The organism is Promicromonospora sp. MEB111 (genome assembly GCF_030209445.1).
Taxonomy (GTDB): domain Bacteria; phylum Actinomycetota; class Actinomycetes; order Actinomycetales; family Cellulomonadaceae; genus Promicromonospora.
Genome location: NZ_JARVSD010000006.1, coordinates 1 through 114,927, shown reverse-complemented (window position 1 = coordinate 114,927; position 114,927 = coordinate 1). Strand labels below are relative to the sequence as shown.

The following is a 114,927-nucleotide window of genomic DNA, read 5'->3' as shown; positions in this document are numbered from 1 at the left end:
TCTCGGCAGCAAGCGAGGTGCCGACACCTCCTGCACTTCGACGACGAGGGATGAGGCCGATGGCGATCTCCACCACGACCCCGGCGCGCGGACGGACCGCGACCGGACGCGTACGCAAGACCGGGCCGGTACGCCGCGCCGGCTCACCCGCCCATCGCGGGGACGCGCGGCTGGCCTGGGTCCTCATCGCACCGGCCGTCATCGGCTTCCTCGTCTTCGCGGCCTACCCGACGCTGCGCGGGATCTACCTGAGCTTCACCGACTTCCGGGTGCTCACCCCACCGGAGTGGACCGGCCTGGACAACCTGAAGCGGCTCGTGGCCGACGAGGTCTTCTGGCACTCGCTCGGCGTGACGGCCTACTTCGTGCTCCTGTCGGTCGTGATCGGCATGACCCTGTCGGTCACGACGGCCGTGGTGCTGCACCGGCTCACGGCCTCCACGGCCCTGCGCGGCGTCATCATCCTGCCGTTCCTCATCTCCGGCGTCGTCGCCGCGACCACGTGGTCCTGGATGCTCGACGCGCAGCTCGGCATCGTGAACATCGCCATCCGCCAGCTCGGGTTCGACCCGGTCTTCTTCCTGGGCTCCAGCAGGTGGGCCATCCCCACGATCGCGCTGATCAGCGTCTGGAAGGGCATGGGGTACAACGCGATCATCGTGTTCGCCGGCCTCCAGACCATCCCGCCGACCATCTACGAGGCGGGGCGGATCGACGGCGCGAACGAGATGCAGATGTTCCGGCGCCTCACGCTGCCCCTGCTGCGGCCCGTGCTGGCGATGGTGCTGGTGCTGACGGTGATCGGCTCGTTCCAGGTCTTCGACCTCGTGGCCGTGACCACCCAGGGCGGCCCGGCCCGCGCGTCGAACGTGCTGCAGCTCTACATCTACGACAAGGCGTTCGGCCAGTTCGAGTTCGGCTACGCCGCCACGATGTCGCTCGCGCTGTTCGCGATGCTCATCGCCATCACCTTCCTGCAGATGCGCCTGCTGCGCGCCGACGAGTCCGACACCGACTGACCCGTCGCCCGTCCGCGCCGCCCCGAACCAGTGAGGAACCCCCGCATGTCCGCATCCGCATCCGCAGCCGCTTCCGCATCCGCACCTCCTGCCGCCGACACCGTCCGGCCCGCCGCCCGTCCGACCAGCCGTGCCGGCACCCGGCCATCGCCCGCCCGGCGTCGCCCCAGCCTGGGGCGCGCCGTCGCCTGGACCTACCTCGGCGGCGTCGTGCTCGTGACGCTCTTCCCGTTCTACTGGATCCTGCGCACGTCGTTCTCGAACAACTACGCCCTGATCACCCACCCGTCGTCGCTGCTGCCGGTCGACTTCACGCTCGGCGCGTTCCGCCGGGTGCTCGGCATCGCGACGTCGGCGGAGTCGCTCGCGGAGGGCGGCTCGGGCGCCAGCATCAACATCCTGCACTTCGCGCTGAACTCGCTGATCTTCGCGACGCTCTCGACCGGCCTGGTCGTGTTCTTCTCGCTGATCGCCGCCTACGCGTTCGCCCGCCTCGAGTGGCCCGGCCGGGACCTCGTGTTCTCGATCCTGCTCACGGCGCTCATGGTGCCCGGCATCCTGACGCTCCTGCCGAACTTCGTGCTGATCAAGGACCTGGGCCTGCTCAACACGTTCGGCGGGCTGATCCTGCCGGGAGCGCTGTTCTCGGCGTTCAACATCTTCTTCCTGCGCCAGTTCATGCTCGGCCTCAGCCGTGAGATCGAGGAGGCCGCGCTGATCGACGGCGCGAGCCGGCTGCGCGTGCTGTTCCAGATCACGCTGCCGATGACGTCGGGCCCCGTGACCACGCTGTCCATCCTGGGCTTCATCGGCGCCTGGAACGACTACTTCTGGCCGCTCCTGGTCACCAGCGACGACAGCGTGCGCCCGCTCACGCTCGCCCTGGCCGTGTTCAAGCAGTCGTCGCCGCAGGCCGCGCCGGACTGGGCGGGCCTGATGGCCGCCACGCTGGTCGCGGCGCTGCCCATGCTGGTGCTGTTCCTCGCGTTCGGCCGCCGGATCGTGGACTCCATCGGCTTCTCGGGGCTCAAGTGAGTACCGCACCGCGCCCGGTCCGCCTGCGCTGGACCGCGCGCGCCGCGCGCTGGGGCGAGGCGACGCCCGTGGGCAACGGAGAGATCGGCGGCATGGTGCTGGGCGACGCCCGCGGGCGCATCGGGCTCAACGACGCTTCGCTGTGGTCGGGCACCCCCGACGGCCCGCGGCGCGCGCTCGACGCCGTCGTCGCCGGCGGCGCGGGTCCCGAGCGCCTCGCCCAGGTACGGGACGCCGTCGCCCGGCACGACGACGACGAGACAGAACGCCTGCTGCGCACCTTCGAGGGCCCGTGGAGCCAGGAGTTCCTGCCGCTCGGCGACCTCGACCTGGACCTCGGCCGGATCGACACGACCGGGTACGAGCGGGTGCTCGACCTGTCGTCCGCGGTGGTCGACGAGACCTTCCTGCTGGACGGCGTGCCCGTGCGCCGCGCCACCTGGGTCTCCGCGGCCGACGGCGCGCTCGTGGTCGAGCTCGTCGCCGACTCTCCCGTCTCCGCGGTGGTGCGGCTGCGGTCGCCGCTGCGGGTCGCGGGCTCGGACGCCGGGGTGTCCGACGGCGGCCTCGCGCACCTGTCCCTGCTGGTGGAGACGCCGGTCGACGGCGCGCCGAAGCACGAGCCCGACGCCGTCGCGCACGTCTGGCGCGAGGGCGGGCCGGAGGCCGTCGGCGGATCCGGGTTCGACCCGGCCGCCGCCGTCGCCGTGGCGGTGCGCACCGACGGCGCGGCGACCGTGGTGCCCGGGACGCACGAGGTCGTGATCACCGGGGCGCGCCGCGTCCTGCTCGCGGTCACGACCGAGACGAACGCGCGCCGCTGGTGGCGGCACGAGCCGCAGGCGCCGCGCGACGAGCTCGTCGCGCGCGCCACCCGGCACGCGCAGGACGTCGCGGCGTCCGGCGCCGGAGCGCTGCGCGCCCGGCACGAGGCCGCCGCGCGCGAGCTGCTCGGCCGGTCGGGCCTGGAGCTGGGCGTCCCCGCCGGCGACGAGCCCGTCGACGTCGACGCCCTCCTGGCCGACGCGGACGACCGCGCCCTGGCGCGCGTGATCTACGCGTACGGCCGCTACCTGCTCGTCTCGTCGTCGCGGCCCGGCTCGCCGCCGGCCAACCTGCAGGGCATCTGGAACGCGTCGATGCGGCCGCCGTGGTCGTCCAACTACACGATCAACATCAACACCCAGATGAACTACTGGCTCGCCGAGCGCACCGGCCTGGGCGAGCTGCACGAGCCGCTGCTCGACCTGATCGAGCGCGTCGCCGGCGAGGGCCGTGCGGTGGCCGGCGAGCTCTACGGCGCCCGCGGCTGGGTGGCGCACCACAACACCGACCCGTGGGGGTACGCGCTGCCCGTCGGCGCCGGGCACAGCCCGACGTCGTGGGCGTTCTGGCCGATGGGCGGCCTGTGGCTCGCGGACCACCTGTGGCAGCGCTGGGAGTACGGACGCGACCGCGACGAGCTCGCGGGGCGGGTGCTCCCGCTGCTGCTCGGCGCGAGTGCCTTCGCGCTCGACTGGCTGGTGGCCGGCCCGGACGGCACGCTCGGCACCTCGCCGTCGACGTCGCCCGAGAACTTCTTCCTGCGCGCCGACGGCACGTCCGGCGCCGTCTCCACGTCGTCCGCGATGGACCTCAGCCTGATCCGGGCGACGCTCGAACGCACGCTCGCGGCCGCGGAGGCCGTGGGCGTGGCGGACGCCGCGGACGCGACGCTGCTCGACGAGATCCGCGCCGCGCTGCCCCGCATCGCGCCGCTGCGCGTGGCCGACGACGGCACCCTGTACGAATGGGGCGACGACTCGGCCTCGCTCGAACCGCACCACCGCCACCTGTCACTCCTGATCGGGCTGCACCCGCTGCATGCCGTCGACGTGGAGCGCACCCCGGAGCTGGCCGACGCCGCCCGCCGCACCCTCGACGCCCGCGGGCCGGGGGCCATGGGCTGGTCCTGGTCGTGGAAGATCGCGATGCGGGCACGACTGGGCGACGGCGACGTCGCGCGCGACCTGCTGCGCGAGGCGACCACCCCCTACCCCGGGGACCCCGACCTCGACGCGCCGCCGGACGGCTCGGAGTGGGGCGGGCTGCTGCCGAACCTGTTCTCGACGCACCCGCCGTTCCAGATCGACGGCAACTTCGGCCTGGCCGCGGCCATCGCCGAGATGCTGGTCGGCACCGGCGAGGGCACGCCCGACAGCCCGGTCCGGCTGCTGCCCGCCCTTCCGGCGGCCTGGCCCGACGGCCGGATCACCGGTGTGCGCACCCGCGGGGGCATCGCGGTGGACCTCGACTGGCGGGGCGGCCGCCCGGTCGCGCTGCGTCTGCACGACGTCGTGGGCGCCGGCCCGCGCGACGTGACCGTGAGCTTCGCCGGGCGGTCCCGGACGGTGCCCGTGGGCTCGCCCGTCGCCGCCGACAGCCTGTTCGGGGAGACCTCATGACCATCCCGGACCCCCGCGAGCCCGCCCTGCGCGCCTACCGCTCGACGCAGGAGCTGCCGGACGACTTCGCCGGGTTCTGGCGCGACACCCTCGCCGAGGCCCGGCGGTACGACGCGCCGCCGTCCGCCGTCCCGGTGGAGACCCTGCTCGGCGCGATCGACGTGCTCGACGTGACCTTTCCCGGGTTCGGCGGCGAGCCGGTGCGCGCGTGGCTCCGGCTGCCGCGGCACCGCGACGGCCTGCTGCCCGCGGTGGTCCACTTCACCGGGTACGGCGCGGGCCGCGGGCACGCGATCGACGACCTGACCTGGGCCGCGGCGGGCTACGCCCACCTGGTCATGGACACCCGCGGCCAGGGCGACGGCTCCACGCCGGACGGCCCGTGGGGCGACAGCACCGGGTACATCACGCGCGGCCTCGCGGACCCGGCCGGCTACTACTACCGGCGCGTGCTCACCGACGCGGCCCGCGCCGTGGACGCCGTCCGGCTGCTGCCGGGCGTCGACCCCGGCCGCGTGGCGGTGCTCGGCAACAGCCAGGGCGCCGGGATCGCGCTGGCCGCCGGGTACCTCGCCGACGACGTGTCGGCCGTGCTCGCCCAGGCGCCGTTCCTCGCGGACCTCCCGGGTGCGCTCACCCTGAGCGCGCACGGGCCCTACCGGGAGCTCGCCGACCTGCTGGCCCGGGACCGGGCGCGCCGCGAGCGCGCCCTGGCCACGCTCCGCTACGTGGACGTGGTCAACTTCGCGCGCCTCGCGCGCACGCCCGCCTGGTTCTCCTGCGGGCTCGACGACGACATCACTCCCCCGGAAACCGTGTTCGCCGCGCACAACGAGTACGCGGCGCAGCACGACATCACCGTCTGGCCGTCCAACGGCCATGACGCCGGCGGCAGCCTCGACCGGCAGGGCGCGCTCGACGTGCTCGGCCGCCTGCTCGGGACGACCGCCGGCCCTACCAACCCGAACCGAACCCACCCGGTCCCTTGATCGAAGAGGAATCATGAAACCGAAGCACATGCTGAGCATCGTCGCTGCAGCCGCTGTCACCGTCTCGCTGGCCGCCTGCGCGGGCGGCTCCGCCGGCGGAGCGGCCGAGGAGGGCGCCCACGCGGGCACCGTCAACTGGTGGACCTGGGACGAGAAGCAGGCGGAGTCCTACAAGACCTGCCTGCCCGCGTTCCAGGAGAAGTACCCCGACATCACGGTCAACATCACCCAGTACGCGGTGGACGACTACTTCACCAAGCTGACGGCGGGCTTCGTCGCCGGCAACGCCCCCGACGCGTTCCAGAACAGCGTGGAGTTCCTCGACTCGTACGCGAAGCAGGGCCAGCTCGAGCCGCTCGACGACTACATCGCCGAGTCGGACTACGACCTGGGCGTGTTCAACGTGGGCGTCCCCGCCTTCACGTACACGGACGACAAGCAGTACGCCCTGCCGCTCGACTGGGCCGGGTCGGCGTTCTACTACAACAAGGACATGCTCAAGGACGCGGGCCTCTCCGAGGACGACGTCCAGAACATGACCTGGAACCCGGAGGACGGTGGCACCTTCGACGAGGTCGTCGCCCGCCTCACCGTCGACGAGAACGGCAGGCGCGGCGACGAGAAGGGCTTCGACAAGGACAAGGTCGCGGTCTACGGCATCGGGGCGCTCGGCACGGCCGACTACCTCGGGCAGACCACCTGGTACCAGTTCGCCGCCTCGTCGGACTGGACGATGCGCGAGCCGGCGGCCTGGCCGACGTCCTTCGCCTTCGACGACCCGGCGTTCACCGAGACCATGGACTACCTGCGCGGCCTGTCCGACCGCGGCCTCGCCCCGGAGTTCGGCCAGTTCACCGTCGGTGACACCGAGCAGCTCGGCTCGGGCTCGGTCGCGATGATCTCCGGCGGCTCGTGGTCGGCCACGACGTTCGCCAAGCTGCCCGACATGTCGGTCGGCATCGCGCCCAACGTGCTCGGCCCGGACGGCGAGACCCGCGTGGTGATGAGCAACTCCAACGGCAACATGCTCTGGTCGGGCAGCAAGGTCAAGCAGGCGGCCTGGGACTGGATCTCGTTCATGGGCACGGCCGAGTGCCAGGAGAGCGCCGCGCTGACGTCGGGCTCGTTCTTCCCGTCCATCCCGTCGGCCATGGACGCGCTCGCCGCGGACCAGCTCGACAAGGGCGTCGACCTGAGCGTGTTCGTCAACTACGCGAAGAACGATGAGCTCGAGCCGTCGCTGGCCTACCGCAACGGCGCGGAGCTCAAGTCGGAGCTGCAGCCGCTGTTCGAGGCGTACTACAGCCACCAGCGTGACGACGACGTGTGGCAGGAGGCCGCGGACAAGGCCCAGGAGATTCTTTCCAAGTAGTGACGGCCGGCCTGGGCGCGGCGCCTCGTGCGCCGCGCCCAGGCCGAGGACGAGGTTTCCCATGAGTGCCACGCCGCCCCCGACGCCGCCGCGCCGCCCCAAGCTGCGCACGACGACGTCGGCGGAGATCTTCACGCGCATCATCACGCACGGCCCGGTGAGCCGGATCGAGATCGGCCGGCTGACCGGCCTGTCCCAGGCAAAGGTGACCAAGACGGTCAGCCCGCTGATCCGCGACGGGTTCGTGACCGTCGGCGAGCACGCCGAGAGCTCGTCCCCGGGGCGGCCCGTCTACCCGCTGAGCGTGGTGCCCCGCTCCATGCTGGCCATCGGCGTCAAGGTCAACGCCGACGAGATCGTGGCCGTCGCGGTGAGCATCGGCAACGAGGTGCTCACCTCCACCCGGCGCGCGCTCGAGCGGCACGACCCCGAGACGGTCACGCGCGAGATCGTCCGCTGCGCGCGGCGGCTGATCGACAAGCTCGGCGACAGCGCCGACCGTCTCGTCGGCCTCGGCGTGTCGGCGTCGGGCGACATCGACACGGGCTCCGGCGTGGTGCGCCACTCCCCGCTGCTGGGGTGGGCCAACGTGCCCCTGGGTGCGGCGGTCGCGCGGGAGGTCGGACTGCCGGTCGTCGTCGAGAACGACGTGCGCGCGCTCGCCCGGTCCGAGCAGTGGTTCGGGCTCGGCGTGGAGGCGGAGAGCTTCGCCATCGTCACGATCGGCGCGGGCATCGGCTGCGGCATCTACGTCAACAGCGACGTCGTGGTCGGGGCGCACGGCGTGGTCGGCGAGATCGGCCACCTGCCCCTGGCCTCCCCCGACGCCGTGTGCGTGTGCGGCCGCCGCGGCTGCGTGGAGGCGGTGGCCTCCTCGGGCGCCATCCGCGACGCCGTGCGCGCCGGCCACGGTGACCCCACGCTCACGCTCGCGGACGCCGTTTCCCTCGCGCACGCGGGCGACCGGACCGCCGTCGACGCGTTCGACCGCGCGGGCACCGCCATCGGCGCGGCCCTCGCGGTCACCGCCAACCTGGTGGACCCGGAGGTGGTGGTCATCGCGGGCGAGGGCGTCATGGAGTACGACCTGTACGAGCGCCGGATCCGCGAGGAGTTCGCGGCGCACGCGTTCGGCGCGGCGGCCAACTGCCGCCTGGTGGTGCGGCGGCACACGTTCATCGACTGGGCGTGCGGCGCGGCGGTCGCGGCGTTCCGGGACGCGCTGCTGCCCACTGCCGCCTAGGCGGGCGGGGCCGCTACTCGGGGAGGACGCAGAACTCGTTGCCCTCGGGATCGGCCAGGACCACCCAGTTCTCGTGCCGGCCGACCTGGGACGCGCCCGCCGCGACCAGGCGCGCCACCTCGGCGTCCCGGTCGGGGGCGCGGACGTCGAGGTGCACGCGGTTCTTCACGGTCTTGGGCTCGGGTACCCGGTTGAAGAACAGCCGCGGAGCGCCGGCAGGCCCCTCGACCAGCACGGACGGGTCGTCCTCCGGGTCGTGGACGCCGAGGGTGCGCAGCCGGTCGAGCTCCTCGTCGTCGTACGGGGCGACGGCGTAGCCGTCCAGGACGACCGCCCAGAACCGGGCCAGGGATGCGGGGTGGCGGCAGTCGAACACCACGTCGTGAAGTCTCGCCATGGGCCCCACCGTAGGGCTCGGGTGAGACCTGACGAGGCGGGGCGGGCCGGGACGGAAGTAGCAGGACTCCAGAGATGCCAGCCGCCCCGGGATCCCGATCGCCCGGCGTCGTGGGGCGGTGGGCAGTCGGGCGAACCGCGCGGTCCTGTGCTGCGCGGTCCTGTGCTGTGGCCCGCACGGGTGTCCCTGAGGTTTCCGTCCCCGCGACGAGCGTCTGGCGTGATCGACGAGACGACCGTCCGTTCGGGCCGCCGGCCGCCGAGTTCCAAGGGCTTCCCCCAGACGAGCAGGCGATTCTGCTGTCGGCAGATCGGGTTGGTTCGACGAGCGGTGCGAACGGGTGTGCCATATGTTGATGGCATGACGCGAACGGGTGAGGTACTGACGGCGGCGGGCGGACAGCCTGTTCGCCCTGTGCTGCCCGATGGCGACAGGGCGTCCGGTGCGCCCGTGCCCGGCGGGGTCGTTGACGTGGCGGGCGTGCGGGCGGTGCGGGAACTACTGGCAGGCATGATCCTGCCCGGAGCCACTGACACCAGGTCTGGTGCTGTTGACTCGGTCGTGGATGCGCGGGCCGTGCAGGCCGAATGCGTCGACCTGCTCGGTGAGCTGGAGGCGGTCAAGAACGCGATCACCGCGACCCAAGCACGGCTGGCGGTCGTCCTGGACGAGGCCACGCGTGCCGAGGAGGCCCGGCAGTCCATTCGCGCCGAGCGGCAGGGTCGCGGGGTGCCGAACCAGGTCGGTGCTGCGTTGCGGGTGAGCCCGCATGCAGGGGCTGGGTTCGTGAGCACGTCCCGGGTGTGGGTCACGCAGATGCCCCACACGTTCAACGCGCTGCGCTCGGGGGTGTTGTCCCAGTGGCGGGCCACGCTCCTGGTGCGGGAGACCTCCCACCTGACGGTGGAACACCGTGCCCTGATCGACGAGGAGATCTGCGGCCCGGCACATCTGGCGGAGCTGGCGAGGATGGGCACCCGCCGCCTGGTCGCCCGCATCAAGGAACTCGCCGCCCGGCTGGACGTGCACGCGTGCGTGAAGCGCAACGCGCGCGCGGTGACCGAACGACGGGTGTCCATCCGCCCGGCACCGGACCTGATGGTCTACCTGACCGCCTTGGTCCCGATGGCCCAGGGTGTCCAGGCCTACGCCCAGCTCAAGACTCACGCCCAGACCACCAAGGCCACGGGGGACGAGCGTGGGGTGGGGCAGATCATGGCCGACACCCTCGCGCACCACCGGACGCGAGCCCGGCCATGCCGAGGATGTGCCGGTCACGATCAACCTGCTCGTCTCCGACCAGACCCTTCTCGCCCGTGGCGACGAGCCCGCTGTGGTCCTTGAAGGCACCCCCGCAGGGGTCGGCACCGTCCCGGCCCCGGTCGCCCGGAACCTGGCGGCACATGCGATCGACACCGACACCGCGTGGCTGCGCTCGATCTACGTCAACCCCCACGGACGGTTGGTAGCGACCACGTCGACGTCCCGGTTCCACCCCCAGGGACTAGCGAGCCTGTTGCGGGCCCGGGAGCAGGGGATCTGTGCCACCACCTGGTGCGACGCCCCCGTGCGTCACCTGGATCACGTGACCCCGCACGCCGAGGGCGGCCCGACCAGCCTCGACAACGGTCAAGGTCTGTGCGCCCGGTGCAACCACGCGAAGCAGGCACCGGGCTGGTCACAGAAGACCACCCAGATCCACGGGCGGCACGCCGTCGAGACGGTCACTCCGACGGGGCACACCTATGTCTCGGTCGCGCCCCCACCCCCGACCCCGGTTTGGACCCCCGCCGTCGGCATGACCGGCCCCGCACCCGGCTACACCCCACGCAGCCGCTACCAGATCGGCTGCCACACCACGCCCACCCACAGCGCGATCGCCTACCGACCCAGCCCACCACGTCCGCAGCCACGCCCGGCCCACGGGCCACCTGGTCGAGCCCGCGCCCGATCACGTCGACCCGACCTCTCCTGGACTCACTCCACCTGACGCGAGGACGGGCGCGCCGCACCCGCCGGCGGGGTGACCGCGCGGGCAAAGCAGGCCGAGACCGCGACCAGCACCATGACCAGCAGGATCGCGAGCCTCAGGGTCAGGTGCTCGCCGACGAACCCGAGCAGGGGCGGCCCCACCAGGAACGCGGTGTAGCCCGCCGTGGCGACGGCGCTCACGCGGCGTGCGGCGTTCAGCGGGTCGTCTCCGGCCGCCGAAAGGGCGACCGGGAAACCCAGTGAGGCGCCGATCCCCCAGAGCAGCACGCCGACCGCGGCCGGCCAGGCGGACGGCGCGAACGACACCAGGCCGATGCCGACGATCGCGAGCAGCGCGCTGACCACCATCACCGGCGTGCGGCCGAACCGGTCCAGGAAGTACCCGCCGCCGAACCGCCCGATCGCCATGGACAGGCCGAAGAACGCGTAGATCAGCGACGCCGTCGCGGCCGACAGGTCGAACCCGTCGACCATGATCAGCGGCAGCCAGTCGTTCGCCGACCCCTCGGCCAGGGCCATGCCCAGCACGATCACGCCGATGGCCAGGGTGCGCCGCTCGCGCCACACCGCGAGGAACGCGCCAACGGTCTCGCCGAGCGGACGGCGCCGCTGCCCCGCGTCGGCGTCCTCGCGGCCGACGGCGGGCGCGAGGTTGGCCACGAGCACGACCGAGGCGACCGCCGTCAGCGCGGCGACCGCCAGCAGGTGGGCCGCCACCGGGACGTGCACCAGGTTCGCGCCCAGGCCCACGAGCCCGCCCACGCAGATGCCGAAGCTGTAGCTGCCGTGCAGGCTGGGCACCACGGTGCGCCGGAGCGCCCGCTCGACGTCGACGCCCTCGACGTTCTGCCCGATCTCGCCCGAGCCCATGCCGTACCCGAACGACGCCAGGCCCGTGGCCACGAGCCAGCCCTGCCCGGCCGCGGTGCCGAGCGCCACCACGGCGACGCCGAGCACGATCGCGACCATGCCCCACAGCACGACGAACCGGGCGCCGCGCCGGGCCACCAGGGTGCCGGCCACGGCGATACCCACCATCGAGCCCGCCGACAGCCCGGCGATGATCAGCCCCATCTCCGCCGTGCTCGCACCGGTCGCGTCACGTATGGCGGGCGTGCGGGACACCCACGTGGCCATGGACACGCCGGTCATGAAGAAGGACACGAACAGGGCGGCCCGCCGGCGCTGCGCCGACGGCGTCAGGTGCGCGCTCACAGCACCCGGGCCAGCGCGTCGAGCGCCTCCAGCGGCTCGGGCCCGACGGGGATGAAGACGCTGGACGTGACGCCTGCGCGGCCGAGCTCGTCGATTCGCTCCCGCACCTGGGCGGGCGTGCCCGCCAGCGCGAGGCGGGCGACCCACTCGTCGGGCAGGCGCTCGACGAACTCCGCGCGGGAGGCGGACGAGGCGCGCAGCGCCGCGAACTCCTCGGCGAACGGGAGCGGCGCGACGTGCGGCGCCCAGTCGGGCTCGCCGATCCACTCGAGGCCGGGCCGGGCGGTCCGCAGCGCGGCCGCCGCGTCGTCGTCGACGGCGCCGATGTTGTAGGCCACCAGCCGGTGCCCGCCCCGCGGGGCGATCGCGTCGAGGGCGGCCGCGGCGTACTCGGGGCCGACGGGCTCGGCGAGCACGGTGCCGTCGGCCACCCTGCCGGACGCCGCCAGGGACCGCGGGCCGCGCACGCCGAGCAGCAGGGGCGGCACGGCGTCGGGCACCGCCGAGGGGTCGAGCCGCAGGTCGCCGGCTTCCCCACCGCCGAGCAGGGTCCGGAGCGTGGTCACGTACTCCGCGAGGTAGGTGAGGGGCCGCGCGGGCCAGGCGCCCGCCTGCCGCATCCAGCCCGGCATGCCGTGCCCGACGCCGACGTCGGTGCGGCCGGGGTGGAGCTGCTCCAGCGTGGCGATCTCCATCGCTGCGAAGGCGGGGTTGCGCACCGCGGCGGGCAGGATCCCGATGCCGACGCGGATGCCTTCGGTCGCGCCCAGCACGGCGGCGGCCTGCACCAGCCCGCCACGGAAGCCCAGGTCCTCCACGACCCAGAGCTCGTCGAAGCCGAGCCGCTCCGCGGTGCGCGCGTACGGGAGCACCTGGGCGGCGGGCAGGTCACGCGGGAGCACGACACCGATCTGCGGAGAGGTCATGGCGCACGTTCTATCAGATCGATTCGAGGCGCGCCGAACCGCCCACGCCGGACGCCGTCGCGGGGCCGCTCAGGTCGCCGAGGCGGGCAGCGTGACGTCGAGCCGGAAACCCTGCGGCACGTGCGCGGCCCGCACGTCCCCGCCGTGCGCCTCGACGATGCCTCGGACGATGGCCAGCCCGAGCCCCGCGCCGGGCGACCCAGCGGCGGGCGATCCGGAAGGGACCCCCGCGTCGGGTGTCCGGGCGGCGCTGGCCCGCCAGCCGATCTCGAACATGCGCGTGAGGTCCTCGCCGTCGACGCCGCTGCCCTGGTCGAGCACGGAGAGCACCAGCCGGTCGCCGCGCTGTTCCGCGGAGACCAGGACCTCGGACCCGGCCGGGGCGTGGCGGATGCTGTTGGTCAGCAGGTTCACCACCACCCGGGTCAGCTCGTGCGGGTCGGCGCGCACCGTCCGGCCGGCGACGCCCGCGTGCTCGATGCCGATCTGCTTCGCGACGGCGAGCTGGTGCACGTCCGCCACGGCGTCGGACACCACGTCCAGCAGCGCGACGTCCTCCCGGCGGAGCCGCAGCGCGCCGCTCTGGATCTGCGACAGCTCGAACAGGTCGTCGACCAGCCGGTTCATCGTGGCGACCTGCACCCGGATGCGCCGGACGTAGTCGGCCGGGTCCGCGACGGCGCCGTCGTCCAGTGCCTCGGCAAGGGCGCTGACCCCGGTCAGCGGGGTGCGCAGGTCGTGCGAGATCCAGGCGAAGAACTGGCGGCGTGCCGCATCGAGCTGCTCGATCTCGGCGCGGGCCGCGGCGAGCCGCTCCGAGGCGACGGCGAGCTGCGTGGAGAGGTCGGCGAGCTCCCTGGCCGCGTAGGCCTCGGGGCTGACGACGGCGCCGCGGCCCACGCGCTCGACCGCGTCCCCCAGGTGGGTGAACGACCGGCTCACGGCGCGGGCGGTGAGCAGGATCGTGGTGAGGCTCAGCACCGCGGACAGCCCGACCACCCACAGGAGCACCTGCAGGTCGTGCAGCGAAAGGTACATCAGGGCCGCGATCACGAGGGTCGAGCAGACGATGGACGCGATCGCCGCGACCACCAGGACCACGAACGGGGCGGTGACCGAGCGCTGCCGGCGGCGGCGCAGGACCAGGAGCGCGAGCAGCGTGATCGCCGCCGTGCACACCGCGGCGGTTGCGAGGATGAGCAGCAGGTCGACCGGGGTGAGCATCATGCGGCGGCCCCGACGGTGAAGCGGTAGCCGCGCCCCCACTCGGTGAGCAGGTAGCGCGGGAACCGCGGCTCGGGCTCGATCTTCTCGCGCAGCCGCCGCACGTGCACGGTCACGGTGGACGCCTCGCCGAAGCTCCAGCCCCACACCTCGCGCAGGAGGTCGTCCCGCGTCAGGGTGCGGTCCGGGTTCTGCAGCAGGAACAGGAACAGCTCGTACTCCCGGGACGTGAGCGTCATCTCGGCGTCGGCCGCCCAGATGCGCCGGTGCGCGGGGTCGACGCGGAACGGCCCCAGTGTGAACGGCGACGGCGCGACGTGCAGCCCGCGGCTGCGCCGGACCAGGGCGTCGATCCGGAGCTGGAGCTCCCGCAGCGCGAACGGCTTGACCACGTAGTCGTCGGCGCCGTGCTCCAGCCCGTCGATCCGCTGCTCCACGGCGTCCAGGGCGGTGAGCATGATGATCGGCGTGCGCGGCGCGGCCGCGCGGACCTGGCGGCACAGCTCGTCGCCGCTGACGCCGGGCAGCATCCGGTCCAGGACCAGCACGTCCGGGCGCGCCGTGCGCAGTGCGTCGCGGGCCACGAGCCCGTCGCGCAGCGCCGTGACGGCGTACCCGCGGCCGCCCAGGTAGTCGGAGACCACGGCCAGGACGGTCTCGTCGTCCTCGACGACCATGACCTCGACGCGTGCTCCCATGCCCGGCAGCGTAACCGCGAGCGCACCGGCCGAGTTGTTACGCCCCTGCAAGACTCCCGCGTCCGCGAGGCCGCCCAGCCCAGGTTCGACGACGTCGCCGTGGTGGTGGTCGCCTGGCCGGGGCTCGCGTCGCGCGTGTCGGTGGCGGCGCTCGTCGAGCGGTCGAGTCCTGGGTGAGGCTAGGCCTGCGCCCGCCACGGTCCCCACGGCGTGCCGGGCTTCTCGTTGCGCGTCCACCACTGCGCCACGTAGGTGCGGCCCTCGTGCACGGCCACGGACCCGGCCTCGAAGATGCGCGACGGCGTCCACCGCGCCGCGCCGTCCTGCTCGGCGATCTGCTCCCACGGCCCGTACGGCGCACCCGGCTCCTGGCCGCGCGTCCACCACGCCGCCCGCCACGTGGAGCCCTCGTACGAGATCTCGTCACCCGCGGTGTAGACCGCCGACGCGTCCCAGGCGGGGACGGCCGGGGCGCAGGCGTCGTCGCACACGCTGAACGAGGCCAGCACGGCCTTGTGGTCGGACGGCCAGACGGCGTCCGGCGTGCGGATCTCGTCGGCGCTGTCGTCCTCGACCCGCTCGTTCCGCACGATCGTCGACTGCGGCCCCACCACGGCCGCGTCGTCGATCGTGACCCGCTCGTCGGGCGTGACGAACACGTAGTCGATCCGGTCGCGCTCGTCGGCCTCGGGCGCCCAGGTGAGCTCCGACGTCGGGAAGAGCGGGTTGTCGGACGGCCAGGTGACGCCGGGGTTCGCGACCGGGTCGGGGTAGACCTCGCGGAACGCGTCGACCAGCCCGCCGTCGAGCAGCATCTTCGTGGACTGCCACGGGATCACCAGGCCGTTGTGGTCCTGCAGGTCCGCGGTCTCCTCCGTCCAGTCCTGCACCGACGGCTCGTTGAAGTCGCCGCCGACCACGGCGATGCGGCCCGCGGCACGCTCGGCCTGGACGTCGGCGACGAGTGCGGCTGCCGTGGCCGGGCGGCCGGACTGCCGGTTGGCCTCCAGGACCGCGTCCACGTCGGTGACGGGGCCGCCCGGCAGCTTGTCCCACGTGTCCCAGCCGTCGGGCCAGTCGCCCTGTACCGCGCCGCCGTAGCCGCGCGGCAGGTACGTGGCGTACCAGCGGTACTCCAGGTGGCCGCCGTAGGCCACCACCTCGGTGCCGTTCACGTCGAGCACGGCCTTGGTCCACCAGCGGTCGACCGTGCTGGTCTCCAGGATCGGGTAGCGCGACACGATGCCGGTGTCGGTCGCGGTCACGTGGTCATAGCCGAGCAGCGCGGCCACCTGCGCGGGCGCGTCGCCCTGCTCGGGCAGGAACGTCACGTCGGCGTCGGTCTCCGTCAGGATGTCGGCGATCTCCCGCGCGCCGTCGTCGATCTGCGTGCCGCCGTGCCACACGTTGAACGCGAGCACGTTGAGCTCGCTCACGCCGTCCACCTCGGGCTTGGGCTCGGCCGCGGCGGCCACGGGTGCGGTGGCCAGCGCGGCGATCGTCGCGGCGGCCGTCGTGCCGGCGGCGACGGTCGCGAGCAGCCGTCGAAGGCGTACGGGTGCGGATGACATCAGTGTTCTCCCCGGTTCGGAAATCGGTGCGGACGCGACGCTACGAGGCACGCGTGGCCGGACCATGGCCAGGAGGTGAACGCGCCCGGGGTTGATAGGTCGCATCATCACCTTGACCCCCGGACCGCGCACGCAAGAGATTCGACCCCGAACGGCCCGGGCGGCATCCGCGCCGCCGCGCACCGGAGCGCGGCGACCGCCGGGCCTGAGCGGAGTCACCATGGAATCGGACCGCAAGCTGCTGCTGGACCGGCGCAGCCTGATCCTGGGCTCGGCGGTGCTCGGCTCGGCCGCCGCCCTCGGCGTCGCCTCGCCACCCCGCGCGGCCGCCGCCGTGCCCGGCTTCCCCACGTTCAACCGGGTCGGCGCCGCCCTGGACAAGTCGGCCCTGGCCTACAACCCGACCAACGAGCTCATCTTCCCGTCGATCCGCAACGTCGCCGGCACGGTCCAGAACCCCCTGGGCAACTGGTACATGTACTACGCGCCGCACGACGCGCCCGGCGGGATCTGCCTGGCCTACGCCGACTCCCTGAACGGCCCGTGGCGGGAGTACCCGGGCAACCCGATCATCTCCCGCACCTGGTCGCCCCACTACTCCGTCAGCCACGTCTCCAGCCCGCACGCGGTCTGGAACGCCGCGGACGGCCGGATGTACCTGTACTTCCACGGGGAGAACACCACCACCCGAGTCGCGTCGTCGGCCGACGGGCGGAGCTTCACCTACGAGGGCACGGTCCTGACCACCGCGATGATGCCCTCGAACGTCACCGAGACGTCCTACGCGCGGGTGTTCCCGCACCCCACGAAGTCCGACACCCAGATCATGCTGTTCATGGGCATGCAGGCCGGGACCCGCAAGATCTTCATCGGCTGGTCCAACCGGCTCACCTCGGGCTGGCAGTTCAAGCCCCAGCCGCTGATCTCGCCGGCCGCGGGCGAGGGCGGCCAGCTCTCCGGCGCCCACTACTGGTCGCGCAACGGGGGCGGTCACGTGGTCTATCACGGCGGTTCCGGCAGCATCCACGTCGCCGACGTCGGCACCAGCTTCGACCGGGAGAACCACCTGGGCGTGCTGTACACCGAGCCGGTCGCCACGCGGGCCGCCGCCCCGAGCTTCGCCGAGGAGGGCGGCCGGCTGTACATGTTCTACGAGGCCGGGCAGCGCTCGAGCACCAACATCGCGGTGGCCCGCACGAGCTAGGGCACCCGGGCCGGCCGAGCCCCGGCGCTCAGCCGGTCCGGGCGGTCTCGCCGGCGACCGCCGCCCACCGTTCGGCACGCAGCAGCAGGAACATCGGCGGGAGCATGAGCAGCACCCACGCCAGCTCCATCCACCCGAAGAGCCACAGGGCGAGGTAGAAGACGATCACGCACCGGTAGGCGAACCGGGTCAGGCGGCCGCCGCACATCGCCAGCACCCCCACCACTGCCTCGAACGCCGCCAGCATGCCGATGAACAGGACCTGGTTCGGTTCCACGACCTCGTGCCACGTGTCGGTCACCCAGCCGAAGAACGACGGGTCGGCGAAGTCGCCGTAGTCGACCCCGGTGACGAGGTTGACCAGGTGCACGACCGCGCCGCCCAGGAGGAACAGGACGCCCACGGCGCCCCGCCCCACGTACCGCGCCACCGAGCTCCGGTAGGCCAGCAGGCCCGCAACGACCGTCGCGATCCCGCAGGTCACCCACAGGATGATCACGAGCATCGCGTCCTGCACGGTCATCACCTCCGCCGGGTCCGTGCCGAGCCGAGCCCGTGCCGCACTCCTGGTACCAGTCTCCGCCGGCCGGGACCGGCGGACAGGAGCCGAAGGTCCCGCCGGCCCCGGCATTGGTCCCTCACCCGGGACCCGTGACCTGTGTCACGGGGTCCCGCACACGTCCTAGCATGTGGCGACCGACCGTCGTCGCCGACAAAGGAGCCCCTTCGTGGACGTCCCGTTCTACTGGGTGGACGTGTTCGCGGCCACGCCGCTGACCGGCAACCCCCTCGCCCTCGTCCCCGACGCGGACGCCCTCCCGGAGCACACGATGGGCGCCGTCGCGCGGGAGCTCAACCAGTCGGAGACGACGTTCCTGGTGCGGCCCGACCGCCCCGGCGCGGACCACCGGCTGCGCTCGTTCACCCCCGGTGGCGTCGAGGTCTTCGGCGCGGGGCACAACGCGATGGGCGCCTGGATCTGGCTGGCGCTGTCCGGCCGGCTGGACCCGGACCGGGACACGTTCGTGCAGCAGATCGGCGACGACCTGCTGAACGTGCGGGTGTCCGGGCGGCCCCCGTCGGCCGTCGAGGTCTCGATGGAGCAGTCCGCCCCGCGGTTCCTGGGCCGCGTCGAGGACCGGGCCGCGCTAGCCGCCGTCCTGGGCCTGGCTGCCGAGGACCTCGACGCCGACCGGGTCGCCGAGGTGGTCTCCACCGGCGCGGAGCACCTGCTCGTGCCCCTGCGGAACGCCGCGGCGGTCGACTCCGCCGAGCCGGACACGGCCGGGCTGCGCGCGCTGCTGGCCGACGCCGGCGCCGAGGGCTGCTACCTCTACACGGTGCGTCTCGACGACCCAGCGGCCCCTGTCGCCACGGCCCCCGACGCCGCGACCGGTGTCAGCGCCTACACCCGGTTCTTCAACCCGACCGTGGGGATCGCCGAGGACCCGGCGACGGGCACCGCCGCCGGTCCCCTGGCCGCCGTCCTGGTCCGGGACGCGCTCGCGCCCGACCCTGCGCGGATCGTCGTCGAGCAGGGGCGCAAGCTCGGTCGTCCCAGCCTCATCACGCTCGGCGTCGACGGGCCGCTGGTGACGATCAGCGGCTCCGGGATCGTCGTCGCCGAGGGGACGCTGCACCTGTGAGCCGGGCGGCTGACCTGCCCGACCGGCTGGAGATCTCGGGGACGACGTTCGCGCGCGTCGAGTCGCCCGGGACGCTCGCCTGCTGGACGGCGACCGCGGGACCCGCCGACGACCTCCCGCCCGTGAGCGTCGTCATGGAGCCGGCCGCGGCGCCGGACCAGCGGGCGTCGGACCTGGCCGCGGTCGTCCTGGCCCGGTTCGGCGAGCTCGCCGACGTCGGCGCCGACTACCTGCGGCACCGGCTCCGGGAACCGGGGTTCGGGCTGAGCGGCGCCGAGCTCGGGATGCTGGACGCCGCGGGGCCGCCGTTCGCCGAGCCGGCGGCCGTGGTCTGGGCGGACGGGACCTGGCTGCTGCGGTTCGCCGAGTCCGACCTCGCCATGGCTGACCCGTACGGGATCGGCGTGCTGTTCGAGGGCACGGTCCCGTCCGGAGTCGAGGACCTCTCGGAAGCCGACCTGCTGTAGGACCGGCGGTCAGGGCACCTCGACCACGATCTTGCCCAGGTTGTCCCCCGCCGCCAGCCGAGCGAACGCGGCGGGCGCCTCCTCCAGCGGGCAGACCTCGTCGATCACGGGCACGACGGCGCCGTCGGTCACCAGGGCGGTGACCTCCTCCAGGTCCGCGCGCGACTGGGGCACCATCAGCACGCCCACCTGCTTGCCGGTGGATCCCTTGAGCACGGGACCGGCGGCGAACGTCGCCAGCAGCACGCGCGTGCGGCCGCCGACCATGAGGTAGGCGCCGCCGGTCCGCAGCGCACGGTGCACCCGGTACGGCGAGCGGGAGGCCACCAGGTCCACCACCCGGTCGTACCGGTCACGCTGGTCGGCCCAGTCGCAGCGCTCGAACGCGATGGTGTCGTCGGCACCGAGCCGGAGCAGGTGGCCGGCCTTGTCGCTCCGGTCCACGGCCGTGACCCGGGCACCGAGATGCTTGGCCAGGCCGATCACGAGCGCGCCGCCCGCGCCGCCCGCCCCGTTGACCAGCAGCCGGTCACCCGGGTGCAGACCCCGGGTGGCCCGCAGCGCGATGCACCCCGCCTGCGGGATCGCCGCGGCCTCGACGAACGAGAGGGCGGCCGGCTTGCGGGCGAGCAGCCGCGGCGACGTCGCGACGTACTCCGCGAGCCCGCCCCGGTAACCCGCCAGCTCACCGAACACGTCGTCCCCCGGGGCATGTCCGGTCACCGACCGTCCCACCGCGACGACGGTCCCGGCCACGTCCGACCCGGGCACCGGGTTGCGCGGCCGGCGCAGCCCGCCCACCCGGGCGTACGCCGGCCGGCCCACGAGGTTCTCGCGGTCCGACCCGTTTAGCGAGACAGCGCGGACCCGGACCAGCACCTCGTCGTCCGCCGGGACGGGGTCGGGGAGGTCACCGACCTCCACCACGTCGGCGCTGCCGTACCGGTCCTGGATGACGGCCCGCACGATGCCCTCCTGTCACGTGGTCGAGGGCCCCACCGTAGCCGCGCCGGGCGACCGGCGGGGGTGTTCGGGACGGGTTCACCCGGTGGTCAGGCTCCGGGTCGCCGCCCCACCCACGCCTTCGCCGGGTCGGGCCGGCGGTACGGACCCGCCGTGCTCGTCGTCTTGCCGAGCGCGACGAGCGACTCCGCGAGCCGCACCGCGCTGGTCACGCTGTCCAGCACGGGCACGCCGAGACGCCGTTCCAGCTCGACGTCGAGCCCGGCGAAGCCGGCGCAGCCGAGCACCAGGGCGTCGGCGCCCGCCGCGACGAGCCGGGCGCCCGCGGACTCCAGGGCCCGCGCCGTCTCGGCGACGTCGCCGATGTCGAGCACGGCGACGTCGGCCGCGGCCACGCCTGCGCACCGCCCGAGGACTCCGGCGGTGCGCAGCGAGTCCTCGATGCCGGGCACCGCGGTGGCGACCGTCGTCACCACGCCGAACCGGTGGGCGACGAGGCAGGCGAGGAAGGCCGACGCCTCGGTGATGTCGACGACCGGCACGTCGATCGCCTGCCGCAGGCCCTCCCGGCCGTGCTCGCCGTAGCCGGCCATGATCACGGCATCGTACGGGTCCCTGTGGGCGAGCACGGCGTCGAGCACCGCGAGCGCCGTCGCGTAGCTCTCGAAGTAGCCCTCGGCGGAGGCGGGACCCCAGGACGGGGTCAGGCCCACGACGGTGGTGCCGGGCGACGCCGCGCCCGCGGCGACCGCCGCGATCGCCTCGGTCATGGCGCGCGTGGTGTTGCAGTTCACGACCAGGAGCGTGGTCATACGAGCTCGCCGTCGGCGGCCACGACGCGGCCGGCGTGGATCACCGTGCGCCCGGGGAGCCGGTCCATGACCGCCGACGTCGGCGTCTCGCCGCGCAGGATCACCAGCTCCGCCGGGTCGCCGACGGTGATCCCGGGGTGGTGGCCGACGCCGGTGAGCCGCGGCGTCCGCCCGTCGATGACGGACGCCCCGCCCCAGGTGGCGACGGCGAGGCCGAGCTCGATGAGGTCGTCGCGCGACCAGCCCTGCGAGTGGGCGAGCAGCCAGGCGCGCTCCAGCATGTCGGCGTTGCCCCACGGGGACCAGTAGTCGCGCTGGCCGTCCATGCCGAGGCCCACGCGCACGCCCGCGGTGACCATGCGTTCCAGCGGCAGCTCGAGGCGCCCGCCGGGGGCGATCGTGGTGACGGCGACGTCCAGCTCGGCGAGCTCGTCGACCGTCCGTTCGACGCCCGCGAGCCCGGAGCCCAGCGCGAAGGCGTGCGAGACGGTCACACGGCCCTGCATGCCGAGCGCGCGTACGCGCTCGGTGACCAGGCTCATCGAGAAGAGGCCGAGCTCCCCCGGCTCGTGCAGGTGGATGTCCACGCCCTTCTGATGGCGTTCGGCGAGCTCGAACACCGTGTCGAGGTGGCGCCGCGGGTCGCGGTCGATCTCGCAGGGGTCGATGCCGCCCACGAGGTCGCCGCCGGCGCGCAGCGCCTCGTCCATGAGCTCGGGTACGCCCGGTTCGAGGTGGATGCCGACCTGTGGGAACACGACGATCTCGACCGACGCCGACGCGGAGTGGGCCTCGCGCGCGGCGAGCACGCCCTCGAACTTCTCCAGCTTCGAGTCGGCGTCGACCTGGGCGTGCGAGCGCACGCGGGTGGCGCCCAGGGCGATCATGCGGCGCAGCGTCTCGGTGGCCCGGTCGGCCACGGGGGCCTCGGCCGTCCGCCAGTGCGCGCGGTCGTTCATGATCCGGTCCCACCGGGTGGGTCCCGCGCTCAGCGGGCGGAAGGGCAGGCCGAGGCGCGTGGAGTCGAGGTGCACGTGCACGTCGGAGAACGAGGGTACGAGGATGCCGTCGTCGCCCGCGATCTCGGCCGCGCCGACGGCGGCCGTGCCCGCCGGGACGACCTCGCTCACGAGGCCGTCGTCGAGCACGACGTCGGCGGGGGCGCCGCCCCACGGGCGGACGGAACGGATGACGGTGCGGGGCATGGGGTTCCTCCAGGGGGCGGACGAGGGTGGGGGCGGACGGCGGTGGGCGCCGGACGGTCCCGGCACCCACCGTCGTCCGGCTACTCGGCGAAGGTGACGTCCTTGAGCACGTACTCGCCGTCCACGCGGGGCTCCCAGGTGATGTCGGGGCTCACCGCGTAGTCGGCCATCGGGGTGTAGAGCGGGATCAGGTAGGCGTTGTCCCAGTTGACCTGGGAGAGCTCGGCGAACACGGCCTCCCGCTCGGCGCCGTCGACCGTGCGCTGCCGCTCGACCAGCTCGGTGGCCTCCGGCGACCTGGCGTAGTCGTTCTGACCGCCGGCGAAGAAGTTGGTGGCGGGCATGTCGGCGTCCATCGTGGTGGGCGCCCACGTGTTGAGGAACAGGCCCTCCATGTTCACGGTGCCGTAGATCTTGTTCGAGAGGCTCGCCTGGTCCATCCCGATGAGCTCGACCTTGATGCCGACGGCGTCGAGGTAGCCGGCGATCGCCTGCGCCACCTCGGAGCTGAGCGGGATGCGGCCGTCGGTCGCGTACTCGAAGGGGATCGCCTCGCCGTCGTACGAGGACTGCGCGAGCAGCTCCTCGGCGGCCTCGGGGTCGAAGCCGGGCGCCTCGGCGTCCGCCGCGTGGCCGGTGACGTTGGGCGCGACGGGCTGGTCGTTCGCGACGGCACGGCCGCCGAGCGCCTGCGCCACGAGCTCCTCCTTGTCGATCGCGAGCTGGATCGCCCGGCGCACGAGCGGGTCCTCGAGCGCGCCCTTCGTGGAGTTGGTGCCGAGGAAGATCACGCCGTTCGACTCCCGCGACGCGATCTCGGCCCCCGAGCCGTCGACCGCGGAGACCTGGTTGGGCGAGATGAGCGCGACGTCCAGGCTGCCCGCGATGACGCCGTTGAGGCGCGCCTCCTCGTCGGCGACGGTCTGGAAGGTGAGCGTGTCCACCTCCGGGGCGCCGCCCCAGTAGTCGTCGTTGCCCTCCAGCACGTACTCGACGCCGCGCGTCCAGCTCACGTACGTGAACGGCCCGGAGCCCACCGGCGCCTCGACGAAGCCCTCCGGGCCGAGCTCGGTGTAGACGTCCTCGGGCACGATCGACACCGCGGTGGTGATCGACGGCCACGGCGAGAACGGGGAGCTGAGCGTGAACACGACGGTCGTGTCGTCCGTGGCCTCCGCCGACTCGAGCATCCCCATGTAGCCGCGGATGTCGGAGTCGGGCGTGGCCAGCACCTGGTTGTAGCTGAACGCGACGTCCGAGGCCGTGAGGGGTTCGCCGTTGTGGAAGGTGACGTCGTCCCGCAGCGTGAAGGTCCACTCCGTGAAGTCGTCGTTCGGGGTCCATCCGGTCGCCACGGACGGCTCGATCTCGCCGTCGGCGTTGAGCGTGGTGAGCTGGTCGTAGAGGTTGTAGTAATAGTTGAAGCCGGCCAGCGAGCCCTCCACGAGCGGGTCGGGCTGCCGCTCGGGCTCGGTGACGGCGCCGACCGTGAGGTCGTGCGAGACGGCGGTGGTGCCGCTGGCGGCGGAGCAGCCGCCGAGGGCGAGGGCGGCCACGAGGGCGACGCCGGCCGCGGCAGGTCGGGTGAGGTGTCGGAGCATGCTCAGTTCCTTACGGTTCGGGTGCTGCTCGGGAGTGGGTGCTGCTCGGGTGGGAGCGGGTGTCAGGGGCGGGGCGGCGCGCCCGGGCGCAGGTACGGGTCCGGGTGCGGGATCGACGCCAGGAGGGACGCGGTGTACGGGTGCCGCGGCGCGTCGAAGATCTGGTCGCGGTCGCCGGTCTCGACGATGCGGCCCTGCCGCATCACCGCGACCCGGTCGGAGAGGTGGCGCACGACGGCGAGGTCGTGGGCGATGAACAGGTACGACAGGCCGAGCCGCTCCTGCAGGTCCATGAGCAGGTTCACCACCTGTGCCTGCACCGAGACGTCGAGCGCCGAGACCGGCTCGTCGAGCACGAGGATCTCGGGGCGCAGCGCGAGTGCCCGGGCGATGCCGATGCGCTGGCGCTGGCCGCCGGAGAACTGCGCCGGACGGCGCTGCTGCACGTCGGCGTCGAGACCCACCTCGGCCAGCAGCTCCACGACCCGCTCGGGCGCGTACCGCCCCGCGATGCGCAGCGGTTCCGCGACGATGTCGTGCACGCGCATGCGCGGGTCGAGCGACGAGTACGGGTCCTGGAAGACGAGCTGGACGCTGCTGAGCACCTTGCGGCGCGCCGCCGGCGCGAGCCCCTGCATGCGCTGCCCGAGGATCGAGACCGAGCCGGACGCCGGGGTGTTGAGGCCGAACACGGTGCGCACGAGCGTGGACTTGCCGCAGCCCGACTCGCCCACGAGCCCGAGCGTCTCGCCGCGGCCGAGCGTGAGGCTCACGCCGTCGACGGCGTGCACCACGCTGCGGCCGCGCAGGCCGCGCCGGGACGTGAACCGCACGTGCAGGTCGTCGATCTCGAGCACGGCGCTCATGCGGTCACCGCCCGGGCGAACTCGAGCGTGCGGTCGGCGTGGTGGCACGCGGACTCGTGCGTGACGTCCGCCGCCGGCCGCAGCTCGGGGCGCGTGGTGCCGCACAGCTCGGACCGCGCCGGGAGCTCGCAGCGGGTCGCGAACGCGCACCCCGGTGGGCGGCGGGTCGGCGCGGGCGGCGACCCGGGGATGGCGTACGCGCGCGACCCGGCCCGCTCGGCCGACAGCAGGCTGCCGAGCAGCCCGGCGGTGTACGGGTGCCGCGCCTCGTCGAAGACGGTCCACACCGTGCCGCGCTCGACGATCCGGCCGGCGTACATGATGCAGATCTCGTCGGCGACCTGCGCCACGAGGCCCAGGTCGTGCGTGATGAGCACCATCGCGGCGCCCGACGTCGCCCGCGCGTCGGCGAGCACGTCCATGATCTGCGCCTGGATGGTCACGTCGAGCGCCGTGGTGGGCTCGTCGGCGATCAGCAGCGCGGGCCGGTTCGCCATGGCCATCGCGATCACCGCGCGCTGGCGCATGCCGCCGGACCACTGGTGCGGGTAGCTCCGGGCGCGCTCGGCGGGGTCGGGCACGCCCACCTCGGTGAGCAGCTCCTCGACGCGGGCCAGCACCTGGGCACGCGGCGTGCGCGGGTGGTGGGCGCGGACGGCGCGGGCGATCTGCGCGCCGACCCGCTTGACGGGGTTGAGCGCCGTCATCGGGTCCTGGAAGACCATCGCGAGCTCGTTGCCGCGCAGCGCCCGCAGCTCGCGCTCGGGCAGGGTGAGCAGGTCCTGGCCGCGGAACCGCACGGTACCGGAAAGCACCTCGAGCCCCTCGGGCAGCAGGCCGAGCACGGCGGCCATCGTCAGGCTCTTGCCCGAGCCGGACTCGCCGACCAGGCAGAGCACCCGCCCCTCGTGCACGGTGAAGCCGACGCCGTCGACGAGGCGCACCTCGGCGCCGTCGGCGTCGCGGTAGCCGACCGACAGGTCGTCGACGCGCAGCAGCACTGGCGTGGTCATGTGGTCCTCACTTCCGTCGCCGTGCCGAGCGCAGGTCGCGCTCGGCCGTGAATCGCTGGCTGATCAGGTTGGTGCCGATCACGACCAGGAAGATCGCGATGCCGGGCACCACCGAGAGGTACGGCGCCTGCCGGATGTACTTCTGGCCCTCGCTGATGAGCAGGCCCCAGCTCGGCACGGGCGGCTGCACCCCGAGGCCGAGGTAGTCGAACGAGCTCGTGAGCAGCAGCACCGCCCCGATGTCGCTGGAGGCGAGGATGAGCATCTGCACGGCGACGCCCGGGGCGATGTGCCGGCTGATGGTCCAGGTGGCGGAGGCGCCCTGGATGCGCGGGACGAGCACGAAGTCGCGGTCGCGCAGGGTCATGGCCGTGCCGCGCGCGACGCGGGCGTAGCCCACCCAGTAGGTGGCCGCGAGCGTGACGACCATGAGCCACACGCTCGGGCCCACGGCCGCCGACAGCGCGATGAGCACGAGGATCACGGGCATCGCGAGCTGCACGTCGGCCCAGCCCATGAGCACGTTGTCGAGGCGGCCGCCGTGGTAGCCGGCGAGCAGGCCGACGACCATGCCGATGATCGCGTTGACGACCACCACCAGCAGCACGATGCCGAGCGAGACGAGCCCGCCGAGGGCCAGGCGGCTCGCCAGGTCGCGGCCGAGCATGTCGGTGCCGAGCGGGTGGGCGGCGTCGGTCAGCGGCGGCACGAACGCGCGCGACAGGTCCTGCGCGTACGGCGCGTAGAGCGGCAGGAACGGGGTGACCACGCAGAAGAGCACGACGGCGGTCACGAGCGCGACACCCGTCCGCTCCAGCGGGGTGAGGCCGGCGGCCGCGGCGACGACGCGCGCCGCCGGCGGCTTCCTGACCAGGTCGGTGTCGGTCATCAGGCGCGCCTCACTCTCGGGTCGATGAGCGCGCTCGCGGCGTCGACCAGCAGGTTGGACAGGATGAACAGGGCGGCGACCACGATCAGCCCGGACTGCACGACCGGGAAGTCGCGCGAGTAGACGGCGCTGAGCATGAGCTGGCCCATGCCCGGCCAGGCGAACACGTTCTCGACGATCACCAGCCCGCCGAGGAACGAGCCGAGGTTGATGGCGGCGATCGTGAGCACCGGCAGGGACGCGTTGGGCAGCAGCTCGCCCACCACCACGCGGAACCGGTTCTCGCCGCGGGCCACCGCGGTCCGCGCGTAGTCGAGCCGCCCCTGCTCCGACAGCGAGTTGTCGAGCAGCCGGGTGTAGACCACGAACTGCGCGGTGGCGATGGTCAGCGCCGGCATGACGATCGCGAGCGGGTCCCGGTTGCCGAGCGAGGGCAGCCAGCCCAGCGTCACCGAGAACACGAGCACGAGCAGCAGCCCGAAGAAGAAGTCGGGGATGGCCTGCCGTGCCGAGCCGAGGCCGAGGAACGTGGTGCGCAGCGTGCGGCTGCGCGCGAGGTGCGTGGTGATGGTCGCGGCGAACGCCAGCACGAGCCCTAGGGCGAGGCCGATCGCGCCCAGGCTGAGCGACGCGGGCAGCCGCTCCAGCACGAGGTCCATCGACGAGACGCCGGCCTGCCGGTACGAGTCGCCGAAGTCGCCACCGAGGATGCCGCGCAGGTACTCGACGTACTGCACCGGCAGCGGCTGGTCGAAGCCGAGCCGCGTGTTGAGCTCGTCGATCTGCTCCCGGGTCGCGTTCTCGGTCAGCAGCAGCGCCGCGGGGCTGCCGCTCAGGCGGCCGAGCAGGAAGGCCACGGTGACGACCACGAAGATCGTCGCGAGCGCCTGCAGCGTTCGGGTGACGAGAAATCTCGCCATGGAGCACTCACCCCCTTCGAGGTTGTTCGAAGTGATCTGTATACAGATTGGGCTGGATTTGTTTCATCTGCGTATCGGTCGGTTTCGGGTGAGTGAAACCTCCGAAGTGGGCCCGAGGGGCTTGTGACCCCGGAGAATCCCTGGAATTATGCGAGAGTTTCCGGCCCCTCGGCGCGTGGAACAGTGACTGCGGATGCGCGCGAAACGGGTCTGCGCAGAGCACGATCGACCGGGGGTCCGGCCATCTGGGATACAGAAACGAGTTCAGGAGGTCGCATGACCACACGCGTGCTCACGTCGGAGCAAGTGGAAGGACTGGTGGAGCCGGCAGGGCTCCTCGCCTCGCTCGACCAGGCGCACCGCTGGCTCGCGGCCGGGCTGGCGGCCCAGCCCGCCCCCCACGCCTTCCGGGCACCGGGCGACCGCACCGCGGACGGGCCGGCGGTCGTCCCCATGACCTCGTTCGCCCCGGAGCTCGGGCTGTTCGCGGTGAAGGTGCTCGCCGACCGACCCCGCGACCGGGCCGCGGGACTGCCCGCGCAGCGCTCCACCATCTCGGTCTACTCGGCCGAGACGGGCGAGTGCGTCGGCCTCCTCGACGGGCGCGCCGTCACCCGGCTGCGCACCGCCGCCGTGACCGCGCTCGCCTCCCGCGCGCTGGCCCGTCCCGGCGCGCGCACCGTCGCCCTGCTCGGGGCGGGCGCGCTCGCCCGCGAGCACGCACTGGCGCTCGCCCACGTGCTCGACCTCGACGAGGTGCGCGTGTGGTCCCGCTCGGGGGTCCGGGGCGGCGAGCTCGCCGACTCCCTCAAGGCGGCAGGCCTGCCCGCGGTCCCGACCGCCGACGCGCGCGCCGCCGTCGACGGGGCCGACGTCGTCTGCACTCTCACCCCGGCCGAGACCCCGATCCTGCGGGCGGACTGGCTCTCCCCCGGCACGCACGTCAACGCCGTCGGCTCGCCGCCCCGGCCCGAGTTCTCGGAGGTGCCGCCCGAGGTCTTCGCCCGCGCCGCCGTCACCGTCGTCGACGCGCGGGCCGTGGCGCTCGCCGACTCGGGCAACGTCCGCAACGCGATCGTGGCGGGCGCGCTGCGGGAGGCCGACCTCGTGGAGCTCGGCGAGGTGCTGGTCGGCCACGCCCCGGGACGCACGGAGGCGGCCGACCTCACGGTGTTCAACTCCGTCGGGCTCGGGCTGCAGGACCTCGCCGCCGCCGACCACGTGCTGCGTCGGGCGGCGGACGCGGAGGCTGGGACGATGGTGCGCACGCGGGCATGAGCCGGGCACGCCCGGCCGGCACGGCAGCCCGTCCACCCCGCAGTCCTTACCCCGCAGTCCCTGAGGAGCCGCCCCCATGACCGAACCGCAGCCCGGACTCGGCGAGCCGCTGTCGGCGCAGATGTACCAGACCCTGCGCCGCGGCATCATCCTGGGCGACTACCCGCAGGGGTCGGCGCTCAAGGAGGCCCGCCTCGCCGACGAGCTCGACGTGTCGCGCATCCCCATCCGCGCGGCGATCCCGCACCTGGAGAACGAGGGCTTCCTGACGACGGCGCCGCGGCGCAGCGCCCGCGTCACGACCTGGACGGGGCGCGCCGTCAACGAGCTGTTCGACGTGCGCCTCTCGATCGAGTCGCTGGCCGCCCGCCAGGCGGCCACCGCGGTGCGTGAGGGCGCGAGCACGGCCTCGCTCACCGCGTCCCTCGACCTCGCGCACGCCGCCGTGGCGAGCGGCGACCGCCTGGAGATCGCCGAGGCGCACACGACCTACCACGAACGGGTCGTGGAGCTGGCCGGCAACGAGCTGCTCGCCTCGATCATGCGCGGCGTGCTGGGCCGCATGACGTGGCTGTTCTACCTCACCGCGGAGCGGGACCCCGCCGGGCAGTCGCACGAGCACGACGAGCTGCTGGAGGTCATCGCGTCCGGCAACGACCGGCTCGCCGAGTCGATCGCGTTCGCGCACATCGAGAAGGGGCGGGCGCCGTCGCTGGGCATCCTGCTGCGCGACGGGTGAGGCCCGTCCGGCCGGCGCTCGTTCGGGGACCGCCGAACCGGATTGAGAGTCGGGCCGCGCGGTGCGACAGTGGCAACGAGGAGGGGATCGTATGACCGACTCGCTCGCCGTCGAGGCACGAGGCCTCGTCAAGCACTTCACCAGCCGCAGGTCCGTCACCAAGGCCGTCGACGGGATCGACCTCTCGATCGCCGAGGGCAGCGTCTTCGGCCTGCTGGGCCCCAACGGCGCGGGCAAGACCACCGTGGTCCGGATGCTCGCCACCCTGCTGCGGCCCGACGCCGGCACCGCGACCGTGCTGGGCCACGACGTGGTGCGGGACGCCGACGCCGTGCGCTCCGCCGTCGGGCTGACCGGGCAGTACGCCTCCGTGGACGAGGACCTGACCGGCACCGAGAACCTGCTGATGCTCGCCCGGCTCTACGGCTTCGCCCCCGCCGCCGCCCGGCGGCGCGTCCAGGGCCTGCTGGAGGCGTTCGACCTGGACGACGCCGGGTCCCGGCAGGTCAAGACCTACTCCGGCGGCATGCACCGCCGCATCGACCTCGCCGCCTCGCTCGTGCTCGCCCCGCGCGTGCTGTTCCTGGACGAGCCGACCACCGGCCTGGACCCGCGCAGCCGCAACCAGGTGTGGGACATCGTGCGGGTGCTCGTGGACGACGGCGCCACCGTGCTGCTCACCACCCAGTACCTCGACGAGGCGGACCAGCTCGCGGACCGCATCGCCGTCGTCGACCACGGGCGCACCGTCGCCGAGGGCACCGCGAGCGACCTCAAGCGGTCGGTCGGCGAGGGCGCCGTGCACCTGCGGGTGGCCGAGGTGTCCGAACGTGCCCGGGCCGCCGAGATCACCGAGCGGGTCCTGCGCACCGAGGTCACCTTCGGCTCCGACCCGCACACGATCGCCGCGCGCGTGCCGGACGACGGCGCCGACGCCGTACCCCGGCTGCTGCCGGCGCTGGCCGAGGCCGGGATCAGCGTGCCCGAGTTCACGCTCGGCCAGCCGAGCCTCGACGAGGTGTTCCTCGCCCTGACCGGCCAGCCCCTGCCCGACGAGGACGCGGCCGCCGAACGGGACGCCGGCGCCCGGGAGACCACCGAGGTGCCGCGATGACCACGACGACCCTGCGCGACGCCGTCGCCCTCACCGAACGCCCCAGCCGGCCGTCCGCGCTCGGGACCACGCTGACGTTCGGCTGGCGCGCGCTGCTGAAGATCAAGCACGTGCCCGAGCAGCTCTTCGACGTGCTGGTCTCCCCCATCATCTTCACGCTGATGTTCACGTACCTGTTCGGCGGGGCGCTGGCCGGCTCCACGCAGGCGTACGTCCAGTTCCTGCTGCCCGGCATCCTGGTGCAGACCATCCTGTTCGTGACGATCTACACCGGCTACACCCTCAACAACGACATCTCCAAGGGCGTGTTCGACCGGTTCCGTTCCCTGCCCATCTGGCGGCCGTCGCCCGTCGTCGGCGCCCTGCTGGGCGACACCGTGCGCTACACGATCGCCTCGGTCATCACGATCGCGCTGGGCCTGGTGCTCGGCTTCCGGCCCGACGGCGGGTTCCTGGGCGTGGTGCTCGGGGTGCTGCTCCTGCTGGTGTTCGCGTTCGCGCTGAGCTGGACCTTCATCATCCTCGGGCTGCTGGTGCGCTCGCCCAACGCCGTGATGGGCATCTCGATGCTGGTGCTCATGCCGCTCACGTTCGCCTCCAACGTCTTCGTGGACCCCGCCACCATGCCGTCCGGCCTGCGCGCGTTCGTCGAGGTCAACCCCGTCAGCCACCTGGTCACCGCGGTGCGCGGCCTCATGGCGGGCAGCGCGGACACCTCCGAGATCCTCTGGGTGCTGATCGCGTCCGCCGCGCTCACGGCGGTGCTGGGCCCGATCGCGATGCACATCTACCGCACCAAGTCCTGACCGCACCGGTCACGGGCTGCCTCGGCGGCGACTCGTTGACGTGCGTCGACACCGGTAACTACCCTCCGGGGTGGCCGGTGGTGTGCTCCACGGCGACTGCCGGCTCCTTGGCCCCGAACAAAGGAGTTCCGCCATGAGCACCCCGATCTCCCGCCGCACCGTGCTCGTCTCCGGCGCCGCCGTCGGCGCCTCGGCCCTGCTGGGCGCACCCGCCGCGGCCGCGAGCGCCCCGGTCTCCACGGGGCGCGGGCGCACGGACGCCGTGGTGACGCCCGTCGCCGAGGTGCTCGACGGCGGTGAGCAGGTGACCTCGCTCGTCGTGTCCTCCCACAGGCTGAGCCGTGTGGAGCGGTCGTCGCTGACCGGGTCGACGTTCACCGTGCACGTCACCGCCACCAACCCGCTCACCGGGCAGGTCGCCTACGAGCAGGACCGGGCGGTCACCGCCGCGGGCTGGACGCGCCGCGGCGAGATCCTCCTGGAGCTGGAGCACGGGTGGGGGGTCGACGGCGGCAGCACGCTGCAGTACCTGGGCGCCTTCGGCCGCAACGTGGTGCTGGACCTCGACCACGCCGTCACGCAGGTCGAGCCGTTGCGCGCTCGGGGCGGGGGCGGCGCTGTCGTGCTGGACTCGTTCCGCCAGGACCGGCTGTCCGACCCCGAGGTCGACGCGTTCAGCTACCACGCGACCGCCTCGGGCCTGAACTACCGGCTGTTCTCCCCGTCGCGCCGGCGCGGTCGGGACCGCACGGCACTCGTCGTGTGGCTGCACGGCGGCGGCGAGGGCGGCCTGATCAACGACCAGTACCACTACTACGACAACGAGACGCAGCTGCGAGCCAACCGGGGCGCCCTCGGTTTCGCCACGCCGGAGGCCCAGGACCTCTTCGGCGGCGCCTACGTGCTCGCCCCGCAGGCGACGTCGGCCTGGATGCAGGATGGCGACGGCTTCGCGCCGCTCGTCCTGGAGGCGATCGAGGAGGTCGCCGCGGCGTACCGGATCGATGCGAGCCGGGTCCACGTGGTCGGCTGTTCGAACGGCGGGTACATGTCGCTGAAGATGGTCGCCGAGTACGCGGACGTGTTCGCCACCTCGTCGCCGATCTGCTGCGGCATCGGCCCCCGGGACGGCTCGGGCGCCTACTTCATCTCCGACGCCGAGCTCGCCGCGACGACCACGCCGACGTGGCTCGTGGCCTCGGCCGACGACACCACGCTGGACGCCCGGGCGAACACCGTCTACGCCCACGAGCGGATCGACGGCTCGATCATGAGCCTGTACGACTCGGTCACGTGGGACGGGAACACCTACCCCGGGCACTGGTCGTGGATCTACGTGGCCCGGAACGACCCGCGCCACGACGGCACGAGCATCTGGGAGTGGATGGCGTCCACGCGGCGCTGAGCCTAGCCGCCGTCGTGCGGCACGGTGACGACCACCGTGAAGGTCTCGTCCCCGCGCCGCACGTCGAGGTGGCCGCCCGCCTCCGCCGCCCGGCGCGCGATCCCCTCCAGCCCCGCGCCGCTCGTGTCCTCGGCGACGGCGACGGCGGCCACGTCGTTCGAGATCTCGTAGCGCCACACCCCGTCCGCCCGCGTGAGGCTGAGCCGGGCCCGGCGCCCGCCGCCGTGGCGCAGCACGTTCGTCGTCGTCTCCCGGATCACCGGCCCCAGGGCCGTGGCCGGGGCCGACGACGCGTCCGGGTCCACCGTCGCCGCGGCGTCCGTGCCCGCGGCCCGCAGCAGGTCCACGGCGTTGGCGAGCTCGTCGGGCAGCGGGACGGAGCGGAAGCGGGTGGCGAGGTCGCGCGTGCCCTGCCGGGCGGCGTCCACGCTGACGCGCGCGGCGCGCAGCTGCTCCGTGCCCGCCTCGGGATCGTGCGGCATGAGCCGCTCGGAGAGCTCGAGCTGGAGCGCGATCACCTGGAGGTGGTGCCCCTGCAGGTCGTGCACGTCCGTGGCGACCCGCAGGCGCTCCTGCGTCGCCGCGAGGCGCGCCTCCGAGGCGCGGGCGCGGTCGAGCGCGACCAGCACGTCCCACCACCACAGCGACGAGACGGTGATGGCCGGCAGCGTCGCGGACAGGAAGACCATCCGGGCCCAGCCCGCGCCACCGGTCTCCTCGAGGACGAGCGCGGAGTCGATCAGGGACAGGGCCACGAGCAGGGCGGTCGCGGCCAGCACCACGCGGAACCGCACGCCCGGCGGCCAGTTCAGCAGCATCGCCGCCTGGATCACGGGCAGGGCACCCAGCACCCACAGGTCGGTGACGAGGCCGGCCGCGAGCCCGTAGGCCAGGCCGATCAGCAGCGCCGGGCCGTGACGGCGCCAGACCAGCAGCGGCGCCGCCTCCGTCCTGCGGCGGTAGTCGGCCAGCGGCACCAGCGTGGCCAGCCACCACAGCAGCCCGCCGGCCCCGACGACGGCGACCTCGAGGGCGCCCACCCCGCCCCGGACGAGGGTGTCCACCGAGACGACGACGAGGACCAGCTCGAAGACCACGATCGCGATGGCCATGTACCACCACGTCGCGGAGACGCTCCGGGTGAGCCGCACCGCACTGCGGGCGTCTGCGGCCGCGGCACCCGCCGACGCGGCCGCGTACTCGGGCTGGATGCTCATCCGCCCAGGCTACGGGCATGACACATGTCATGGACCGGGCGTGCGAGGGCCCCGTCGGGATCAGGCGACGGGCGCTCCCAGCACCTGGTGCACCGAGGCGACCGCGCTGGATCCCTCGCCGACCGCGGCGGCCACGCGCTTCATCGAGCCCCGGCGTACGTCGCCGACCGCGAAGACCCGCGGCACGGAGGTCTCGAACGGGAGCGGGCCGCGACCGAGCGGCCGCCACTGCGCCAGCGCCTCCGGCGTGACGTCGGCCCCGGTGCGGATGAAACCGGCCTGGTCCCGGTCGAGCGCCGGGAGCCACGACGTCGCGGGCTCGGCGCCGATGAAGCAGAACAGGCCCCGCGCCTCGACCTGGCCGGCGGTGTCGATCGCGACGGACTCCAGGTGCCCGTTGCCGTCCAGCCCCACGATGTTCGACTCGCGGTGGACCTGGATGCGCGGGTCCTCGACGAGCCGGTCGACCAGGTAGGAGGACATCCGGGCGCCCAGGTCGCTGCCGCGCACCACGAGGTGCACCGGGCAGCCGTTCGCCGCGAGGTACAGGGCGGCCTGGCCCGCGGAGTTGGCCCCGCCCACGACCACCACGGGCGACTCGGTGACCTGCTTGAGCTCCAGCGGGGTGGCCGCGTAGTGGATGCCGGCGCCCTCGAAGTCCGCCCAGCGCTCCAGGCGCAGTCGTCGGTAGGCCGCACCCGACGCGACGATCGCGGCGCGTGCCCGGATGACCCGGCCGTCGGTGAGCGTCACCGCGAGCTCGTCACCGGCCGGGGCGAGCGCGGCGGTCTCGCACGGGGCGCAGACGCGCACCCCGAACTTGATGGCCTGCAGTGTCGCCTGCCCGATGAGGGCGCCCCCGCTGACCCCGAAGGGGAAGCCGAGGAAGTTCTCGATGCGGGAGGTCGACGCGGCCTGCCCGCCGGGGGCGATCGCCTCGAGCAGCAGCGTGCTCAGCCCCTCCGACGCGGCGTAGATCGACGCCGCGAGACCGGCGGGGCCGCCGCCGATCACCACGAGGTCCACGACGTCCTCGTCGGTGGCCTCGTAGCTCAGCCCCAGCTGCTCGGCGATGACCCCGGGCGTCGCCCGCACGATCGGCTCACCCTGGACGAAGGCGATGGGCAGGTCGTCGACGGCGTAGTCGTGCAGCGGGTGCGTCAGGGCGCTGTCCGGGTCGAGGGGAACGGCAGTGTGGACCAGGTCGAGGCGTTCGGCGAAGCGGCGCAGCGCGAGGAACTCCCCCGAGGCCTCCAGCCCGACGAACTTGAGGGTCAGCGCGGCCGGGCCGCGCCGGAGCAGCTCCCGCCGGGCCCACAGGGCGTGCAGCACGGCGTCGCCGAGCTCGTCCTCCTGGGCCAGGATGCGGCGCAGGTCGGGGCGCGCGAGGAACCAGACGCGCCCCGGCACGGTCGCCCGGGCCGAGAGGAACGCGCTCTGGCCGTTGAGCAGCCCCAGCTCACCGGCGAACGACCGGGGCCCCATGGTGGCGACGACCTCCTCGCCGACCCAGCGCAGGGCGTCGCGCACCACCTCGATCTCGCCCGACTCGACCAGGACCATCGGGTAGTCGCGCTCGCCGGACCGGAAGACGTAGTCCCCGCGCGCGACGTCGCGCGGCGTGGCGTGGGCGATGAGCTTCTCCCACTGGGCGTCGGTGAGCCGCAGGTCGAGGGCCGGGTCGGTGAACTGCTGGTCGGTCGTCGTCATCTCAGCCTTCCTCCGCGGGCCCTCGACCCCGCGCCCGGAGCTCGCGCGCGGGTACCAGGAGGGTCCGATGGGCAGGGGGCCATGATATCGCCGGCCCCCGCGCCCGGTGGGGCGCGCTAGGCCGCCTTCTCGTCGAGCGCCGTCGCCAGCGCGGCGAGCGAGCGCCCGGCGACGGCCGGGACCGTCACGCCCTGCAGCACGTCCAGGTCCGCCGCCTCCGGGGCGCTCCCCGTGGCACCGCACAGAGCGCCGACCAGCGCCGGCAGGCTGTCCTGGTGCCGGGTGACCGACAGCGCCAGGGGCAGCGCGGCCTCGTGATCGCCCTCGGCGAGGACGAGGATCGCCACGGCGAGCGGCAGGGTCTCCGCGACCGTGCCGGGGTGGCTGTAGGTGCGCGGGGCGAAGCGAGCCACGAGCGCGGGGATCGCCGCGAAGGGCGAGCGTGCGTCGCCGGCGATCCGCAGCGCGTCGCGCACGCCGTCGGCGAGCCAGTCGTCGGCGGCGAGGTCCTCGTCGACGGCGCCCAGCGCGTCCCCGATCGGCGCGCCCTGGAGCAGATGACCCACGAGGCGGGCGAACGCGGCGGCCGCGTGGACCCCGATGCCGTCGTGGGTGATGGTCGCGTAGGTGCGGGCCAGCCCCGCCGCGGACGCCGGGTCGCCGGTGGCGATCGCCACGGCCAGCGCCCCGGGCAGCGCCGTGTCGTCGTAGAAGGCCGGGTTGTCGGCCCCGGTGTGGGGCGGGCGCAGCCCGGCCGCCGCGTTGAGCAGCGCCGAGCGCTGCGCGGCGCCGGTCCAGGTGCCGGGGGTGTCGAGCAGGGCGCGCCAGGTGTCGAACAGGCCGTCCTGGTCCCACCCCGGGGCCTCCAGCAGCACCCGGGCCGCGACCGCGAACGTCTCGGCGTCGTCCGTCGCCACGAGCGCCGGCGAGTCCACGGCGGTCAGCACGAACGGCACCACCGGGCGCAGCACCCGGGACTGGTCCAGCTCCAGGGCCCCCTTGCGGAGCATCTGCCGCACCCACGGGTCGCGGACGGTCCGGTGCTCGCCGGCCGGCGCCCCGAGGGCGTCGCCCAGCGCCAGCCCGTGCACGGCGCCGACGGCGCGGTCGAGACGGTGGGTCATGCTCGGGTCTCCTTGCCACGGTCCGCGTCGCCGCGGACGTCGTCGGTGGTCGCGCGGTCCGCGGCCGCACGCTCGGCCAGGGCGTCGGCCAGGTCCACCAGGTCGGTGCCGGCCGTCGCCGCGATGCACTGGCCCGTCACGGAGCGCACCTGGGCCACGTGCGCCGGGTCGAACGCGCTCGCCCCGTGCAGGGCGCCGGCGACCGCGCCGGCCATCGCCGCGATGGTGTCGGAGTCGCGGCCGATGTTGACACCCGACTCGATGACGCTCGTCGCGCCGTCGTTGGCCCGCAGCAGGCCGATGGTCAGCGCCACGGCCTCGGGGGCGACGTCGGCCCACATGTAGTGCCGCAGCGGGATCGTCTCGAACAGGGCCTCCTCGGCCTCCTCCGGCGAGCCGGCGCCGGCCGCGATGTCGAGCGCGCGGCGGGCCGTGCGGGCCGACCAGGAGTCGGCGGGCATGGCGGCGAGCATGGCGTCCAGCACGGGGTCGACGTCGTCCTCGACCATGGCGACGGCCACGCCGGCGGCGATCGCCTGGGCGCACCAGACACCGTCGCGCGAGTGGCTGACCTCCGCGTCGGCCCGGGCCATCCGGATCGCGAGCGCGGGGTCGCCGGCGGCGTAGACGCCGATCGGGGCGACCCGCATGGCGGCGCCGTCGCTCCACGTCTCGGCGTTGCGCTGCCCGCTGGCGGGCGGCGTCATGCCCGCGTGGAGGTTGGCGATCGCGATCATCTCGCTGAAGCCCGCACGGTTGAACCCGGTGCGCTGCGCGCGCAGCGCCTCCAGCCACGTGTCGGCCACCACGTCGGACGTCAGGTCCGCGCCCGCCCGCAGCACGCCGCGGGCGCACAGCACGGCGTACTCGGTGTCGTCGGTCCCGGCGGCGTCGGGGTCGACGAAGCCGCGCACCCGGCCCCACTTCTCGCGGATATCGGGAAGGGTCATGCCCTCGGTCGGTGCGCCCATGGCGTCGCCGATCGCCAGGCCGAGCAGCGCTCCGCGCGCACGGTCGTTGTTCATGCTCCTCCGGTCCTCCGCTGTCATTTCTCCGGCTTCGTTGCCGCAGAACGCAACGTTTTGCATGCAGCAAGCAGGCTGAGCATGCGTGGCGCCGAGGTGTTTGCGCACCTATTTGCGCTTGTGTCTTGCATCACAGGGTGACTTTGCAGGATGCTACTCCAAAACCTTTTGCGCATGCTGAGGCGAACGACGGGTCGACGAGGAGCGGGTGATGGTCGGAATACGCGAGGTGGCCGAGGTCGCGGGCGTGAGCATGTCGACGGTCTCGCAGGTCGTCTCCGGCAACCGGCCCGTCTCGGCGGCGACCCGGGCCCGGGTGGAGGCCGCGATCACCCACCTCGGGTACCGCGCCCACCCCGGCGCGTCCCAGCTCCGCGGCGGGCGCACCGGCACGATCGCCCTGATCGTCCCCACCCTGGAGAACCCCTTCTACCCGCTGGTGGCCGCCGGCATGCAGGACGTGCTCGTACCCCGCGACATCCTGCTGACCGTCACCGACGCCAGCGGCATGGACCGGTCGGCCAGCGCCATCCACCGCCTCCTGTCGCGCCGCGTCGACGCCATGGTCGCCGCGCCGTTCGGCATCCCCGCGGCCGGCCTCGCCGAGCTGCACGACGCCGGGATCCCGTTCGTCACGCTGGGTGAGGAGCCACCGGGCGGCGGTGACTACGTGCACAGCGACGACGTCCGCGGCGCCCGCGAGGTCACCGCGCACCTGATCGCCCGCGGACGGCGGCGCATCGCCTTCCTCGGCGGCGAGGAGTCGGTGATCCCCACCCAGCAGCGCCTGGAGGGGTACCGGGCCGCCCTGCGCGAGGCGGGCCTGCCGCTGCGGGACGACGACGTGGTGTTCACGCGGTACACGCGCCAGGGCGGGCGCGACGGCGCCGCCGCGCTGCTGGACCGCGACGAGAGGCCCGACGCGATCGTCGCGGCCAACGACCTGATCGCCATCGGCGTGCTCGACGTGACCAGGGCCCGCGGGCTGCGCGTGCCCGAGGACGTGGCCCTGACCGGTTACGACGACATCGACGCGGCGTCCCTGGTCAACCCGCCGCTGACGACCATCGAGAACCCCGCCCGTGAGATCGGGCGCGCGTGCGCGCGCCTGCTGCTGGAGCGGCTCGACGGCGAGGTCACCGAGGTGACCCGCGCCGTGGGCCTGTCCAACCGCCTCGTCGTTCGCGACTCGACCTGACCGCACCTCCGCAGTTCGTTCCACCTGCTCTATCCGCCTGGCTCCATCCACCCTCGCGAGAGAGACACGAGAACCTTGAGAATCACCAAGCACGTACTGGCCCCTGTCGGCTTCGCCGCCGCGGTATCGGTCGCCCTGGCCGGCTGCGTGAGCGGCGGCGGCAGCAGCGGCAGCGGCGGCGAGGTCACCTACTGGGGCGCGTTCTACGCGCCGACCACCGAGGAGGCGTTCCAGGAGATCTTCGTCGACTCGTTCAACGCCGACAGCGACGTGCAGGTCGACATGGAGGTCAAGGAGCTGACCACGATCGGCCAGCTCACCGACACCGCGGTCTCGGCCGGCCAGGCCCCCGACATCGTGTACTCGGACGGCCCGTCGTCGGCCTCCGACTTCGCCCGCGCGGACCGGACGATCCCGCTGGACGAGTACGCGCAGGAGTACGGCTGGGAGGACACGTTCCTGCCCTGGGCCTACGAGCTCAGCACCGTCGACGGCAAGGTCTCGTCGGTCCCGGCCAGCTACGGGTCGATGGTCCTGTACTACAACACCGAGGTCTTCGAGGAGCACGGCTGGACCCCGCCGACCACGCTGGCGGAGTTCGAGAAGGTCGCCCAGGAGGCGGACGAGGCGGGCATGGTGCCGCTCGGCGGCGGCAACGCCGGCTACCAGGGCATGAGCGAGTGGCTGGTGACGGCCGTCCTCAACGCGGCGGTCGGGCCCGAGAAGATCCACGACGTGCTGACGGGCGAGGCCTCGTTCACCGACCCGGAGTTCGTCGCGGCGATCGAGCTGATCCAGGACTGGATCGACAAGGGCTGGCTGGCCGGCGGTGCGGAGTCCTACTTCACCACCGACGACACCGCGAACGTGACCGGCCTGGCCAACGGGACCACCGCCATGTACCTGAGCGGCACGTGGTCGTTCAACTCGCTCTCCGAGGTGTTCGAGGACCCGTCGACGTGGGGCTGGGCGCCGCTGCCGTCGCTGAGCGACTCGGTCGAGCCCGGCGTGTTCCCCCTGGCGATCGGCACCGCGCTGTCGGTCAGCGCCGACTCGGCCGACCCCGACGCCGCGGCGTCGTTCATCGACCACGTGGCCGGCGACGTCGACCGGGCGCTGTCCTACACGGCACGCACGGGCGAGAACCCGCCGCCGCTGGCGGTGAGCGCCGACCAGTTCCCCGAGGAGGTCGACGAGCGCACGGTCCAGCTCTACAGCCAGATCCCCGAGTCGACCAACGTGGGCTACGCGACCTGGACGTTCTTCCCGCCCAAGACCGACTCCTACCTGATCACCGAGTTCGACAAGGTCGTGACCGGTGACAGCACCGCGGACGAGTACCTGTCAGGGATGCAGGACGTGTTCGACGAGGAGTTCGAGGCCGGTGCCACCCTGACCCCGTTCACCCCCCAGACCGGGGACTGACGGGTGACCACCGAGACGGCGACCACCGGGACCGCGCTGGCGGCGGCCCCGGTGCGTCGCGGACCGCGGCCGGCCCCCCGGGGCCGGCCGCTGGGGGCCAGGAGGCAGCGCCGGCTGCTCGCCTGGGTGTTCGTGGCGCCGCTGCTCGTGGTCAACCTCCTCGTGATCACGGGGCCGGGTCTGGCCTCCGTCTACTACTCGTTCACCGACTGGGACGGGCTGAGCACGCCCCGGTTCGTGGGTCTGGCGAACTACGCCGAGATGCTCCGGTCCGGCGCGGTCGGCGGCGCGCTGGTGCACAACGTCGTGTGGACCCTGTTCTTCCTGGTGGTCCCGATGACGATGGCGCTGGTCGGCGCGTTCCTGCTGTCCCGGCTGCGCCGTCACCAGACGTTCTTCCGCGTCCTGTACTTCATCCCGTACGTGCTGGCCACCGTGGTCTCCGCCGCCGTCTGGCGCCAGATCATGGACCCGGACGGCGGGATCGGCGCCGCCCTGGCGACCCTGGGCATCCCGTTCCTGGCCGACGTGAACTTCCTCGGCAACCCATCGCTCGCCCTCGGCTCGGTGGCCTTCGTGAACACGTGGCAGTGGTGGGGCTTCCTGCTGGTGATCTTCCTGGCCTCGATGCAGTCGGTGGACCCGGCCCTCTACGAGGCCGTGCGGCTCGACGGCGCCGGGCCGGTGCGCGAGTTCTGGCACATCACGCTGCCGATGATCCGGCCGACCCTCGTCTTCCTGGGCCTGATGACCGTGATCTGGTCGTTCCTCGTCTTCGACTACGTCTACGTGCTGACGCAGGGCGGTCCGGCCGGCTCCACCGACGTGCTCAGCACGGTGCTCTACCGCGAGGCCTTCCAGAACCAGCGCCACGGGTACGCCTCGGCCGTCGCGATGCTGCTCTCGGCCATCAGCGCCGCGACCGTGCTCGGCTATCTCGCGCTGCGCCGACGACTGCGATGGGACATCTGATGGTCAGCACCGCCCGCAGGGGGCAGCCCGTCACCTGGATCGTCCTCGGGCTGCTCGGTGTCTACGCGCTGGGCCCGCTGCTCGTGTTCGCCTCGAACTCGCTCAAGTCCGCCCGCGAGATCGACAGCAACCCGCTCGGTCTTCCGCAGTCCTGGAGCTGGAGCAACTTCGCCGTGGCCTGGGAGCGCGCCCACATGGGGGGCGCGCTCCTGAACAGCCTGGTCATCGCGGTGGCCACCGCGGCAGGCGTGGCCGTCGTCGCCACCATGGCCGCCTACGCCATGACCCGCCTGGACCTCCCCGGCGGGGGCGGGTGGATCCTGTGGCTGCTGGTGTCCTCGTCGCTGCCGATCCAGCTCTTCCTGGTACCGCTCGTGAGCTGGTGGTCCACGCTGGGCCTCTACAACCAGCCCGTCGGCCTGATCATCATCTACTGGGCCGTGTACAGCCCGTTCGCCACCCTGCTCGTGCGGGCGTTCCTGATCGGCATGCCCCGGGAGTACGAGGAGGCGGCCCGCCTGGACGGCGCCGGCGAGCTGGGCGTGTTCGCCCGCATCGTGCTGCCCATGATCCGGCCCGCGGTGCTGACCGCCGCCCTCGTGTCCGGGCTGCAGGCCTACAACGAGTTCATGCTCGCCGTCACCTTCATCCAGGACCGCGACTTCCAGCCCGTCGCGCTGTCGCTCTACTCGTTCCAGCAGGGATTCACCACCGACTGGTCCCTGGTCAGCGCGGCCGGGCTGATCATGGCCCTGCCCGTCGTCGTGCTGTTCCTGACCATGCAACGCACCTTCATCGACGGCTACGTCTCCCGCGGGATCGCCGTATGAGCCGCCCGTCAACGCCTCAAGAGCCCCGACCAGCCCAAGGAGTGTCCATGCCTTCCGCGAAGGAAATCCTGCGCACCACCGCGGCCGACCAGATCGACCTCGGCCTGGTGGACCTCGTCACCGTCGAGAACTACAACCGCCTGGTCGGCGCCATGCTGGTGGCCAGCGACAACCACCGCCTCATGATGGAGGACCTCGGCGACGAACGGATCCACCTGTGGTCGTGGACCCCGTGGGTCGACGGCAGGTTCGGCGAGACCGGGATCACCCGGGACGAGGTCGTCGCCCGGTTCGCGGTCCAGCAGTGGCTCACCGACGCCCCGCCCATCCAGCGCGAGCAGGAGTACGACATCTCGTCGGTGCTGTCGGCCGACGAGGACTGGCGCTGACCGGTCGGGCCGGCGATCACCCTCGTCGCGACGCCCGGTCCAGCCGGTCCTGGGCCGCGAGCAGCACCGGGGTGTTGTCCCCCGCGTAGACGTCGTACCCGCCGGTCCGCTGGAGCACCTCGAAGCACACGCTGCCGACCCGCGGCGTGTAGAAGTGCCAGAACTCGCCCGCCGCGGAGCGGTCGTACATGAGCTGGTGGTCGCGCAGGCGGCCGAGCGTCGCGTCGTCGAGCCCGAACCGGGCCCGCAGGTCGTCGTAGTAGTTGTCCGGCACGGGCACGCGCGGCAGCCCGCGGTCCTCCGCCCGGCGGGCGACCGCGAAGATGTCGGTGCAGGCCAGCGCGATGTGCTGGGGGTGGGAGACGTCGAGCGGCGCGACGTTGAGCGAGATCCGCACGCCACCGCTGCCCGTGCGCATGACCTGGCTGCGGACCAGCCCCTGGGGACCCGCCGCCTCCGTCGCCGTCGGCTTCTGCAGGCCCAGCACGCTGGTGTAGAAGAGCACCGCCTCGTCGTGCGCGTCCCAGCCGTGCGAGACGTTGACGTGATCGATGCCGGCGATCTCCCGGGTGTGACCGGGACGGCCGTGGTCGAACTCCGCGGCCCACGCCGGCTCGACGCCGGAGCGGGTCTCGGTGCGCCGGTCGTTGAGGAACACCTCCAGCCCGCTGGGCGCGACGAACCCGGCCAGGTCCAGCTCCCCGGCCTGGGTCCGGCGCGGCACCGCCCGCACGGCCAGGGCGCGGGCCCGGTCGCTCGCCGCCGCCGCGTCGGCCACGCCCAGGCCGACCCCCGCCAGGTGCGGCTCCAGGTCGCGGGCGTGCTGCTCGTTGAGAACGATCCGCGCCTGGCCGGCCGACCACAGCCGCACGGGCTTGGTCCGGTGCTGGCCCCGGAAGGACAGGCCGAGCTGGTCGAGCACCACCTCGACCTCGCCGGTGTCCTCGGCCTTGATCTCCACGTAGTCGTAGCCGGTGGGCTCGTCCACGTCGGCGATCCGGTCGAGCGCGGCCCCGACCTCGCCGCCGCCCTCCTCGGCCAGGAGCCGGGCCGCGCGGTCCTCGAGCCAGACGAGGGAGCGCAGGGCGTGCTGGGCGGTCCGGCCGGTGTCGGTCTGCCGGAAGACGTCGTTGAAGACCTCCAGCGACAGCGGCCCCCGGTACCCCGCGCGGACGAGATGGGTGACGAACCGGCCGAGGTCCCAGGCGCCCTCCCCGGGGAACAGCCGGTGGTGCCTGCTCCAGGAGAGCACGTCCAGGGTGAGCGCCGGGGCGTCCGCGAGCTGGGCGAAGAAGATCTTGTCCCCCGGGATCTCCTCGATCGCCGCCGGGTCGTGGCCGCGCGAGAGGATGTGGAAGCTGTCCAGGCACACCCCGACCGCCTCGTGGTCGGCGAGCCGCGCGATCTCCCAGGACCGCCGGTAGTCGTCCACGTAGCGCCCCCAGGCGAGCGCCTCGTAGGCCACCCGGACGCCGTACGACGCCGCGAGGTCGCCCAGCCGGCGCAGCTGCTCGGCCGCCACCTCGTCGGAGCCGGTGGTGGCGGTGGCCACGTTGCTGCAGACCAGCACGGTGTCGACGCCGAGCCGCCGCATGGTCTCGAAGCGCGCCCGGGCCCGGCGCAGGTTGTCCTCGAGCTGGTCCGGGCGCACGCCCTCGAAGTCGCGGAACGGCTGGTACAGGTCGAGGCTCAGGCCGAGCCGGTCCGCGAGCGCCCGGATCTCCTCGGGGCTGCGGTCGGTGACCACCAGGTCGGGCTCGAAGATCTCGATGCCGTCGAACCCGGCGTCGGCGCAGGCGTGGAGCTTGTCCTCCAGGCTGCCGCTGAGGCAGACCGTCGCGATGGACTTGCGCATGTCAGGCCTCCAGAGGGTCGGGTCCGGCGAGGGTGTCGGGTCCGGCGACGAGCCGACGGAAGTGGGCGTGCATGCGCGCGGTGTCGGGTTCGAGGCCGGTGATCAGCCGGAGGCTCTCGACGGCCTGGCCCACGGCCATCCCGCCGCCGTCGAGCGTCGCCAGGCCGCGCGCCCGCGCGCGGCGCAGCAGCTCGGTCTCCAGGGGCCGGTAGACCACCTCGGCCACCCAGGCCGCGGGGTCGAGCCGGTCGACCTCGAAGGCGACCCCGGGGTGCTCGGCCATGCCGACCGGGGTGACGTGCACGACGCCGTCGACCCGCGGCAGCCAGGTGTCGAGCGTGCCGCCGCTGGGCAGGAGGCGGGGCGAGGTCACCGGGGCGAACCGGTCGAGCAGGGTCGCGACCGCCGCCGGGACGGCGTCGTGCACGACGACGGTGCGGAACCCCAGGTCGAGCAGCGCCGCGACCGTGGCGAGGCCCGCTCCCCCGGCGCCGACCTGGAGCACGGTGCCTGTCCGGAGAACGGTGCCTGTCGGTAGCACGGTGCCCGCGGCGCCGCCGGCGGCGAGGAACGTCGCGAGGGCGCCGCGGAACCCGGGGCAGTCGGTGTTGTGCGCGGTGCGCCGGCCCGCGCCGAACAGCACCAGGTTGGCGGAACCGAGCCGGCGCACGGTCGGGCTGAGGTCCGTCACGTGGTCCAGCACGGTCTGCTTGTACGGGTGGGTCACGTTGGTGGCGGCGTAGCCGGCGTCCTCCAGCCGGCCGAGCTCGGCGCCGAGGTCCACGGCGGTGCGGTCGATGAGGTCCACCGTGCGGTACTCGTAGTCGAGGCCGAGGTGCCGCGCCTCCTCCATGTGCAGCGCGGGCGACAGCGACGCCCGGATGCCGTTCCCCAGGAGCGCCACCCGGTACCGGCGGGCCGGCCGCGTCACCGTGCGGAGCCCCGGATGGCCTCGTAGACCACGAGCGAGTCGCCCTCGAGGTTCTCCCGGAACCAGGTGTCGGTCTGCTGCGCGAAGGCCTCCTGGTCCACGTCGTCGACGATCTCGACGGCGCCCTCCTGCTCCCAGGTGTCGAGGATCTCCTGCTCGGCCTCCTCGACGCAGCCGGGCATCTGCTCGACGGCGGCCGCGACGGCCGCGGCCAGGGCGGCACGCTGGTCGTCGTCCAGCTCGGCGTCGTACGACGGCGCGGCCACGATGAGGTTCGAGTTCTGCCCGTGGTCCGACAGGCTCAGGTAGTCCTGCACCTCGACGAGGTTGCTGGCGTGGATGTTGGTGATCGGGTTCTCCTGCCCGTCCACGACCCCCTGCTGCAGGGCCAGGTAGAGCTCCTCGTAGGCGACCTCGGTCGCCTGGGCGCCGAGGGCCTGGGCGTTGCGCAGGTGCTGCGCCGAGCCCGGGAACCGCATCCGCAGGCCGTCGAGGTCCGCGGGCTCACGGATCGCCCGGTCCGCGGTGAACTGCCGCGCCCCGGCCGACCAGGCGCCGAGGATCGACACACCGCCGGAGGCCTCCTTGAAGTCCTGCTCGAGCTGGTCGGCCGAGCCGTCGGCGAAGAACCGGTCCAGGTGGGCGGCGTCGTCGAACACGTAGGCCGCGTCGACCACACCGGCCGGCTCGTAGACGGCGGCGAGCGCCGAGGCGCCCTGGATGTCGATGTCCACGTCGCTGGCCTGCACGGACGCGATCCGGTCGGCGTCGCCGCCGAGCTGGCTGTTGGGGTAGATCTCGACGGTGATACCGACGTCCGCCGCCTCGGCCTCCTCCTTGATGACCTGGGCGCCGCAGACGTGCTGCGGCTGGTCCTCGGTGTAGCTGTGGGCGAGCGTCAGCTCGACCTGGCCGCCTCCGGCGGCGGCGTCGGGCCCGTTGCCGGTGCCGCCGCAGGCGGTCAGCAGGGCGAGGGGCAGGGCCACGGCCGCGCTCGCGGCGGTGGTGCGACGAACGTTCATGAGGGAGTCCTTTCGGTTCAGAGGCCGAGCTGGGCCGGCAGCCAGGTGGCGAGGCCGGGGAAGAAGATGATCAGCACGCAGCACAGGGTCAGCGGCACCATGAACGGGAGGGTGCCCCAGAACACCTCGGCGACCGGCACCTTCTGGGTCGAGCTGAGGACGAACAGGACCGTGCCGACCGGTGGCGTGAGCAGCCCGATCATCAGCGAGATGATCATCACGACGCCGAGCACGAGCGGGTCGACGCCAAGGGCGGTGGCGATCGGCATGAGGATGGGCACGACGAGCACCAGGATGGGCGTCGCGTCGCCCACCGTGCCGAGCACCAGCATCAGGAGCAGCACCAGCAGCAGGAACACGGTGCCGTCGTCGGTGATCCCGAGCACGAGCTGGGCCAGCGCCTGGGGTACCCGTTCCAGGGCCAGCACGTACCCGAGCAGCGCGGCGGACGAGACGATCAGCATGATCGCCGCCGTGGTCAGCACCGTCTCGACGAAGATCTTGGGCAGGTCGCTCACCGTGAGCCTGCGGTAGGCGAAGCCGAGCACCATCATGTAGGCGGCGCCGACGGCCGCGGCCTCGGTCGGCGTGAAGAGGCCGCCCAGGATGCCGCCGAGGATGACCACCGGCGCCCCGAGGGGAAGCACGACCCGCTTGCCGGTCTCGGCCACGCGCGCCCAGGAGAACCCGACGTGCCGGATGCCGGGCTGGCGGCGCACCAGCAGGAACACCACCACGCAGAGGCCGACCACCATGAGGAGGGCCGGCACCACGGACGCCGCGAACAGCGCCCCGGTCGAGACGGTCGCCAGCCCCGCGAAGATGACCGCAGGGATGCTCGGCGGCATGACCGGCGCGATGAGCGCGGACGCGCCGACGACGCCGAGGCCGAACCGCCGGGAGTAGCCGGCGCGCAGCATCGGCGGGATCTCGACCTTGCTCAGCGCGGCGGCGTCCGCCACCGCCGAGCCGCTCATCCAGGAGAAGCCGAGGCTGACGCCGACGCTCACGTAGCCGAGCCCGCCGCGGACCCGGCCGAACAGCGCGAGCGCGAAGTCGAACAGCCGGTCCGCGATGCCCGCGTGGTTGGCGACCACGCCGAGCAGGATGAACAGCGGGATGGCCAGCAGCACGAAGTTGCCGGTGGCGTCGGCGACCAGGCGCATCGGCAGGCCGAGCGACTGGCCCTCGACGAGCAGGTAGCCCAGGCCGGGCCCGAGGAACGCGAACGCGACGGGGACGCGGAGGGTCAGCAGCACCATGATCGTGATCAGCAGCAGGAGGGAGGTCATCGCGACGCCTCCCCTGCCGCGCCGGTGAGCCCTTCCGGGCCGGCGAGCCCTGCCACGCCGGCGAGCGGCCCCGGCGCGAGCGCCGGGTCGTCGTGGTCGGGCGGCGGGGGGCCGAACCGGGCGATCTGCACCGCGCTCACGGCCGCGCGGACGGTCGCGCTCACCAGGCCGACGAGCGCGATCACGTAGACCCACGACATCGGGAGCCCCAGCGCGGGCGAGGTGAGGAAGCCCGCGGAGTGCACGAGCTCCCAGCACGCCCAGGTGAAGGCCGCGGAGATGACGGCGACCAGGGCCATCGCGAGGGTCTGCACCACGCGCGCCACGACGGGGCCGCCGAAGTTGTCGATGAGCTGGACGGCGATGTGGCCGTTGCGGGTGACCAGCACGCCGGCCGCGACGAACGTCAGCCAGATCAGCCCGAACTGCGACAGCTCGCCCGCCCACACGATCTGCGGCACGGGCAGGTAGCGCTGCGCCGCCTGGAACAGGATGAGCACGAAGATCAGCACGGTGGCCAGGCACGCGATGGCCAGCTCCACCCCGGTGAGCAGCTTGACGAGACGGTTGATGCCTTGCTTCATGCGTGGTTCACGTACATCGGGACGATCCCCTTCCGTCCGGCACGGCACGTCGGTGTGCGGCGCGGTCGTCGCCGCACGTCGGTGTGCGGCGTCGTAGCTGCGGCGACCCTAGAAACTGCCTGGCAAGTTGTGCAAGCAGTTGCCAAAGTTGCCAGCGATATGGCTAGATGCCCAGGTGCAGCCCACGATCTACGACGTCGCGAAGGCGGCGGGCGTGGCCGCGTCGACGGTCTCCCGCACCTTCAACAAGCCCGGCCGGGTCAACGAGGCGACCCGGCAACGGGTGCACGCCGCGGCCGCCGAGCTGGGCTACGAGCACAGCCCGCAGAACCGGGCGCTGCCGGGCGGACGGCACCGGACCATCGCGATGGTCCTGTCGGACATCACCAACCCACACTTCTTCGAGCTCATCCGCGGCGCGGAGCAGCGCGCCAAGGCGGCCGACGTCACGCTCGTGATCGTCAACGCCGAGGAGTCGCAGCGCATCGAGGAGAACCAGGTCCGCGACCTGTCACCCACCGTGGACGGCTTCGTCCTGGCGGCCAGCAGGCTCGCCGACGACGCGCTGGTCACCCTGGCGGAGAAGCACCGTGTGGTGCTGCTCAACCGCGAGCTGGCGGGGCTGACCAGCGTGACGCTGGCCGTCGGCACGGGCTGCCAGCAGATCCTGGAGCACCTCGCCTCGCTGGGGCACCAGAGCTTTACCTACTGCGCCGGGCCGCCGGGGTCCTGGATGGGCGCGGTGCGCTGGGCGGCCCTGAGCGCCGGGGCGGAGGAGCACGGCCTGACGGCGCACCGTGTCGGCCCGTACACCCCCAACGTCGCCAACGGCGGCGCGGCGGCCGACGGCGCGCTGCGCACCGGGGCGACGGCGATCGTGGCCCACAACGACCTGCTGGCGTTCGGCATCATCCGCCGGCTGACGCAGCGCGGCATCCGGGTCCCCGACGACGTCAGCGTGGTCGGCTTCGACGACATCTTCGCCTCCGAGTTCGTCCACCCGTCGCTGACCACCCTCGGCGGCCCGGGCGCGCACGCCGGCCGCTTGGCCGTCGAGCTCCTGATCGACCAGTTCGCCGGGCGCGCGACCCAGGACGCCGAGCAGATCAGGCTGCCGACGGAGCTGGTGCTGCGCGAGTCGTCGGGCCCGGCGCCTCGGGGCGACGGTTTCCGCTAGATCGTTGATTCCACGGGGTCTGTGGTCGTAGGGGTCAGGCTGCGGCGGTGGGGCGGTGGGGCGGTGGGGCGGTGGGGCGGTGGCGCGGAGGGGCGGAGGGGCGAACCGCGCAGGGGGTGTGGCTCGCAGCGCTGTTGGGGACCGCTCGCCTCACCGGTGATACGCGCACCCGTCTCGGCCTCGTACTGTCCGGCTCGGCGCTGGTCGGTGCTGGTGCGGGCTGTGCTGGTGCAGGTGTTCCTGAGGTTTCCATCCCCGCGACGAGCGTCTGACGTGATCGACGAGACGGCCCGCCCGTTCGGGGCCGCCGGCCGCCGAACTCCAAGGGCTTCCCCCAGACGACCAGGCGATTCTGCTGTTGGCAGATCGGGTTGATTCGGCGAGCGATGCGAACGGGTGTGCCATATGTTGATGGCATGACGCGAACGGGTGAGGTGCTGACGGCGGCAGGCGGACAGCCTGCTCGATCGGTGCTGCCCGACGGCGCGCCGCAGCACGGTGGCACCGTGCCGTCCGGTGCGCCCGCGTCTGTGCCCGGCGGGGTCGTTGACGTGGCGGGTGTGCGGGCGGTGCGGGAACTGCTGGCAGGAATGATCCTGCCCGGAGCCACTGACACCAGGCCCAGTGTTCTTGTCTCCGGTGCGGTACAGGCCGAGTGGGTCGACCTGCTCGGTGAGCTGGAGGCCGTGAAGAACACGGTCACCGCGACCCAGGCACGGCTCACGGTCGCGTTGGACGAGGCAACCCGTGCCGAGGAGGGCCGGCAGAGCATCCGGGCCGAACGGCGCGGACGCGGTGTCCCGAACCAGGTCGGTGCCGCCCTGCAGGTGAGCCCGCACGCAGGGGCCGGGTTTGTGAGCACGTCCCGGGTCTGGGTCACGCAGATGCCCCACACCTTCAACGCCCTGCAGGCCGGGGTGCTGTCCCCGTGGCGCGCCACGCTCCTGGTCCGCGAGACCTCCCACCTGTCCCTGGAACACCGCGCCCTGATCGATGAGGAGATCTGCGGACCTCAGCACCTGGCCGAGCTGGCCCGGATGGGCACCCGCCGCCTGGTCGCCCGCATCAAGGAACTCGCCGCCCGGCTGGACGTGCACGCCTGCGTCAACCGCAACGCGAGGGCGGTCACTGAGCGGCGGGTCTCGGTGCGGCCCGCCCCGATCTGATGGTCTACCTCACCGCCCTGGTGCCCATGGCGCAGGGCGTGCAGGCCTACGCCCAGCTCAAGGCCCACGCCGAGACGGCCAAGGCGGGCGGGGACGAACGCGGGGTGGGGCAGATCATGGCCGACACCCTCATCGAACGCACCACCGGCCGCGACCCCGGGCACGCGGGTGATGTGCCGGTCACCATCAACCTTCTCGTCTCCGACCAGACGCTGTTGGCCGGTGGTGACCAGCCCGGCGTGGTCCTCGAAGGCGCCCCCGCAGGGGTCGGCACCGTCCCGGCCCCGGTCGCCCGCCACCTGGCCGCGCATGCGATCGACACCGACACCGCGTGGCTGCGCTCGATCTACGTCAACCCCCACGGACGGTTGGTAGCGACCACCTCAACGTCCCGGTTCCACCCCCAGGGACTAGCGAGCCTCTTGCGGGCCAGGGAGCAGGGGATCTGCGCGAGCCCCTGGTGTGACGCCCCGATCCGTCACCTGGACCACGTCACCCCACACACCGACGGCGGCCCGACCAGCCTCGACAACGGCCAGGGCCTATGCGCCAGATGCAACCACGCCAAGCAGGCACCCGGCTGGTCACAGAAAACCACCCACCTCGACGGCCGGCACGCCGTCGAGACCATCACACCCACGGGGCACACCTATGTCTCGATCGCACCCCCACCACCGACACCGGTCAGGGCCAGCAGCACGACACAGGTTCGTGACGCTGGATCACTACGCGGCGTGACAGCAGTCAGCGGCACGGACCTAGGCCAGAACCCCAGTGCGCCCAAAAACGGACCAGCAGCCAGCGAGACCGACCACACTCCGAGCCCAGCCGCAGCCCGTGACCGCACCACGACCCCGGCATGGACCCCCGCGGTCGGCATGACCGGCCCCGCACCCGGCCACACCCCACGCAGCCGCTACCAGATCGGCTGCCACACCACCCCCACCCACGGCACGATCGCCTACCGACCCAGCCCACCACCCCACCAACCACGCCCGGCGAATCGACCCAGCCGGTCACCTGCTCGAGCCCGCACCCGGTCCCGACACCCCGACCTCTCCTGGACCCACCCCACCTGACCACCGCAGCACCGGAGCCGACATCCGCCACAACCTCACCACCTACGACCGCTGACCCCTTGAAACCAACCAACTAGAACAGCGGATCCGACGAGAGGGCCGTCGCCCTGACGTCCACCGACCTGGGAGTGAGCTTCGGCAGCGGCTTCGGCGGTGGCCAGCTCCTTCCGTTCTTGTGAAAGAACGGCTGAAGCACGCGCGTGGGAAGCACTCCCCCGTGGACCTGATCGTTGGCCCAGAACGCCCGCGCCAAGGCTTCCCACGAGGTCTCCGTCAGGCTCCCCAGTGCCACGACGCGCTTCGCCGCAGCCTCCGCCGAGTAGTAGTCGGAAGCCATCTCGAGCGCCTTCATCAAGCCTTCGACGATCCTGTCGGTGAAGTCCGTCGTCCGCTCCAACCACGCGAGGATGTCGTGGGCGACCTGCCCGGCCGAGCGCTTGGCTCCGCTGGGCCATTGGGTCGACGCCGCGAATCCGTCCGGATTGGCGCCGAACCTGACCAGGAAGAACGGCAGCCCTCTGCCGTTCGCCCAGCCGAGCTCTTGCTGGCACCACGCGCTCTCGTTGAACCGTGGGTGCACAAGTCCGACGAACGCCTCGGCGGTACGCAGCGCGACCTCGATCTGGGCCTGCCAAGGACGCTCGATCTGCATCGTCTCGTGCGCGACGAAGCCGTGGACGCCGACGACCGCCAGCTCGTTCGACACCTCGGCGACGAACTCCCGCTCGGTCGCGGAGTGCGAGAGGTAGACACGGACCTGCCCCTCGTTCCACAGTCCGTGATCATCCGGGACCAGGGCTCCGGAGAGCGCCTGCTCCTCGTCGATGTCCAGGACTGTTGCATAGACCCCGATGAGCGTCTCGTCAGTCGCTCTGCCGACGATCCGGGCAAACTCTGCCTCGCGGCTGGACGAGTCGCCCTGGGAATCGATCGACTCCAAACCGTACTGCTGAAGCAGGATGAGCAAACTGGTGGTCGACCAGAGCCCGCCGTCCTGAACGCGCTCCACGATCTTGCGGATCATCTGGAATCGCTCGCGAGGCGTCAGACTCATGCGCCGAGCCTACGGGTGAAAACGGCTCGGCAGTTGCCCGAGGAAGCATTCCGACCGCAGAAGATTTCGCGGTCCCGAGCCCGCAGCTACCACTCGTCGGAAAGCGGAGAAGCCGGTCGCGAGTCAGGTCGACTGCGGCCGCGGTCCCTGTCGGTGGGCGCGCAGGAGGAGCGGCAGGCTGACCACCAGCGCGACGGCCCGGAGGGTTCCCGCGATCGGATAGCCGGCGCGAACACTGATCTCGTGGGCAATCAGCCCCCCGGCCAGCGCACCGAGCGGGATGAGTCCCCAGCCGAGCAGCCGGTAGACGCTGTTGACCCGGCCGAGCAGGGCGAGCGGGACCAGCTCCTGGCGGAGCGTGACCGTCAGGACGCTCCAGACCGCCGTGGCCAGACCGCTGAGAGCAAGCAGCGCGGCAAGGATCCACGCGTCGGGGCTGAGCCCCAGGAGGACGAACACGACGGCGTTCACGGCCAGCGCCACGATCAGCACGGGTATCTGCCCGAACACCGTGACGAGCCGGGCGGCCAGCAGGCCGCCGAGCACACTCCCGACCGCGGCGACAGCAAGGAGCACGCCGTAGCCGGCCACGCCGACACCGAGCTCACCGGTCGCCAGCAGGACCAGGGTGACGTTACCGAGCTGGAAGCAGAATGTGTTGACCCCGAGCAGCAGAGCCAGGGTCCGCAACAACCGGTGGCCGACGAGCCAGCGCAGTCCCTCGATGACCGCCGGTCCTGCCGACCGGACGGCTCCGCGCGGCTGCGACATGCCCCGCAGCCTCGCCAGCAGGAGTGCGGAGACGACCAGGGCCGCCCCGTCGAGCCCGAACGGCAGGGCGATCGCCAGCCCGAACAGGAGGCTTCCGACGGGCGGCCCGATGAAGCTCTGCCCCACGGTCGTGGCCAGGTACTGGCGGGCGTTGGCCCGGCCCAACAGCCGGTGCTCGACGATCTCCGGCACCACGGACTGGCTCGCAATCCCGTAGCCGACCTGGCCGACGCCGACGAGGAATGCCGCGACCATCAGCGCCACGACGTCCATGGCTCCGGCGGCGACCAGGACCGCCAGGGCCGTGACCGCGACCGCCTGGAAGGCCTGGGCTGACCGCATCACGGCGATCCGGCTGAACCGGTCCGCGATCGCCCCGGCCGGGAGCGCGAACAACAACCACGGGACGAAGCTCGCCGCGGCGACCATCGACACAAGCCGGGGATCGGCGGTGAGGGTGACCGCGAGCAGCGGCAGCGCCGTCACCAGCGCGCCGTTGCCGACGTTGTCGATCGCTCCTGCCCACCACAGCCGCCAGTAGCGGGCGGGCAGCCTGTCCCCTGTCGATGCCATGCCCCGCAGCCTGGGAGCAAGCCCGGCACTGCACCATGTTTGAGCGCTGCGCTACATCATGAGTCGATCATCATGGCTCGATGATCATGGAGACATGGCTCTGAGCATCGAGATCAGCACGACTGACCTCGCGGGTACCCGGTTCGCCGTCTCGCCGCTGGCCGAGACGATCTCCGGGCTGCAGCAGCTGGCCCGGTCCGAGCCGGCTCCCCGGGTCAGGGGGTGGGTGCGGTGGGCCCGCGACGAGCTGGCCCGGCGGCCGCTACGGCTCGCGGCGACCTGGCCGCTCGTGGTCAGTGACCGCCCGTCCTGGCCTCAGTTCCTCCTGCCGGCACCAGCCACCACTCGTACCAGCATCGACGACGACCTGGACGCCTTGCGGCAGACCACACCACAGCAGGTGGTCGCAAGCCTGCACCGCGTCTTCGGGAACGATCTACCGCCCGCGGCCCGCGAGCTGGCCGATGCTCCAGCAGCAGGGCTCGCCCTGGTGGCCGCAGAGCTCCGCGCGGCTCATGACCGCCTCGTGCTCCCGCACTGGCCGCGAATCCGTGCCGTGCTGGAGACAGACATCGCCCACCGCGCCGCGCAGCTCACCTCTGGCGGCGCAACTCGGTTGTTCGCCGACCTGCACCGGGACCTCGACTGGTCCGACGGCCGCCTGACCGTCCTGACCGACCGGCGCGACGCTGCCAGCGCACCCGGAGGACTCGTCCTGCTCCCTGTGGCACTCGGACCGGACCGAGTGATCGTGAAGCGCAACACCACCACCTGGACGACCCTGCGCTATCCCTGTCACGGGATAGCCCGTCTCGACACGGTCGTCGACAGGACACCCGCGCCCGACGGTACCGTCCGGCTCGTCGGCCGGAGCAAGGCTGCCCTGCTCCACGCCCTGACCGCACCTGCCACCACGACGGACCTCGCCACGGAACTGGGCACGACGCCCAGCGCCGTCGCCCAGCACCTCGCGGTGCTGCGGGCCAACGGACTGGTAGGTCGCCAACGGCACGGCCGGCGCGTCATCTACAGCACCACCACGCTGGGCCGGGCGCTCCTCGAGGCCGGCGCCTGAGGCGACCTCAGCGCGCCAGCGCGGCCGCCATGAACTCCTCCGGGTACGGCGAGCGGGCCAGGGCCTGCTCCCGTCCGAGCCGGCCGGCGGCCACCTCCCGGCAGAGTTCCGCGACCAGCGCCAGCTCGGCACGCTGGGTCCGGACGAAGTCGCGGCCCACCGGGTCGCCGTGGCCGGGCAGGACGGTCGCCGCCCTCAGGGCGAGGACGCCGTCCAGCGCGGCCGGCCAGCCCTGAGGGTAGGAGTCACCGAACTGGGGCGGCGCCCCGTGCTCCACGAGGTCGCCCGCGAACACCACGCGCGCGTCCGGGACGTGCACCACCAGGTCGTGGTCGGAGTGCGCGGGCCCGAAGTGCCGCAGCTCGACGCGGCGGCCACCGAGGTCCAGCTCGGCGCCGTCGTCGACCAGGTGGTCGGGCAGGACCGGGCGCACGGCGGCGATGCGGTCGGCGACCTCCGGCTCGCCGCGTTCGCGGTAGCGCCGTGCCCAGGTCTCACGCTGTTGCTCGCCCGTCGCCACCAGGTCGGCGCGGCAGCGGCGGTGCGCCCAGACGGCGCAGGGGGCGAAGGCCTCGGTGCCGAAGCTGTGGTCGAAGTGGGAGTGGGTCAGGACCACCTGCCACGGCAGCGGCGTCACCTCGCGGACGGCGGCGGCGAGCTCGGCACCCTGCCCCGCATCCCCGCCCGTGTCCACGACCAGGCACGACTCGCCGCCCACCACGAGCCCGACCGAGAGGTCCAGCTCGGCGTACCGCCGCACCAGCACACCGTCCGCGGCCTCGATCCACCGTCCCATGGCCCGACCCAAGCAGACGGACCGGGCCGGATCAACCGGCGCCCCGGGCCGCCCAGCCGTCCTCCAGCAGGTGATACCGCGTGATCAGCCCGTGGGGAGCGACGGCGATGTCGAGCACGAAGGCGCCGGCCGCCCCCAGACCCGTCGCACGGACGGTAACCCGGACCGTACCCGTCACCACGGCCCGGCGACCGGAGGCGCGGATGGTCACGAGATCGAACTGCTCGAGATCGACCGTCTCGCGGAGCCGGGCGAAGTGCTCGGCGGCTCGCGCACGGCCGGATCCCCGGCTGCTCCAGGGCGGCTCGCCGTCACCGCTGCGGACCGTCAGGTCTACGTCCGCGTCGAACCGCTGCGCCAGATCGCGTGGCGAGGCGCCCGCGATCCTGGCCGCGAACAGCTCGATCACGGCCACGCGGACGGCGGACTCGGGGGGATCCGCCACGAGCTCGACGGAGGCCGGCGTCGCGGGCCGAGCAGTCATCCCGGCGTCGGTCTCGTCACTCGACGTCCGGGGCGACCTGGCAGGTGCTTCCGGCTGCATGGAGGCTGTCTAGCGACCGCAGCCCTCCGGAGGCAAGGGCCTGCGCGACCGGCTCAGGCCACTGGCCGGAACGGGCCACGACTGTTTACCTGCGCGTCACCAGCCCGTGCCGGCTGACACGCGAAGTGCTCGGCACAGAGGTCGTACCGAGCACCGCACGAGCCCCCGTCCCGCGCTGCCTCGCGGCGGACCTTGACCACGTTCTCCCCGAAGCGCCTGCGGAGGGCGGGAGCCATATCGTGGCAATTCCCGCCCAGAACGGGAATCGTCAATATCAAAGGTATCAGGCCGGTATTCGATCGCCCTCGGGAAAGGCCCGAGAGAATGCCCAACACTGCAGACTTCACGTACATGACTGCCCGGACACGCCTGCCTGTGCGCCACCGAGAGGCAATGTTCAGGCATTTTTTTTGCCATTCTCCGCACGCCAGGAAATATGCCCCCCGGGGTAGACCGTCATTAGCATCCCCCGGGCCTGGTCGATCACCGCTCGGCGCTCCGCGGAGTCCCTGGATGGAGATGGTGTCCTCGCGCGGGCTACGCGCGCCCCGCCGTGCGGTAGCGGTGCTCAGGGCGCCCCGTCGAGCCGTACCGGAGCTCGACCACGAGATGCCCCTGGTGAGCGAGCGCCGAGAGGTAGCGCTGGGCCGTCGCCCGCGAGACCCCAACCCGGTCGGCGACCATCGGGGCCGAGAGTGCCGATCCGGCCTCGGCGAGCGCCCCCAGCACCGCGGTCTCCGTGGGCGAGCGGCGCGCGGCACCGTCGCGGCCGCCCGCGCCGTGGAGCACCCGGCGGGCGCGGTCGACCGCCTCCTGGTCGAGCTCGGCCTGCGAGTCGACCAGGTTGCGGTAGCGGCCGTAGGCGCGGAGCAGCTCGGTGAGGTCGTCGTCGGCGAAGGGTTTGATGAGGTAGCCGAACGCCCCGCGCTGGAGAGCCTTGCGCACGGCGGCGGTGGCGACGGCGGCCGAGAGCACGATGGCGTCGACGTCCCGCCGGGCGATGAGGTCGAGCCCGGAGCCGTCGGGAAGGTAGATGTCGGCCAGCACGAGGTCCGGGTCCTCGGCGTCGATCACCGCGGCCGCCTGCGCCGCCGTGCCCGCGGTCGCGACCACCCCGAAGCCCTCGACCGACTCCACGATGCGGGTGTGCAGCCGCGCGACGTGGAAGTCGTCGTCGACCACGACGACGCGGAACCGCACCGCGGGACCTGCTTCCTTCGCCGCGTTCATCGGCCGTCCTCCTCCTCGAACTGGCGCTCCAGGCGGGCCACGAAGACCGCGCCGTGCCGCTCGGTGCGGCCCATCGCGAGCCGCAGCTCGCCGCCGTGCCGCCGTGCCACCTCGGCCGACAGGCGCAGCCCGATGCCGTGACCGTGCGCCGGCCCGGCGGCGTCGGTCTCCCCCGGACCGGGAGCGCTCGCCGGTCGCTCCCCCGGCGTGAGCGGATCGGCCGCCGCGCCGTCGCCGGAGTCCATGACCGACACGTGGAGCTCGTCGCCGTGCCGGAGCGCCTCCACCTCGACCCAGCGGGGAGTGCGCTCCGAGGCCACCGCCGCCGCGATGCCGTTGTCCACGAGGTTGCCGAGCACGGTGGTGACGTCCTCGGGGTGCAGCAGCGACCCGCTGACGTCGGCGTCGGGACCGATGCGCAGCGTCACCCCCTGGCGCTCGGCCTCGAGCGCCTTCGCCCCCAGGAAGGCCTGCAGGTAGGGCTCCCGGACGAGGCCCGCGTTGGCGATCGGGAAGCGGACCGGGCCGTGCTCGCCGATGCGGTCGAGGTAGTCGAGGGCCTCGGCCGTGTCCCCGGCCCGCACCAGCCCGGTCACCACGTGGATGCGGTTGGCGAACTCGTGCCGCTGCTCCCGGAGCGCTCCGGCCAGGGTCCCGACGGCGGTGAGGCGCCGGGACAGGTCCTCGACCGCCGTCACGTCGCGCACGATCACCACGCGCCCGAGCAGCCGGCCCACGCGCCGCACCTCGTGCACGTCGACGTAGACCAGCCGCCCGTCCACGACCAGCGGAGGGGCCGGCGGGGTGACCGAGCGGACGGCCTCGATCCGCGCGAGGACGCCCGCGTGCCCGATCGCCTCCTCGACCCGGTGGCCCACCGGGTCGTCGAGGCCGAGCAGGGCGGCGGCGCGGTCGTTGCACACCGTGACGACGTCGTCGCCCGACAGCCCGACCACGCCGTCGTCGACACCCTGGAGCACGGCCTGCTGGTCGTGCACCAGCGCGAGCAGCTCCTCGGGCTGGAGCCCGAGCGTCTTCTCGCGCAGCCGGCGCGTGATGAACCGGGCGAGCAGCCCGCCGACCGCGAGCGCGAGCGCCGTCGAGAGCACCACCGGGACGGCGTCGGCCAGCACGGTCGACCACACCTCGGTGGGTGGCAGCCCGACGCTCACCTCCCCCACGACCGTCCCGGGGCTGTCGAGCCCGTACACGGGGACCTTGGCCCGCGCCGAGTCGCCGAGCGTGCCGCGCTCCCAGCTCACCGTCTCCTCGCCGCGCAGCGCGGCGTCGGGGCTGGTGGACACCGGGTCGCCGATCTCGTCGGGGCGGGGGTGCGCGAGGCGCCGCCCCGTGTCGTCGGTGATGACCACGAACAGGGCGCCGGTGCGGTCCTCGACCTCGCGGGCGTAGTCGTCGAGGGTGCCGGCCACGAGCTCGGCGTCGGTCGACGGCCGCTCCCGCCGCGACTCCTCCTCGGCCCCCGCCCGGACGCCGGGGGTCTGCGCCACGGTCTGCGCGATGCGCAGCGCGGACTCCTGGGTCTGCTGCACGAGCCGGTTGAACCCGGTGACCGCGAACAGCCCGAGCGTGATGAGCGACACCACGATCATCGCGGCCACGATCGAGCGGTTGACCTGGGTGGTGAACGGGGTGGCCGAGCGTCCCCCGGCGGCCACGGGCGCGACGGCAGCCGCCCGGGCGGGCTGCTGGAGCGGATGCGTCGTCGCCATGCTCGCATGCTAGCCACGCGCACGGCCGCCGCCCGAGCCGTGAGCAGAATGCGCACAACGAGTTCTGTGCGGTATTCCGCCAGAACGCGCAGTAGCGCGCGTCGGAGGCCGACCCGTTCCTAGGGTGACCGGGTTATCGCACCCGCCGCCCCCCAGCCGGCCAGACGAAGGAGTCTCCCGTGCTTGTTCTGCTCGGATTCGGAATGGTCGCCACCTTCATGGTGCTGATCATGACCAAGCGCATGACCCCGGTGCTCGCGCTGATCATCGTCCCCACGGTCTTCGGGCTGTTCGCCGGTGCCGGCCTCGGGATCGGCGACATGGCGCTGGACGCCATCGGGGGCCTCGCCCCCACCGCCGCCCTGCTGATGTTCGCCATCATCTACTTCGGCCTGATGATCGACGTGGGCCTGTTCGACCCGCTCGTGCGCGTCATCCTGCGGCTGGTCGGCCACGACCCGGTGAAGGTCGTCGTGGGTACCGCCCTCCTGGCGGCGGTGATCTCGCTCGACGGCGACGGCTCCACCACCTTCATCGTGGTGACGAGCGCCATGCTGCCGATCTACCTGCGCCTCGGCCTCAGCCCCGTGGTCCTCACCTGCGTCGCGGGCCTCGCGAACGGCGCCATGAACATCCTCCCCTGGGGCGGCCCGACCGCCCGCGCCGCGGCGGCCCTCGACCTGTCCCCGAGCGACGTGTTCGTGCCGATGGTGCCGTCGCTGCTGGCCGGGCTGGCCGTGATCTTCGCGTTCTCGTGGCACCTCGGGCTGCTGGAGCGGCGCCGGCTCGGCACGATCGACCTGCCCGGGGAGGGCGTGAACGCGGCCGCGCCTGCAGGTCCGGGCACGGGTCCGGGGTCGGGCTCGGTCGGCGGCGTGGCGACCAGGACCACCGGCCCGCGGGGCACGGGTGGGACCATCACCCGGCTCGGTCCGCTCTCGTCCGCGGCCATCCAGACGCTCGTGAAGCCGGACGACACCGCGATGGCCGACAGCATGCTCGACCCGCAGCGCTCCACCCTGCGCCCGCGGATGTTCTGGTTCAACCTCGTGCTCACGGCCGCCGTGATGGTGCTGCTCGTCGCCGACGTGCTGCCGCTGGCCTACGTGTTCATGGCCGGGAGCGCCATCGCCGTCATCGTGAACTTCCCCCGGGTCTCCGACCAGGCACAGCGCATCGTGGCGCACGCCCCCTCGATCGTCGGCGTGGTCTCGATGGTGATCGCGGCAGGCGTGCTCATCGGCGTCCTCGAGGGCACGGGCATGGTCGACGCCATGGCCGCGTGGGTGTCGGGCAGCATCCCCGACGAGCTCGGCGCGTTCTCGGCGGTGATCACGGGGCTGCTGAGCATCCCGATGACGTTCTTCCTCTCGAACGACGCCTTCTACTTCGGCATCCTCCCGGTGCTCGCGGAGAGCGCCGCGGCCTTCGGCATCGACCCGGTCGACATGGCCCGCGCGTCGATCACGGGCCAGGTGGTGCACATGCAGAGCCCGCTGGTGCCCGCCATCCTGCTGCTGATCTCGCTCGCGGGGGTGAACCTGGGCGACCACCACAAGAAGGTCCTGTGGCGGGCCGTGGTGGTGGCGCTGGTGATGCTCGTGGTCGGGATCGCGGTCGGCTCGATCGGCATCGGCTGAGCGAGGGCGGTGCGCGCAGGCATGACACATGTCATGGACCGGGCGTGCACAACGCCCCGGGAGCCGGTGACAGCACGGCACTTCTGCGCGGCGCGCCCGCGCGGTGGACTGGAGTCAGCGCCGAGGAGACACCCCGGCGGCCGTACTGACAGGAGCACACCATGGACCTCGTCGACACCCTCCAGAACCTGATCGGGCGGGTGCCCGAGCTTCTCCAGCCGCTGATCGTCGCGCTCGCCGGCGCGATCCCCTTCATCGAGGGCGAGGGCGGGGTGGCCATCGGCATCCTCGGCGGCATCCCCCCGGTGGTCGCCGCCGTCGCCGCGATGATCGGCAACTTCCTGACCGTCGCCGTGCTCGTGCTGCTCGGCACCGGGGCCCGCAACGCCGTGGTGACCCGCCACCGCGCGAAGGTCCAGGCACGCGACGCCGTGACGGTCGGCGGCGGCACCACCCTGCGGACGGCGTCGGAGGTACGCGAGAACGACCGCAGCACCGCCCGGCGGGCCAAGTTCCAGCGCGCCTACGAGCGCTACGGCGTGCCCGGCGTGAGCCTGCTCGGCCCGCTGCTGCTGCCCACGCACTTCACGGCCACCATGCTCGCCGCCTCCGGCGTCGGCAAGGCCCGCATCCTCGTCTGGCAGGCCGTCGCGATCGTCGGCTGGACCACGCTGACCGCGCTCATCATCAGCGGCGTGCTCCAGGCCGTGCGGTAAACCAGGAGGGTGACCAGGGGCGGCCGACCGTGAGGACAGGTGTGGGCGGGGGCGGTGCATGCGGTACGCCGCACCCACCGCCCCCGCCCGTCCGAGGCCAGGTCGTCGGGGTACGGCTCAGCCGGTGACGACGAGACCCTGTTCCGGCTCGCCCGGGACCGTCGGGACGGGCCGCGGCTCACGCTCGTCGGTGAGTCCGGTCTCGCTCGGCGCGGCCGGGACCGGCGACGGCTCTCCCTCGTCCGAGGGCTCCGGTGCGGCCTCGGCGGGCGCCGGGGCCGCGTCTTCGGCGGGCTGCTGCGCGACGTCCTCGGCGGGCTCCGGCGCGGCGACCGAGGGCACGGGCGACGGCTCCTCCGGGACGGCGGCACTGGCCTGAGTGCAGGCCGTGGCCAGCAGCGCGACGGCGAGCGCCCCGCCCGCGGCGGTGACGCCGCGCACGGCCGAGCTCCAGGTGGCACGACGGCGCGGGGCCGAGGTGGTGGTCGATGGGACGGGTGTGTTCGGGTTGATGGTCACGCAGCGGTCAGTGTGCGCGGGGGCACGATCCGTCACGGCTCCGGGATGTGGCGTGGTCCACACGGGCAGACTGTGACGACGGGGGCGTTGCCGGACACAGACCCTTGTGCAGATCCGCGCCCGCCATCGCACCCGCCACTGGAGACCACCCTGTCCACTCACGCCGAGCCTCGCGACCTCGAACGGGGCACGCTGACACCGGAGCAGACCGAGGCACTGGTCGACGAGCACGCACGCGCCGTGCACCGCTACGCGCGCACGCGATTGAGCGCCGCCGAGGCCGAGGACGTCGTGGCCGAGGTGTTCCTCATCGCCTGGCGCAAGGGCGAGATTCCCGACGAGCCGCGCTCCTGGCTGCTCGCCGTCGCCCGGCGGGTGCTGGCCAACCACGTCCGGGCCGACCGGCGGCGGGCCGCCCTCGCGGACCGGGCCGTGCGACATCCCGCACCGCCCGGCCAGGACGACGCGCGGCTGGTCGACGAGCTCGACCTCCTGCACCGCGCCCTGGCGCTCCTGCGTCCGGCCGACCGTGAGGTGGTCGAGCTGCTGGCGGCCGCCGAGCTCAGCACCGGGGAGCTGGCTCGCGTGCTCGGCTGCTCGGCGACGACCGCGGCCACCCGCCTGTACCGGGCCCGACGGCGGCTGCGAGCCGCGTACCGCACCGTGACCGAAGGCCAGGAGGACTGACATGAGAGCGCTGACGAGAGCACAGGGCGATCCCCTGGCACGTGCCCGCCGGGCGCTGGACCAGGTCGACGAGGAGCTGGACCTGGCCCGCGTCCACGCCGTGACGTCCGGTCACGGCCGGGTGAGTGCGGACCCGCTCCCCGTGGACGACGACGCCGAGCCCCGGGTGGAGATCCTGACGCCCGGGCAGCGGCCCGCGCGCCCCCGTCGTCGGGCGACCGTCTGGGCCCTGGCCGCGACCGTCGCGCTGCTGTGTGGCGCGGGGGTCGGCACCGCGATGCTCTGGTCCGGGTCCGGCGAGACGGTTCCCGGGTCGACGCCTCCCGCGTCCCCGGCACCCGAGCAGACCGGACCGACCCAGCCGCCGGCACAAGAGCCGAGCCCGGACCCGCGCGAGTGCTCGCCGGCACGTCCGACGCCGTCGGCCACGCCGGAGCCGACGACGGACGACCTGCCGACGGACGCCTGCGACGTGCCCTCCCCGCCGAGCGAACGCGCCGGGATGCGGCCGTGACCCGACCGCCCGCGGCTCACCGGACGACGGGTCCTCGGCTGTCCCAGGGCAGGACGACGAGCTTGCCGCGGGCGTCGCCGGACTCCATGAGCGTGTGCGCCTCGCGGACCTGGTCCAGCCCGAAGACGCGGTCGACGGGGATCACGGCGCGTCCGGCGGCGGCGTCGTCGAGGAATCCCTGCAGGACGTCGGCAGGCAGGTTCTCGGCCTCGCCCGAGTAGCCGGTCAGGCGGACACCCGACGGCAGGTACCCGATGGGGTAGAAGTCCTTGACGATCCACTCGTCGGAGAGCATGCCCGTGAAACAGACGGTGCCGTGGACCCGGACGGCGCGCAGGGTGTCGGGCAGCGTGGGGGTCCCGACGAGCTCGATCGCGCCGTCGACGCCATCCGGCAGCAGCTCGCGCACCTGCCGGGCCACGTCACCGTCGTCGATCAGCACGTGGTCGACCCCGACCCGCTTCAGCGCCTCGCGCTTGCCGGCGTTCCGGGTGGTCGACAGGACCGTCATCCCCATCCGCTTGCCGAGGACGGCGGCAGCCATGCCGACCGACGACGTCCCGCCGCGCACCAGCAGGGTCTGCCCCGGCCGGGCGTCCAGCCCGACGGTCAGGGACCCGTAGGCGGTCTGCAGCATCTCGGGGACCGCGCCGAGGGTCGCCCACGGCAGCTCGGACCGGAACGGGATGACCTGGCCGGCCGGGACGCAGGTGTACTGGGCGTAGCCCCCGTCGTAGGAGCGGCCCATGCCGCCCATCATCGTCATGACCTGCTGACCCGGGATGAAGGTGCCGGTGGGGTCGGCGTCCACGGTGCCCGTGGCCTCGATACCCAGGACGCGCGGGTAGGTGACGGCGTCGCCGGCGAACCCGAACCGGGTGTGCAGCTCGGACCGGTTGAGCCCGAAGGCCTCGACGCGGATCCGCACCCGGCCCGGCCCGGGCTCGGGCACCGGGAGGTCGCGGACGTGCAGGTTGGTCACCGGGCCGGGTTCGTCCAGCACGACGGCGCGCATGGTCTCGGTCATCGTGCGGCCTCCTGGGTGGTGTCGTCCTGGCTGGTGGTCTCGTCGAGCAGCTCACGGATCCACGTGCGCTCGGCGCGGCTGGTCGCACGGGCCGAGAGCAGGATGCCGCGGCGGTACGGGTCGGCGACGTCCGCTGCGCGCAGCGGCCGGTCGCCGTCGTAGAAGAAGCTGGCCGGCTGCTCCAGGTAGTCGAGGCGACGGCGCAGGACGGCGTCACGCTCGGCCCGGTCGGGCAGCAGGGACAGGAAGGACAGCACGACGAAGAACCGGCTGCCGTCGGTGATGTCGTGCCCGTCGACCTGGCGCAGCCGGTCGAGGAGACGGGCCCGCCCGGCGTCGGTGATCGTCAGGGTCTGGCGCGGCGCCCCGGCGCTGCCGGGCTCCGTGGCGCGGCGGACGAGCCCGGCCTTCGCGAGGCGGGCGATCGCCGGGTAGAGGGTGCCGTCGCTGATGGTGCGGGCGTACCCGTGCAGCTGCTCCATGCGGCGGCGCAGCTCGTACCCGTGCTGCGGCCGCTCCGCGAGGAAGCCGAGGATCATCAGTTCGATCACGCCACGATCATACCTCGTTTCGAGATACCTCGAATCGTAGTACCATGGGGCGACAGCACCGATGGAGGAACCCATGCCCTGGCTACCCGAGCACTTCTCCGCGAAGTACGTCGCGGAGCTGTCCCAGCGACGCCAGTCGCCCCCGGTCGCGATCTCGTTCTTCGACGGCATCGCGTCGGGCCAGGTGGATGCCCTCATCGCGTCCTTCGCCGGCGAGCCCGAGCTGCACCACCCGGTGCGCGGCAGGATCAGGGGACGCGACGCGTTCCGGTGGTTCGTCGAGACCACGGGCGAGCAGCTGCGCGCAGCGGGCTTCACCGTCGAGGACGTCGACCTCGTCGTCACCCCGCACCGGACGGTCGAGGAGGTGGTGCTGTGGTACGACGTCGGGCAGCGGCGGGTCGGGCTCCCCGTCGCGATCGTCACCGAGCGGTCGGACGCCGGCCTGCACGAGCTGCGGATCTACTTCAGCACCTGGCCGATCACCGGGTCGCACGCCAACCGGCCGCCGCTGCTGCAGCCCGACGAGAGGGCGACGGAGCCCGACGTGGTGGGCGAGTACCAGCGGGCGCTGGCGGCCGGCGACGTCGAGGCCACGGTCGCGGCCTTCGAACCCGACGCGAGCGTGCGCGAGCCTGCCGGCGGGCAGTACGTGCACCGTGGCACCCAGGAGCTGCGCGCGCTGTTCACGTCGTTCTTCTCCAACGGCGGCGGCATCCCGCTGGAGCACTGCACGGTGACCGACGACGGGCGCGCCTGCGCGCTGGAGTACAACGTGGTGCGGTGGGGCGTGACCGATCTGCCGCCCGAGGCCGGTGTCGCGGTGTACGTGCGCGGCGCATCGGGTCTGCTGACCGCGGCCCGGATCTACGACGACTCGAATCCCCCGCTGCGCGGCTGATGCCCTGGGCGCGACGTCGAGCGCTTGCCTCTGCCCCTACGGCACAGTGTCCACTGGGAGGTGGATCACCTCGATCCGCCTGCGAGAGAAGGATCGTTCATCGTGCGCACCCCAGTACCTGACGTCGACAGCTCACGGCCGTTCGGCGAGCGCCGCGCACGATGAGCTGGAGCACGCGCGAGGTCGCCGAGCTGTCGGGCACGACGGTGAAGACCGTGCGGTACTACCACGAGATCGGCCTGCTGGAGGAGCCAGAGCGCGAGCCCAACGGCTACAACAAGCGCTACGAGGTGCGCCACCTGACGCGGCTCCTGCAGATCAAGCGGCTGACCGGCCTGGGCCTGTCGCTGGCGCAGGTCGCGGACCTGGGGACGGCGGGCGGCGGACACCCCTCCGTGTTCCAGGAGATCGACGCCGAGCTCGCGGCGACGGTCGAACGGATCCAGGGCATCCGGCAGGAGCTGGCCACGCTGGCCCAGCCGGGCGCGACGCCCGACGTCCCGACGGCGTTCCACGGCGTCGCGCACCGCCTGCGTGACAACGACCGCGCGCTCCTGACGATCTACGCGCAGCTGTTCACCACGGAGTCGATGGCCGCGCTGAGCGAGCTCCTGCGGGCCAACCCCCACGAGGCGCTCGACGAGGCCTTCCGCGACCTGCCCGCGGACGCGGACGAGGCCACGCGGCAGGCGCTCGCCGAGCGGATGGCCCCGTTCGTCGGCGCGAACACGTCGGTGACGATGGAGCCCCGGGCTGCGACGCCGCGCCAGGCCGAGGCCGCGCGGAACGCCGTGGGCCAGGCCCTGCAGGCGCTGTACAGCTCGGCCCAGCTCGACGTGCTGCGCCGGGCGCACGAGCTGAGTGCGGGGCCGAGCGGCGGCCGATGACCGTCGCCGCGGCGACGTCGTCCAGCACCTGTGCGCGCGCCCTCCTTCAGCTCTGCCACGGCGAGCCGAGGACCCGCTCGACCGTCGTCGTCAGCCGGAGACCCGGGATGAAGTGCTCCAGGATGTCGGCGTTCACCGTGCCGTTCGCCGTCTCGGGCCGGTGCCGGAGACCCTCCACGGTCTCGCGCAGGAACTCGTTCTTGAAGTCACCTCGCGGGTGCGCCGCGACGATCTCCTCGACCTGGTGCGGGTCCAGCTCGTCGAGGCCGAACCCCAGCACGTCGGTCAGGACGCCGAGCTGCGTCACCGCGATCTCCGGGGCCATCCGGCCGGGGATCCCCGGGGTGGTGTGCAACGCGACGGCGGCCCAGACGGTCTCCGCGGCCGACACCGGGAAGCCGCTGTCCACGAGGAACCGCCGCGCGTGGTCGGCGCCGTCGACCTCGAAGCGCTGCTCGACCTCCGAGAACGGGTGGGCCAGGCCGACGTCGTGGAACATCGCCGACACGTACAGCAGCTCCCGGTTCGGCCGGAGGCCGAGCCGGCGCGCGTGCAGGAGGCCGAACAGGTAGACCCGGCGGGAGTGGTGGTAGATGACGGGGCTGATCATGGACCGGACGCGCTCGGTCGCCTCGGCGACCACCGCCGTCCGGGGAATCTCCGGCCCCTCGGTGAGCTCTTGCATTCCCTCATGCTGTGCCCCGCACCCCGCCGGGCGCCGCCCTCGACCGGCCAGGAACCCCCGATATCCGGACAGGGACGCCGCTCCGTCGTGTGCTACCAATGGACGGTGCCCACGCCCGTCGCACCACCGCACCACGTCGCGATCCTCGTCTACGACGGTGTGACGCTGCTGGACCTCGCGGGCCCCGCGCAGGCGTTCGCCGAGGCGAACCGGCTCGGCGCCGACTACCGGCTGACGCTCGTCTCCCCCGACGGCGCGGACGTCACCTCGAACATCGGGGTGCGGATCCCCGTCGACGGACCGGTCTCCGCCGACGAGGCCGCCGACACCTTCCTGGTCCCCGGCGCCGACATCTATCCGCGTGCCCGCGTCCCCCGCGACCTGGCGGACGCCGCGCGCGTCCCGGCCGCGACGGCCGGCCGGGTCGCGTCGGTCTGCACCGGTGCCTTCGTCCTGGCGGCCGCCGGCCTGCTCGACGGGAAACGCGCGACCACGCACTGGAAGGTCACCCACGAGCTCGCCGCCCGGTGCCCGACGTGCCGCGTCGACCCCGACGCCATCTACGTCCGCGACGGCACCACCTGGACCTCCGCGGGCGTGACGGCCGGGATCGACCTGGCGCTCGCCCTCGTCGAGGAGGACCACGGCGCCGACGTCGCACGCGACGTCGCGCGCTCCCTCGTGGTCTACATGCAGCGCGCCGGAGGCCAGTCCCAGTTCTCGGCGCCGCTCCGGGCCCAGCCGCCCCGCTCCCCTGCGCTGCGCACCATCACCGACCTGGTGGTCGCCAACCCCGGCGGGCGGTACTCCCTCGCGGACCTCGCCGGGCACCTCAGCGTGAGCACCCGGCACCTCTCCCGGCTCTTCCACGACGAGCTGTCCACGACTCCGGCCCGCTACGTGGAGGACATCCGGTTCGACCTGGCCAGGGCCCTGCTCGACCAGGGGCACACCGCGACCCGGGCCGCGGCCCTCGCCGGGTTCCCGAGCTACGAGAGCCTGCGCCGGGTCTTCGCCAGGAAGCTGTCCACGAGCCCCGCCGCCTACCAGCGCCGGTTCTCGACGGCGCTGCGGTCGCCGGCCCCGCCGGGCGGCCCGGAACCTGCCTGACCCTCGGGTCGCGAGCGGATCGCCTGTCGGCGGCGGGGCCGCGCCGGGTCGCGACGCCGGGCAGCAGCGCCGGTCAGAGCTCCACGGTCGCCTCCGCGTCGCGCATGTCGAGGCGGTCCAGCAGCCGGTTGTACGGCGCGAACGTCTGCTCGACCTCGGCGGGGTCGAGGTAGTGGGACAGGTCGTACTGGTGCGAGGGGGTGCCCTTGGGCTTGGCGACCACGTCGGCCAGGTTCTCCTGGTCGCGGGTGGTCCAGGTCGCTCCGATCGCGGCGTACAGGCGGGGCACCTCGGTGAACGGGTCGGCGGACAGCTTGTGGTAGGGCACGTCCACGATGGAGGCCGGCGGCAGGCTCCGGCGCAGCTCCAGGCCGCGTTCGACCTGCGTGAACAGGTGGTCCAGGGCGAACCTCCCGATCTCCCGGCGGTCGGTGTCGTGCTGGTACATCCCCCAGAAGGTCTCCACCAGACTGCAGAACGACCCGATGACCGTGACCGGGTCACGATGGGTCCACACGAACGTCGCGTCGGGGAACACCTTGCGGATGACGTCCATGTCCTCCAGGTGCGCCGGGTACTTCAGGACCCACCGCTTGGCCGGTCGCCCGTGCTGCAGTACCTGCAGCGCCCGCTTCAGGTACTCGTAGTCACCGGTCACGTCGCGCCCGGCGGCCCATGCGGTGTAGGAGGGCATGAGGCCGTGCAGGATCGGCCAGTGGCTGCCGTGCGGCAGGATGAACATCGACTCCTCGGGCTTGTCGATGTTGATCGGGTGGATGTGCGGGATGTCGGGCGCGAACTTCTCCATCATGGCCGCGCCCTGCTGCAGCTGCTTGATCAGCTTCCGGGCGGACCGCGGGTCGTCCAGGCCGGTGTTCTGCATCTCCCACAGCAGCGGGGCGCGGTGGTCGGGCGAGGCGGACAGGACCCGGTGGGCCAGGGTCGTGGCGGTGCGCGGCAGCCCGCACACGATCACCGGTGCGGTGATCTCCTCGTCAGCGATCTGCGGGTGCTCGGCCAGCATGCGGTCGATCCGCAGCCGGTTGACGTACCGGGCCTTGACGTCGGCGGTGATGAGGTACCAGCCCAGCGGCGACAGCCGCGGCATCTCGGCCGCCGCCCGCACGATCACCGCGAGCTCGGCGGCGAACCGGGGGTCGGCGGTCCCGGCCTCCTTCTCGACCTGCGCGACCGTCCTGGCCCAGGACGCGTCCGGGTCCTGGTGGCCCTTGATGACAGGGGCAAGCACGGTGTTCAGCACGCGGGTCGTGCGGGAAGTGCGACTCACTGGTGGTCCTCCGGGGATGTATGTAGATGTGCTCGGTGTGGACGTGCTCGGTGTGGACGTGCGGGCAGGTCAGCCGGCCAGGCCGGTGGGGCGGAGCGTGACCGGTAGCGACGCGGGGCGGCGGTAGCGGAGGTCGGGCGCCCAGCGGATCTGCTCGGCGCCGGTGGTGAGCACGGGTTCGACCTGGCGCAGGAGCGTCTCGACCGCGGTGCGGACGATCAGCCGGGCCTGCCGGGGCGCGGGGCACCGGTGGGCGCCCGCGCCCCAGGCCAGGTGGGCCTGGTTGCCGAGCCCGTCCCAGGTGCCCTCGCCACGGATGCTCGGGTCCGAGGCCGCTGCCCCGACCGCCAGCAGGACGGCGTCCCCGCGCTCGACGTACGCGCCGTCGCCGAACAGGTGACCTTCCTTCACGGCGAACCGGGGCGCCATGATCGTCACCGGCGACGCGTCCCACAGGACCTCGTCCAGCGCCTCGTCGGTCCCGAGCCGCCCGCCGGCCAGCCGCCGGGCGAACTGCTCGTCGCTCAGGGCGAGCAGCAGCGCCTGCCCCAGCCAGGCCTGCAGGCCCTGGCTCGCCCCGGTCACCACGGACAGCATCCCGGCGACCGCCTCGTCGGTGCCCTCGTAGGCGGGATGCTGCGCGAGCAGGCCGGACGGCGTCGGGCCGCCGTTGGCGTCGCGCCCCATGACCTGCCCGCCGAGCACGAAGCTCAGCTCGTCGACGCTCGCGGCATCTCCTTCTCCCGCCGCGAGGGCGTCGGCGATCTCGAACACCTGGCGGCCGGTGGCGGGGTCCAGCCCCAGGACCGTGCCGAAGGCGAGACGAGTCACCGGGACCACGTAGTCGTGCATCAGGTCGATCCCCTGGTCGACTCCGTCCCCGCGACCGAGCTCGTCGAGCACCTGCTCGCACGCCGCACGGGTGACGCGGCCGACCTCGGCCGCGTCGACCGCCTCGAGCACCTCGTCCAACGGACCGCGCAGCCGGGCATGGACCGGCCCCGACGCCGTCTCCACCCGCTGCCCGAACCAGGGCCGGAACGACGCCCGCAACGAGGTGGGCAACGATCCGGGCTCTCCGTTCCAGGCGCCGGTGTCCGTCGTCACCATGCTGGAGTCCCGGGCGAGCATGACGATGGTCTGGTACCCGCCCACCAGCCAGGCGCGCGCGCTCGACCCGAGATCGACCGGAAGGGCGTCTCCCCACTCCTGTCGCAGGCCGGACCACGCGGCGTCGATGTCGCGCGCCGAGAGCACGTCGCCCAGCACCGGGACGGTCTCAGGGTCGTACAGGCGCATCCGGTACCCGCCGGAGGCCGAGCCTGCCAGCACCGAGCCCGGGCCGCGCGCAGCCACAGTCACATTCGGATCCGTCATCGTCCTCTTCCGCCAAGGGCCAGGGCGAGATTTCCCAGACCACACAGACGATAGCGACAAATAGAACGTATCAGGCCTTTTTCACCACCCCAGGATTCCTGCCCGGGTTCCGGGCCGTGGAACTACCGGGCCCGGGCACGACAATGCCCCGGGCCCTGAGGACCCGGGGCAAGATCGCCGGTCATACCGTGCAGCGCCTTCGGCTCAGACGTTGAAGCCCAACATCCGCAGCTGCTCCTTGCCGTCGTCCGTGATCTTCTCCGGACCCCACGGCGGCATCCAGACCCAGTTCACGCGGAACCCGTCCACGAGGCCTTCGAGCGCCTGGGCGCTCTGGTCCTCGATGACGTCGGTCAGCGGGCACGCCGCCGACGTGAGCGTCATGTCGATGGTCGCGTGGTTGTTCTGGTCCACCTGGATGCCGTAGATCAGGCCCAGGTCCACGACGTTGATGCCCAGCTCGGGGTCGATCACGTCGCGCATGGCCTCCTCGACGTCCACCACGGTGGTGGGCGAGGGGCCTACGCCCTCGGCCGGAGCGGCCGGGGCATCCTGCCCGACGTCGGTGCTCGCCTCAGTCATCGGTCTCTCCTCAGCTCGTGGCCAGCGCGCCGCTGCGCGCCAGCGAGTCCTTGAGCGCCGCCCAGCCGAGCAGCGCGCACTTGATCCGGGCGGGGTACTGCGAGACGCCGGTGAAGGCGGTCGCGTCGCCGAGGGCGTCCTCGGCGTCGTCGTCGCCCAGGCCCTTGCCGCGGGACGACATCAGGTCGTGGAACAGGCCGTCCAGCCGCGCCACCTCGTCGAGGTCCGCGCCCTCGACGAGCGAGGTCATGACCGACACGGACGCCTGCGAGATGGAGCATCCCTGCCCCTCCCACGAGACGCCCGCCACGGACCCCTCGGGCGTGACGTCGACCCGGAGGGTCACCTCGTCACCGCACGTGGGGTTCACCTGGTGCGACTCCCCCGCGAGGTGTCCCTCCACCGACGCGAGGTCGACGAGCCCACGGCCCACCGGGTACTTCGCGTGGTCCAGGATCACCTGCTGGTACATCTGCTCGAGCGTGCTCACGACGCTGCCTTTCTAGATCTCACCGAAGAAATCACTCTGCTCCGAAGAACGCGCGGACCCCCGCCAACGCTTCCCGGAACGCCACAACTTCTTCGACCGTGGTGTAGACCGACGCCGAGGCGCGCGCCGTGGCGGCCACGCCGAACCGGCGGTGCAGGGGCTGCGCGCAGTGGTGCCCCACCCGCACGGCGATGCCCTTGTCGTCGAGCACCTGCCCGACGTCGTGCGCGTGCACGCCGTCGACCACGAACGAGACCACGGCGAGCCGGTCGGCCGTGTCGAGCGGGCCGATCACCCGGACGCCCGGGATGTCGGCGATCTTGAGCATCTCGGCGGCCAGCTCGGTCTCGTGCCGGGCCACGCCCGCCATGCCGAGCTCCCCGAGGTATTCCGCCGCACAGCCCATGCCGACGGCCTGGGCCACCATCTGGGTGCCCGCCTCGAACCGCTGCGGCGGCGGCGCGTAGGTGGTCGCCTCCATGGTCACGACCTCGACCATGGACCCGCCGGTGACGGTGGGCGGCATGGCCTCCAGCAGCTCGCGCCGCCCGTACAGGGCGCCGACGCCGGTGGGGCCGAGCATCTTGTGCCCGCTGAACGCGGCGAAGTCGACGCCGAGCTCGTGGAGGTCCACGGGCATGTTCGGCACGGACTGGCACGCGTCGAGCACGGTGAGTGCGCCGACCCGGCGGGCCGCCGCGACGAGCGTGGCGACGGGCGCGATCGCGCCGGTCACGTTCGACACGTGCCCGAAGGCCAGCACGCGGGTGCGCTCGGTGACGATCGAGTCGAGGCCCGAGAGGTCGAGCCGGCCGTCGTCGGCCACCGGGATCCAGCGCAGGACGGCGCCCGTCCGGGCGGCCAGCTCCTGCCACGGGACGAGGTTGGCGTGGTGCTCCGCCTCGGTGACCACGATCTCGTCGCCCGGCGCGAGCCGGAACCGCGCAGCTGCCTCTCCCCCGCGACCCAGGGTCGCGTTGGAGAAGGCGTAGGCCACGACGTTGATCGCCGCGGTGGCCCCCGGCTGCCAGACGATCTCGCCCTCGTCGGCGCCCACGAACGCGGCGACCGCCGCGCGCGCCTGCTCGAACGCCTCGGTGGCCTCCTCGGCGAGCTGGTGCGCGCCGCGGTGGACCGCGGCGTTGCGCTGCTCGTAGAAGTCCACCTCGGTGTCCAGCACCACCTGGGGTTTCTGGGACGTCGCGGCGGAGTCCAGGTACACGAGGGGCTTGCCACCCCGCACCGTGCGCTCGAGCAGCGGGAAGTCCGCCCGGACGGCGGCGAGCTCGGTGGTGGAGAGCGATCCGCTCTCGGCAGCCTGCAGCGCCGGGTCGCCCGGTCGCACGGTGGCGGTGGTGGTCATCATGTCCCCTCGAAGTGCCTCAGCGGTCGGTCAGGCCGAGACCGTCGTGTTCGCGCCGACGTACTTGTCGTAGCCCTCTTCCTCGAGGCGGTCGGCCAGCTCGGAACCGCCCTCCTCGGCGATCTTGCCGTCGACGAAGACGTGCACGAAGTCGGGCTTGATGTAGCGCAGGATCCGCGTGTAGTGCGTGATGAGCAGGATCCCGATGTCGGTGTTGTCCTTGGCCCGGTTCACGCCCTCCGACACGATGCGCAGCGCGTCGACGTCGAGGCCCGAGTCGGTCTCGTCGAGGATGGCGAAGCGCGGCTTGAAGAGCTCCATCTGCAGGATCTCGTGGCGCTTCTTCTCACCGCCGGAGAAGCCCTCGTTCACGGAGCGCTCGGCGAAGGCCGGGTCCATGCGCAGGTTCTCCATCGCACCCTTGACCTCCTTGCCCCACGTACGCAGGGCGGGGGCGGTGCCGTCGATGGCGGTCTTGGCGGTGCGCAGGAAGTTCGCGACGGAGACGCCGGTGACCTCGACCGGGTACTGCATGGCCAGGAACAGGCCGGCGCGGGCGCGCTGGTCGACGGTCATCTCCAGCAGGTTCTCGCCGTCGAGCGTGACGGTGCCCGAGGTGACGGTGTACTTGGGGTGGCCGGCGAGCGCCGAGGCCAGGGTGGACTTGCCCGAGCCGTTGGGGCCCATGATCGCGTGGGTCTCACCGCTGGCGATCGTCAGGTCGACGCCGCGCAGGATCGGCTTGGGGCCTTCCTTGGTCTCGACGCTGACATGCAGGTCGCGGATCTCGAGGGTGGGCATATCTGTTACTCCAGGGTTGCGAAGTCAGTGGTTCAGGAGACGGGGACGGTCACGTCGATGTCGACGAGCACACGCTCGCCGTCGACGGTCACCGGGTAGACGGGCACGGGGCGCACCGCCGGGAGCTGGACGGGCATGCCGGTCCGCAGGTCGAACTGGGAGCCGTGCAGCCAGCACTCCACGAGGCAGCCCTCGACCTCGCCGTCGGACAGCGAGACGGCGCCGTGCGAGCAGATGTCCGAGATGGCATGGAAGTTGCCGTCGGCGTCGCGGGCCACCGCGACCGCGACCGGGGCGCCGTCGGCGCCGTCGAGCTCCACGAGCATCGCCTCCTCCGGTCCCAGGTCGTCGGTCATGCAGGCCAGCTGCGCGGTCATGCGGTCGGAGCCTCGACGGCCGGCGCCCCGGTGATGACGCTCATCGACTTCTCCAGCTCGGCCTCGATGGAGGCCAGCAGGCGCTCCTCGACCGACGGGACGCCGATCTCGTGGATGAGCTCGGCGAAGAAGCCGCGCACGACGAGACGACGGGCCTCGATCTCGGGGATGCCCCGGGCCTGCAGGTAGAAGAGCTGCTCGTCGTCGAAGCGACCGGTGGCGCTGGCGTGGCCCGCGCCGGCGATCTCGCCGGTCTCGATCTCGAGGTTCGGCACGGAGTCCGCGCGCGCGCCGTCCGTGAGGACCAGGTTGCGGTTGAGCTCGTAGGTGTCGGTGTTCTCGGCGTTCGCGCGGATCAGCACGTCACCCACCCACACGGTGTGCGCGCCGGAGCCCTGCAGGGCGCCCTTGTAGGTCACGCGGGACTTGCACTCCGGCACCGCGTGGTCCACGAAGAGGCGGTGCTCCTGGTGCTGGTCGGTGTCCGCGAAGTAGAGGCCCACCATCTCGACGTCGCCGCCCTCGGCGGTGAACTCGGCGTCCGGCGTGATGCGCACGACGTCGCCGCCGAACGTCACCACGACGTGCTTGAGCTTCGCGTCGCGGCCCAGGCGGGCGCGGTGCGACGAGGCGTGCACGGCACCCTCGGCCCAGTCCTGCACGCTGACGACGGTCAGGTGCGCGCCGTCCTCGACCACGATCTCGACGGTCTCGGCGAGCGAGCCGACGCCGTTGTGGTCGATGACCACGACGGCCTCGGAGTGCCGCTCCGCGCGGACCAGCACGTGGGCGGCGGTCGCGTCGGTCGACACGCCCTCCAGGCGCACGGAGGTGACGTCGGAGGCCACGGCCTCGGCCGGGATCGTCACCACGGTGGCCTGCTCGAAGGCGTTCCACGCGGTCACGGCGGTGCGGTCGCCGGGCTTGCCGGCGGTGCCCAGGCGGGCGTCGTCGCGGGCGACGGTCTCCACCTTGACCTCGGGCGCGGCGGTCACCTGGACCGTGACGCCCGAGGAGCCCAGGTCCGCCTGGAACAGCGGCTGGAGGCGGTCGGCCGGGGAGAAGCGCCACTCCTCCTCGCGGCCGTTCGGCACGGGGATGTCCTCCAGGGAGAACGACGTGAGGCGCTCTGCTCGCGAGCCCTGGGGCTTGACGGCGCCGTGGGAGTGGGCGCCGTCGGCAACAGCGCGCGAGTGATCGGTCGTGAGAGTCATGTCAGCCGACGGACCCTTCCATCTGCAGCTCGATGAGGCGGTTGAGCTCGAGTGCGTACTCCATGGGCAGCTCGCGCGCGATGGGCTCGACGAACCCGCGCACGATCATGGCCATGGCCTCGGTCTCCTCCATACCCCGGGACATGAGGTAGAACAGCTGGTCCTCGCTCACCCGCGAGACTGTGGCCTCGTGACCCATGGACACGTCGTCCTCGCGGACGTCCACGTACGGGTAGGTGTCGCTGCGGGAGATCTGGTCCACCAGCAGCGCGTCGCAGAGGACGTTGGACGCGGAGTGCGTGGCACCCTCGAGCACCTGCACCAGACCGCGGTACGACGTGCGGCCGCCGCCGCGCGCCACGGACTTGCTGACGATCGACGACGACGTGTTCGGCGCCGCGTGGACCATCTTGGCGCCGGCGTCCTGGTGCTGGCCCTCGCCGGCGAAGGCGATGGACAGCGTCTCGCCGCGGGCGTGCTCGCCCAGCAGGTAGATCGCCGGATACTTCATGGTGACCTTCGAGCCGATGTTGCCGTCGACCCACTCCATGGTGGCGCCCTCGGCGGCCGTGGCCCGCTTGGTCACGAGGTTGTACACGTTGTTCGACCAGTTCTGGATCGTCGTGTAGCGAACGCGCGCGTTCTTCTTGACGACGATCTCGACGACGGCCGAGTGCAGGGAGTCCGACGTGTAGATCGGCGCCGTGCAGCCCTCGACGTAGTGCACGTACGAGCCCTCGTCGGCGATGATCAGCGTGCGCTCGAACTGGCCCATGTTCTCGGTGTTGATCCGGAAGTAGGCCTGGAGCGGGATCTCCACGTGCACGCCCGGCGGCACGTAGACGAACGAGCCGCCCGACCAGACGGCCGAGTTCAGCGCGGCGAACTTGTTGTCGCCCGAGGGGATGACCGTGCCGAAGTACTCCTGGAACAGCTCCGGGTAGTCGCGCAGGCCGGTGTCGGTGTCGACGAAGATGACGCCCTGCTCCTCCAGGTCCTCGCGGATCTGGTGGTAGACGACCTCCGACTCGTACTGCGCGGCGACACCGGCGACGAGACGCTGCTTCTCCGCCTCCGGGATGCCAAGCCGGTCGTACGTGGCCTTGATGTCCTCGGGCAGCTCCTCCCAGGACGTGGCCTGCTTCTCCGTGGAGCGCACGAAGTACTTGATCTTGTCGAAGTCGATGCCCGACAGGTCGGAGCCCCAGCTCGGCATCGGCTTCTTGCCGAACAGGCGCAGCGCCTTGAGCCGCTGGTTCAGCATCCACTCGGGCTCGCTCTTGAGCGCCGAGATGTTGCGGACCACTTCCTCGCTCAGGCCTCGCTGCGCGGACATGCCCGCGGCGTCGCTGTCGTGCCAGCCGTACTCGTAAGAGCCGATGCTGGCGATGATCTCATCGTCGGAGCGCTGCTCTGGCGCTTGCGTTTCTGCGCTCATCACTTTCCTTCGGTGGGGGTCGTCGCGGGGAAGGACCTCGGGACGCCCGCGCCCTGGTGGGCGGAGACGTTCACGGGGATGTTGGTCGTGCAAGCATGTGCGCCGCCGGCGATGGTCGCCAGCCGCTGGACGTGCGAGCCCAGCAACTCGCTGAACGCGCGGGCCTCCTGCTCGCACAGCTCGGGGAACTCCTCGGCGACGTGCTGCACCGGGCAGTGCCCCTGGCAGAGCTGGACGGCGGGCGCCACGACACCGGCCGCGGGGCCGGTCAGCGGCGCCGGCACCGGCCGCACGGAGGCGGCGTAGCCGTCCGCCGACAGGAGCTGGACGAGCTGGGCGGCGCGACCCTCGGCGTCGGACGCCGTGAGGTGCGGTGCGTAGCTGCGCGCGACGGCGTCGAACCGCTCCTTGGCGAAGCCGGCCACCGCCTCGCTGCCGCCGGTCTCCTTGAGGAACCGCAGCACCTGCCGGGCGATCTCCTGGTAGCCGCCCGCCAGCTCGGACTGGCCGCCGCTCGTGACGACGTACCGCCGCGCGGGGCGCCCGCGCCGGGGGGTGCCCGACGGCGTGGCCTCGTGGACGGTGATCTTGCCGTCCTCCTCCAGGAGCGTGAGGTGCCGGCGCACGGCCGGGGCCGTCAGCTCCAGCACGGCGGCCAGCGCGCCCGCCGTGACCGGTCCGCGGGAGGCGACGAGCTCGAGCACGCGCCGTCGCGTGGTGCCGTCGGTCTCGTGGGTCGCCGCGTGGTGGCTCGCCGCGTGCCCGGCGGGTGCCTGTGCCGGTGCGCTCATGCTGGTCACCTCCCTCACGTCGGTCCACGGGCATGCTTCGCCCTGTTTGCACGCCTTCGTAGACGCAATGCTTTTGAGAACATCCTTGTTCCCTAATTCGAGATGCGCAAGGAAGGCGACCCTCAGTTGGTGGCGATCGCGACACATCTCACACGCGAGGTCCACGCCCAGGCCACGCCGGACGACGTCGTCCGCGCGCGCCGCCGCCTACGATTGTGCGGTGCCCCTGTCCGACGCGCCCGCGATCGACCCCGCCCAGGTGGCCACCGCGGACGCCGCCACAGCCAGCCCCGCCGGTGCCGACCACGAGGTCGCCGTCCAGGTGCGCGGACTCGTCAAACGCTACGACGGCCGCGCCGTCGTCGACGGCCTGGACCTGACCGCCCGCCAGGGCGCCGTCACCGCCGTCCTGGGCCCCAACGGAGCGGGCAAGACGACCACCATCGAGTGCTGTGAGGGCCTGCGCTCCCCCGACGGCGGCACCGTCCGCGTGCTGGGCCACGACCCCGTGGCGGACGCCCGGGCGCTGCGCCCCCGCGTCGGCGTCATGCTGCAGGACGGCGGCCTGCCCACCGGGGTGCGCGCCCTCGAGCTGCTGCGGCACGTCGCCGCCATGTACGCCGCACCCCGCCCCGTGGACGAGCTCGCCGAACGCCTCGGCCTGCACGGCTTCGCGCGGACCACGGTGCGCCGCCTGTCGGGCGGGCAGCGGCAGCGTGTCGCGCTCGCCGCGGCCGTGGTCGGGCGGCCCGACGTCGTGTTCCTCGACGAGCCGAGCGCCGGCATGGACCCCCAGAGCCGGCGTGCCGTCTGGGACCTCGTGCGCGAGCTGCGGTCCGACGGTGTCGCCATCGTGCTGACCACCCACCTCATGGACGAGGCCGCCGACCTCGCGGACCACGTGCACGTCGTGGACCACGGCCGTGTGATCGCCTCCGGGAGCGTCCGCGAGCTGACGTCCGGGAGCGGCGCGGGCCCGAGCTCGATCCGCGTCGAGGCCTCGCCGGGACTGGACCTGACGACCCTGCGCTCCGCGCTGCCGGGCTCCTGGGACGCGAGCGAGGGCGAGGCCGGGGTCTACACCCTGACCGGGGCCGTCGACCCGGCGGTCGTCGCCGCCGTCACCGGATGGCTCGCCGGACAGGGCGTGCTGGCCCGGTCGGTCACCACCGGCAGCCGCACCCTCGAGGACGTGTTCCTCGACCTCACCGGAAGGCACCTGCGATGAGCGCGCCCACCGCGCGGGTCGAGCCCGCCGCCGCGCCGGTCGCGCGCCGGATCGCCGCCCAGGCCTCGTTCGAGACGCGCGCGATCCTGCGCAACGGCGAGCAGCTCCTCGTGACGATCGTGCTGCCCGTCCTGGTGCTCTTCGCCCTGGTGCGCACGTCGTTCATCGACCTGGACACGCACGGGTTCTCGCGCGTCGACTTCGTGACGCCGGGCGTGCTGGCGCTCGCCGTGATGTCCACGGCGTTCACGTCCCAGGCGATCGCCACCGCCTTCGACCGGCGCAACGGCGTGCTGCGGCTGATGGCCACCACGCCGCTGGGCAGGTCCGGGCTGCTGGCCGGCAAGGTGCTCGGCGTGCTCGCCGTCGAGGTGGTGCAGGTGGTCGTCATCTGCGGCGTCGCGGTGGCGCTCGGGTGGCGGCCGGAGCTCGGGGCGCTGCCCGCCGTCGTCGGCGCGGGGCTGCTGGGGACCGCCGCGTTCACGGCCCTGGCCCTGCTGCTCGCCGGCACCCTGCGCGCCGAGGGCGTGCTGGCCGTGGCCAACCTCGTGCTCGTGCTGCTCACCGTGGGCGGCGGCGTGCTGCTGCCCGCCCAGCAGCTCGCGGGTCCGCTGTCGCACGTCGCGGTGCTGCTGCCGTCCGGCGCGCTGGGCGAGGCGATGCGCGGCGCGCTGCTGTACGGCGCGGTGCCCCCGTTCTCCGTGGTGGTGCTGCTGGCCTGGACCGCAGCGCTCGGCGCGGGCGCGGCCCGCCTCTTCCGCTGGCACTGACGGAAGGCTGGCGCTGACGGGCGGGTGGCTTCGACAGGCGCCGCCTGACGCCCCGCCCTCACGGTCGGCAGTTGGCCCACGGGGTTCGGCAGTTGGCCCGCGCTGTCGGCAGTTGGCATCGAGATCGGCACAGGGCTGTGCCGATCTCGATGCCAACTGCCGAACCCACGGGCCAACTGCCGAAGTCACGGCACAGCAGAGCCCACCGCCACGCCCTGCAACGCGGGCATTGCAACGCAGGCCATGCAACGCATGCTCCCTGCCCGGTTTGGGTAAGTAAATCCCCAACCCCATACCCGGGGAGTATGACCAATTCGTAGGGTATGCGGGTGAAATATGCCCATCTAGGGTCTACTTCACCTACATTCCCCAGGGAGGCAGCGTGACTTCCACTCACAGCAACCGTCGTCGGCTGATCGTCGGCGCCGGTATCGCGATCGCCCTCGCGGCGGCCCCGGCGGCAGCAGCCGTGGCCTCGGCGACGCCGGACGAGGCACCCGCGCCCGTCGCGGGCGCGCTGATCGAGGACTCGTACATCGTGGTCCTCAAGGACAGCGGTGTCAGCAAGGGTCAGGTCCGCGCCGCGGCCAGCGGCCTGGTGCAGGAGTACGGCGGCGAGGTGCAGCGCTCCTACACCAACGCGGTGCGCGGCTTCTCGGCGTCGATGTCGGCGGCGCAGGCCGAGCGGCTCGAGGCGGACCCGTCCGTCGCGTACGTGGAGCAGAACCGGGTGATGACCGCGACGGACACGCAGTCGCCGGTCCCCTCCTGGGGCCTGGACCGCATCGACCAGGAGAGCCTGCCGCTCGACGACTCGTACACCTACGGGAACTCGGGCTCGGGCGTGACGGCGTACATCGTCGACACCGGCATCCTGACCACCCACGAGGACTTCGGCGGCCGCGCGGTCAGCGGCACCGACACCGTGGACAACGACGACGACGCCACCGACTGCGCGGGCCACGGCACGCACGTCGCGGGCACCGTGGGCGGCTCTGCCTACGGCGTCGCCAAGGACGTCTCGCTCGTCGCGGTCCGGGTGCTGGACTGCGGCGGTTCCGGGACGTACGACGGTGTCATCGCCGGCATCGACTGGGTGACGGCCGACCACCAGGCCGGCGAGCCGGCCGTGGCCAACATGTCGCTCGGCGGCGGCTTCTCGCAGGCCGTGAACGACGCCGTGTCCGAGGCCGTCGCGGACGGGGTCACCTTCGCCCTGGCGGCCGGCAACGACTACGCCGCCGACGCCTGCGACGGCTCGCCGGGCTCCACGCCGGAGGCCCTCACGGTGGGCGCCACCGAGGACACGGACGCCCGCGCCGTGTACTCCAACATCGGCACCTGCGTGGACCTCTTCGCGCCCGGTACCGACATCACGTCGGCCTGGTACACCGGCGACACCGCCACGAACACCATCAGCGGTACCTCGATGGCCACGCCGCACGTCGCGGGCGCCGCTGCGCTCGTGCTGGGCGGCAACCCGGGCGCGACGCCGGCCGAGGTCGGCGACGCCCTCACGGGCGCCGCGGTGCAGGACGCCGTGACCGACCCGGGCACCGGTTCGCCGAACCTGCTGCTCAACGTCAGCGGTCTCTGACCGTCCAGCTCCTCCTCGTCACGGTCACGCGGGGGTCCCGGCATCGCGCCGGGGCCCCTGTGGCGTTCCTGACAGCTAGTCGGCAAAGAATCACACCCGGTGCGGGACCAGCACGGGAGGCGGCGCCGTCGTCGGGCACTAGCGTGGGACCCGTGACCGCACCCGCCGCCCCCGTCTCCTGGCTCGACGCGCTCCCCGGCCGCGTGGACCGCTTTCGCCACTGGACCCGCGCGGTCCTGATCGCGAACCTGATCGGCCAGATCGGCATCATCGGGACCGGCGGTGCCGTGCGGCTCACGGACTCGGGCCTGGGCTGCTCCACCTGGCCGCAGTGCGAGCCCGGCAGCTTCACGCCGCAGTTCCACGAGGCGACGACGCTGCACCCCTACATCGAGTTCGGCAACCGCACGCTGACGGGCGTGCTGGGGGTCGTCGCGGTGCTGCTCGCGGTGCTGGTGTGCACCGACCTGAAGCGCACGGCGTCCTACCGCATGCTCGGCCTGGCGCCGATCGTGGGCGTGATGATGCAGGCCCTGATCGGCGGCATCGTGGTGCTGCTCCACCTGCACCCGGGCTGGGTGTCCCTGCACTTCGCGGTCTCCGGCGCGCTGGTCGCCGTGTCCCTGTACCTGCTGCACCGGCACGGCGAGGGCGACGGAGCCCCGCGGCTCGTGGTCCCGCCGCGCGTGCGCACCCTCGCGTGGGCCCTGGCCGGGCTGACCGCCGTCGTGGTCGTGCTCGGCGTGCTGACCACCGGAGCCGGCCCGCACAGCGGCGACTCCGAGGTGGGCTACCGGTTCGCCATCGACCCGGCGCTCCTGACCAGGTGGCACGCCGCCGCGGTGTGGGTGTTCCTGGCTGCCCTGGCCGCCTTCCTCGTGGCGGTCCGTCGCGGCCCGGCCGAGGTGCGCCGTGCGGCCGTCATCCTGCTCGTCATCACGCTGGCGCAGGGCCTGATCGGGTACGTGCAGTACTTCACCGACCTGCCCGAGCTGCTCGTCGGGCTGCACATGATCGGCGCGGCCGCGCTCATCGCGGGCACCACCCGCGTGTGGCTGACGACGCGGGTGCGCTGACGTCGCGTCCGCGCCGAACTGCACGGTGAGCGCGCCGTGACAGCGGTCTGACAGTCCCGTGCGAGCGGCCCCCCGCACGCTGGGGGCATGAACACGAACGCGATCGAGGCACAGGGCCTCGTCAAGATCTTCGGCGACAACCGCGCCGTGGACGGCGTCGACCTCACCGTCCGCACCGGGACCGTCTACGGCGTGCTCGGGCCCAACGGCGCGGGCAAGACCACGACCATCCGCATGCTCGCCACCCTGCTCCGGCCCGACGGCGGCGAGGCCCGCATCTTCGGCCACGACATCGCCCGCGAGGGCGCCGCCGTACGCTCCCTGATCGGGGTGACGGGCCAGTACGCGTCGGTCGACGAGACGCTGAGCGCCACCGAGAACCTCGTGGTCTTCGGGCGGCTGCTCGGGCTGTCCGCACGCGCCGCGAGGGCCAAGTCGGCCGAGCTCCTGGAGGAGTTCTCGCTGACCGACGCCGCCCGGCGGCCGCTGCGCAACTACTCCGGCGGCATGCGCCGCCGGCTCGACCTGGCGGCCAGCCTGATCGCCCGGCCGCCGCTCATCTTCCTGGACGAGCCCACCACGGGCCTGGACCCGCGCACCCGCAACCAGATGTGGGACACGATCCGCCGCCTGGTCGCGGACGGCTCCACGGTGCTGCTCACCACCCAGTACCTCGACGAGGCCGACCAGCTCGCCGACCGGATCGCGGTCATCGACCGCGGCACGGTGGTCGCCGAGGGCACCGCCGACGAGCTCAAGGCCACCGTCGGCGCCCAGTCGCTCCAGGTCGGGCTCGCCGACGCCGACGACCTCGGCACCGCGCTCAGCCTGGTGCAGCAGGTCTTCGGCGCCGCGGGCGCCGTCGCGCCGGAGGGGCTGCGCGTCACCGTGCCGGTCCCCCACGCCGAGGCCGTCGCGGACCTGCTGGTCCGGTTCCGGGACGCCGGGGTGCCGATCGACTCCGTCAGCCTGGACAAGCCGACCCTGGACGAGGTCTTCCTGAACCTCACCGGCCACGCGGCGTCCGACGACGCCCCCGCTGCCGGCAGCCCCGAGAACACCCGGAACGACACCGAGAAGGTGACCGCATGAGCACCGCCACCCTGGCCCCCGCGCCGCACACGGCCACGATCCAGCCGGCCCGGGTCGGCCTGGCCGCCACCGTCTCCCAGTCGTTCACCATGGCGTACCGCGGCCTGCTCAAGGTGCGGCACACCCCCGAGCAGCTCATCGACGTGACCTTCCAGCCGATCATCTTCACGCTGATGTTCACGTACCTGTTCGGCGGCGCGGTCTCCGGCAGCGTCGGTGCCTACCTGCCGCTGATCATCCCCGGCATCCTGGCGCAGACGGTGATCACGGCGTCCGTCGTGACCGGCGTCCAGCTCCGCGAGGACATGGACAAAGGCGTGTTCGACCGGTTCCGCTCCCTGCCGATCGCGCGCATCGCGCCACTGGCCGGCGCCCTGCTCGCCGACACCGTCCGGTACCTCGTGGCGACGACCATCACGTTCCTGACCGGCCTGGTCATGGGCTGGCGCCCCGGCGGCGGCTTCGGCGGCGTGGTGCTCGCCGGCCTGCTCGTGATCGTCTGCGCGTGGGCGCTGAGCTGGATCTTCGCCTACATCGGCGTGATCGCGCGCTCGGCCACGTTCGTGCAGGGCGTGTCGTTCATGGTCCTGTTCCCCCTGACGTTCCTGTCCAACGCGTTCGTCGAGGTCGACACCCTCCCGGGCTGGATGCAGGCGTTCGTCGAGGTCAACCCGGTGTCCCACCTGGTCTCCGCCGTGCGGTCCCTCGCGAACGAGGGCCTGGTCACGGCCGACGTGGGCTGGACGCTGCTGAGCGCGGCGGTGGTCGTGGTGATCTTCGCCCCGATCGCGGTCCGCAGCTACCTGCGCAAGGCCTGACCGGCCGCTGCCCGCCGCGGACTGCTGCGCGGCGTCGAACGTAGGGATCGTCGCTCCATGACTGCTCATGGAGCGACGATCCCTACGTTCAACCGCCCGGCACGACCAGCCCAGCCGGGCTCAGCCGGCGACCAGCTCCGCCGTGGACAGGTTCTCCAGGGTCGTCAGGGCGTGCTCCGCGAGGTCCTCGCGGGAGATCGCCGCGATCCTTGCCCGCGCCGCTGCCACCGCGTCGGCACCGTGCCGGTCGGCCGCCGCGGCGAGGACGGGATCGCGCCGCAGCGCCATGAAGTCCTGCCGCGAGCCCAGCGCCTCGGCCAGGGCGAGCAGCTCCAGCCCGACGGCGGCGTCGGGCCGCGGACCCGCCGTGAGCACCGCGCCCACGGCGAGGCACACCGTGCCGAGCACGGGGTGGTCGGCCACGTGGCGCATCCACTCCCGGTACAGCCGCACGGCACGACGCCGCACGACGTCGGCCACCTGCCGCGCCCGCACGTCGTGCCCGGCGTCGACGAGCCGCACGATCCAGGCGGACCCCACGATCACCGCCCACGGCGCGGCCGGGGACGGGTCCCCGCGGCCCGCGGGGGGCGGCCCGACGGCGGGCGCCGCGGGCGATCCCGGGCCGGCGGACGTCGCGTCGTCGGCGACGCCCGGCAGGTCCGCGAAGACGTTCACCGCCTGCTCGTACAGGTCGAGCGCCCCGGCGACGTCACCCTGCGCCCAGGCGATCTCGGCCCGGCCCGCCCGGACCACGGCCCGCGACTCGTCTCCCCCGCGCTCGGACTGGTCGGCGTCCTGTCCGGCCCGCTCGACCCGCGCGCAGATCCGCTCGGCCCCGGCCAGGTCACCGTCGGTGATCGCGGTACCGAGGTCCACCCAGTCGAGCTGCCGCATCGCGCCGTCGGCCCCGATGACCGTCAGGCCCTCCCGCGCCACGCGCGACCAGTGCTTCGCGGTCCGCGTGTCCCCGGCACCGAACGCCGTGGTGGCCAGGAACATCGCGGCCCCGGCCCGGCTCGCCACGTCGCCGATGCCCTGGGCCAGGTGGTAGGCGCGCTCGGCGCCGTCGAGCGCCTCGTCGAGCCGCCCGGCGTTCTCCGCCTCCTGCGAGGCGACGAGGTGGGCGAGAAAGGCGATGAGCGGGTCGTCCGAGCCGCGCAGCTCCAGGACCGCGCCCGGTGCGGGCGCCAGCAGCATGCTCGCCACCGCGCGGGTCCGCGGTCCCACCGCGTCGCCGTGGTCGCGCAGCACGCGCCGGAGCCGGGCCAGCGCCCGCAGGTTGCCCGTGATCCCGGAGAACGCCGTGGTGGCCGCGGCGTAGGCCAGCGCCAGCGCGGTCACGTCCGCGTCCGCCGCCGGGACGGTCCGGCCCGTGACGGCGTCGAGGACGGCGGGCGCCAGGTCGGCCGCGCGCTCCTCCGCACCGCGCAGGGTCCAGGCCCCGCCGAGCGCGACGAAGCCGTGGACGACGACGTCCTGCCGGCCCGCGCGCGCCGCCTGACGGATCGTGAACAGCAGGTTCTCGTGCTCGCGCCGCAGGAGGTCGACCGCGGCCACCTGCTCCGGCCCGAGCAGCCGGGACGTGCACCAGCGCGCCACACCCATGCCCCAGCTCAGCAGCGCATCGCGGACGGCGTCGTCCTCGCCCGCCTCGGCGAGCCGCAGCAGGCCGAACTCCCGGACCGTCTCCAGCATCCGGTAGCGCACCGGGGCAGGCCGGTGCACTCCCCCGCCCGGGCCCCGCAGCCCGGGGTTCTCCTCGACGACGAGCAGGGACTGGGTCACGAGTCCGTCGATGTCGTCGAGCACGTCGAGCGGGACGAGCCCCTCGGGCGGTACATCGCCCGGGCCGGGCGCGGGCTCTCCCTCGGGTTCGACGGCGGCGCCGGCGGCCGTCCCCGCCGAGGCGCCGGCGGCCGGGTCCACCACGAGCCGCCCCAGGGCCGCGGCCGCGTGGGCGGACAGCCCGTCGGGCAGCACGGAGACCCGGCGCCACAGCTCGCGCTGCGACGGCTCCAGCAGGTTCCAGCTCCACTCGATGACCGCTTCGAGCGTCCGGTGCCGGTCGGGCACGGTCCGGTCGCCGCCGCGCAGCAGGGCGAACCGGGCGTCGAGGTGCCGTTCGATCTCCTCGACCGACAGGGTGCGCACGCGTGCCGCGGCCAGCTCGATCGCGAGCGGCAGCCCGTCGAGCCGGTCGCAGAGCCGGGCGACGACGGCGTCGGGCAGCTGGGCCCCGGGCCGCGCCGCGAGCGCCCGCTGCCGGAACAGCTCGGCGGCCGGGCCGCGTCCGGTCCCGGACCCCGCGCCTCGCGCACCGCCCGAGGCGAGCGGCGCCAGCGGGTACACCTGCTCCGCGGCGACCTGCAGGGGCGCACGGCTCGTGGTCAGGATCCGCAGGCCGGGGGCGGCGGAGAGCAGGACGTCCGCCCAGCGGGCGGCGCCGTCGGGCACGTGCTCGCAGTTGTCCAGCACGAGGAGGGTGCGGGCGGTGCGGGCCCGCTCCACGATGCGGTCGTGCAGGTCGCCGGCGAGCAGCCGGTCGGACAGGCGCGCGGAACCCACCGCCGACACCCCGAGCCCGTCGGCGATCGCGAGCGCCACGTCGTCGTCGGTGCGCACGCCCGCGAGCTCGGCGACCGCGATCGAGAGCCCGTCCAGCGGGTCCGACGGCGTCGTGGCCCGGTCCTCAGCGACCGTGCGCGCCACCTCCTGGGCCAGCCGGGTCTTGCCGAGCCCGCCCGCGCCGAGGATCGTCACCAGCCGGTGCCGGGTGAGCTCGCCCACGACGGCGCGCACGTCGTCCGCGCGCCCGATCAGCGGCGTGGCGGCGGCGCGCAGCCCGCGCACGAACCGGCCTGCGGTCGTGCGCCCGGCGGCCGGCGGCGGTTCGACGGCGGTCGGCGGGGCACCGTCGACACCCTGGACCGACGCCGTGCCGGAAGTGCCCGTCGTGCCCGCTGTGCTGTCCACGCCTGACGCCGCCGCGGCGACGCGCGCGTGCAGCGCGACGAGGTCGGGTGCGGGGTCGGTGCCGAGCTCCGCGACCAGGGCGTGCCGCAGCCGTCCGAACACGCGCGATGCCTCGTCGGGACGCCCCGTGGCCGTGAGCGCCGTCATGAGGTCGCGCGCCGCGTCCTCGTCGAGGGGGTCGGCGGCCAGGGCCGTGCTGCCGAGGACGGTCACGGTCGCGGCGTCCCCCGCGGCCGCGGCGGCCCGACGGCGCAGGGTGGTCAGCTCGTCCCGGAGCCGTCCGGCGGTGTCCCGCAGCTCCTGTGCGAGGCCGGGTGTCGCGTCGTCCAGCCCGTCGCCGGGCTCTCCGCGCCAGAGCGCGAGGGCGGCGTCGACGACGGCGGCCGCCGCTACTCCGCCACGGGACGTGCCGGGAATGCCGACCGCGCTGTGTGCCGCGCCGCCGTCCGACCCCGCGACCCGCGCGGACCCGAGGAGCTCACGCGCCTCCGTCACGGCCGCACGCGCCCGGTCGAGGTCGCTCGGGCCGCCCAGCGCGTACCCCGCGGAGGTGAACCGCACGACGTCCGGACGCAGCGAGCGCAGCCGGGAGACAAGGCTCTGGAGCGCCGCACGCGGGTTGGCGGGCAGGTCGTCGGCCCACAGCGCGTCGACCAGGGCCGACACCGTGACCGTCCGGGGCGCGGCCAGCGCGAGCAGCACCACGAGGGCGGCTGCGCGGGTGCCGCGCGGGGCGACCGGACCGGCGTCGGACAGCACGGCCACCGGCCCGAGAACCGCCACCACCGGGTGCTCCCCGAGCGCTCCGGTCGGGGGGCCGGGGTCGACGTGCTGCATGCGCGCCACTCTAAGCCGTGCACCTGGGCCGACGCCCCTGTACTCCCACCGCGGACCGGCAGCGTCAGGTCGGCAGGGCGCCGGCCGGACGTCACCCCACGGGCAGCGTCGGCGGGGTCCACCTCGCGAACCGCGACATGCCGTCGAGCATGACCCGGGCGGGAAGCGCACGCAGTGCCGCGTTCCGCAGCCCGACGAGCGCGGGGTTACCCAGCTGCTCGCCGATCCGCGCGCTTGCCCACGCCGCGCGGAGCACCCCGGAGGTTCGGGGCCGGCGCACCCGGTCGTAGGCCGCCAGCCCGTCGACCACGGGGTCGCCGCCAGCGCCACCCGCACCACCCGACACCGACGCCGCCAGCACGACGGCGTCCTCGATGCCCTGGCAGCCGCCCTGGCCCACGTTCGGCGGCATGGCGTGCGCGGCATCGCCGACCAGGGCCACCCGGCCGCGGACCATGCGCGGGATCGGCTTCGGGAACCCGTAGAGGTCGAGCTGCTGTACCTGCTCGGGCGTGGTCGCCGCCAGCACCTGCGGGATCGGGTCGTGCCAGCCGGCGAACGCGGCGCGCGCGGCGGCCAGGTCGGCGGCGGGGTCCCCGGTGGGCCGCCCCGCCGGGCCCACCTGCGTGGCGTACCAGTACAGCCGCCCGTCGCCGAGCGCGATCAGGCCCACCTCGCCGCCCGGGCCCCAGGTCTGGGACATCTCGGTGATCCCGGGGTTGTCGAGCACGGCGAGCCAGGTCGTCGACCCGACGTAGACCGGTTCCGCGGCGTCGGGCGCGACGGCGGCGCGCAGGCGCGACCGGACGCCGTCGGCGGCGACCACGAGGTCGGCGCCCAGTGTGGTGCCGTCGTCGAGCGTGACCACGGCCGGCCGCGCGGCGTCGCCCGGGTCGACGGCCGCTGCCGCGGCACCGTAGGTGACCTCCACGTCGCCGAGCCCGTCGAGCAGCGCCTCCTGGAGCCGGGGCCGGTGGAAGGCGATGGCCACCGTGCCGAGCCGGGCGGCGATCTGCTCCGCCGAGACGTGCACCAGGGCGCGTCCCGCGCCGTCCCGGAGCGTGCCGGGATACGCCCGCTGCCCGACGGCGCGGACGGCGTCGCCCACCCCCGCGGCGTCGAGGCCGCGCAGCGCGTTGGCGAGCAGCACGATGCCCGCGCCGGTGGTGCGCGGCTCGGGCGAGCGCTCCAGCACCCGCACGTCCCACCCGCAGCGTGTCAGCGCGTTGGCAGCGGTCAGTCCCGCGATCCCTGCTCCGACGACGATCGCGCTCCGGCTCATGAGTCCTCCCGACATTCAGAAAACGGGCGGCGGGCCTCCCGTCCGGGACCGCCTCCAACTAGTTTCCCCACCGCGAGGAGCTGCCGGTCGGCGGCGGAGCGGCTCCGAAACGTGTCAGACCTCCAGGTCACCGGGGTGACCTGGAGGTCTGACGCGTCGAGCGGGTGCGAGGGCTCAGACCTCGGGGACCCAGAGGTCCTCGCCGTTCGCGGGCGTACCGACCGCGCCGACCCCCACCGGGACGGCGTCGGGCACGTCACCCAGGGCGCGCTGCGCCACGGCGCCCGACGAGAAGTTCGCGTAGCACTCCGGGCAGTACCAGTCCGGCGTCGGCACCGGGGTGTCGAAGCCGCCGTACACGACGTCCGGCTCCAGCTTCATGTTGTCGTGGATCGTCTGGCCCCACACGATGCGCTTGGTGGCGCCGCGCTGACCGCACGACGGGCACGACGGGCGCATCTGCGCGCGCTGCGACAGCACCGCGTGCGGGTGCAGCAGGGCGTGGCACGGGCCGCACACCAGGAAGGTCTGCTCGATGAGGTCCGCCAGGGGACGCTCGCCGGTCTGACCGGTGTGGGCGCCGTCGTCGTGCGGGCGCAGCTGCATGACGTCGACGAACCGCTCGCACGACGCGCAGCGCTCCTCGCGGCGCAGGTCCGTGCCCGAGACCTGCTTGTGGCCCAGCAGGCGCAGCACGTGCAGGTTGGGCGACAGCTCGTCGGTCTCGCAGTTGCCGGCGTCGAGCGTGCCGGTCGCGCCGTGCTTGTACTGGTGGGCGATGCCGTCGAGCACCAGGCGGGCGTGCTCCTGCGGCAGCCAGCCGGACGAGCGCGCGTAGGCGGCCGCGCCGTTGAAGAGGTCGTCCCAGACCACGGGCTTGTCCGGGCCGAAGACCTCGTCGCTGACCCAGTCCTCGCCCTGGCTGGCGCCCATGAGCTCGACCGCGGCGACGATGCCCGGCTCGGAACCCACGACGGTGACGACGACGTCACCACGCTGCGGGCCGTCCGCGCCGCCGGGCAGGCGGTGCTCGTGGCTCCGGCTCGCGATGGCGACCGCCTCGCCCAGCCAGTCCTCGGACCAGTTGAGGTAGACGGACGGAACGAGCCACGCCGGAAGGGACGAAACGTTGGGAAGCATGTCGGGTTCGCTGGTCACGCGGGGAGAATAGCGCAGCCCGGTGACGCCGTTATGACACGCCCGGTGAGCGACCTTCGCGACTTACCCGGACACTTACCCGAACTCGACCACCACCTGGTCGTACCCCAACGGGGACAACATCGCCTCGAGGGTCGCGGTCGTGTTCGCGCGGGCCCGTTCGTCCAGGTCGGAGCCCGCCGCGGCGTCCGAGATCCGGTCCTGGGCCGCCGCGAGCGCCTCCTGGCGGGCGTCCGTGTCGGCGTCGAAGAGATCACCCACGCGGTCGACGAGCCCCCGGTCCTCCGTCAGGGCGCGGCTGGCGTCGAGGTCGATGCGGGGCTCGGCGAGCTCCGGCTCCGGCAGCGTGACGGTGACCGTCGTGCCGTCGTCCGAGATCTCGATCGCGTCCTCGTCCAGGTCCCGGAAGTCCACGTACGCGTCGACCGAGCCGTTCACCGCGAGCACGATCCGCTCCCCCGCGAGCCAGCTCGGCACGTACCTCACGTCGTTCTCCAGGTCGACCAGCACCTCGTACTGCGCCTCGGCCGCCACGAACCGCGCCAGGTCGTGCATGCTGACCAGCACCGGCGTCTCGGACCGGTCGACCTGGCCCGTCGTGAACGGGTTGAGCCCGTCGAGCAGCGTCCGCCAGATCGCGTCGCGGAAGTCGTCGCGCTGCGCGGAGACGGCGCCCGCGACGAGTCCGGCGGTCAGCGCCGCGCCCAGCACGAACCCGAGCACGCCCGCCATCCCGGCGGACATCCTGCGGCGCGGTTCGCCCGGCGTCGGCCCGCTGCCGGACGGCGCCTGCTCGGTCCTGGAACCCACCTGCTCGGTCTGCACCTCGGTGCCCGTCATCGCCGCGCCCCTTCCCGGGGAGATACCAGACATATCTCCCGCCAGAAACTACGCTAGCCGCACCCACTGACACCCGCGCGGCAAGCACGCGGCAAGCAGCAGGTGGTCGGCAGATCGTCAGGAGATCGGCACCTCGAATTGCCGAATACCTGACGTTCTGCCGACCACCCTGGCCGGACCCGCCCCGCAGCGAGAACTCAGTTCTTGCGGTACTCCCACGGGGAGTCCACCGGGCGCAACGTCTCCCAGTCGGAGGCCCGCCCGATCGCCGCCGCCAGCACGCCCGCGATCGTCGCCGCGTTGTGCAGCCGGCCCGCGAGCGCCAGCGCCGCGGCCTCCTCCAGGGGCACCGGGACCACGACCATGTCGGCCTCCTCGGCCTCGCGCGTGTGCCGCTCGTCGTCGGGCACGGGCGTGAGGTCGCGTGCCAGGTACACGCGGACGGCCTCGTTGCTGCCGCCCGGCGTGGGCAGCAGGTCGAGGAGCACGTCCCATGAGCCGGCGTTCATGTCCGCCTCCTCGGCCAGCTCGCGGGCCGCCGCGACGTGCGGGTCCTCGCCGTCCAGGTCGAGCAGGCCGGCGGGCGCCTCCCAGAGGAAGGCGCCGACCGGGTGCCGGTACTGGCGCAGCAGCAGCACGTTGCCGTCGTCGGTCAGCGCCACGACGACGACCGCGCCGGGGTGGTCGACGTACTCGCGCCGGACGATGCCGCCGGCCTCACCGAGGTCGACCTCGTCGGAGACCATGTCGACCACAAAACCCTGGAACGGTACGTCGAGCCGCCGCGCGGGGCGGGGGTCGATGACGTCCGTGACCTCGTCGCTGCTCATGCTGTCCCTCCGCCGCGCCTGCCGACGATCCCCGGTCTCATGAGGACTGCTTCTCGAGCGCCGCCGCGATCAGGCCCGCGAACAGCGGGTGTGCCCGCGTGGGGCGCGACTTGAACTCGGGGTGTGCCTGCGTGGACACGAAGTACGGGTGCGTCTCGGCGGGCAGCTCCACGAACTCCACGAGCGACGAGTCGGGGGACGTGCCGGAGATCAGCAGGCCGGCCTCCTCCAGCTCGACGCGGAACGCGTTGTTCACCTCGTAGCGGTGGCGGTGGCGCTCGGTCACCTTCTCGCTGCCGTAGGCCTTGGCCACCACGGAGCCGGCGGTGAGCTGCGCCTCGTAGGCGCCCAGGCGCATGGTGCCGCCCATGTCACCCTCGCCCTCCACGATCGACTTCTGCTCGGCCATGGTCGCCACGACGGGGTGGCTGCTGGTCGGGTGGAACTCGGTGGACGACGCGTCGGCCCAGCCCAGCACGTTGCGCGCGTACTCGATGACCATCGACTGCAGGCCCAGGCAGATGCCGAGGGTCGGCACCAGGTTCTCGCGCGACCAGCGCAGCGCCCCCACCTTGCCGTCGATGCCGCGCACGCCGAACCCGCCGGGCACCAGCACGGCGTCGACACCCTCGAGGGAGGCCTGGGCGCCCTCCGGCGTCTGGCAGTCGTCGGCGGCGACCCAGCGGATGGCCACCTTCGCGTCGTTCGCGAAGCCGCCGGCGCGCAGCGCCTCGGTCACCGACAGGTAGGCGTCGGGCAGGTCGATGTACTTGCCGACCAGCGCGACCTCGACGTTGTGCTCGGGCTCGTGCACGCGCTCCAGGAGGCGGCTCCAGCCGTCCCAGTCCACGTCGTGGAAGGGCATGCCCAGGCGGCGCACCACGTAGGCGTCCAGGCCCTCGGAGTGGATGACGCGCGGGATGTCGTAGATCGAGGGCGCGTCGGCGCAGTTGATCACTGCCTCGTTGTCGACGTCGCACATGAGCGCGATCTTGCGCTTGATGCTCTCGGGGACCACGCGGTCGGAGCGCAGCACGATGGCGTCGGGCTGGATGCCGATCGAGCGCAGCGCTGCCACGGAGTGCTGCGTCGGCTTGGTCTTCAGCTCGCCCGACGGGCCGATGTACGGCACCAGCGAGACGTGCAGGAAGAACACGTTGTCGCGGCCGAGCTCGTGCCGCACCTGGCGGGCGGACTCGAGGAAGGGCTGCGACTCGATGTCGCCGACGGTGCCGCCGATCTCCGTGATGATCACGTCGACGTCGTCGGACGCCTGCTCGCGCATCCGGAACTTGATCTCGTCGGTGATGTGCGGGATGACCTGAACGGTGTCGCCCAGGTACTCGCCGCGGCGCTCCTTGGCGATGACACGCGAGTACACCTGGCCGGTGGTCACGTTGGACGAGGCGGGGAGCTCGACGTCGAGGAAGCGCTCGTAGTGCCCGATGTCCAGGTCGGTCTCGGCGCCGTCCTCCGTGACGAAGACCTCACCGTGCTGGAACGGGTTCATGGTGCCGGGATCCACGTTGAGGTAGGGATCCAGCTTCTGCATCGTGACGCTGAGGCCACGGGAACGGAGCAGGCGGCCGAGTGACGACGCCGTCAGACCCTTGCCGAGAGAGGACGCCACACCACCGGTGACGAAGATGTGCTTGGTCGGCGTGGAGGCGCCGGACCGCTGACGGGACTGGAGACTGCTTCGGTGTTCGACCACGGAACTCCATCCTAAACGAGGTACGGCGTGCTGGTGGTGTTACGACCAGCACACGCGCTCGCCGCGCGGGACCATCGACCGGTTTTGGTCGAGTCTGCCCCTGCTGCGGCCTTCGCGCTCGCTAAGTCAGGCCTTCCGGGAGAACTTCCTCCCCAGCTTCCTGAACAGCGGCCCGACGGCGGCACGCAGGTCCCGGTCGAGCAGCACCGCCACCGCCAGCGCGACGAGCGCGGCCAGCAGCCCGAAGGCCAGCCCGAGGCCCAGCTCGGCGGCGAACTCGCCGCCGTCGAACGGCACCTCGTTCAGCGCCGGGTCCGAGAACGAGAAGTAGGACGTCGCGGTCAGGCCGAGCCGCCACGGCAGCCAGAGCCCGGCCACGGCGCCGACGGCGGCCGCCACGAGCACCACGAGCAGCGCCCGCCAGACGCGGTCCAGCGCGGGCGGGCCCAGGTGCCGCCGGACCGCCAGGAGCAGCCCCAGCCCGGCCACGACCATCCCGGCCGTGCCCACGGCACCGAGCGCCGCCATCACGTTGGTCCGCAGCGCGAGGTCGACGCACGACGTCGCGGCACAGGCCGGCTCGCGGCCGGCGAACAGCAGCGGCACCAGGGCCGCGCCGACCGCCGCGACGCCCCACCCGCTCGCGGTCGCGGTCACCGCGGCCCGCCCGTGGTCGACGGCGTACAGCGCGCGCGACAGGTGCAGGATCAGCGCGAACCCGATCAGCCCGGGCGCCATGGTGATCAGTCCCGCCGCCAGCCCGGGGGCGTCGCCCAGCACGATGAGGTCGAAGACCTGCTCGACGAACGGGGCGGCCGCGATCAGCGCGGCCATGCCCAGGGCCGTCACGAGCAGCAGGGTGCGCGTCGTGCGGGCCACCAGGGCGCGCAGCTCGCCGGTCCGGCCGGCCGAGGCGTGCTCCGCGAAGTGCGGGAACGCGCTGGTCGCGATCGGGAACGCGAGCACCGCGTACGGCAGCAGGTAGACCTGCTGGGCGTACAGGTAGACCGAGAGCGTGCCGTCGCCGCCGGCGGCGTTGGCCGCGCGCAGCGTGAGGAACACCGAGAGCTGCTGGGCCACCAGCGCGCCCACGCCCGCGAACGCCAGGCGGGCGGCACGCGGCCCCTCGCCGGACGGGAACCGCAGCGTGGGCCGCAGCCGCAGGCCGGTGCGCCACACGGGCACCACCAGCGGCAGCGCCAGGAAGAGCACGCCCACCGTGGTGCCCCACGCCAGCCAGACCAGTGCCTGCGACGAGAGCGCGGCGACGTCCCGCTGGTCGCCGTCGGCCAGCAGGTAGAAGACCCCGTAGACCACGATCACGACGAGGCTGGAGACCAGCGGCGCGAACGCCGGCCAGAAGAACCGCTTGTGCGCCTGGAGGATGCCGCCCAGCACGACGGCGATCCCATAGAGCGGCACCTGCACGGCGAACACCCGCAGGAACGCCGTGGCGACGTCCACCTGCGCCGGGTCGTCCAGCCCGGTCAGGCCGATGATCGGGCGCGCGAGGAGCGCGGTCAGCCCGGCCAGCGGCACGAGGACCACCAGCGTCCAGCCCAGCAGCGCCGACGCGATCCGGGAGGCCTGCTCCTTCGAGGCCGCGGTGCCGTCGGCGGTGAACGCCGCCCGGGCCAGGGGCCCGGCGAGCAGCGGCACGACGGCGCCCGCGAGCGCGCCGCCGGCCGCGACCTCGAACAGCAGGTTGGGCAGCTGGTTGGCCGAGTTGAAGACCGTCCCGACGCCGTCCGACCCGAGCCACGCGCCCTGCGCGAGCCAGCGGCCGAAGCCGACCAGGCGGCTGGCGAGGGTGACGACGGTGACGAGCAGCGCCGCGCTCGCCAGGGACCGGGTGCGGCTCACGCGCCCGGGGTGGCCACGGGCTTGGTCTGCGCGAGCTCGGCGACCGACTCCTCGACCGCGGCCGAGGGGCGCCGGCCGAGCATGTCGGCCTTGTTCAGCCACTCGTTGTCGGCGATCACCTTCGAGAAGCTCACCTTCTCGGACGCGAGCATGAGGCCGACGACGCCGGTGAGCGCCGCCCACCGCACCGCGCGGGGCGCGTTGAACGCGACCTGGCTGCCGACGAGCGCGCCGAGGGCGTTGGCGCCGCCGTCGCCCAGCATGTCCTTCTCCCCCAGGTCGCCCGGTGCCGCCGCCGCGGCGGCACCCAGCACGGCACCCGCCGCGCCGGTACCGGCGAGGGCGAACGGCAGGCTCGCCGCGACGCCGGCCTTCAGGGCCCGGCCGGGGCGCAGGTCGAAGAGGTTGATCAGGTTGGCGGTGCCGCCGATGAGCGCGCCGTTGAGGCCGATGTCGACCAGGTGGCCGAACGCGCTGCGTGCCGTGCGGGGCGTGCCGACGGCGGACGCCAGCAGCGCGGAGCCGGAGATGCCGAGCACCTTGAGGCCGCCCGTGGTCAGCCGGCCCTCCTTGAGCGCCCCGAGGTGGCCGCGCAGGCCCTTGGTGCGGGTGGCGGTGTCCTCGGCGAGGTCGTCGTAGAGGCCGAACGCGCCCGCGGCGGCCGTGGCGAACGCCGTCGCGCCCGGGGCGGTGCCGCCCCCGACCGCCGCGCCGGCCACGAGACCGGCCGTGACCGCCGGCCCCTCCAGCAGGCTGATCGGCTCGCCGCGGTGGTTGGTCCGCGTCCACGTGTCGTCCCCGCCGAGGGAGCCCCCGGCGACCTTCTCGTCGAGCTTGCGGCGCGCGAACGCCGTCGCGATCCCGGCCACGACGCCCGCGACGGTGAACCTTCCTGCACCCATGACTACCCCTCGGTCCGTGTATCGGTCTTTTCGCTGCCCGTGCCGGCTCGGCCTCTGCTCGTACCTGCTCAGCCCGCGGTGTCGCCGACGGTGTCGCCGGCCGTGTCGTCCGCGGCGGGCGGCAGCACCGCCGTCGCGTCGTCCTCAAGGCCGTACTGCCCGACGACGCCGTCCAGGCGCGCCGCGACTGCGAGCGGGACGTTGATGCGGCCCACGAGCCGGTCGACGCCGCTGACGGTCGTGACCACCGCGGCGATGTCCTCGTCGTCGCGCACCGCCTGCACGGCGTCGCCCGGGTCGTCCGTCGGGCCGGCGAGGATCGCCGCGCCGGTGACCTCCTGGGCCGCCAGCGTCACGGCCGTCCACACGTCCGGCGTCGGCTCCGCCTCCTCGGTGGTGCCGTCCGCCGTCTCCTGCGGCTGCCCGGCGGGGCCCACGAGCAGCACGAGCGCCTGCGCGGCCTCCGTCTGCTCGTCGCCCGGCTCCGCGAAGCCGAACCGCTCCAGCTGGGCCTCCAGGTCGGTGGCCTGCGAGCTGCGGTCGGCGCCGCCGTCGCTGCCGGTGAGCGAGAGGGCCAGCGCCGCGCCGAGCAGGGCGTTCGGGTCGTCCGTCTCGGGGACCGCGGAGCCGAGGTTGACGCGCAGCCCCTCGGCGACGGTCTCGCGGGTCGACTCCTCGGCGGGGTCGGTCCACGCCTCCGTGAGCTCCGTCTTGGCCACGACCGAGGCGCCCGCGGTGTCGAGCTGGTTCAGCACGCCGTCGTGCACCTCCTGCGAGACCTCGCCGAGCTGCACCACCGCCACGCGCTCGCCCTCGAGCGAGCCGGAGACCAGGCGCGTGCCCACCGCCTCGATGTACCGCTCGTCGCCGTCCAGCGCGCCCTGCGTGGCGTCCAGCTCGGTGCGCAGGTCGGTGCGCTCGGCACGCAGCGCGTCCACCTGTTCCGTCAGCGTCTCACCGATCGCCCCCTGCAGCGGGCCGGCGCCGAGGATGATGCCGACGGCGAGGGCGAGGAAGACGGAGATGAGCGAGACGAGGTGGTATCGGAAGTCGATCACGGTGGGAAGGAGTCCTTAAGCATGTTCCGGGCGGTGGGAGGCCCGGTGTCAGGTCGGGGCGGCGTGCTTGCGGGAGGCATCCTCGCAGGTCAGCCGCCGAAGAGGTTACCGATCCAGGACACGACGTCGTCGAACCGTGCCCCCATCAGTCCGAAGAAGGTCTGGCCGGCCGACGTCGAGGCCAGTGCCGCGAGCACCGCCGCGACGCCCGCGCCCGACAGCAGCGTGAGCTGGGTGTTCGAGATCCGCGTGCGGTACAGCCGGGACACGCCCTTGGCGTCGACCAGCTTGCCGCCGACCCGGAGCCGGGTGAGGAAGGTGGAGGCCATGCCCGAGCGCCCCTTGTCGAGGAACTCCACGAGGGTCGCGTGCGTGCCGACGGCGACGATCAGCTCGGCGCCCTTGTCGTCGGCCAGCAGCATGGTGATGTCCTCGCTGGTCCCCGTGGCGGGGAAGACGACGGGCTCCACGCCGAGCGCCTTGACGCGCTCCAGCCCGGGCGCCTTGCCGTCGCGGTAGGCGTGCACCACGATCTCCGCACCGCAGGCCAGCGCCCGGTCGGAGACGGAGTCCATGTCGCCCACGATCATGTCGGGCTGCCAGCCCGCGTCGATGATCGCGTCGGCACCGCCGTCCACGCCGATCAGGACGGGGCGGTTCTCCCGGATGTAGGACCGCAGCTGCGCCAGGTCCTCCCGGTAGTGGTAGCCCCGCACCACGATCAGCACGTGCCGGCCGTCGATGTGGGTCCGGATGTCCGGCACGCCGACGCCGTCGAGCAGGAGGTCCCGCTCGCGGCGCAGGTACGTCATCGTGTTCTCGGCGAACCGCTCGATCTCGGCCGACAGGCCCTCGCGGGCCGCGGCCATGTTCGCGGCCACGGTGCGCGGCGTCTGGTACGTACCCGTGGCCACGACCTCGCCGTCGACGACGACCTCGCCGCCCACGATCTCGACGTCGGCGTGCTCGTCGATCGTCATGACCGACGGCCCCAGGTCGTCCACCAGGACGATCCCGGCCTCGACCAGGATGTCCGGGCCCGTGTTGGGGTACCTGCCGGACGTCGACGGGGCGGCGTTCAGGACGGCGACGGGCGCGGCCGACACCAGGGCGTCGGCCGCGACACGGTCGATGTCGACGTGGTCGATCACGGCGACGTCGCCGTGGTTCAGCCGGGACGTGAGCTCCTTGGTGCGCGCTCCGATCCGGGCGGGACCGTGCGCCACGGCCTGCGGCAGCACCGGGGCCTGCTCGGCGGCACTCTTCGCTGCGCCCTTGTCGGCGCGCTTCTCGGGTCGGGAGATCAGCTTCATCCGCTCTATCGTCCCACGACCGAGGACTCCAGGAGCTCCAGCGCGTGGGTACGCGCCGTCTCCGAGTCGTCCTGGCCGGACAGCATGCGCGCCAGCTCGCGGACGCGTGCGTCCGCGGTGACCTCGCGCACGCCCGTGACCGTGATCATCCCGTCGTCCCCGTCGCTCGCGCCGGCCTCGCCGTCCGAGCTCTTGGTGACCACGAGGTGGGCGTCCGCGAACGCGGCGACCTGGGCCAGGTGGGTCACGACGACCACCTGGGTGCTGCGCCCGAGCTGCGCGAGCCGGCGGCCGACCTCGACCGCCGCCCGGCCGCCGACCCCGGCGTCGACCTCGTCGAAGACGAACGTGCTGCGCGGGGTGTCGGCGGTGCGCGCCGCGGCCGCGCCGCCCGACGTCGCCAGGGCGACCTCCAGGGCGAGCATCACGCGGGAGAGCTCACCGCCGGACGCGCCCTTGCCGAGCGGGCGCTCCGGGGCGCCCGGGTGCGGCACCAGCAGGAACGTGACCTGGTCGGCGCCGAACGGCCCCGGCTGGTCGAGCAGGTCCACCGTGACCACGAGGTGCGCGCCGCCCATCGCGAGGCCGTGCAGCTCGCTCGTCACGGCCTCGGCCAGCTCGGTCGCGCCGCGGGTGCGCTCGGCCGTGAGGATCTCCGCCAGCCGGGCCAGCTCGCCGTCCAGCTCGGCCACGCGGGCCCGCATCGAGGTGAGGCGGTCGCCGCCGTCGTCCAGGTCGAGCAGGCGCAGGCCCGCGTCGCTGGCCCACTGCAGCACCTCGTCGATGGTCTCGCCGTAGGACCGGGTCAGGGCGTTCAGCTCCGCCATCCGGTTGTGCGCCGTCTCCAGCCCGGCCGGGTCGGCCTGCAGGTCGTCCACGTAGGCGGCGACGTCGGTCGCGACGTCCGACAGCAGGTAGCCCACCTCGGCGAACCGGGTGGCGAGCACGCCGAGCGCGGCGTCGGAGTGCGCCGCCGCGTCCAGGGCGCGCCGCGCCCGCTCGACCAGCGCGATCGCGTTCTCCCGGGCGCCGTCGGCGTCCTCGCCCGCGACGGCCTCGTGCGCCTCGGTGGCCGCCGTGCGCAGGCCCTCCGCGTTGGACAGGCGCTCGATCAGCGCCTGCAGCTCGACGTCCTCGCCGCTGACCGGGTCGACCCGCTCGATCTCCTCCAGGCCGATGCGCAGCAGCTCCACCTCGCGGGCCCGCTCGGCGCCGCGCGCCTCCAGGTCCGCGATCTCGGTCAGCAGGCCGCCGCGCTCGCTCCACGCGGTGCGGTAGGCGGCCAGCACGCGCTGGTGGGCGGGGCCCACGAACGTGTCCAGCGCGTCGCGCTGCTTCGCGGAGGTGCGCAGCCGCAGCTGGTCGGCCTGGCCGTGCACGGTGAACAGGTCCTCGGCGATCTCCGCGAGCACGCCCTGCGGCACGGCACGGCCGCCCAGGTGCGCGCGGGAGCGCCCGTCGGCGATGGTCCGCAGGATCACGACGGTGCCGTCGTCCTCCACCTCGCCGCCCGCCTCGTCGACGCGGCCCAGCACGGCGTCGCGCCCGGAGACGCGCACCCGCCCCTCGACCGCTGCCGACGACGCGCCCGGGCGCACCGACTGCGGGTCCGCCTTGGCGCCCATGAGCAGGTTCAGCCCCGTGAGCACCATCGTCTTGCCCGCGCCCGTCTCGCCCGTGATGACGGTCAGGCCGTCCGACAGGGGTACCCGGGCCGAGCGGATGACGCCCAGGTTCTCGATAGCGATCTCCTCGAGCACCTGACTCCTTAATTCTCTGTTGTGGGGTCGGCTGGGTCAGAAGGTACATCCTGCCCTGCTGCCTGCCCCGACCCGACACGGTCCCGCCAGCCCGAGACGGGCAGGCTGAACTTCGACACGAGGCGGTCCGCGAACGGCGCGTTCGACAACCGTGCGAGCCGCACCGTACCGCCCTGGCGCACGACGACGCGAGAACCGCGGGGCAGCCGGATCTCCCGGCGCCCGTCACAGGTCAGCACGCCCTCGACCGTCGACTGCGGCAGCACGTCGACCGTGTACCGCGACTTCGGGCCGATCACGAGCGGCCGCGCGAACAGCGCGTGCGCCGACAGCGGCACCATCAGCACGGCGTCGACGTCCGGCCAGATCACCGGCCCGCCGCCCGAGAAGGCGTGGGCCGTGGAGCCCGTCGCGGTGGACATCACCACCCCGTCGCAGCCGAACGACAGCAGCGGACGGCCGTCCACCCCGATCGCGACCTCGAGCATGCGGTCGCGCGACGCCTTCTCGACGGTCGCCTCGTTCAGCGCCCAGCCGACCACCGGCTCCGCGGTGCCCGGCAGATGCACGGTCACGTCGACCGTGGCACGCTCCTCCACGTCGTAGTCCCGGGCGACCAGCCGCCGGACGGCGGCGCCGAGGTCCTCGCGCTCCGACTCGGCGAGGAAGCCGACGTGCCCGAGGTTCACGCCGAGCAGCGGCACGTCCGTGCCGCGGGTCAGCTCCGCCGCGCGAAGGATCGTGCCGTCGCCCCCGAGCACCATCACTGCCTCGGCGTTGTGCACGCCCTCCGCGAGGCGCTTGGCGGCCATGTGGTCGCCGAACTCCTCCGCGAGCGCGTCGTCGTGCAGCGTGTACTCGAAGCCCGCCGCCTTCAGCTCGCGCAGCGCCTCGGCGAGCGCGGCGACCGCCCGGGGACGACCACCATGGGTCACGATGAGGACGCGCCGGGTCACGGTCGGGACTCCTTCTGCTCGGTCTGCTGCTGGACGGTGTCCTGCTGGTCTGTCTGCGTCTGGTCCGTGTGATGCTCCTGCCGTCCTGCCGGCCGGTCGGCCGGGGGTGCGTCGTCCTGCCGCCCGTGCACGACGACGGCCGGCGGCTCCGGCGGGTGGCCGGGCCGGGCCGCGGGCTCGCCGTGGGCCGGGTCCCAGCCCACCGCCGTCTCGACGGCCGCCGCGAGGGCCAGGTCGTCCCCGGGGGTCCAGTCGGTCGCGCCCGCCGGCGTCAGCCACACGAAGAACTCGCGGTTGCCGCTCGGACCGGGCAGCGGGCTCGGCACCACCGCACGCGCCAGCAGGCCCAGGCCCTCGGCGGCGCGCAGCACGGTGGTGACCGCCTCGGCGTGCAGCGCGCGGTCGCGCACCACGCCGCCGCTGCCGAGGCGCTCGCGCCCCACCTCGAACTGCGGCTTGACCATCAGCAGCGCCTGCGCCCACGGGCGCAGCACGGCCGCGACGGCGGGCAGCACGACGGTCAGGGAGATGAACGAGAGGTCGGCGACCACGAGGTCCGGGGCCCGGGCCAGGTCGCCCGGCGTCAGGTCGCGGACGTTGAGGCCCTCGACCACCGTCACCCGGTCGTCGTCACGCAGCGCCGGCACGATCTGGTCGTGGCCCACGTCGACCGCCACCACATGGGCGGCGCCGCGGCGCAGCAGCACGTCCGTGAAGCCCCCGGTCGAGGCGCCGAGGTCGGCGCAGAACGCGCCCTCGACCACCGGTCCGCCCGGCACGTGGGCCAGGGCGTCGAGCGCCCCGACCAGCTTGAGCGCGGCGCGCGACGCATACTCGTGCTCGGGGTCGGCGCCGGGGGCGACCGACACCTCGTCGCCGTCGGACACCGCCGACGAGGGCTTGACCACCGCCCGCCCCGCCACCGTGACCCGGCCGGACGCGACGAGCTCCGCGGCGTGCCGCCGCGAACGGGCCAGCCCGCGACGAACCAGCTCCGCGTCCACGCGCGTGCTCACAGTCGTCGTCACCACCGTCAGGCGTCACCGCTCAGGTGCGCGCGCAGGGCGTCGTGGACCGCCTCGAACCGGGCGACGTGCTCGGCCGGGGGCAGGTCGTCGAGCCCGTCGAGCGCGTCGAGCGCATGCCGGACGCCCGCCTCGGGATCGGCCGGGCCGGTCGCGGGTTCCTGGGTCTCGTAGAACTCGTCCATCGTGCGTCAACGCTCCACTGTGCTCGTCCGTGCTCGTGCCTGCTGGTGCCTTCTCTTGCCGGCTCCCTGGTGACGGCCCACCGCGCGCGAACCGTCGGCATGCTGCAAGACACGGTACCTGTCGCCTCCGACAGAACCTGGGAGAACTCCGTCAGGTTCTCTGCGGGGAGAAGCGGTACCGCGCAGCCTGCCCGGTCCCCGCCTTCGAAGAGATCAGAGCGAGAAGTCCGGGACCGACGCCGGGTCCAAGGGCTCGCCCGCGTCCGTCGCGGCCCAGGACGCGGCGCACGCGGCGCGGACCAGGTCGATCCCGGCGCCGTCGAGCCGCAGCTCGCCGTCGGCCACCTGGGCCGCCGCGCCGCCGGACACGAACCACCCGTCCGCGAGCTCCGGCGCCCGGTGCGACTCCAGCAGGGCCCGCAGGTCGGCCCCCACGAACGACGGGCGCTCCCCCGGCACGGCCAGCACGGCGTCGCGCGCCGTCGAGACGCCCGTCAGGACGTGCAGTCCGGGGTACCCGCCGCCGCGCGCGCCGGCGAGGTCGGTGTCGAGCCGGTCCCCGATCACCAGCGGCCGGCTCGCCCGGGCCCGCTCGACCGCGAGCCGGTACATGGTGGGCGACGGCTTGCCCGCGCTGTCCGGGGTGACCCCCGTCGCCGACACCACGGCCCCCACCAGGGCGCCGTTCCCCGGCGCGAACCCGCGCGCCGTCGGGAGCGACAGGTCGAGGTTGCTCGCCACGTGCCAGGCGCCGCGACCGACCGCGTACGCGGCCTCCGCGAGCTGCGCCCAGCCCAGCTCGGGGGAATAGCCCTGGGCGACGGCGTCCGGCTCGTCGTCCGCCGACTCCACCACCGTGAAGCCCGCGGACCGCACCGCCGTGACCAGGCCCTTGCCGCCCACGACGAGCACCTTCGCGCCCTCGTCGAGCCGCGTGGTGAGCAGCGCCGCGCACGCCTGCGCGGCGGTCATCACCTCGTCCGGATCGGTCGGGATGTCCAGCCCGGTGAGCTGGCCCGCGACGTCCTCCGGCTCGCGCGACGCGTTGTTCGTCACGAACAGCAGCCGCATCCCGCCCGAGCGTGCGGCGGCCAGGCTCGCCGACGCGTGCTCGATCGGCAGGTGCCCCTTGTACGCCACGCCGTCCAGGTCGACGAGCGCGAGGTCATAGGCCTCGGCGAGCGGGACGTCGCTCGCCAGCAGCCCGGCGGTCGCCGTCACGCCTTCTCCTGCCCGACGTCGGACCGGTCGCCCTCGGCGGCCGGCTCACCCTCGGCATCGGCCGCCTCGGTGTCGGTCGCCTCGGCATCGGCCGCCTCGGTGTCGGTCGCCTCGGTGTCGGCCGCCTCGGTGTCGGCCGCCTCGGTGTCGGCCGCCTCGGTGTCGGCCGCCTCGTCGGACTCGGCGGCACTCGGCTCGTCGACGGCGTCTGCCTCGGGCTCGTCGGCTCCGTCGTCGTCGGTGTCGGGCTCGTCGCTGTCCTCGGGCTCGTCGGGCGAGCCGGCGGAGTCGGCCGAGTCAGCTGACTCAGGCGAGTCTGCCGAGTCCGGGGAGTCGGCAGAGTCCGGGGAGTCGCCGGAATCGGCCGAGTCGGCAGAGTCCGAGTCCTCGTCGTCGTTGGAGTCCTCGTCCGAGTCGTCCTCGTCGTCCGCGAACTCCTCCGGGTGCTCGGCGGCGTACTCCTGCTCGGCGATCGCCGCGTCCTCCTCGACGTCGAAGACGGTGATGTCCCCGTCCGGCGTCTGCGCGCCGATCGCCCGCTCGAGGGCCTCGCTGTCGACCGTCGCCAGGAGCGCGGCGGCCTCGTCGGCCCGGCCCGCGGCCTCGAGCGCCACGGCGCGAGCCTGCACCACGCGCAGCCCGAGGTCGCCCTGGGCGTCCTCGGCGGAGACCTTGTCCAGCACGGCCAGGGCGGCGTCGTGCTCGCCCAGGTCGGAGCGGGCGCCGCTCGCCACGATCGCGAGCTCGATCCGGCCGGTCGCGTCGAGCGTCGCCGCCTCCTCCGAGGCCGCGAGCGCCAGGGCGCGCTCCGGACGGCCGAGGCCGCGCTCGGCGTCCGCCATGATCGGCAGATGCTCCGAGGAGCCGTTCAGCCGGCGGACGGTGCGCAGCTCGCGCAGCGCCTCCGCGAACCGGTTGGTGTGGTAGGCGGCGAGGCCCGCGGCCTCGCGCACGATGTCGATCCGCCCAGCACCGCGCACCGCGGCCTGGGTGTGCTCGTAGGCGCGCTCCGGGTCGACGTCGAGCAGCCGGCCCGCCATCACCAGGTGCAGCCCCACGTACTCGGCGTGGTCCTTGCTCAGCCCGCGCAGGCGCGAGCGCACGTCGCGGTCGAGCTGGCTGAACGAGGCGTCCTCGGCGATCTCCGGCTCCGGGGCGCGGGGAGCGCGCTCCTCACGCTCCTCGCGGTTCTCCTGGCGGGGCCGGTCGTCGCGGTCGCCGAACGAGCGGCGCGGACGGTCACCACCGCGCTCGTCGTGGCGCGAGCGGTTGCCGCCGCGGTCGTCACGGCGGGAACGGTCATCACCGCCGCGGTCGTCACGGCGCGGACGGTCGCCGCCGCGGTCGTCGAACGACCGACGCGGGCGGTCGTCGTTCCCCTGGAACGAGCGGGCACCGCCGGAGTGCCCACCACGGCCGCCGCGGTCGTCCCGGTCGCCGTACGAACGGCGCGGACGGTCGTCGTCGTTGCGCCGGAAGGGGCGGTCACCACCACGGTCGTCACGACGCGGGCGGTCACCACCACGGTCGTCGAAGGACCGACGCGGACGGTCGTCCCGGTTGTCGAAGGAGCGCTGCGGGCGGTCGTCGCGCCCCCGGCTGTCGCGGGCGCCGTCACGGTCCTCGAAGGAACGGCGCGGACGCTCGTCGCGGTTGTCGAACGACCGGCGCGGACGCTCGTCGTCGTTACGCCGGAACGGACGGTCACCACCACGGTCGTCACGACGCGGACGGTCACCGCCACGGTCCTCGAACGACCGGCGCGGACGCTCGTCGTCGTTACGCCGGAACGGACGGTCACCACCACGGTCGTCACGACGCGGACGGTCACCGCCACGGTCGTCGAACGACCGACGCGGGCGGTCGTCACGGTCGTTGAACGAGCGCTGCGGACGGTCGTTGCGGTCGCCGAAGGACCGGCGGGGCCGGTCGTCGTCCTGCCGCGCCGGACGGTTCTCGCCGCGGTCGTCGAAGCTCCGGCGCGGCCGGTCGCCGCCCCGGTCGTCGAAGGACCGGCGCGGCCGGTCGTCCCGGTCGAAGCTCCGGCGGGGGCCGTCGTCGCGGCGCGCGGGACGGTCGCCCCCGCGGTTGTCGCGCTCCTCGTACCGGCGCGGACGGTCTGCGTCGTTGCCACGGTACGGGCGGTCGTTCCGGGCGCCGCGGTCGTCGCGGCCGCCCCGGTTGTCCCGGTCTCCGTACGAGCGACGGGGACGGTCATCGCCGCCCCGCTGGTACGGACGGTCGCCGCCGCGGTCGTCCCGACGCGGACGGTCGCCGCCGCGGTCGTCGGAGGACCGGCGCGGACGGTCGTCGTCGCGCCGGGGCCCGCTGCCCCCGCGGCCGCCGTCATACCGGCGGCCCCGGTCACCACCGCGCTCACCGCCCCGGTCGTCGCGACGCGGCGCGTGGCCGTCGTTGCGGTAGGCGCCCTTGCGCTCGCCGCGGCGGTCGCCCTCGCGGTCGTTCCCCTGGTCACGGGGCGTTTCGTTCACGGTGTTCCCTTCGATGACAGATGCCCGGACATTCTCCCACGGGAGCGGCCGCTCCCCGTGGTCGAGGGACTGTGACGTGCACGTCCACGGGCGCCGCGCATCAGCCCCGGGACGGGCCGAGCAGCTCCTCCGGGCCTGCCCCGCGCAGCGACGCGTCCAGCACCAGCACCATGTGCGCGGTCGGCATGGCGCGCCCCTGCCGGGACAGCGCGTCGGTGATCTGCAGCAGGCAGCCCGGGTTGGACGTGACCAGCAGCTCGGCGCCGGTCGCCGCCACGTGCGCGGCCTTGCGGTCCCCCAGCTCGCGCGCCGGCTCCGGGTTGGTGAGGTTGTAGATGCCGGCCGACCCGCAGCACATGTCGCCCTCGGCGATCTCCCACGAGCCCCGGTACGGTCGCGAGCACCGTGCGCGGCTGGGCCTTGACGCCCTGTGCGTGCCGCAGGTGGCAGGCGTCGTGGTAGGCGACGGTCAGCGGCAGCGGATGCCGCGGTGCCACGGGATCCAGCTCCGCCAGCACCTCGGAGACGTCCCAGGTCCGGTCCGCGAAGGCGGCGGCACGCTCGGCGTACTCCGGGTCGTCCGCCAGGAGGTCCGCGTAGTCCTTCATCGTGGAGCCGCACCCGGCCGAGTTCGCCACGATCCGCTCCACGCCGGCGTCCGCGAACGCGTCGATCAGCGCCCGCGCGTAGTCCAGGCCCTCGGCCTCCCGCCCGGCGTGCACGGACAGCGCACCGCAGCACCCCTGGTCCGGCGGCACGACGACGTCGCAGCCCTCCGCCGCGAGCACCCGCGCCGTCGCGGCGTTGACGCCGGGGTAGAACTCCCGCTGCACGCAGCCCAGCAGCAGCCCGACCGTCATCCGCCGCTCCCCGACGGCGGGCACGCGCGCCGGCACCGGGATGCGCGGGCCCACGGGCGGCGCGATCGCCTCCATCGTCGCCAGCGTCGGCGAGACCCGGGCCAGCACCGGCCGCACCAGGCGCGACAGCCCCGAACGCTGATAGGCCGCAAGCAGCGGGAGCACGCGCCGCAGCCGCCCCGGCCGCGGGAACAGCGCGAAGACCGCCGACCGCAGCAGCCGCTGCCCCCGCGTCCGGTGCTCGGCACCGCGCCGCTCGACCTGCTGCCGTGTCGCCTCGACGAGCCTGTCGTACCGCACCCCCGACGGGCACGCCGTCACGCACGCCATGCAGCCGAGGCACGCGTCGACGTGCTGGACGAGCGCCGGCGACATCGGCTCCCCCTCCAGCCCCTGCTTCATGAGCTGGATCCGGCCGCGCGGCGAGTCCATCTCCTCGCCCCACAAGGAGTAGGTGGGGCACGCGGGCAGGCAGAACCCGCAGTGCACGCAGTCGTCCACGAGCTCCCGGGCGGGCGGGTGGTGCCCGTCAAAGGCCCCTTGCCGGTTGACCCCAGGCCCGTCGAAGGAGCCCAGCAGGTCCGGCTTCGCCTCCGTCATCAGATGCCTCCCACGAATCGGCCCGGCGCCAGGTTCCGCCCGGGATCGAGCTGCCGCTTGATCGCGCGCATCAGGTCGAGCCCGCCCACGGGACCCCACGCGTCGTGCGCCGCACGCACGTCGCGCGACGCCCGCAGCACGGTCACGGTCCCCTCCCGCGGGCTGGGCGCGGCGGCCCGCAGGTGCCCGACGGCGAGCGCGGTCGCCTCGGGCGGACCCGTCACCGCGGCGTGCAGCGCCCCGGCGGCGGTCCCGCGCAGCGCGATCCCGACGTCGTACCGCCGCTCGGCGTCCCGCGCCGCAGCCAGCAGGTCGGCCACCCCGGTGAGCGTGGCGGTCGCCTTGGCCAGGGTCGGCCCGTTCTGCCCGACGGCGGCCCCCGGCAGCTCGCCCCACCACGACGGCGGTCCGGCCTGGACCCGTCCGCCCAGCAGCTCGGCGGCCGCAGCGGCCCGCTGCCTGACAGCGGCCGTCGTCCCCTCCACCAGCACCGCCACCTCGGCGACGTCGCTCCCCGCGGGCCGGTCGATCTCGACCGCCGCGGGCGCGAGCTGCGAGGCCACCACGTCCCGCGCCCGCGCGGCGACGTCGGCCAGAGGGCCGGAGCCGGTCGCGAAGGCCCGGGCCGGCCGGGCCGGATGCAGCCGGAACGCCGCGCGGACCACCACGCCGAGAGTGCCGTACGCGCCGGTCAGGAGCTTGGCGAGGTCGTATCCGGCGACGTTCTTGACCACCTTGCCGCCCGAGCTGGCGCGGGTGCCGTCGGCGAGCACCACCGTGGCGCCCAGCACGAGGTCGCGGACGGCGCCGCGCTGCAGGCGGCGGGGACCGGACGCGCCGATCGACAGCATGCCGCCCACGGTGGACCCGCCCGCGAGCCGGCCCGGCGGCAGGTCCACCATGAGCTCCTGGGCGGCCCGCCCGACGGTCTCCGACAGGGCGGCGACGGGCAGCCCGGCCTCCGCGACCACGACGAGGTCGCCCGCGCCGTGCTCCACGAGCCGGTCGAGCCCCGTCGTGTCCAGGACGAGGTCGACACGTTCGGGCGGCGCGCCCCAGTCGAGCGCCGTACCGGCCCCGCGCGCCACGGTGACCAGTCCCTGCGCGGTCGCCTCCCGCAGCACGGCCGCCACCCCCTCCGCCGACGCCGGGCGCGCGACCGCCCGGGCGAGCACCCCGTCGACGGTGTCGCCCGGACTCGCCTCCCGCACCTCTCCCCCGTGCTGCCGCAGCGCGTCGCCGAGCCGCTGCAGGTCCGCCATCAGAAGACCTCCGCCACGCCGGACTCCGCCAGGGGGTGCGCGCCCTGGTGCCGCCCGGGGCGCTCCCCGCACAGCCGCGGCGTGGGGAACACCTTGCCGGGGTTGGAGATGCCGTCGGGGTCGAACGCGCAGCGCACCGCCTGCATCGTGTCGAGGTCGTCGGCGGTGAACATGCGCGGCATGTGCTTGGCCTTGTCGGCGCCCACGCCGTGCTCGCCCGTGATGGACCCGCCGTGCTCCAGGCACAGGTCGAGGATGCCGCCGGCCACCGCCTCCGCACGTTCGACAGCGCCTTCGACCGCGCCGTCGAACAGCACGAGCGGGTGCAGGTTGCCGTCGCCCGCGTGGAAGACGTTCGCCACCCGCACGCCGGCCCGCTCGCCCAGCTCCGCGATCTGCCGCAGCACCAGCGGCAGCGCCGTCCGCGGGATCACGCCGTCCTGCACGATGTAGTCCGGGCTGATCCGGCCGACCGCTGCGAACGCGGACTTGCGGCCCTTCCAGATCAGGGCGCGCTCGTCGTCGTCCGCCGCGACCCGCACCTCGAACGCGCCGGCGGCCTCGCACAGCCGCACGACGTCGTCGAACTCCCCCGCGACGTCCGGCGCCGGACCGTCCAGCTCGACCACCAGCACGGCACCCGCCCCGCGCGGGTAGTCGCAGCGCACGGCGGCCTCGGCGGCCTCGATCGCGAGCGCGTCCATCATCTCGATCGCGGCGGGGATCACGCCGGCCGCGATGATCGCGGAGGTGGCGGCCCCGGCGTCGTCCATGGAGCGGAAGGCGGCCAGCAGCGTGCGGACCTCCTGCGGCAGCCGGGTCAGGCGCACCGTCGCCGCGGTGACCACGCCGAGCGTGCCCTCGCTGCCCACGAGCGCGCCGAGCAGGTCGTACCCGGGCGCGTCCGGTGCCTTGCCGCCGATCTCGACCTGCTCGCCGCCGGGCGTCACCAGGTCCACGCCCGTGACGTGGTTGGTGGTGAAGCCGTACTTGAGGCAGTGCGCCCCGCCGGAGTTCTCGGCGACGTTCCCGCCGATCGAGCACACCGACTGGCTGGACGGGTCGGGCGCGAAGTAATGGCCGTCCGGGCTGGTCGCGGCGGTGAGCTGCAGGTTGATCACCCCCGGGTCGACCACGGCACGCTGGTTCGCGGCGTCGATCTCCCGGACCGCCCGCATCTGCGACATGACCACGAGCATCCCCTCGGAGTGCGGCAGCGCCCCGCCCGACAACCCCGTGCCCGACCCGCGCGCGACGAACGGCACGCCGTGCCGGGCGCAGGCCCGCACCGTTTGCGCGACGTCGGCGGCGTCCCGCGCCAGGACCACGACCCCGGGGATCACGCGGTACGCGGCGAGCCCGTCGCACTCGTAGGTCCGCCGACGCTGCCGGTCCGTGATGACCCGCTCCGCCCCGAGCGCCCCGAGCAGCTCACCGACGACGTCCCGCAACCCCGACCCACCAGATCCCACGGCAACCTCCTCGTTGCACGGTCCTCCGTCAGGTCACGGCATGCGGGCGTAGGCCGGGAGGGTCAGGAAGTCGGCGTAGTCGTCGGCGACCGCCACCTCCAGGAACGTCTGCTTCGCCTCCGCGTAGTCTGCCGCGTCACCCGGCAGCTTGGCGATCTCCTCCTCGACGATCCGGTCGATCAGCTCACGCGTGACCTGGTGGCCGGTGTCGGCGAGCGTCACGTCGTTGTGCAGCCACTGCCACACCTGCGAGCGGGAGATCTCCGCGGTCGCGGCGTCCTCCATGAGGTTGAAGATGGCGACGGCGCCGAGCCCGCCGAGCCACGCCTTGAGGTACTGGATGCCCACCGAGATGTTGTTGCGCAGCCCCGCTTCGGTGACGTCGCCCGGTGTGGACGCGACGTCGAGCAGCTGCGCCGCGGTGACCTGCACCTCCTCGCGGGTGCGGTCGATCTGGTTCGGCCGGTCGCCCAGTACCGACGTGAACACCTCCGTGCAGAGCTCGACCATGCCGGGGTGAGCCACCCACGACCCGTCGAAACCGTCGTTCGCCTCGCGGGTCTTGTCGTCGCGCACCTTGGCGAACGCCGCCGCGTTGACCTCCTCGTCGCGGCTTGGGATGAACGCGGCCATGCCGCCGATCGCGTGCGCGCCACGGGTGTGACAGGTCTTGACCAGCAGCTCCGTGTAGGCGCGCATGAACGGGACGGTCATGGTGACGGCGTTGCGGTCCGGCAGCATGAAGTCGGTGCCGCGGGTCCGGAACGACTTGATGACGGAGAACATGAAGTCCCAGCGACCGGCGTTCAGCCCCGAGCTGTGCTCGCGCAGCTCGTAGAGGATCTCCTCCATCTCGAATGCCGCGGGATAGGTCTCGATGAGCACGGTGGCCCGGATGGTGCCCCGCGGGATGCCGAGGAAGTCCTGGGCCAGCACGAACGCGTCGTTCCAGAGCCGTGCCTCCAGGTGCGACTCCATCTTGGGCAGGTAGAAGTACGGGCCCTGACCCTTCTCGATCTGCCGCAGGCCGGCGGTGGCCAGGTAGAGCGCGAAGTCCACCAGGCTGCCCGACGCCGGCCGGCCGTCCACCAGGAGGTGCTTCTCGGGCAGGTGCCAGCCGCGGGGACGCACGATGATCGTCGCCAGCTCCGCGTCCGGCTTGAGCGCGTAGTGCTTGCCGTTGTCGCCCGTGAAGTCGATGTTCCGGTTGACGGCGTCGAGCAGGTTGAGCTGCCCGCCCACCACGGCGCTCCACTGCGGCGTGTTCGCGTCCTCGTGGTCCGCGAGCCACGCCTTCGCGCCGGAGTTCAGGGCGTTGATGGTCATCTTGCGGTCGGTGGGACCGGTGATCTCGCAGCGGCGGTCCTCGATCCCGGGCGCCGGCGGGGCCACGCGCCACGTCGGGTCCTCGCGGATGTGCTGCGTCTCGGGCAGGAAGTCCAGCGTGCCGCCGGCCGCGAGGTCCTCGACGCGTCGCCGGCGGGCCTGGAGCAGCTCCAGCCTGCGGTCGTCGAGCTCGCGGTGCAGGGCCACGATCAGCCCGAGCGCCTGCGGGGTGAGCACCTCCTCCGCGCGGGGTGCGATGTCGCCGGTGATCGTCAGGCCGTCCGGAGTGTCCACGTCGAGTTCCCTTGGTCGATCGGCTCGGGTCCCGCCTAATTCCACGATGCGGAAACCAAATACTTCCTAGTGAAAACCCTAGGTGCCCGACGACGCCCGGTCAACGCGACGGCGCTCCCTCAGCCGCCGGACAGCTCCGCGGTGATCTCCCGCGCCACCTCGTGCAGCACCGGCACGGCACGCTCCCCGAACTCGAACGACACCCGAGCGGCGGGCCCGGACACGGACAGCGCGGTAGGCACGGGCACCCCCGGCACGACGACGGCGAAGCACCGCACGCCGACCTCCTGCTCACCGTCGTCCACGGCATACCCGCGTTCACGGATCTCGCCGACGGCGGCCAGCAGGGCCTCGACGTCGGTGATCGTCCGGTCGGTCGCGGCAGCGAGCCCGGCACGAACGGCGATGTCGCGCACCGCGGCCTCGGGCAGCTCGCCCAGCAGTGCCTTGCCCACACCGGTGCTGTGCAGGTGCACGCGCCGTCCCACCTCGGTGAACATCCGCACGGAGTGCGACGACGCCGCCTGGGCAACGTACACGGCCATCTCTCCGTCGAGCATGGCCAGGTTCGCGGTCTCGCCCAGCTCCCGAGCGACGCGCGCCAGGTGTCGTCGCGCGCCCGCACCGAGCTGACGGCCGGCTGCCTCGCCGAGGCCCATCACCCGCGCGCCGAGCGCATAGCGGCGTGAGGGCAGCCGCCGGGCGTAACCGCGGCCGACGAGGGTCATCATCAGCCGGTGGATGGTCGGCAAGGGCAGCCCGGACTGCTCCGAGAGCTCGCTCAGGCCGGTGTCGCCGTCGAGCGACGCCATGATCTCGAGCAGGTCGAGCGCCCGCTCCACGGACTGCACACCAGGTTCTGCCACGTCGACCTCCCCGTCGGATCGCCAGACGTGTCGCCTGACGGAACCAGCATTCCACAGGGTGGAAGACGCGAGCGGTCTGCGTGCAGGAGGGTCGCCGGCGACCCTGGGAAGTGTTCCGGAAATGCCGAGAGGGGGTGGGAGTCGGTCGCTGTTGCGACTGCTCCCACCCCCTGTCGGGAATGGTTGTCCGGCGGCGTCCTACTCTCCCACCCCGTCACCAGGGCAGTACCATCGGCGCTGTGGGGCTAAGCTTCCGGGTTCGGAATGGGACCGGGCGTTTCCCCCACGCTATGACCACCGTAACCTTATCGAGAACCAGGCAACCCCGACCCAACCACACCCACCAAACACTTGGTGGGGGTTAGGGGGTTGGTGCCCGTGACTCGGGAACCGCATAGTGGACGCGACACGCAATGAAATCTTTTTGACTCGTGTGAGTGTGGTTGTGAAGTTATCGGCAGGTTAGTACCGGTC

The 114,927-nt window shown here is 73.2% G+C and carries 100 protein-coding genes, 1 rRNA gene and 2 pseudogenes; 37 read left to right on the top strand and 66 right to left on the bottom strand.

Going from position 1 to position 114,927, the window contains the following annotated elements; genetic code table 11:
• Positions 1-59 precede the first annotated feature (59 nt).
• The 6 genes from QRN56_RS06690 (at position 60) to QRN56_RS06665 (ending at position 8,102) form a co-directional block, all read left to right on the top strand.
• Positions 60-1,019 carry a carbohydrate ABC transporter permease gene (locus QRN56_RS06690; RefSeq protein ID WP_285102023.1) on the top strand — a complete coding sequence of 320 codons (960 nt, stop codon included), beginning with the start codon at positions 60-62 and terminating at the stop codon, positions 1,017-1,019.
• 45 nt (positions 1,020-1,064) lie between these two features.
• Complete coding sequence (locus tag QRN56_RS06685; RefSeq protein ID WP_502928758.1) at positions 1,065-2,054, top strand: carbohydrate ABC transporter permease; 990 nt, start codon at positions 1,065-1,067, stop codon at positions 2,052-2,054.
• Entirely contained in the window at positions 2,051-4,498 is a 2,448-nt protein-coding gene (locus tag QRN56_RS06680; RefSeq protein WP_285102022.1) for a glycosyl hydrolase family 95 catalytic domain-containing protein, read from the top strand. Before QRN56_RS06685 ends, QRN56_RS06680 begins: the two co-directional genes overlap by 4 nt.
• A complete protein-coding gene (locus QRN56_RS06675; protein WP_285102021.1) occupies positions 4,495-5,487 on the top strand; it encodes an acetylxylan esterase in 993 nt (330 codons plus the stop codon). The genes QRN56_RS06680 and QRN56_RS06675 overlap by 4 nt, the downstream gene beginning before the upstream one ends.
• A gap of 13 nt (positions 5,488-5,500) precedes the next feature.
• On the top strand, positions 5,501-6,859 hold the full coding sequence (locus QRN56_RS06670; protein WP_285102020.1) for an ABC transporter substrate-binding protein: 1,359 nt from the start codon (positions 5,501-5,503) through the stop codon (positions 6,857-6,859).
• A 61-nt stretch (positions 6,860-6,920) separates the two neighbouring features.
• The gene (locus QRN56_RS06665) at positions 6,921-8,102 is read left to right on the top strand and encodes an ROK family protein (protein ID WP_285102019.1); all 1,182 of its coding nucleotides are present in this window, start codon (positions 6,921-6,923) and stop codon (positions 8,100-8,102) included.
• A gap of 13 nt (positions 8,103-8,115) precedes the next feature.
• On the opposite strand, the gene QRN56_RS06660 is transcribed toward QRN56_RS06665, so the two are convergent.
• Positions 8,116-8,499, bottom strand: coding sequence for a VOC family protein (locus QRN56_RS06660; protein ID WP_285102018.1), 384 nt, complete (start codon positions 8,497-8,499; stop codon positions 8,116-8,118).
• A 510-nt stretch (positions 8,500-9,009) separates the two neighbouring features.
• Between QRN56_RS06660 and QRN56_RS06655 the strand changes: the two are divergent.
• Positions 9,010-10,489: pseudogene (locus QRN56_RS06655) on the top strand (HNH endonuclease).
• Here the strand turns inward: QRN56_RS06655 and QRN56_RS06650 are convergent.
• The 5 genes from QRN56_RS06650 to QRN56_RS06630 form a co-directional block, all read right to left on the bottom strand.
• The gene (locus QRN56_RS06650; protein WP_285102017.1) at positions 10,477-11,706 is read right to left on the bottom strand and encodes an MFS transporter; all 1,230 of its coding nucleotides are present in this window, start codon (positions 11,704-11,706) and stop codon (positions 10,477-10,479) included. The pseudogene QRN56_RS06655 and the gene QRN56_RS06650 overlap by 13 nt on opposite strands.
• The gene (locus QRN56_RS06645; RefSeq protein WP_285102016.1) at positions 11,703-12,632 is read right to left on the bottom strand and encodes an LLM class flavin-dependent oxidoreductase; all 930 of its coding nucleotides are present in this window, start codon (positions 12,630-12,632) and stop codon (positions 11,703-11,705) included. The genes QRN56_RS06650 and QRN56_RS06645 overlap by 4 nt, the downstream gene beginning before the upstream one ends.
• Positions 12,633-12,701: 69 nt before the next feature.
• Complete coding sequence (locus tag QRN56_RS06640; protein ID WP_285102015.1) at positions 12,702-13,859, bottom strand: sensor histidine kinase; 1,158 nt, start codon at positions 13,857-13,859, stop codon at positions 12,702-12,704.
• A complete protein-coding gene (locus tag QRN56_RS06635) occupies positions 13,856-14,554 on the bottom strand; it encodes a response regulator transcription factor (protein ID WP_285102014.1) in 699 nt (232 codons plus the stop codon). Before QRN56_RS06635 ends, QRN56_RS06640 begins: the two co-directional genes overlap by 4 nt.
• A 179-nt stretch (positions 14,555-14,733) precedes the next feature.
• Entirely contained in the window at positions 14,734-16,125 is a 1,392-nt protein-coding gene (locus QRN56_RS06630) for a carbohydrate-binding protein (protein ID WP_285102013.1), read from the bottom strand.
• Positions 16,126-16,345: 220 nt separating this feature from the next.
• Between QRN56_RS06630 and QRN56_RS06625 the strand changes: the two genes are divergently transcribed.
• Positions 16,346-17,329 (top strand): glycoside hydrolase family protein, encoded by a 984-nt coding sequence (locus tag QRN56_RS06625; protein WP_285102012.1) that lies wholly within the window; start codon positions 16,346-16,348, stop codon positions 17,327-17,329.
• Positions 17,330-17,357: 28 nt separating this feature from the next.
• Here the strand turns inward: QRN56_RS06625 and QRN56_RS06620 are convergent, their stop codons facing one another.
• The gene (locus tag QRN56_RS06620; RefSeq protein WP_285102011.1) at positions 17,358-17,852 is read right to left on the bottom strand and encodes a hypothetical protein; all 495 of its coding nucleotides are present in this window, start codon (positions 17,850-17,852) and stop codon (positions 17,358-17,360) included.
• A 205-nt stretch (positions 17,853-18,057) separates the two neighbouring features.
• Here QRN56_RS06620 and QRN56_RS06615 point away from each other — a divergent pair, with 205 nt between their 5' ends.
• Positions 18,058-18,975, top strand: coding sequence for a PhzF family phenazine biosynthesis protein (locus tag QRN56_RS06615; protein ID WP_285102010.1), 918 nt, complete (start codon positions 18,058-18,060; stop codon positions 18,973-18,975).
• A complete protein-coding gene (locus tag QRN56_RS06610) occupies positions 18,972-19,442 on the top strand; it encodes a hypothetical protein (protein WP_285102009.1) in 471 nt (156 codons plus the stop codon). The genes QRN56_RS06615 and QRN56_RS06610 overlap by 4 nt, the downstream gene beginning before the upstream one ends.
• Before the next feature lie 9 nt (positions 19,443-19,451).
• Here QRN56_RS06610 and QRN56_RS06605 read toward each other — a convergent pair whose 3' ends face one another.
• The 8 genes from QRN56_RS06605 to QRN56_RS06570 all read right to left on the bottom strand — a co-directional run bounded on the left by QRN56_RS06605 (position 19,452) and on the right by QRN56_RS06570 (position 27,711).
• A complete protein-coding gene (locus QRN56_RS06605; RefSeq protein WP_285102008.1) occupies positions 19,452-20,408 on the bottom strand; it encodes an NAD(P)-dependent alcohol dehydrogenase in 957 nt (318 codons plus the stop codon).
• Positions 20,409-20,494: 86 nt separating this feature from the next.
• Complete coding sequence (locus QRN56_RS06600; RefSeq protein WP_285102007.1) at positions 20,495-21,217, bottom strand: aspartate/glutamate racemase family protein; 723 nt, start codon at positions 21,215-21,217, stop codon at positions 20,495-20,497.
• A complete protein-coding gene (locus QRN56_RS06595) occupies positions 21,214-22,422 on the bottom strand; it encodes an amidohydrolase family protein (protein WP_285102006.1) in 1,209 nt (402 codons plus the stop codon). Before QRN56_RS06595 ends, QRN56_RS06600 begins: the two co-directional genes overlap by 4 nt.
• Before the next feature lie 80 nt (positions 22,423-22,502).
• Positions 22,503-24,023: an ABC transporter substrate-binding protein gene (locus QRN56_RS06590; RefSeq protein WP_285102005.1), complete on the bottom strand. Its 1,521-nt coding sequence runs from the start codon at positions 24,021-24,023 to the stop codon at positions 22,503-22,505.
• 62 nt (positions 24,024-24,085) lie between these two features.
• Entirely contained in the window at positions 24,086-24,889 is an 804-nt protein-coding gene (locus QRN56_RS06585; RefSeq protein ID WP_285102004.1) for an ATP-binding cassette domain-containing protein, read from the bottom strand.
• Complete coding sequence (locus QRN56_RS06580) at positions 24,886-25,902, bottom strand: ABC transporter ATP-binding protein (protein ID WP_285102003.1); 1,017 nt, start codon at positions 25,900-25,902, stop codon at positions 24,886-24,888. The genes QRN56_RS06585 and QRN56_RS06580 overlap by 4 nt, the downstream gene beginning before the upstream one ends.
• 7 nt (positions 25,903-25,909) lie before the next feature.
• Positions 25,910-26,791, bottom strand: a complete 882-nt coding sequence (locus tag QRN56_RS06575; protein ID WP_285102002.1) for an ABC transporter permease — start codon at positions 26,789-26,791, stop codon at positions 25,910-25,912.
• Entirely contained in the window at positions 26,791-27,711 is a 921-nt protein-coding gene (locus tag QRN56_RS06570) for an ABC transporter permease (RefSeq protein ID WP_285102001.1), read from the bottom strand. Before QRN56_RS06570 ends, QRN56_RS06575 begins: the two co-directional genes overlap by 1 nt.
• 276 nt (positions 27,712-27,987) lie before the next feature.
• Here QRN56_RS06570 and QRN56_RS06565 point away from each other — a divergent pair, with 276 nt between their 5' ends.
• From QRN56_RS06565 to QRN56_RS06545, 5 genes are all read left to right on the top strand, one after another.
• On the top strand, positions 27,988-28,989 hold the full coding sequence (locus QRN56_RS06565; protein WP_285102000.1) for an ornithine cyclodeaminase family protein: 1,002 nt from the start codon (positions 27,988-27,990) through the stop codon (positions 28,987-28,989).
• A gap of 76 nt (positions 28,990-29,065) precedes the next feature.
• The gene (locus tag QRN56_RS06560) at positions 29,066-29,728 is read left to right on the top strand and encodes a GntR family transcriptional regulator (RefSeq protein ID WP_285101999.1); all 663 of its coding nucleotides are present in this window, start codon (positions 29,066-29,068) and stop codon (positions 29,726-29,728) included.
• A 91-nt stretch (positions 29,729-29,819) separates the two neighbouring features.
• A complete protein-coding gene (locus QRN56_RS06555) occupies positions 29,820-30,842 on the top strand; it encodes an ATP-binding cassette domain-containing protein (protein ID WP_285101998.1) in 1,023 nt (340 codons plus the stop codon).
• Entirely contained in the window at positions 30,839-31,648 is an 810-nt protein-coding gene (locus QRN56_RS06550; protein WP_285101997.1) for an ABC transporter permease, read from the top strand. Before QRN56_RS06555 ends, QRN56_RS06550 begins: the two co-directional genes overlap by 4 nt.
• Before the next feature lie 133 nt (positions 31,649-31,781).
• Complete coding sequence (locus QRN56_RS06545; RefSeq protein ID WP_285101996.1) at positions 31,782-33,053, top strand: prolyl oligopeptidase family serine peptidase; 1,272 nt, start codon at positions 31,782-31,784, stop codon at positions 33,051-33,053.
• A gap of 2 nt (positions 33,054-33,055) precedes the next feature.
• Here QRN56_RS06545 and QRN56_RS06540 read toward each other — a convergent pair whose 3' ends face one another.
• The 4 genes from QRN56_RS06540 to QRN56_RS06525 all read right to left on the bottom strand — a co-directional run bounded on the left by QRN56_RS06540 (position 33,056) and on the right by QRN56_RS06525 (position 38,129).
• The gene (locus QRN56_RS06540; protein WP_285101995.1) at positions 33,056-34,270 is read right to left on the bottom strand and encodes a sensor histidine kinase; all 1,215 of its coding nucleotides are present in this window, start codon (positions 34,268-34,270) and stop codon (positions 33,056-33,058) included.
• A gap of 60 nt (positions 34,271-34,330) precedes the next feature.
• Positions 34,331-35,980: an FAD-dependent oxidoreductase gene (locus tag QRN56_RS06535; protein WP_285101994.1), complete on the bottom strand. Its 1,650-nt coding sequence runs from the start codon at positions 35,978-35,980 to the stop codon at positions 34,331-34,333.
• Positions 35,981-36,096: 116 nt separating this feature from the next.
• On the bottom strand, positions 36,097-37,104 hold the full coding sequence (locus tag QRN56_RS06530) for an ADP-ribosylglycohydrolase family protein (protein WP_285101993.1): 1,008 nt from the start codon (positions 37,102-37,104) through the stop codon (positions 36,097-36,099).
• Positions 37,101-38,129: an ADP-ribosylglycohydrolase family protein gene (locus QRN56_RS06525; protein ID WP_285101992.1), complete on the bottom strand. Its 1,029-nt coding sequence runs from the start codon at positions 38,127-38,129 to the stop codon at positions 37,101-37,103. Before QRN56_RS06525 ends, QRN56_RS06530 begins: the two co-directional genes overlap by 4 nt.
• A gap of 211 nt (positions 38,130-38,340) precedes the next feature.
• On the opposite strand from QRN56_RS06525, the gene QRN56_RS06520 reads away from it, so the two are divergent.
• From QRN56_RS06520 to QRN56_RS06500, 5 genes are all read left to right on the top strand, one after another.
• Positions 38,341-39,327: a LacI family DNA-binding transcriptional regulator gene (locus QRN56_RS06520; protein WP_285101991.1), complete on the top strand. Its 987-nt coding sequence runs from the start codon at positions 38,341-38,343 to the stop codon at positions 39,325-39,327.
• Between the two features lie 75 nt (positions 39,328-39,402).
• Positions 39,403-40,752: an ABC transporter substrate-binding protein gene (locus tag QRN56_RS06515; RefSeq protein ID WP_285101990.1), complete on the top strand. Its 1,350-nt coding sequence runs from the start codon at positions 39,403-39,405 to the stop codon at positions 40,750-40,752.
• A 3-nt stretch (positions 40,753-40,755) separates the two neighbouring features.
• Entirely contained in the window at positions 40,756-41,724 is a 969-nt protein-coding gene (locus tag QRN56_RS06510) for a carbohydrate ABC transporter permease (RefSeq protein WP_285101989.1), read from the top strand.
• Positions 41,724-42,554: a carbohydrate ABC transporter permease gene (locus QRN56_RS06505; protein WP_285101988.1), complete on the top strand. Its 831-nt coding sequence runs from the start codon at positions 41,724-41,726 to the stop codon at positions 42,552-42,554. The genes QRN56_RS06510 and QRN56_RS06505 overlap by 1 nt, the downstream gene beginning before the upstream one ends.
• Positions 42,555-42,601: 47 nt before the next feature.
• A complete protein-coding gene (locus QRN56_RS06500) occupies positions 42,602-42,943 on the top strand; it encodes a hypothetical protein (RefSeq protein WP_285101987.1) in 342 nt (113 codons plus the stop codon).
• Between the two features lie 16 nt (positions 42,944-42,959).
• Here QRN56_RS06500 and QRN56_RS06495 read toward each other — a convergent pair whose 3' ends face one another.
• The 5 genes from QRN56_RS06495 to QRN56_RS06475 are packed head-to-tail and all read right to left on the bottom strand — an operon-like array spanning position 42,960 to position 48,627.
• The gene (locus tag QRN56_RS06495; protein ID WP_285101986.1) at positions 42,960-44,798 is read right to left on the bottom strand and encodes a sugar phosphate isomerase/epimerase and 4-hydroxyphenylpyruvate domain-containing protein; all 1,839 of its coding nucleotides are present in this window, start codon (positions 44,796-44,798) and stop codon (positions 42,960-42,962) included.
• 1 nt (position 44,799) lies between these two features.
• Positions 44,800-45,729: a shikimate dehydrogenase gene (locus tag QRN56_RS06490; protein ID WP_285101985.1), complete on the bottom strand. Its 930-nt coding sequence runs from the start codon at positions 45,727-45,729 to the stop codon at positions 44,800-44,802.
• Positions 45,726-46,751, bottom strand: coding sequence for a DctP family TRAP transporter solute-binding subunit (locus tag QRN56_RS06485; protein WP_285101984.1), 1,026 nt, complete (start codon positions 46,749-46,751; stop codon positions 45,726-45,728). Before QRN56_RS06485 ends, QRN56_RS06490 begins: the two co-directional genes overlap by 4 nt.
• Positions 46,752-46,768: 17 nt before the next feature.
• Positions 46,769-48,043, bottom strand: a complete 1,275-nt coding sequence (locus tag QRN56_RS06480; RefSeq protein WP_285101983.1) for a TRAP transporter large permease — start codon at positions 48,041-48,043, stop codon at positions 46,769-46,771.
• A complete protein-coding gene (locus QRN56_RS06475; protein ID WP_285101982.1) occupies positions 48,040-48,627 on the bottom strand; it encodes a TRAP transporter small permease in 588 nt (195 codons plus the stop codon). The genes QRN56_RS06480 and QRN56_RS06475 overlap by 4 nt, the downstream gene beginning before the upstream one ends.
• A 175-nt stretch (positions 48,628-48,802) precedes the next feature.
• Between QRN56_RS06475 and QRN56_RS06470 the strand changes: the two genes are divergently transcribed.
• Complete coding sequence (locus QRN56_RS06470; RefSeq protein WP_285101981.1) at positions 48,803-49,804, top strand: LacI family DNA-binding transcriptional regulator; 1,002 nt, start codon at positions 48,803-48,805, stop codon at positions 49,802-49,804.
• A gap of 590 nt (positions 49,805-50,394) precedes the next feature.
• Positions 50,395-52,049, top strand: a pseudogene (locus tag QRN56_RS06465) (HNH endonuclease).
• Between the two features lie 73 nt (positions 52,050-52,122).
• Here the strand turns inward: QRN56_RS06465 and QRN56_RS06460 are convergent.
• Positions 52,123-53,103 (bottom strand): toll/interleukin-1 receptor domain-containing protein, encoded by a 981-nt coding sequence (locus QRN56_RS06460; protein WP_285101980.1) that lies wholly within the window; start codon positions 53,101-53,103, stop codon positions 52,123-52,125.
• Between the two features lie 123 nt (positions 53,104-53,226).
• Positions 53,227-54,447 carry an MFS transporter gene (locus tag QRN56_RS06455; RefSeq protein WP_285101979.1) on the bottom strand — a complete coding sequence of 407 codons (1,221 nt, stop codon included), beginning with the start codon at positions 54,445-54,447 and terminating at the stop codon, positions 53,227-53,229.
• 94 nt (positions 54,448-54,541) lie between these two features.
• Here QRN56_RS06455 and QRN56_RS06450 point away from each other — a divergent pair, with 94 nt between their 5' ends.
• Positions 54,542-55,522 (top strand): ArsR/SmtB family transcription factor, encoded by a 981-nt coding sequence (locus QRN56_RS06450; RefSeq protein WP_285101978.1) that lies wholly within the window; start codon positions 54,542-54,544, stop codon positions 55,520-55,522.
• Positions 55,523-55,529: 7 nt separating this feature from the next.
• Here the strand turns inward: QRN56_RS06450 and QRN56_RS06445 are convergent, their stop codons facing one another.
• The 4 genes from QRN56_RS06445 to QRN56_RS06430 all read right to left on the bottom strand — a co-directional run bounded on the left by QRN56_RS06445 (position 55,530) and on the right by QRN56_RS06430 (position 59,822).
• The gene (locus QRN56_RS06445; protein WP_285101977.1) at positions 55,530-56,318 is read right to left on the bottom strand and encodes an MBL fold metallo-hydrolase; all 789 of its coding nucleotides are present in this window, start codon (positions 56,316-56,318) and stop codon (positions 55,530-55,532) included.
• A 31-nt stretch (positions 56,319-56,349) separates the two neighbouring features.
• Positions 56,350-56,802 carry a nuclear transport factor 2 family protein gene (locus QRN56_RS06440; protein WP_285101976.1) on the bottom strand — a complete coding sequence of 151 codons (453 nt, stop codon included), beginning with the start codon at positions 56,800-56,802 and terminating at the stop codon, positions 56,350-56,352.
• Positions 56,803-57,399: 597 nt separating this feature from the next.
• Positions 57,400-58,092, bottom strand: a complete 693-nt coding sequence (locus QRN56_RS06435) for a response regulator (RefSeq protein WP_285101975.1) — start codon at positions 58,090-58,092, stop codon at positions 57,400-57,402.
• Complete coding sequence (locus QRN56_RS06430) at positions 58,089-59,822, bottom strand: sensor histidine kinase (protein ID WP_285101974.1); 1,734 nt, start codon at positions 59,820-59,822, stop codon at positions 58,089-58,091. Before QRN56_RS06430 ends, QRN56_RS06435 begins: the two co-directional genes overlap by 4 nt.
• A gap of 203 nt (positions 59,823-60,025) precedes the next feature.
• Here QRN56_RS06430 and QRN56_RS06425 point away from each other — a divergent pair, with 203 nt between their 5' ends.
• Complete coding sequence (locus QRN56_RS06425) at positions 60,026-61,462, top strand: CitMHS family transporter (RefSeq protein ID WP_285102056.1); 1,437 nt, start codon at positions 60,026-60,028, stop codon at positions 61,460-61,462.
• A 161-nt stretch (positions 61,463-61,623) separates the two neighbouring features.
• Positions 61,624-62,178, top strand: coding sequence for a small multidrug efflux protein (locus tag QRN56_RS06420; RefSeq protein WP_285101973.1), 555 nt, complete (start codon positions 61,624-61,626; stop codon positions 62,176-62,178).
• A 117-nt stretch (positions 62,179-62,295) separates the two neighbouring features.
• On the opposite strand, the gene QRN56_RS06415 is transcribed toward QRN56_RS06420, so the two are convergent.
• Positions 62,296-62,697 carry a hypothetical protein gene (locus QRN56_RS06415; protein ID WP_285101972.1) on the bottom strand — a complete coding sequence of 134 codons (402 nt, stop codon included), beginning with the start codon at positions 62,695-62,697 and terminating at the stop codon, positions 62,296-62,298.
• Between the two features lie 45 nt (positions 62,698-62,742).
• Between QRN56_RS06415 and QRN56_RS06410 the strand changes: the two genes are divergently transcribed.
• Positions 62,743-63,384: an RNA polymerase sigma factor gene (locus QRN56_RS06410; protein ID WP_285101971.1), complete on the top strand. Its 642-nt coding sequence runs from the start codon at positions 62,743-62,745 to the stop codon at positions 63,382-63,384.
• 1 nt (position 63,385) lies between these two features.
• Positions 63,386-63,898 carry a hypothetical protein gene (locus tag QRN56_RS06405; protein ID WP_285101970.1) on the top strand — a complete coding sequence of 171 codons (513 nt, stop codon included), beginning with the start codon at positions 63,386-63,388 and terminating at the stop codon, positions 63,896-63,898.
• A 16-nt stretch (positions 63,899-63,914) separates the two neighbouring features.
• Here the strand turns inward: QRN56_RS06405 and QRN56_RS06400 are convergent, their stop codons facing one another.
• Both QRN56_RS06400 and QRN56_RS06395 read right to left on the bottom strand, forming a co-directional pair.
• Positions 63,915-64,925 carry a zinc-binding alcohol dehydrogenase family protein gene (locus QRN56_RS06400; RefSeq protein WP_285101969.1) on the bottom strand — a complete coding sequence of 337 codons (1,011 nt, stop codon included), beginning with the start codon at positions 64,923-64,925 and terminating at the stop codon, positions 63,915-63,917.
• Positions 64,922-65,476, bottom strand: a complete 555-nt coding sequence (locus tag QRN56_RS06395) for a PadR family transcriptional regulator (RefSeq protein ID WP_285101968.1) — start codon at positions 65,474-65,476, stop codon at positions 64,922-64,924. Before QRN56_RS06395 ends, QRN56_RS06400 begins: the two co-directional genes overlap by 4 nt.
• 73 nt (positions 65,477-65,549) lie before the next feature.
• On the opposite strand from QRN56_RS06395, the gene QRN56_RS06390 reads away from it, so the two are divergent.
• Together QRN56_RS06390 and QRN56_RS06385 are read left to right on the top strand one after the other, a co-directional pair.
• Positions 65,550-66,377: a nuclear transport factor 2 family protein gene (locus tag QRN56_RS06390; RefSeq protein ID WP_285101967.1), complete on the top strand. Its 828-nt coding sequence runs from the start codon at positions 65,550-65,552 to the stop codon at positions 66,375-66,377.
• A 161-nt stretch (positions 66,378-66,538) separates the two neighbouring features.
• Entirely contained in the window at positions 66,539-67,264 is a 726-nt protein-coding gene (locus QRN56_RS06385; protein ID WP_285101966.1) for a helix-turn-helix domain-containing protein, read from the top strand.
• Between the two features lie 46 nt (positions 67,265-67,310).
• Here the strand turns inward: QRN56_RS06385 and QRN56_RS06380 are convergent, their stop codons facing one another.
• Positions 67,311-67,949 (bottom strand): HD domain-containing protein, encoded by a 639-nt coding sequence (locus tag QRN56_RS06380; RefSeq protein WP_285101965.1) that lies wholly within the window; start codon positions 67,947-67,949, stop codon positions 67,311-67,313.
• 105 nt (positions 67,950-68,054) lie between these two features.
• Between QRN56_RS06380 and QRN56_RS06375 the strand changes: the two genes are divergently transcribed.
• Positions 68,055-69,059 carry a GlxA family transcriptional regulator gene (locus QRN56_RS06375; protein ID WP_285101964.1) on the top strand — a complete coding sequence of 335 codons (1,005 nt, stop codon included), beginning with the start codon at positions 68,055-68,057 and terminating at the stop codon, positions 69,057-69,059.
• 73 nt (positions 69,060-69,132) lie between these two features.
• Here QRN56_RS06375 and QRN56_RS06370 read toward each other — a convergent pair whose 3' ends face one another.
• The 10 genes from QRN56_RS06370 to QRN56_RS06325 all read right to left on the bottom strand — a co-directional run bounded on the left by QRN56_RS06370 (position 69,133) and on the right by QRN56_RS06325 (position 78,780).
• Complete coding sequence (locus QRN56_RS06370) at positions 69,133-70,347, bottom strand: sulfotransferase family protein (RefSeq protein ID WP_285101963.1); 1,215 nt, start codon at positions 70,345-70,347, stop codon at positions 69,133-69,135.
• Between the two features lie 69 nt (positions 70,348-70,416).
• Positions 70,417-71,709: a cytochrome P450 family protein gene (locus tag QRN56_RS06365; RefSeq protein ID WP_285101962.1), complete on the bottom strand. Its 1,293-nt coding sequence runs from the start codon at positions 71,707-71,709 to the stop codon at positions 70,417-70,419.
• Between the two features lie 219 nt (positions 71,710-71,928).
• Complete coding sequence (locus QRN56_RS06360; RefSeq protein WP_020012947.1) at positions 71,929-72,306, bottom strand: metal-sulfur cluster assembly factor; 378 nt, start codon at positions 72,304-72,306, stop codon at positions 71,929-71,931.
• 10 nt (positions 72,307-72,316) lie between these two features.
• A complete protein-coding gene (gene sufU, locus QRN56_RS06355; protein WP_285101961.1) occupies positions 72,317-72,796 on the bottom strand; it encodes a Fe-S cluster assembly sulfur transfer protein SufU in 480 nt (159 codons plus the stop codon).
• A gap of 31 nt (positions 72,797-72,827) precedes the next feature.
• The gene (locus QRN56_RS06350; RefSeq protein ID WP_285101960.1) at positions 72,828-74,159 is read right to left on the bottom strand and encodes a cysteine desulfurase; all 1,332 of its coding nucleotides are present in this window, start codon (positions 74,157-74,159) and stop codon (positions 72,828-72,830) included.
• A 30-nt stretch (positions 74,160-74,189) separates the two neighbouring features.
• On the bottom strand, positions 74,190-74,960 hold the full coding sequence (gene sufC, locus QRN56_RS06345) for a Fe-S cluster assembly ATPase SufC (protein ID WP_285101959.1): 771 nt from the start codon (positions 74,958-74,960) through the stop codon (positions 74,190-74,192).
• Positions 74,961-74,992: 32 nt separating this feature from the next.
• Positions 74,993-75,337, bottom strand: coding sequence for a non-heme iron oxygenase ferredoxin subunit (locus QRN56_RS06340; RefSeq protein WP_285101958.1), 345 nt, complete (start codon positions 75,335-75,337; stop codon positions 74,993-74,995).
• On the bottom strand, positions 75,334-76,551 hold the full coding sequence (sufD, locus tag QRN56_RS06335; protein ID WP_285101957.1) for a Fe-S cluster assembly protein SufD: 1,218 nt from the start codon (positions 76,549-76,551) through the stop codon (positions 75,334-75,336). The genes QRN56_RS06340 and sufD overlap by 4 nt, the downstream gene beginning before the upstream one ends.
• Position 76,552: 1 nt before the next feature.
• Complete coding sequence (sufB, locus tag QRN56_RS06330; protein ID WP_285101956.1) at positions 76,553-77,989, bottom strand: Fe-S cluster assembly protein SufB; 1,437 nt, start codon at positions 77,987-77,989, stop codon at positions 76,553-76,555.
• The gene (locus tag QRN56_RS06325) at positions 77,989-78,780 is read right to left on the bottom strand and encodes a helix-turn-helix transcriptional regulator (RefSeq protein ID WP_285101955.1); all 792 of its coding nucleotides are present in this window, start codon (positions 78,778-78,780) and stop codon (positions 77,989-77,991) included. The genes sufB and QRN56_RS06325 overlap by 1 nt, the downstream gene beginning before the upstream one ends.
• 259 nt (positions 78,781-79,039) lie before the next feature.
• On the opposite strand from QRN56_RS06325, the gene QRN56_RS06320 reads away from it, so the two are divergent.
• The 6 genes from QRN56_RS06320 (at position 79,040) to QRN56_RS06295 (ending at position 85,361) form a co-directional block, all read left to right on the top strand.
• Positions 79,040-80,008: an ABC transporter ATP-binding protein gene (locus QRN56_RS06320; protein ID WP_285102055.1), complete on the top strand. Its 969-nt coding sequence runs from the start codon at positions 79,040-79,042 to the stop codon at positions 80,006-80,008.
• A complete protein-coding gene (locus QRN56_RS06315; RefSeq protein WP_285101954.1) occupies positions 80,005-80,778 on the top strand; it encodes an ABC transporter permease in 774 nt (257 codons plus the stop codon). Before QRN56_RS06320 ends, QRN56_RS06315 begins: the two co-directional genes overlap by 4 nt.
• Positions 80,779-81,160: 382 nt before the next feature.
• Positions 81,161-82,375: a S8 family peptidase gene (locus tag QRN56_RS06310; RefSeq protein WP_285101953.1), complete on the top strand. Its 1,215-nt coding sequence runs from the start codon at positions 81,161-81,163 to the stop codon at positions 82,373-82,375.
• A 152-nt stretch (positions 82,376-82,527) separates the two neighbouring features.
• Positions 82,528-83,451: a COX15/CtaA family protein gene (locus QRN56_RS06305; RefSeq protein ID WP_285101952.1), complete on the top strand. Its 924-nt coding sequence runs from the start codon at positions 82,528-82,530 to the stop codon at positions 83,449-83,451.
• Positions 83,452-83,538: 87 nt separating this feature from the next.
• The gene (locus tag QRN56_RS06300) at positions 83,539-84,543 is read left to right on the top strand and encodes an ATP-binding cassette domain-containing protein (RefSeq protein ID WP_285101951.1); all 1,005 of its coding nucleotides are present in this window, start codon (positions 83,539-83,541) and stop codon (positions 84,541-84,543) included.
• Positions 84,540-85,361, top strand: a complete 822-nt coding sequence (locus QRN56_RS06295; protein WP_285101950.1) for an ABC transporter permease — start codon at positions 84,540-84,542, stop codon at positions 85,359-85,361. The genes QRN56_RS06300 and QRN56_RS06295 overlap by 4 nt, the downstream gene beginning before the upstream one ends.
• Positions 85,362-85,481: 120 nt before the next feature.
• On the opposite strand, the gene QRN56_RS06290 is transcribed toward QRN56_RS06295, so the two are convergent.
• From QRN56_RS06290 to QRN56_RS06215, 16 genes are all read right to left on the bottom strand, one after another.
• Positions 85,482-89,174, bottom strand: a complete 3,693-nt coding sequence (locus QRN56_RS06290; protein ID WP_285101949.1) for an AfsR/SARP family transcriptional regulator — start codon at positions 89,172-89,174, stop codon at positions 85,482-85,484.
• Positions 89,175-89,265: 91 nt separating this feature from the next.
• The gene (locus QRN56_RS06285) at positions 89,266-90,456 is read right to left on the bottom strand and encodes an FAD-dependent monooxygenase (protein ID WP_285101948.1); all 1,191 of its coding nucleotides are present in this window, start codon (positions 90,454-90,456) and stop codon (positions 89,266-89,268) included.
• A 174-nt stretch (positions 90,457-90,630) separates the two neighbouring features.
• Positions 90,631-91,614 carry a hypothetical protein gene (locus QRN56_RS06280; protein ID WP_285101947.1) on the bottom strand — a complete coding sequence of 328 codons (984 nt, stop codon included), beginning with the start codon at positions 91,612-91,614 and terminating at the stop codon, positions 90,631-90,633.
• 75 nt (positions 91,615-91,689) lie between these two features.
• Positions 91,690-92,454, bottom strand: a complete 765-nt coding sequence (locus QRN56_RS06275) for a DUF4230 domain-containing protein (RefSeq protein ID WP_285101946.1) — start codon at positions 92,452-92,454, stop codon at positions 91,690-91,692.
• A 197-nt stretch (positions 92,455-92,651) separates the two neighbouring features.
• Positions 92,652-93,284, bottom strand: a complete 633-nt coding sequence (locus QRN56_RS06270) for an NUDIX domain-containing protein (protein WP_020012930.1) — start codon at positions 93,282-93,284, stop codon at positions 92,652-92,654.
• A gap of 37 nt (positions 93,285-93,321) precedes the next feature.
• Positions 93,322-94,998, bottom strand: coding sequence for a CTP synthase (gene pyrG, locus QRN56_RS06265; protein ID WP_285101945.1), 1,677 nt, complete (start codon positions 94,996-94,998; stop codon positions 93,322-93,324).
• 126 nt (positions 94,999-95,124) lie between these two features.
• Complete coding sequence (murJ, locus tag QRN56_RS06260; protein WP_285101944.1) at positions 95,125-96,861, bottom strand: murein biosynthesis integral membrane protein MurJ; 1,737 nt, start codon at positions 96,859-96,861, stop codon at positions 95,125-95,127.
• Complete coding sequence (locus tag QRN56_RS06255) at positions 96,858-97,763, bottom strand: hypothetical protein (protein WP_285101943.1); 906 nt, start codon at positions 97,761-97,763, stop codon at positions 96,858-96,860. Before QRN56_RS06255 ends, murJ begins: the two co-directional genes overlap by 4 nt.
• 68 nt (positions 97,764-97,831) lie before the next feature.
• Complete coding sequence (locus QRN56_RS06250; protein ID WP_285101942.1) at positions 97,832-98,821, bottom strand: copper transporter; 990 nt, start codon at positions 98,819-98,821, stop codon at positions 97,832-97,834.
• Between the two features lie 89 nt (positions 98,822-98,910).
• Positions 98,911-100,134, bottom strand: coding sequence for a putative cytokinetic ring protein SteA (gene steA, locus QRN56_RS06245; RefSeq protein WP_285101941.1), 1,224 nt, complete (start codon positions 100,132-100,134; stop codon positions 98,911-98,913).
• Between the two features lie 5 nt (positions 100,135-100,139).
• Positions 100,140-101,894: a DNA repair protein RecN gene (gene recN, locus QRN56_RS06240; RefSeq protein ID WP_285101940.1), complete on the bottom strand. Its 1,755-nt coding sequence runs from the start codon at positions 101,892-101,894 to the stop codon at positions 100,140-100,142.
• A gap of 8 nt (positions 101,895-101,902) precedes the next feature.
• Positions 101,903-102,850: an NAD kinase gene (locus QRN56_RS06235; protein ID WP_285101939.1), complete on the bottom strand. Its 948-nt coding sequence runs from the start codon at positions 102,848-102,850 to the stop codon at positions 101,903-101,905.
• Positions 102,847-103,878 carry a TlyA family RNA methyltransferase gene (locus tag QRN56_RS06230; protein WP_350224556.1) on the bottom strand — a complete coding sequence of 344 codons (1,032 nt, stop codon included), beginning with the start codon at positions 103,876-103,878 and terminating at the stop codon, positions 102,847-102,849. Before QRN56_RS06230 ends, QRN56_RS06235 begins: the two co-directional genes overlap by 4 nt.
• A 5-nt stretch (positions 103,879-103,883) precedes the next feature.
• Positions 103,884-104,060: a hypothetical protein gene (locus tag QRN56_RS06225; protein WP_285101938.1), complete on the bottom strand. Its 177-nt coding sequence runs from the start codon at positions 104,058-104,060 to the stop codon at positions 103,884-103,886.
• 213 nt (positions 104,061-104,273) lie between these two features.
• A complete protein-coding gene (locus QRN56_RS06220; protein WP_285101937.1) occupies positions 104,274-105,281 on the bottom strand; it encodes an HAD-IIA family hydrolase in 1,008 nt (335 codons plus the stop codon).
• On the bottom strand, positions 105,278-106,384 hold the full coding sequence (locus QRN56_RS06215; RefSeq protein ID WP_285101936.1) for a prolipoprotein diacylglyceryl transferase: 1,107 nt from the start codon (positions 106,382-106,384) through the stop codon (positions 105,278-105,280). Before QRN56_RS06215 ends, QRN56_RS06220 begins: the two co-directional genes overlap by 4 nt.
• A 300-nt stretch (positions 106,385-106,684) precedes the next feature.
• Here QRN56_RS06215 and QRN56_RS06210 point away from each other — a divergent pair, with 300 nt between their 5' ends.
• Entirely contained in the window at positions 106,685-107,848 is a 1,164-nt protein-coding gene (locus QRN56_RS06210) for a hypothetical protein (RefSeq protein WP_285101935.1), read from the top strand.
• On the opposite strand, the gene QRN56_RS27685 is transcribed toward QRN56_RS06210, so the two are convergent.
• From QRN56_RS27685 to rrf, 6 genes are all read right to left on the bottom strand, one after another.
• Positions 107,770-109,233 (bottom strand): heterodisulfide reductase-related iron-sulfur binding cluster, encoded by a 1,464-nt coding sequence (locus tag QRN56_RS27685; RefSeq protein WP_502928756.1) that lies wholly within the window; start codon positions 109,231-109,233, stop codon positions 107,770-107,772. The genes QRN56_RS06210 and QRN56_RS27685 overlap by 79 nt on opposite strands.
• The gene (locus QRN56_RS06195; protein WP_285101934.1) at positions 109,233-110,495 is read right to left on the bottom strand and encodes an FAD-binding oxidoreductase; all 1,263 of its coding nucleotides are present in this window, start codon (positions 110,493-110,495) and stop codon (positions 109,233-109,235) included. Before QRN56_RS06195 ends, QRN56_RS27685 begins: the two co-directional genes overlap by 1 nt.
• Positions 110,495-111,967, bottom strand: a complete 1,473-nt coding sequence (locus QRN56_RS06190; RefSeq protein ID WP_285101933.1) for an FAD-linked oxidase C-terminal domain-containing protein — start codon at positions 111,965-111,967, stop codon at positions 110,495-110,497. Before QRN56_RS06190 ends, QRN56_RS06195 begins: the two co-directional genes overlap by 1 nt.
• Positions 111,968-112,000: 33 nt before the next feature.
• The gene (gene aceB, locus QRN56_RS06185) at positions 112,001-113,587 is read right to left on the bottom strand and encodes a malate synthase A (RefSeq protein ID WP_285101932.1); all 1,587 of its coding nucleotides are present in this window, start codon (positions 113,585-113,587) and stop codon (positions 112,001-112,003) included.
• A gap of 119 nt (positions 113,588-113,706) precedes the next feature.
• Positions 113,707-114,453 carry an IclR family transcriptional regulator gene (locus tag QRN56_RS06180; RefSeq protein WP_285101931.1) on the bottom strand — a complete coding sequence of 249 codons (747 nt, stop codon included), beginning with the start codon at positions 114,451-114,453 and terminating at the stop codon, positions 113,707-113,709.
• A gap of 185 nt (positions 114,454-114,638) precedes the next feature.
• A 5S ribosomal RNA gene (gene rrf, locus QRN56_RS06175) occupies positions 114,639-114,755 on the bottom strand.
• Between the last annotated feature and the right edge of the window lie 172 nt (positions 114,756-114,927).

Bases quoted from the DNA above. Each gene is read 5' to 3' on its own strand.
- QRN56_RS06360 (WP_020012947.1), bottom strand. From the start codon at position 72,306: ATGACTGAGGCGAGCACCGACGTCGGGCAGGATGCCCCGGCCGCTCCG.
- QRN56_RS06580 (WP_285102003.1), bottom strand. From the start codon at position 25,902: ATGACCACGCCAGTGCTGCTGCGCGTCGACGACCTGTCGGTCGGCTAC.
- QRN56_RS06325 (WP_285101955.1), bottom strand. From the start codon at position 78,780: ATGAGCGCACCGGCACAGGCACCCGCCGGGCACGCGGCGAGCCACCAC.
- QRN56_RS06315 (WP_285101954.1), top strand. From the start codon at position 80,005: ATGAGCGCGCCCACCGCGCGGGTCGAGCCCGCCGCCGCGCCGGTCGCG.
- QRN56_RS06665 (WP_285102019.1), top strand. From the start codon at position 6,921: ATGAGTGCCACGCCGCCCCCGACGCCGCCGCGCCGCCCCAAGCTGCGC.
- QRN56_RS06620 (WP_285102011.1), bottom strand. From the start codon at position 17,852: ATGACCGTGCAGGACGCGATGCTCGTGATCATCCTGTGGGTGACCTGC.
- QRN56_RS06545 (WP_285101996.1), top strand. From the start codon at position 31,782: ATGAGCACCCCGATCTCCCGCCGCACCGTGCTCGTCTCCGGCGCCGCC.
- QRN56_RS06595 (WP_285102006.1), bottom strand. From the start codon at position 22,422: ATGCCCCGCACCGTCATCCGTTCCGTCCGCCCGTGGGGCGGCGCCCCC.
- QRN56_RS06425 (WP_285102056.1), top strand. From the start codon at position 60,026: ATGGTCGCCACCTTCATGGTGCTGATCATGACCAAGCGCATGACCCCG.
- QRN56_RS06390 (WP_285101967.1), top strand. From the start codon at position 65,550: ATGCCCTGGCTACCCGAGCACTTCTCCGCGAAGTACGTCGCGGAGCTG.
- QRN56_RS06450 (WP_285101978.1), top strand. From the start codon at position 54,542: ATGGCTCTGAGCATCGAGATCAGCACGACTGACCTCGCGGGTACCCGG.
- QRN56_RS06570 (WP_285102001.1), bottom strand. From the start codon at position 27,711: ATGGCGAGATTTCTCGTCACCCGAACGCTGCAGGCGCTCGCGACGATC.
- QRN56_RS06480 (WP_285101983.1), bottom strand. From the start codon at position 48,043: ATGACCTCCCTCCTGCTGCTGATCACGATCATGGTGCTGCTGACCCTC.
- QRN56_RS06645 (WP_285102016.1), bottom strand. From the start codon at position 12,632: ATGACCTCTCCGCAGATCGGTGTCGTGCTCCCGCGTGACCTGCCCGCC.
- QRN56_RS06460 (WP_285101980.1), bottom strand. From the start codon at position 53,103: ATGAGTCTGACGCCTCGCGAGCGATTCCAGATGATCCGCAAGATCGTG.
- sufB (WP_285101956.1), bottom strand. From the start codon at position 77,989: ATGAGCGCAGAAACGCAAGCGCCAGAGCAGCGCTCCGACGATGAGATC.
- QRN56_RS06385 (WP_285101966.1), top strand. From the start codon at position 66,539: ATGAGCTGGAGCACGCGCGAGGTCGCCGAGCTGTCGGGCACGACGGTG.
- QRN56_RS06600 (WP_285102007.1), bottom strand. From the start codon at position 21,217: ATGACCACGCTCCTGGTCGTGAACTGCAACACCACGCGCGCCATGACC.
- QRN56_RS06670 (WP_285102020.1), top strand. From the start codon at position 5,501: ATGAAACCGAAGCACATGCTGAGCATCGTCGCTGCAGCCGCTGTCACC.
- QRN56_RS06400 (WP_285101969.1), bottom strand. From the start codon at position 64,925: ATGACCGAGACCATGCGCGCCGTCGTGCTGGACGAACCCGGCCCGGTG.
- QRN56_RS06525 (WP_285101992.1), bottom strand. From the start codon at position 38,129: ATGAACAACGACCGTGCGCGCGGAGCGCTGCTCGGCCTGGCGATCGGC.
- QRN56_RS06455 (WP_285101979.1), bottom strand. From the start codon at position 54,447: ATGGCATCGACAGGGGACAGGCTGCCCGCCCGCTACTGGCGGCTGTGG.
- QRN56_RS06290 (WP_285101949.1), bottom strand. From the start codon at position 89,174: ATGCAGCACGTCGACCCCGGCCCCCCGACCGGAGCGCTCGGGGAGCAC.
- sufD (WP_285101957.1), bottom strand. From the start codon at position 76,551: ATGACTCTCACGACCGATCACTCGCGCGCTGTTGCCGACGGCGCCCAC.
- QRN56_RS06640 (WP_285102015.1), bottom strand. From the start codon at position 13,859: ATGATGCTCACCCCGGTCGACCTGCTGCTCATCCTCGCAACCGCCGCG.
- QRN56_RS06630 (WP_285102013.1), bottom strand. From the start codon at position 16,125: ATGTCATCCGCACCCGTACGCCTTCGACGGCTGCTCGCGACCGTCGCC.
- QRN56_RS06535 (WP_285101994.1), bottom strand. From the start codon at position 35,980: ATGACGACGACCGACCAGCAGTTCACCGACCCGGCCCTCGACCTGCGG.
- QRN56_RS06405 (WP_285101970.1), top strand. From the start codon at position 63,386: ATGAGAGCGCTGACGAGAGCACAGGGCGATCCCCTGGCACGTGCCCGC.
- QRN56_RS06295 (WP_285101950.1), top strand. From the start codon at position 84,540: ATGAGCACCGCCACCCTGGCCCCCGCGCCGCACACGGCCACGATCCAG.
- QRN56_RS06440 (WP_285101976.1), bottom strand. From the start codon at position 56,802: ATGACTGCTCGGCCCGCGACGCCGGCCTCCGTCGAGCTCGTGGCGGAT.
- QRN56_RS06555 (WP_285101998.1), top strand. From the start codon at position 29,820: ATGACCGACTCGCTCGCCGTCGAGGCACGAGGCCTCGTCAAGCACTTC.
- QRN56_RS06520 (WP_285101991.1), top strand. From the start codon at position 38,341: ATGGTCGGAATACGCGAGGTGGCCGAGGTCGCGGGCGTGAGCATGTCG.
- QRN56_RS06270 (WP_020012930.1), bottom strand. From the start codon at position 93,284: ATGAGCAGCGACGAGGTCACGGACGTCATCGACCCCCGCCCCGCGCGG.
- QRN56_RS06430 (WP_285101974.1), bottom strand. From the start codon at position 59,822: ATGGCGACGACGCATCCGCTCCAGCAGCCCGCCCGGGCGGCTGCCGTC.
- QRN56_RS06285 (WP_285101948.1), bottom strand. From the start codon at position 90,456: ATGAGCCGGAGCGCGATCGTCGTCGGAGCAGGGATCGCGGGACTGACC.
- QRN56_RS06660 (WP_285102018.1), bottom strand. From the start codon at position 8,499: ATGGCGAGACTTCACGACGTGGTGTTCGACTGCCGCCACCCCGCATCC.
- QRN56_RS06495 (WP_285101986.1), bottom strand. From the start codon at position 44,798: ATGCGCAAGTCCATCGCGACGGTCTGCCTCAGCGGCAGCCTGGAGGAC.
- QRN56_RS06255 (WP_285101943.1), bottom strand. From the start codon at position 97,763: ATGGGTGCAGGAAGGTTCACCGTCGCGGGCGTCGTGGCCGGGATCGCG.
- QRN56_RS06340 (WP_285101958.1), bottom strand. From the start codon at position 75,337: ATGACCGCGCAGCTGGCCTGCATGACCGACGACCTGGGACCGGAGGAG.
- steA (WP_285101941.1), bottom strand. From the start codon at position 100,134: ATGAAGCTGATCTCCCGACCCGAGAAGCGCGCCGACAAGGGCGCAGCG.
- QRN56_RS06575 (WP_285102002.1), bottom strand. From the start codon at position 26,791: ATGACCGACACCGACCTGGTCAGGAAGCCGCCGGCGGCGCGCGTCGTC.
- QRN56_RS06195 (WP_285101934.1), bottom strand. From the start codon at position 110,495: ATGGCGGACCTGCAGCGGCTCGGCGACGCGCTGCGGCAGCACGGGGGA.
- QRN56_RS06560 (WP_285101999.1), top strand. From the start codon at position 29,066: ATGACCGAACCGCAGCCCGGACTCGGCGAGCCGCTGTCGGCGCAGATG.
- QRN56_RS06675 (WP_285102021.1), top strand. From the start codon at position 4,495: ATGACCATCCCGGACCCCCGCGAGCCCGCCCTGCGCGCCTACCGCTCG.
- QRN56_RS06500 (WP_285101987.1), top strand. From the start codon at position 42,602: ATGCCTTCCGCGAAGGAAATCCTGCGCACCACCGCGGCCGACCAGATC.
- QRN56_RS06585 (WP_285102004.1), bottom strand. From the start codon at position 24,889: ATGAGCGCCGTGCTCGAGATCGACGACCTGCACGTGCGGTTCACGTCC.
- QRN56_RS06380 (WP_285101965.1), bottom strand. From the start codon at position 67,949: ATGCAAGAGCTCACCGAGGGGCCGGAGATTCCCCGGACGGCGGTGGTC.
- QRN56_RS06225 (WP_285101938.1), bottom strand. From the start codon at position 104,060: ATGGACGAGTTCTACGAGACCCAGGAACCCGCGACCGGCCCGGCCGAT.
- QRN56_RS06475 (WP_285101982.1), bottom strand. From the start codon at position 48,627: ATGAAGCAAGGCATCAACCGTCTCGTCAAGCTGCTCACCGGGGTGGAG.
- QRN56_RS06540 (WP_285101995.1), bottom strand. From the start codon at position 34,270: ATGAGCATCCAGCCCGAGTACGCGGCCGCGTCGGCGGGTGCCGCGGCC.
- QRN56_RS27685 (WP_502928756.1), bottom strand. From the start codon at position 109,233: ATGACGGAGGCGAAGCCGGACCTGCTGGGCTCCTTCGACGGGCCTGGG.
- QRN56_RS06565 (WP_285102000.1), top strand. From the start codon at position 27,988: ATGACCACACGCGTGCTCACGTCGGAGCAAGTGGAAGGACTGGTGGAG.
- QRN56_RS06410 (WP_285101971.1), top strand. From the start codon at position 62,743: ATGTGGCGTGGTCCACACGGGCAGACTGTGACGACGGGGGCGTTGCCG.
- QRN56_RS06420 (WP_285101973.1), top strand. From the start codon at position 61,624: ATGGACCTCGTCGACACCCTCCAGAACCTGATCGGGCGGGTGCCCGAG.
- QRN56_RS06300 (WP_285101951.1), top strand. From the start codon at position 83,539: ATGAACACGAACGCGATCGAGGCACAGGGCCTCGTCAAGATCTTCGGC.
- QRN56_RS06445 (WP_285101977.1), bottom strand. From the start codon at position 56,318: ATGGGACGGTGGATCGAGGCCGCGGACGGTGTGCTGGTGCGGCGGTAC.
- QRN56_RS06550 (WP_285101997.1), top strand. From the start codon at position 30,839: ATGACCACGACGACCCTGCGCGACGCCGTCGCCCTCACCGAACGCCCC.
- QRN56_RS06275 (WP_285101946.1), bottom strand. From the start codon at position 92,454: ATGACGGGCACCGAGGTGCAGACCGAGCAGGTGGGTTCCAGGACCGAG.
- QRN56_RS06635 (WP_285102014.1), bottom strand. From the start codon at position 14,554: ATGGGAGCACGCGTCGAGGTCATGGTCGTCGAGGACGACGAGACCGTC.
- QRN56_RS06435 (WP_285101975.1), bottom strand. From the start codon at position 58,092: ATGAACGCGGCGAAGGAAGCAGGTCCCGCGGTGCGGTTCCGCGTCGTC.
- QRN56_RS06625 (WP_285102012.1), top strand. From the start codon at position 16,346: ATGGAATCGGACCGCAAGCTGCTGCTGGACCGGCGCAGCCTGATCCTG.
- QRN56_RS06690 (WP_285102023.1), top strand. From the start codon at position 60: ATGGCGATCTCCACCACGACCCCGGCGCGCGGACGGACCGCGACCGGA.
- QRN56_RS06505 (WP_285101988.1), top strand. From the start codon at position 41,724: ATGGTCAGCACCGCCCGCAGGGGGCAGCCCGTCACCTGGATCGTCCTC.
- QRN56_RS06590 (WP_285102005.1), bottom strand. From the start codon at position 24,023: ATGCTCCGACACCTCACCCGACCTGCCGCGGCCGGCGTCGCCCTCGTG.
- QRN56_RS06685 (WP_502928758.1), top strand. From the start codon at position 1,065: ATGTCCGCATCCGCATCCGCAGCCGCTTCCGCATCCGCACCTCCTGCC.
- QRN56_RS06530 (WP_285101993.1), bottom strand. From the start codon at position 37,104: ATGACCCACCGTCTCGACCGCGCCGTCGGCGCCGTGCACGGGCTGGCG.
- QRN56_RS06350 (WP_285101960.1), bottom strand. From the start codon at position 74,159: ATGACCACCACCGCCACCGTGCGACCGGGCGACCCGGCGCTGCAGGCT.
- QRN56_RS06485 (WP_285101984.1), bottom strand. From the start codon at position 46,751: ATGAACGTTCGTCGCACCACCGCCGCGAGCGCGGCCGTGGCCCTGCCC.
- sufC (WP_285101959.1), bottom strand. From the start codon at position 74,960: ATGCCCACCCTCGAGATCCGCGACCTGCATGTCAGCGTCGAGACCAAG.